This is a genomic window from Kluyvera sp. EC_51, assembly GCF_019584505.1.
GTDB classification, from domain to species: domain Bacteria; phylum Pseudomonadota; class Gammaproteobacteria; order Enterobacterales; family Enterobacteriaceae; genus Kluyvera; species Kluyvera sichuanensis.
Genome location: NZ_VDAG01000010.1, coordinates 1 through 111,990, shown reverse-complemented (window position 1 = coordinate 111,990; position 111,990 = coordinate 1). Strand labels below are relative to the sequence as shown.

118 protein-coding genes and 3 pseudogenes (1 of these 121 only partly in view) are annotated in these 111,990 nt (G+C 54.1%); 36 read left to right on the top strand and 85 right to left on the bottom strand.

Annotated elements, in window-relative coordinates; genetic code table 11:
• The 3 genes in view from minC to minE are tightly spaced (at most 23 nt apart) and all read left to right on the top strand, a layout consistent with a single transcriptional unit that may run on beyond the window.
• Window positions 1-587 carry the 3' portion of a septum site-determining protein MinC gene (minC, locus tag FHC49_RS04080; RefSeq protein ID WP_185667678.1) on the top strand. 121 nt of this gene lie to the left of the window's left edge, so the window shows 587 of its 708 coding nt (coding positions 122-708); the start codon falls outside the window, past its left edge; the stop codon is at window positions 585-587.
• A 23-nt stretch (window positions 588-610) separates the two neighbouring features.
• Window positions 611-1,423 carry a septum site-determining protein MinD gene (gene minD / locus FHC49_RS04075; RefSeq protein ID WP_185667677.1) on the top strand — a complete coding sequence of 271 codons (813 nt, stop codon included), beginning with the start codon at window positions 611-613 and terminating at the stop codon, window positions 1,421-1,423.
• A gap of 3 nt (window positions 1,424-1,426) precedes the next feature.
• On the top strand, window positions 1,427-1,696 hold the full coding sequence (gene minE, locus FHC49_RS04070) for a cell division topological specificity factor MinE (RefSeq protein WP_035894584.1): 270 nt from the start codon (window positions 1,427-1,429) through the stop codon (window positions 1,694-1,696).
• A gap of 104 nt (window positions 1,697-1,800) precedes the next feature.
• On the opposite strand, the gene rnd is transcribed toward minE, so the two are convergent.
• The 5 genes from rnd to FHC49_RS04045 form a co-directional block, all read right to left on the bottom strand.
• The gene (rnd, locus tag FHC49_RS04065) at window positions 1,801-2,916 is read right to left on the bottom strand and encodes a ribonuclease D (RefSeq protein ID WP_220438846.1); all 1,116 of its coding nucleotides are present in this window, start codon (window positions 2,914-2,916) and stop codon (window positions 1,801-1,803) included.
• Window positions 2,917-2,997: 81 nt separating this feature from the next.
• Window positions 2,998-4,683 (bottom strand): long-chain-fatty-acid--CoA ligase FadD, encoded by a 1,686-nt coding sequence (gene fadD, locus FHC49_RS04060; protein ID WP_220438844.1) that lies wholly within the window; start codon window positions 4,681-4,683, stop codon window positions 2,998-3,000.
• Between the two features lie 207 nt (window positions 4,684-4,890).
• A complete protein-coding gene (locus FHC49_RS04055) occupies window positions 4,891-5,472 on the bottom strand; it encodes a Slp family lipoprotein (RefSeq protein ID WP_185667675.1) in 582 nt (193 codons plus the stop codon).
• A 40-nt stretch (window positions 5,473-5,512) separates the two neighbouring features.
• A complete protein-coding gene (gene tsaB / locus FHC49_RS04050; RefSeq protein WP_220438842.1) occupies window positions 5,513-6,208 on the bottom strand; it encodes a tRNA (adenosine(37)-N6)-threonylcarbamoyltransferase complex dimerization subunit type 1 TsaB in 696 nt (231 codons plus the stop codon).
• Window positions 6,209-6,266: 58 nt separating this feature from the next.
• Complete coding sequence (locus tag FHC49_RS04045) at window positions 6,267-8,177, bottom strand: ATP-dependent DNA helicase (RefSeq protein ID WP_220438840.1); 1,911 nt, start codon at window positions 8,175-8,177, stop codon at window positions 6,267-6,269.
• Window positions 8,178-8,429: 252 nt separating this feature from the next.
• Here FHC49_RS04045 and FHC49_RS04040 point away from each other — a divergent pair, with 252 nt between their 5' ends.
• Complete coding sequence (locus FHC49_RS04040; RefSeq protein WP_185667672.1) at window positions 8,430-8,774, top strand: RidA family protein; 345 nt, start codon at window positions 8,430-8,432, stop codon at window positions 8,772-8,774.
• 98 nt (window positions 8,775-8,872) lie between these two features.
• Here the strand turns inward: FHC49_RS04040 and FHC49_RS04035 are convergent, their stop codons facing one another.
• From FHC49_RS04035 to FHC49_RS04015, 5 genes are read right to left on the bottom strand one after another with little or no spacing between them, the layout of a single operon-like run.
• Window positions 8,873-10,015 carry an alginate lyase family protein gene (locus FHC49_RS04035; RefSeq protein WP_220438838.1) on the bottom strand — a complete coding sequence of 381 codons (1,143 nt, stop codon included), beginning with the start codon at window positions 10,013-10,015 and terminating at the stop codon, window positions 8,873-8,875.
• A 7-nt stretch (window positions 10,016-10,022) separates the two neighbouring features.
• Complete coding sequence (locus tag FHC49_RS04030; protein ID WP_220438837.1) at window positions 10,023-11,117, bottom strand: ABC transporter ATP-binding protein; 1,095 nt, start codon at window positions 11,115-11,117, stop codon at window positions 10,023-10,025.
• A 10-nt stretch (window positions 11,118-11,127) separates the two neighbouring features.
• The gene (locus FHC49_RS04025) at window positions 11,128-11,967 is read right to left on the bottom strand and encodes a carbohydrate ABC transporter permease (RefSeq protein ID WP_185667670.1); all 840 of its coding nucleotides are present in this window, start codon (window positions 11,965-11,967) and stop codon (window positions 11,128-11,130) included.
• Window positions 11,968-11,976: 9 nt separating this feature from the next.
• On the bottom strand, window positions 11,977-12,918 hold the full coding sequence (locus FHC49_RS04020) for a carbohydrate ABC transporter permease (RefSeq protein WP_081918560.1): 942 nt from the start codon (window positions 12,916-12,918) through the stop codon (window positions 11,977-11,979).
• A gap of 13 nt (window positions 12,919-12,931) precedes the next feature.
• On the bottom strand, window positions 12,932-14,221 hold the full coding sequence (locus FHC49_RS04015) for a sugar ABC transporter substrate-binding protein (RefSeq protein ID WP_220438835.1): 1,290 nt from the start codon (window positions 14,219-14,221) through the stop codon (window positions 12,932-12,934).
• A 528-nt stretch (window positions 14,222-14,749) separates the two neighbouring features.
• Here FHC49_RS04015 and FHC49_RS04010 point away from each other — a divergent pair.
• Together FHC49_RS04010 and FHC49_RS04005 are read left to right on the top strand one after the other, a co-directional pair.
• Window positions 14,750-15,991, top strand: coding sequence for an alginate lyase family protein (locus FHC49_RS04010; protein ID WP_220438833.1), 1,242 nt, complete (start codon window positions 14,750-14,752; stop codon window positions 15,989-15,991).
• Window positions 15,988-17,991 (top strand): heparinase II/III family protein, encoded by a 2,004-nt coding sequence (locus FHC49_RS04005; protein WP_220438831.1) that lies wholly within the window; start codon window positions 15,988-15,990, stop codon window positions 17,989-17,991. Before FHC49_RS04010 ends, FHC49_RS04005 begins: the two co-directional genes overlap by 4 nt.
• A 53-nt stretch (window positions 17,992-18,044) precedes the next feature.
• On the opposite strand, the gene FHC49_RS04000 is transcribed toward FHC49_RS04005, so the two are convergent.
• Together FHC49_RS04000 and FHC49_RS03995 are read right to left on the bottom strand one after the other, a co-directional pair.
• Window positions 18,045-18,773 (bottom strand): phosphodiester glycosidase family protein, encoded by a 729-nt coding sequence (locus tag FHC49_RS04000; RefSeq protein ID WP_185667666.1) that lies wholly within the window; start codon window positions 18,771-18,773, stop codon window positions 18,045-18,047.
• A 4-nt stretch (window positions 18,774-18,777) separates the two neighbouring features.
• Window positions 18,778-18,963: a YoaH family protein gene (locus FHC49_RS03995; protein WP_035891624.1), complete on the bottom strand. Its 186-nt coding sequence runs from the start codon at window positions 18,961-18,963 to the stop codon at window positions 18,778-18,780.
• A 90-nt stretch (window positions 18,964-19,053) separates the two neighbouring features.
• Here FHC49_RS03995 and pabB point away from each other — a divergent pair, with 90 nt between their 5' ends.
• From pabB to FHC49_RS03975, 4 genes are all read left to right on the top strand, one after another.
• Complete coding sequence (pabB, locus tag FHC49_RS03990) at window positions 19,054-20,409, top strand: aminodeoxychorismate synthase component 1 (protein ID WP_220438830.1); 1,356 nt, start codon at window positions 19,054-19,056, stop codon at window positions 20,407-20,409.
• 2 nt (window positions 20,410-20,411) lie between these two features.
• Entirely contained in the window at window positions 20,412-20,990 is a 579-nt protein-coding gene (locus FHC49_RS03985; protein WP_185667664.1) for a CoA pyrophosphatase, read from the top strand.
• Between the two features lie 165 nt (window positions 20,991-21,155).
• The gene (gene sdaA / locus FHC49_RS03980; protein WP_185667663.1) at window positions 21,156-22,520 is read left to right on the top strand and encodes an L-serine ammonia-lyase; all 1,365 of its coding nucleotides are present in this window, start codon (window positions 21,156-21,158) and stop codon (window positions 22,518-22,520) included.
• Between the two features lie 124 nt (window positions 22,521-22,644).
• The gene (locus FHC49_RS03975) at window positions 22,645-24,201 is read left to right on the top strand and encodes an EAL domain-containing protein (protein WP_220438828.1); all 1,557 of its coding nucleotides are present in this window, start codon (window positions 22,645-22,647) and stop codon (window positions 24,199-24,201) included.
• 90 nt (window positions 24,202-24,291) lie between these two features.
• On the opposite strand, the gene yoaE is transcribed toward FHC49_RS03975, so the two are convergent.
• Window positions 24,292-25,845, bottom strand: coding sequence for a CNNM family cation transport protein YoaE (gene yoaE / locus FHC49_RS03970; RefSeq protein WP_185667661.1), 1,554 nt, complete (start codon window positions 25,843-25,845; stop codon window positions 24,292-24,294).
• Window positions 25,846-26,304: 459 nt separating this feature from the next.
• On the opposite strand from yoaE, the gene manX reads away from it, so the two are divergent.
• The 5 genes from manX (at window position 26,305) to mntP (ending at window position 30,463) form a co-directional block, all read left to right on the top strand.
• On the top strand, window positions 26,305-27,273 hold the full coding sequence (gene manX, locus FHC49_RS03965; protein ID WP_185667660.1) for a PTS mannose transporter subunit IIAB: 969 nt from the start codon (window positions 26,305-26,307) through the stop codon (window positions 27,271-27,273).
• Window positions 27,274-27,334: 61 nt separating this feature from the next.
• On the top strand, window positions 27,335-28,135 hold the full coding sequence (manY, locus tag FHC49_RS03960) for a PTS mannose transporter subunit IIC (RefSeq protein ID WP_185667659.1): 801 nt from the start codon (window positions 27,335-27,337) through the stop codon (window positions 28,133-28,135).
• A 12-nt stretch (window positions 28,136-28,147) separates the two neighbouring features.
• Window positions 28,148-29,002, top strand: a complete 855-nt coding sequence (locus FHC49_RS03955) for a PTS mannose transporter subunit IID (protein WP_185667658.1) — start codon at window positions 28,148-28,150, stop codon at window positions 29,000-29,002.
• A gap of 55 nt (window positions 29,003-29,057) precedes the next feature.
• The gene (locus FHC49_RS03950; RefSeq protein ID WP_185667657.1) at window positions 29,058-29,516 is read left to right on the top strand and encodes a DUF986 family protein; all 459 of its coding nucleotides are present in this window, start codon (window positions 29,058-29,060) and stop codon (window positions 29,514-29,516) included.
• A 377-nt stretch (window positions 29,517-29,893) separates the two neighbouring features.
• On the top strand, window positions 29,894-30,463 hold the full coding sequence (gene mntP, locus FHC49_RS03945) for a manganese efflux pump MntP (protein ID WP_185667656.1): 570 nt from the start codon (window positions 29,894-29,896) through the stop codon (window positions 30,461-30,463).
• On the opposite strand, the gene rlmA is transcribed toward mntP, so the two are convergent.
• From rlmA to mgrB, 5 genes and pseudogenes are all read right to left on the bottom strand, one after another.
• Window positions 30,460-31,257, bottom strand: a complete 798-nt coding sequence (gene rlmA / locus FHC49_RS03940) for a 23S rRNA (guanine(745)-N(1))-methyltransferase (RefSeq protein WP_220438826.1) — start codon at window positions 31,255-31,257, stop codon at window positions 30,460-30,462. The two genes, mntP and rlmA, sit on opposite strands and share 4 nt — an antisense overlap.
• 171 nt (window positions 31,258-31,428) lie before the next feature.
• Entirely contained in the window at window positions 31,429-31,638 is a 210-nt protein-coding gene (cspE, locus tag FHC49_RS03935) for a transcription antiterminator/RNA stability regulator CspE (RefSeq protein ID WP_001062678.1), read from the bottom strand.
• A 12-nt stretch (window positions 31,639-31,650) separates the two neighbouring features.
• A pseudogene (locus tag FHC49_RS03930) lies at window positions 31,651-31,795 on the bottom strand (DUF2627 domain-containing protein).
• 763 nt (window positions 31,796-32,558) lie between these two features.
• Complete coding sequence (locus tag FHC49_RS03925; protein ID WP_185667654.1) at window positions 32,559-32,858, bottom strand: YebO family protein; 300 nt, start codon at window positions 32,856-32,858, stop codon at window positions 32,559-32,561.
• 73 nt (window positions 32,859-32,931) lie between these two features.
• The gene (mgrB, locus tag FHC49_RS03920; RefSeq protein WP_185667653.1) at window positions 32,932-33,075 is read right to left on the bottom strand and encodes a PhoP/PhoQ regulator MgrB; all 144 of its coding nucleotides are present in this window, start codon (window positions 33,073-33,075) and stop codon (window positions 32,932-32,934) included.
• 168 nt (window positions 33,076-33,243) lie between these two features.
• Between mgrB and FHC49_RS03915 the strand changes: the two genes are divergently transcribed.
• Window positions 33,244-33,483, top strand: coding sequence for a YobH family protein (locus FHC49_RS03915; RefSeq protein WP_185667652.1), 240 nt, complete (start codon window positions 33,244-33,246; stop codon window positions 33,481-33,483).
• Between the two features lie 55 nt (window positions 33,484-33,538).
• Here the strand turns inward: FHC49_RS03915 and kdgR are convergent, their stop codons facing one another.
• Window positions 33,539-34,330 (bottom strand): DNA-binding transcriptional regulator KdgR, encoded by a 792-nt coding sequence (gene kdgR / locus FHC49_RS03910; RefSeq protein ID WP_185667651.1) that lies wholly within the window; start codon window positions 34,328-34,330, stop codon window positions 33,539-33,541.
• A gap of 177 nt (window positions 34,331-34,507) precedes the next feature.
• Here kdgR and FHC49_RS03905 point away from each other — a divergent pair, with 177 nt between their 5' ends.
• Window positions 34,508-35,881 carry an MFS transporter gene (locus tag FHC49_RS03905; RefSeq protein WP_220438824.1) on the top strand — a complete coding sequence of 458 codons (1,374 nt, stop codon included), beginning with the start codon at window positions 34,508-34,510 and terminating at the stop codon, window positions 35,879-35,881.
• A gap of 94 nt (window positions 35,882-35,975) precedes the next feature.
• Here FHC49_RS03905 and FHC49_RS03900 read toward each other — a convergent pair whose 3' ends face one another.
• Window positions 35,976-37,445 carry a PLP-dependent aminotransferase family protein gene (locus FHC49_RS03900; protein WP_220438823.1) on the bottom strand — a complete coding sequence of 490 codons (1,470 nt, stop codon included), beginning with the start codon at window positions 37,443-37,445 and terminating at the stop codon, window positions 35,976-35,978.
• A 128-nt stretch (window positions 37,446-37,573) separates the two neighbouring features.
• Here FHC49_RS03900 and FHC49_RS03895 point away from each other — a divergent pair, with 128 nt between their 5' ends.
• Window positions 37,574-38,050 carry a GNAT family N-acetyltransferase gene (locus tag FHC49_RS03895; RefSeq protein WP_185667648.1) on the top strand — a complete coding sequence of 159 codons (477 nt, stop codon included), beginning with the start codon at window positions 37,574-37,576 and terminating at the stop codon, window positions 38,048-38,050.
• 99 nt (window positions 38,051-38,149) lie between these two features.
• On the opposite strand, the gene htpX is transcribed toward FHC49_RS03895, so the two are convergent.
• The 4 genes from htpX to FHC49_RS03875 all read right to left on the bottom strand — a co-directional run bounded on the left by htpX (window position 38,150) and on the right by FHC49_RS03875 (window position 42,585).
• The gene (gene htpX / locus FHC49_RS03890) at window positions 38,150-39,034 is read right to left on the bottom strand and encodes a protease HtpX (RefSeq protein WP_035891656.1); all 885 of its coding nucleotides are present in this window, start codon (window positions 39,032-39,034) and stop codon (window positions 38,150-38,152) included.
• A gap of 195 nt (window positions 39,035-39,229) precedes the next feature.
• On the bottom strand, window positions 39,230-41,278 hold the full coding sequence (gene prc / locus FHC49_RS03885) for a carboxy terminal-processing peptidase (RefSeq protein WP_185667647.1): 2,049 nt from the start codon (window positions 41,276-41,278) through the stop codon (window positions 39,230-39,232).
• 19 nt (window positions 41,279-41,297) lie between these two features.
• A complete protein-coding gene (gene proQ / locus FHC49_RS03880; RefSeq protein ID WP_185667646.1) occupies window positions 41,298-41,990 on the bottom strand; it encodes an RNA chaperone ProQ in 693 nt (230 codons plus the stop codon).
• A gap of 97 nt (window positions 41,991-42,087) precedes the next feature.
• A complete protein-coding gene (locus FHC49_RS03875; RefSeq protein WP_185667645.1) occupies window positions 42,088-42,585 on the bottom strand; it encodes a GAF domain-containing protein in 498 nt (165 codons plus the stop codon).
• Window positions 42,586-42,728: 143 nt separating this feature from the next.
• Between FHC49_RS03875 and yebS the strand changes: the two genes are divergently transcribed.
• From yebS to FHC49_RS03855, 4 genes are all read left to right on the top strand, one after another.
• Complete coding sequence (gene yebS, locus FHC49_RS03870; protein WP_220438822.1) at window positions 42,729-44,012, top strand: membrane integrity lipid transport subunit YebS; 1,284 nt, start codon at window positions 42,729-42,731, stop codon at window positions 44,010-44,012.
• The gene (locus FHC49_RS03865; RefSeq protein ID WP_185667643.1) at window positions 43,981-46,614 is read left to right on the top strand and encodes a PqiB family protein; all 2,634 of its coding nucleotides are present in this window, start codon (window positions 43,981-43,983) and stop codon (window positions 46,612-46,614) included. The genes yebS and FHC49_RS03865 overlap by 32 nt, the downstream gene beginning before the upstream one ends.
• A gap of 79 nt (window positions 46,615-46,693) precedes the next feature.
• On the top strand, window positions 46,694-48,133 hold the full coding sequence (rsmF, locus tag FHC49_RS03860) for a 16S rRNA (cytosine(1407)-C(5))-methyltransferase RsmF (RefSeq protein ID WP_220438802.1): 1,440 nt from the start codon (window positions 46,694-46,696) through the stop codon (window positions 48,131-48,133).
• Between the two features lie 110 nt (window positions 48,134-48,243).
• On the top strand, window positions 48,244-48,483 hold the full coding sequence (locus FHC49_RS03855; RefSeq protein WP_035891671.1) for a YebV family protein: 240 nt from the start codon (window positions 48,244-48,246) through the stop codon (window positions 48,481-48,483).
• Window positions 48,484-48,519: 36 nt separating this feature from the next.
• On the opposite strand, the gene lpxP is transcribed toward FHC49_RS03855, so the two are convergent.
• The 4 genes from lpxP to yobA form a co-directional block, all read right to left on the bottom strand.
• Window positions 48,520-49,455, bottom strand: coding sequence for a kdo(2)-lipid IV(A) palmitoleoyltransferase (lpxP, locus tag FHC49_RS03850; protein WP_185667771.1), 936 nt, complete (start codon window positions 49,453-49,455; stop codon window positions 48,520-48,522).
• Between the two features lie 742 nt (window positions 49,456-50,197).
• A complete protein-coding gene (locus tag FHC49_RS03845; protein ID WP_220438927.1) occupies window positions 50,198-50,536 on the bottom strand; it encodes a YebY family protein in 339 nt (112 codons plus the stop codon).
• A gap of 12 nt (window positions 50,537-50,548) precedes the next feature.
• Window positions 50,549-51,418, bottom strand: coding sequence for a copper homeostasis membrane protein CopD (copD, locus tag FHC49_RS03840; protein WP_220438801.1), 870 nt, complete (start codon window positions 51,416-51,418; stop codon window positions 50,549-50,551).
• Between the two features lie 2 nt (window positions 51,419-51,420).
• A complete protein-coding gene (gene yobA / locus FHC49_RS03835; RefSeq protein ID WP_185667590.1) occupies window positions 51,421-51,795 on the bottom strand; it encodes a CopC domain-containing protein YobA in 375 nt (124 codons plus the stop codon).
• 137 nt (window positions 51,796-51,932) lie between these two features.
• Here yobA and FHC49_RS03830 point away from each other — a divergent pair, with 137 nt between their 5' ends.
• From FHC49_RS03830 to exoX, 3 genes are all read left to right on the top strand, one after another.
• A complete protein-coding gene (locus FHC49_RS03830; RefSeq protein ID WP_185667589.1) occupies window positions 51,933-52,163 on the top strand; it encodes a DNA polymerase III subunit theta in 231 nt (76 codons plus the stop codon).
• 89 nt (window positions 52,164-52,252) lie between these two features.
• On the top strand, window positions 52,253-52,921 hold the full coding sequence (locus FHC49_RS03825; RefSeq protein ID WP_185667588.1) for a carbon-nitrogen hydrolase family protein: 669 nt from the start codon (window positions 52,253-52,255) through the stop codon (window positions 52,919-52,921).
• Between the two features lie 22 nt (window positions 52,922-52,943).
• A complete protein-coding gene (gene exoX, locus FHC49_RS03820; protein WP_185667587.1) occupies window positions 52,944-53,603 on the top strand; it encodes an exodeoxyribonuclease X in 660 nt (219 codons plus the stop codon).
• Here exoX and ptrB read toward each other — a convergent pair whose 3' ends face one another.
• Window positions 53,604-55,655, bottom strand: a complete 2,052-nt coding sequence (gene ptrB, locus FHC49_RS03815; RefSeq protein WP_185667586.1) for an oligopeptidase B — start codon at window positions 55,653-55,655, stop codon at window positions 53,604-53,606.
• 177 nt (window positions 55,656-55,832) lie between these two features.
• On the opposite strand from ptrB, the gene purT reads away from it, so the two are divergent.
• Window positions 55,833-57,011 (top strand): formate-dependent phosphoribosylglycinamide formyltransferase, encoded by a 1,179-nt coding sequence (gene purT / locus FHC49_RS03810; RefSeq protein ID WP_220438800.1) that lies wholly within the window; start codon window positions 55,833-55,835, stop codon window positions 57,009-57,011.
• 76 nt (window positions 57,012-57,087) lie between these two features.
• On the opposite strand, the gene FHC49_RS03805 is transcribed toward purT, so the two are convergent.
• From FHC49_RS03805 to zwf, 3 genes are all read right to left on the bottom strand, one after another.
• Window positions 57,088-57,729 carry a bifunctional 4-hydroxy-2-oxoglutarate aldolase/2-dehydro-3-deoxy-phosphogluconate aldolase gene (locus FHC49_RS03805; RefSeq protein ID WP_185667584.1) on the bottom strand — a complete coding sequence of 214 codons (642 nt, stop codon included), beginning with the start codon at window positions 57,727-57,729 and terminating at the stop codon, window positions 57,088-57,090.
• Window positions 57,730-57,768: 39 nt separating this feature from the next.
• Entirely contained in the window at window positions 57,769-59,580 is a 1,812-nt protein-coding gene (gene edd, locus FHC49_RS03800; protein WP_220438799.1) for a phosphogluconate dehydratase, read from the bottom strand.
• Between the two features lie 233 nt (window positions 59,581-59,813).
• Window positions 59,814-61,289 carry a glucose-6-phosphate dehydrogenase gene (gene zwf / locus FHC49_RS03795; RefSeq protein ID WP_220438798.1) on the bottom strand — a complete coding sequence of 492 codons (1,476 nt, stop codon included), beginning with the start codon at window positions 61,287-61,289 and terminating at the stop codon, window positions 59,814-59,816.
• Between the two features lie 410 nt (window positions 61,290-61,699).
• Here zwf and FHC49_RS03790 point away from each other — a divergent pair, with 410 nt between their 5' ends.
• A complete protein-coding gene (locus FHC49_RS03790) occupies window positions 61,700-62,569 on the top strand; it encodes a MurR/RpiR family transcriptional regulator (RefSeq protein WP_220438926.1) in 870 nt (289 codons plus the stop codon).
• A 100-nt stretch (window positions 62,570-62,669) separates the two neighbouring features.
• Complete coding sequence (gene pyk / locus FHC49_RS03785) at window positions 62,670-64,112, top strand: pyruvate kinase (RefSeq protein ID WP_035891694.1); 1,443 nt, start codon at window positions 62,670-62,672, stop codon at window positions 64,110-64,112.
• Between the two features lie 88 nt (window positions 64,113-64,200).
• Here pyk and lpxM read toward each other — a convergent pair whose 3' ends face one another.
• From lpxM to znuA, 3 genes are all read right to left on the bottom strand, one after another.
• A complete protein-coding gene (gene lpxM, locus FHC49_RS03780; RefSeq protein WP_220438797.1) occupies window positions 64,201-65,178 on the bottom strand; it encodes a lauroyl-Kdo(2)-lipid IV(A) myristoyltransferase in 978 nt (325 codons plus the stop codon).
• A gap of 131 nt (window positions 65,179-65,309) precedes the next feature.
• Window positions 65,310-66,632, bottom strand: coding sequence for a murein DD-endopeptidase MepM (mepM, locus tag FHC49_RS03775; RefSeq protein ID WP_035891697.1), 1,323 nt, complete (start codon window positions 66,630-66,632; stop codon window positions 65,310-65,312).
• A 12-nt stretch (window positions 66,633-66,644) separates the two neighbouring features.
• Window positions 66,645-67,604, bottom strand: a complete 960-nt coding sequence (gene znuA, locus FHC49_RS03770) for a zinc ABC transporter substrate-binding protein ZnuA (protein WP_220438795.1) — start codon at window positions 67,602-67,604, stop codon at window positions 66,645-66,647.
• Between the two features lie 77 nt (window positions 67,605-67,681).
• Here znuA and znuC point away from each other — a divergent pair, with 77 nt between their 5' ends.
• Together znuC and znuB are read left to right on the top strand one after the other, a co-directional pair.
• Window positions 67,682-68,437: a zinc ABC transporter ATP-binding protein ZnuC gene (gene znuC, locus FHC49_RS03765; protein WP_185667579.1), complete on the top strand. Its 756-nt coding sequence runs from the start codon at window positions 67,682-67,684 to the stop codon at window positions 68,435-68,437.
• Window positions 68,434-69,219, top strand: coding sequence for a zinc ABC transporter permease subunit ZnuB (gene znuB / locus FHC49_RS03760; RefSeq protein WP_185667578.1), 786 nt, complete (start codon window positions 68,434-68,436; stop codon window positions 69,217-69,219). Before znuC ends, znuB begins: the two co-directional genes overlap by 4 nt.
• An 82-nt stretch (window positions 69,220-69,301) precedes the next feature.
• Here znuB and ruvB read toward each other — a convergent pair whose 3' ends face one another.
• Together ruvB and ruvA are read right to left on the bottom strand one after the other, a co-directional pair.
• Entirely contained in the window at window positions 69,302-70,312 is a 1,011-nt protein-coding gene (gene ruvB, locus FHC49_RS03755) for a Holliday junction branch migration DNA helicase RuvB (protein ID WP_185667577.1), read from the bottom strand.
• A gap of 8 nt (window positions 70,313-70,320) precedes the next feature.
• Window positions 70,321-70,932 (bottom strand): Holliday junction branch migration protein RuvA, encoded by a 612-nt coding sequence (gene ruvA, locus FHC49_RS03750; RefSeq protein ID WP_220438793.1) that lies wholly within the window; start codon window positions 70,930-70,932, stop codon window positions 70,321-70,323.
• Window positions 70,933-71,252: 320 nt separating this feature from the next.
• Here ruvA and FHC49_RS03745 point away from each other — a divergent pair, with 320 nt between their 5' ends.
• Window positions 71,253-71,831: a YebB family permuted papain-like enzyme gene (locus FHC49_RS03745; protein WP_220438792.1), complete on the top strand. Its 579-nt coding sequence runs from the start codon at window positions 71,253-71,255 to the stop codon at window positions 71,829-71,831.
• A gap of 25 nt (window positions 71,832-71,856) precedes the next feature.
• Here FHC49_RS03745 and ruvC read toward each other — a convergent pair whose 3' ends face one another.
• Genes ruvC through aspS form a run of 4 tightly spaced genes read right to left on the bottom strand, consistent with a single transcriptional unit; the run spans window position 71,857 to window position 75,417 of the window.
• On the bottom strand, window positions 71,857-72,378 hold the full coding sequence (gene ruvC, locus FHC49_RS03740; RefSeq protein ID WP_185667575.1) for a crossover junction endodeoxyribonuclease RuvC: 522 nt from the start codon (window positions 72,376-72,378) through the stop codon (window positions 71,857-71,859).
• Between the two features lie 34 nt (window positions 72,379-72,412).
• Window positions 72,413-73,156 carry a YebC/PmpR family DNA-binding transcriptional regulator gene (locus FHC49_RS03735; protein WP_185667574.1) on the bottom strand — a complete coding sequence of 248 codons (744 nt, stop codon included), beginning with the start codon at window positions 73,154-73,156 and terminating at the stop codon, window positions 72,413-72,415.
• Window positions 73,157-73,184: 28 nt separating this feature from the next.
• Window positions 73,185-73,628 (bottom strand): dihydroneopterin triphosphate diphosphatase, encoded by a 444-nt coding sequence (gene nudB / locus FHC49_RS03730; protein ID WP_185667573.1) that lies wholly within the window; start codon window positions 73,626-73,628, stop codon window positions 73,185-73,187.
• 1 nt (window position 73,629) lies between these two features.
• Complete coding sequence (gene aspS / locus FHC49_RS03725; RefSeq protein WP_220438790.1) at window positions 73,630-75,417, bottom strand: aspartate--tRNA ligase; 1,788 nt, start codon at window positions 75,415-75,417, stop codon at window positions 73,630-73,632.
• A gap of 267 nt (window positions 75,418-75,684) precedes the next feature.
• Between aspS and FHC49_RS03720 the strand changes: the two genes are divergently transcribed.
• The 3 genes and pseudogenes from FHC49_RS03720 (at window position 75,685) to FHC49_RS03715 (ending at window position 76,844) form a co-directional block, all read left to right on the top strand.
• Window positions 75,685-76,251 carry a hydrolase gene (locus FHC49_RS03720; protein ID WP_220438788.1) on the top strand — a complete coding sequence of 189 codons (567 nt, stop codon included), beginning with the start codon at window positions 75,685-75,687 and terminating at the stop codon, window positions 76,249-76,251.
• Window positions 76,248-76,343, top strand: a pseudogene (locus FHC49_RS24305) (hypothetical protein); the annotation flags it as partial. The gene FHC49_RS03720 and the pseudogene FHC49_RS24305, both read left to right, overlap by 4 nt.
• Before the next feature lie 261 nt (window positions 76,344-76,604).
• Window positions 76,605-76,844 (top strand): DinI family protein, encoded by a 240-nt coding sequence (locus tag FHC49_RS03715; protein ID WP_000497460.1) that lies wholly within the window; start codon window positions 76,605-76,607, stop codon window positions 76,842-76,844.
• Window positions 76,845-76,929: 85 nt separating this feature from the next.
• On the opposite strand, the gene FHC49_RS03710 is transcribed toward FHC49_RS03715, so the two are convergent.
• Together FHC49_RS03710 and FHC49_RS03705 are read right to left on the bottom strand one after the other, a co-directional pair.
• Window positions 76,930-77,340 carry a hemerythrin domain-containing protein gene (locus tag FHC49_RS03710; protein ID WP_220438787.1) on the bottom strand — a complete coding sequence of 137 codons (411 nt, stop codon included), beginning with the start codon at window positions 77,338-77,340 and terminating at the stop codon, window positions 76,930-76,932.
• A 191-nt stretch (window positions 77,341-77,531) separates the two neighbouring features.
• The gene (locus tag FHC49_RS03705) at window positions 77,532-77,864 is read right to left on the bottom strand and encodes a hypothetical protein (protein ID WP_003841689.1); all 333 of its coding nucleotides are present in this window, start codon (window positions 77,862-77,864) and stop codon (window positions 77,532-77,534) included.
• A 78-nt stretch (window positions 77,865-77,942) separates the two neighbouring features.
• Between FHC49_RS03705 and FHC49_RS03700 the strand changes: the two genes are divergently transcribed.
• Window positions 77,943-78,185, top strand: coding sequence for a DinI-like family protein (locus FHC49_RS03700; RefSeq protein ID WP_185669399.1), 243 nt, complete (start codon window positions 77,943-77,945; stop codon window positions 78,183-78,185).
• A gap of 90 nt (window positions 78,186-78,275) precedes the next feature.
• Here the strand turns inward: FHC49_RS03700 and FHC49_RS03695 are convergent, their stop codons facing one another.
• The 40 genes from FHC49_RS03695 to FHC49_RS03500 form a co-directional block, all read right to left on the bottom strand.
• On the bottom strand, window positions 78,276-78,674 hold the full coding sequence (locus FHC49_RS03695) for a hypothetical protein (RefSeq protein WP_220438783.1): 399 nt from the start codon (window positions 78,672-78,674) through the stop codon (window positions 78,276-78,278).
• Between the two features lie 266 nt (window positions 78,675-78,940).
• Window positions 78,941-79,330: a tail fiber assembly protein gene (locus FHC49_RS03690; protein ID WP_220438782.1), complete on the bottom strand. Its 390-nt coding sequence runs from the start codon at window positions 79,328-79,330 to the stop codon at window positions 78,941-78,943.
• Window positions 79,327-81,159, bottom strand: coding sequence for a hypothetical protein (locus FHC49_RS24580; protein WP_370631748.1), 1,833 nt, complete (start codon window positions 81,157-81,159; stop codon window positions 79,327-79,329). Before FHC49_RS24580 ends, FHC49_RS03690 begins: the two co-directional genes overlap by 4 nt.
• Before the next feature lie 69 nt (window positions 81,160-81,228).
• A complete protein-coding gene (locus FHC49_RS03680; protein WP_255581087.1) occupies window positions 81,229-81,801 on the bottom strand; it encodes a hypothetical protein in 573 nt (190 codons plus the stop codon).
• 308 nt (window positions 81,802-82,109) lie between these two features.
• Window positions 82,110-82,430, bottom strand: a complete 321-nt coding sequence (locus FHC49_RS03675; RefSeq protein ID WP_220438780.1) for a hypothetical protein — start codon at window positions 82,428-82,430, stop codon at window positions 82,110-82,112.
• The gene (locus tag FHC49_RS03670) at window positions 82,387-85,557 is read right to left on the bottom strand and encodes a host specificity protein J (RefSeq protein WP_220438779.1); all 3,171 of its coding nucleotides are present in this window, start codon (window positions 85,555-85,557) and stop codon (window positions 82,387-82,389) included. The genes FHC49_RS03675 and FHC49_RS03670 overlap by 44 nt, the downstream gene beginning before the upstream one ends.
• A gap of 51 nt (window positions 85,558-85,608) precedes the next feature.
• Window positions 85,609-86,190, bottom strand: coding sequence for a tail assembly protein (locus tag FHC49_RS03665; protein WP_112205496.1), 582 nt, complete (start codon window positions 86,188-86,190; stop codon window positions 85,609-85,611).
• Window positions 86,191-86,251: 61 nt separating this feature from the next.
• On the bottom strand, window positions 86,252-86,692 hold the full coding sequence (locus tag FHC49_RS03660; protein ID WP_181575544.1) for a hypothetical protein: 441 nt from the start codon (window positions 86,690-86,692) through the stop codon (window positions 86,252-86,254).
• A gap of 73 nt (window positions 86,693-86,765) precedes the next feature.
• A complete protein-coding gene (locus FHC49_RS03655; RefSeq protein ID WP_220438778.1) occupies window positions 86,766-87,482 on the bottom strand; it encodes a C40 family peptidase in 717 nt (238 codons plus the stop codon).
• A 1-nt stretch (window position 87,483) separates the two neighbouring features.
• Window positions 87,484-88,242, bottom strand: a complete 759-nt coding sequence (locus FHC49_RS03650; RefSeq protein ID WP_220438777.1) for a phage minor tail protein L — start codon at window positions 88,240-88,242, stop codon at window positions 87,484-87,486.
• Window positions 88,239-88,586, bottom strand: a complete 348-nt coding sequence (locus FHC49_RS03645; protein ID WP_220438776.1) for a phage tail protein — start codon at window positions 88,584-88,586, stop codon at window positions 88,239-88,241. Before FHC49_RS03645 ends, FHC49_RS03650 begins: the two co-directional genes overlap by 4 nt.
• Before the next feature lie 3 nt (window positions 88,587-88,589).
• On the bottom strand, window positions 88,590-91,106 hold the full coding sequence (locus FHC49_RS03640; protein ID WP_220438775.1) for a phage tail tape measure protein: 2,517 nt from the start codon (window positions 91,104-91,106) through the stop codon (window positions 88,590-88,592).
• A complete protein-coding gene (locus FHC49_RS03635; RefSeq protein WP_061279028.1) occupies window positions 91,084-91,362 on the bottom strand; it encodes a phage tail assembly protein T in 279 nt (92 codons plus the stop codon). Before FHC49_RS03635 ends, FHC49_RS03640 begins: the two co-directional genes overlap by 23 nt.
• Window positions 91,363-91,412: 50 nt before the next feature.
• Window positions 91,413-91,820: a phage tail assembly chaperone G gene (gpG, locus tag FHC49_RS03630; RefSeq protein WP_220438774.1), complete on the bottom strand. Its 408-nt coding sequence runs from the start codon at window positions 91,818-91,820 to the stop codon at window positions 91,413-91,415.
• A gap of 36 nt (window positions 91,821-91,856) precedes the next feature.
• On the bottom strand, window positions 91,857-92,594 hold the full coding sequence (locus FHC49_RS03625) for a phage tail tube protein (protein ID WP_220438773.1): 738 nt from the start codon (window positions 92,592-92,594) through the stop codon (window positions 91,857-91,859).
• A gap of 7 nt (window positions 92,595-92,601) precedes the next feature.
• Complete coding sequence (locus FHC49_RS03620; RefSeq protein WP_220438772.1) at window positions 92,602-93,000, bottom strand: phage minor tail U family protein; 399 nt, start codon at window positions 92,998-93,000, stop codon at window positions 92,602-92,604.
• Window positions 92,997-93,551: a phage tail protein gene (locus FHC49_RS03615; protein WP_220438771.1), complete on the bottom strand. Its 555-nt coding sequence runs from the start codon at window positions 93,549-93,551 to the stop codon at window positions 92,997-92,999. The genes FHC49_RS03620 and FHC49_RS03615 overlap by 4 nt, the downstream gene beginning before the upstream one ends.
• Window positions 93,552-93,563: 12 nt before the next feature.
• Entirely contained in the window at window positions 93,564-93,839 is a 276-nt protein-coding gene (locus tag FHC49_RS03610) for an ATP-binding protein (RefSeq protein ID WP_220438769.1), read from the bottom strand.
• Window positions 93,832-94,158 (bottom strand): DUF2190 family protein, encoded by a 327-nt coding sequence (locus tag FHC49_RS03605; protein ID WP_220438767.1) that lies wholly within the window; start codon window positions 94,156-94,158, stop codon window positions 93,832-93,834. Before FHC49_RS03605 ends, FHC49_RS03610 begins: the two co-directional genes overlap by 8 nt.
• A gap of 92 nt (window positions 94,159-94,250) precedes the next feature.
• A complete protein-coding gene (locus FHC49_RS03600) occupies window positions 94,251-96,266 on the bottom strand; it encodes a ClpP-like prohead protease/major capsid protein fusion protein (protein ID WP_220438765.1) in 2,016 nt (671 codons plus the stop codon).
• The gene (locus FHC49_RS03595) at window positions 96,211-97,788 is read right to left on the bottom strand and encodes a phage portal protein (RefSeq protein ID WP_220438764.1); all 1,578 of its coding nucleotides are present in this window, start codon (window positions 97,786-97,788) and stop codon (window positions 96,211-96,213) included. Before FHC49_RS03595 ends, FHC49_RS03600 begins: the two co-directional genes overlap by 56 nt.
• Window positions 97,713-97,928, bottom strand: a complete 216-nt coding sequence (locus tag FHC49_RS03590) for a hypothetical protein (protein ID WP_220438755.1) — start codon at window positions 97,926-97,928, stop codon at window positions 97,713-97,715. Before FHC49_RS03590 ends, FHC49_RS03595 begins: the two co-directional genes overlap by 76 nt.
• The gene (locus tag FHC49_RS03585; protein ID WP_220438753.1) at window positions 97,925-100,027 is read right to left on the bottom strand and encodes a phage terminase large subunit family protein; all 2,103 of its coding nucleotides are present in this window, start codon (window positions 100,025-100,027) and stop codon (window positions 97,925-97,927) included. Before FHC49_RS03585 ends, FHC49_RS03590 begins: the two co-directional genes overlap by 4 nt.
• A complete protein-coding gene (locus tag FHC49_RS03580; protein WP_220438751.1) occupies window positions 100,027-100,515 on the bottom strand; it encodes a DUF1441 family protein in 489 nt (162 codons plus the stop codon). Before FHC49_RS03580 ends, FHC49_RS03585 begins: the two co-directional genes overlap by 1 nt.
• A 523-nt stretch (window positions 100,516-101,038) precedes the next feature.
• Window positions 101,039-101,317 (bottom strand): hypothetical protein, encoded by a 279-nt coding sequence (locus FHC49_RS03575; RefSeq protein ID WP_220438749.1) that lies wholly within the window; start codon window positions 101,315-101,317, stop codon window positions 101,039-101,041.
• A gap of 300 nt (window positions 101,318-101,617) precedes the next feature.
• Window positions 101,618-102,121 carry a DUF2514 domain-containing protein gene (locus FHC49_RS03570; RefSeq protein WP_220438747.1) on the bottom strand — a complete coding sequence of 168 codons (504 nt, stop codon included), beginning with the start codon at window positions 102,119-102,121 and terminating at the stop codon, window positions 101,618-101,620.
• Complete coding sequence (locus tag FHC49_RS03565) at window positions 102,121-102,645, bottom strand: lysozyme (RefSeq protein ID WP_305067769.1); 525 nt, start codon at window positions 102,643-102,645, stop codon at window positions 102,121-102,123. Before FHC49_RS03565 ends, FHC49_RS03570 begins: the two co-directional genes overlap by 1 nt.
• Window positions 102,617-102,886, bottom strand: coding sequence for an HP1 family phage holin (locus tag FHC49_RS03560; protein ID WP_220438746.1), 270 nt, complete (start codon window positions 102,884-102,886; stop codon window positions 102,617-102,619). Before FHC49_RS03560 ends, FHC49_RS03565 begins: the two co-directional genes overlap by 29 nt.
• Window positions 102,887-103,814: 928 nt before the next feature.
• Complete coding sequence (locus FHC49_RS03555) at window positions 103,815-104,180, bottom strand: hypothetical protein (RefSeq protein ID WP_220438744.1); 366 nt, start codon at window positions 104,178-104,180, stop codon at window positions 103,815-103,817.
• Between the two features lie 146 nt (window positions 104,181-104,326).
• On the bottom strand, window positions 104,327-104,905 hold the full coding sequence (locus tag FHC49_RS03550; protein ID WP_220438742.1) for a DUF1133 family protein: 579 nt from the start codon (window positions 104,903-104,905) through the stop codon (window positions 104,327-104,329).
• 12 nt (window positions 104,906-104,917) lie between these two features.
• Window positions 104,918-105,907, bottom strand: coding sequence for a DUF968 domain-containing protein (locus tag FHC49_RS03545; RefSeq protein WP_220438741.1), 990 nt, complete (start codon window positions 105,905-105,907; stop codon window positions 104,918-104,920).
• Window positions 105,904-106,560 carry a phage antirepressor KilAC domain-containing protein gene (locus FHC49_RS03540; protein ID WP_370631747.1) on the bottom strand — a complete coding sequence of 219 codons (657 nt, stop codon included), beginning with the start codon at window positions 106,558-106,560 and terminating at the stop codon, window positions 105,904-105,906. Before FHC49_RS03540 ends, FHC49_RS03545 begins: the two co-directional genes overlap by 4 nt.
• A gap of 81 nt (window positions 106,561-106,641) precedes the next feature.
• Complete coding sequence (locus FHC49_RS03535; RefSeq protein WP_220438737.1) at window positions 106,642-107,028, bottom strand: RusA family crossover junction endodeoxyribonuclease; 387 nt, start codon at window positions 107,026-107,028, stop codon at window positions 106,642-106,644.
• Window positions 107,025-107,345 carry a LexA family transcriptional regulator gene (locus FHC49_RS03530; protein ID WP_220438735.1) on the bottom strand — a complete coding sequence of 107 codons (321 nt, stop codon included), beginning with the start codon at window positions 107,343-107,345 and terminating at the stop codon, window positions 107,025-107,027. Before FHC49_RS03530 ends, FHC49_RS03535 begins: the two co-directional genes overlap by 4 nt.
• The gene (locus FHC49_RS03525) at window positions 107,342-107,560 is read right to left on the bottom strand and encodes a hypothetical protein (RefSeq protein WP_044702978.1); all 219 of its coding nucleotides are present in this window, start codon (window positions 107,558-107,560) and stop codon (window positions 107,342-107,344) included. Before FHC49_RS03525 ends, FHC49_RS03530 begins: the two co-directional genes overlap by 4 nt.
• Window positions 107,557-108,378: a Dam family site-specific DNA-(adenine-N6)-methyltransferase gene (locus FHC49_RS03520; protein WP_220438733.1), complete on the bottom strand. Its 822-nt coding sequence runs from the start codon at window positions 108,376-108,378 to the stop codon at window positions 107,557-107,559. Before FHC49_RS03520 ends, FHC49_RS03525 begins: the two co-directional genes overlap by 4 nt.
• Window positions 108,379-108,380: 2 nt before the next feature.
• Window positions 108,381-109,292 carry a conserved phage C-terminal domain-containing protein gene (locus FHC49_RS03515; RefSeq protein ID WP_220438732.1) on the bottom strand — a complete coding sequence of 304 codons (912 nt, stop codon included), beginning with the start codon at window positions 109,290-109,292 and terminating at the stop codon, window positions 108,381-108,383.
• Complete coding sequence (locus tag FHC49_RS03510; RefSeq protein WP_220438731.1) at window positions 109,249-109,461, bottom strand: DUF4222 domain-containing protein; 213 nt, start codon at window positions 109,459-109,461, stop codon at window positions 109,249-109,251. Before FHC49_RS03510 ends, FHC49_RS03515 begins: the two co-directional genes overlap by 44 nt.
• A 163-nt stretch (window positions 109,462-109,624) precedes the next feature.
• Complete coding sequence (locus FHC49_RS03505) at window positions 109,625-110,179, bottom strand: YmfL family putative regulatory protein (protein WP_220438730.1); 555 nt, start codon at window positions 110,177-110,179, stop codon at window positions 109,625-109,627.
• A 28-nt stretch (window positions 110,180-110,207) separates the two neighbouring features.
• A complete protein-coding gene (locus tag FHC49_RS03500; protein WP_220438728.1) occupies window positions 110,208-110,450 on the bottom strand; it encodes a YdaS family helix-turn-helix protein in 243 nt (80 codons plus the stop codon).
• A gap of 136 nt (window positions 110,451-110,586) precedes the next feature.
• Here FHC49_RS03500 and FHC49_RS03495 point away from each other — a divergent pair, with 136 nt between their 5' ends.
• Complete coding sequence (locus tag FHC49_RS03495; RefSeq protein WP_220438726.1) at window positions 110,587-111,273, top strand: helix-turn-helix transcriptional regulator; 687 nt, start codon at window positions 110,587-110,589, stop codon at window positions 111,271-111,273.
• Here FHC49_RS03495 and FHC49_RS03490 read toward each other — a convergent pair.
• Both FHC49_RS03490 and FHC49_RS03485 read right to left on the bottom strand, forming a co-directional pair.
• Window positions 111,259-111,882, bottom strand: a pseudogene (locus tag FHC49_RS03490) (BRCT domain-containing protein); the annotation flags it as partial. The gene FHC49_RS03495 and the pseudogene FHC49_RS03490 sit on opposite strands and share 15 nt — an antisense overlap.
• Window positions 111,883-111,891: 9 nt before the next feature.
• The coding region (locus tag FHC49_RS03485) for an IS1 family transposase (RefSeq protein ID WP_000641146.1) at window positions 111,892-111,990 on the bottom strand (99 nt) is incomplete at its 5' end.

Genomic DNA, 111,990 nt, shown 5'->3' with positions numbered 1-111,990 from the left:
CCTTTTTCCGTCATGCCCCGGTGGTTGTCAACGTCGGTAACCTTGAAGAATTCACCCAGTGGCGTGCGATTCAGCAGGCCATTATGTCAGTGGGTTTACGCATTGTCGGCGTCAGCGGTTGTAAAAACCCGCAGTTTAAGGCGGCCATCGACCAATCCGGCCTTCCTTTACTGACTGAAGGTAAAGAAAAAGTTACCCGCCCGGCCCCCGTAGAACAGCCAAAACCCGTAGAACCCGAACCAATTGTTAGTCCGATCACAAAAACGCGAATGATTGATACGCCAGTACGTTCCGGTCAGCGCATTTATGCACCAAACTGTGATCTGATTGTGACAAGCCACGTTAGCGCGGGCGCGGAGCTGATTGCCGATGGGAATATTCACGTTTACGGCATGATGCGTGGACGCGTTCTCGCCGGTGCCGGCGGAGACCGGGAAGCACAAGTATTTTGTACCCACCTGGCGGCGGAGCTGGTCTCCATTGCCGGGGAATATTGGCTGAGCGATCAGATCCCAGCCGAATTTTATGGCAAAGCGGCGCGTCTGCGTTTGGACAACAGCGCTTTGACTATTCAACCGTTAAATTAATCCCTTTTTAACAAGGAATTTCTATGGCACGCATTATTGTTGTGACTTCAGGTAAAGGGGGCGTGGGCAAGACCACCTCCAGCGCGGCCATCGCAACTGGTTTGGCGCAGAAGGGAAAGAAAACGGTCGTTATCGATTTTGATATCGGTCTGCGTAACCTTGACCTGATCATGGGCTGCGAACGTCGTGTAGTCTATGATTTTGTTAACGTTATTCAGGGCGACGCCACGCTGAACCAGGCGTTAATCAAAGATAAGCGTACCGAGAATCTCTTTATCCTGCCTGCGTCTCAGACCCGTGATAAAGATGCGTTGACCCGCGAAGGCGTCGAGAAAGTGCTCGACGAACTGAAGAAGATGGAATTCGACTTCGTGGTCTGCGACTCCCCTGCCGGTATTGAAACCGGCGCGCTGATGGCGCTCTATTTCGCTGATGAAGCGATCATCACCACTAACCCGGAAGTGTCGTCCGTTCGTGACTCCGACCGTATTCTGGGCATTCTGGCGTCGAAATCTCGCCGCGCCGAAAATGGTGAAGAACCGATTAAAGAACACCTGCTGCTGACGCGCTATAACCCAGGCCGCGTGAGCAAAGGCGATATGCTGAGCATGGAAGATGTGCTGGAGATCCTGCGCATCAAACTGGTCGGTGTAATTCCAGAAGATCAGTCAGTGCTGCGCGCCTCTAACCAGGGCGAGCCGGTGATTCTGGATACCGTGTCTGACGCAGGCAAAGCCTACGCCGACACCGTCGATCGTCTGTTGGGAGAAGAACGTCCTTTCCGCTTCATTGAAGAAGAGAAGAAAGGTTTCCTCAAACGCCTGTTCGGAGGATAAATCATGGCATTACTCGACTTTTTTCTCTCACGGAAAAAGAATACCGCCAACATTGCTAAAGAACGCCTGCAGATCATTGTCGCGGAACGCCGCCGCAGTGACGCAGAACCGCACTATCTGCCGCAGTTAAGGAAGGATATTCTGGAAGTGATTTGCAGGTATGTGCAGATTGACCCAGAAATGGTCACGGTGCAGTTAGAGCAAAAAGACGGGGATATTTCGATTCTGGAACTCAACGTCACGCTGCCGGAAGCAGAAGAGTCAAAATCCTGACTGTCGGTGGTGTAAAAAAAGGCGCTAGTGATAGCGCTTTTTTTGTGTCTGGCGTTTAGAGCTTTCCCGAGGTCGCATTCGCTCGCCCGGGATTAGCGCAAGACTTAACGCGGGTACGCTGTTAATAATTTGTCTAGCGCAGCGGAAAGCAGCTCACCGCGCCAGCCGGAGATCATCTCAGGTGCCGTGGTGCGCGGTTTCAGCTGCCAGTGCCAGTTCAGCAGCTGGTTAATCTGACGACGGGATGCCAGCATTTCAGGACTGACGTCATTCGCCTGCCCCACTTCCTGCACCAGCGCCTTAATCTCTTTAAATGCTTTGCGGTAGCCCGGCATATCCATCAGGTTCAACAGCGGTTCCGGCAACGCGTCATCCGGCAGCGCCTGCGCTTTTTCCACCAGGCTAATCAGCGTTTTGCCGTGGAAACGAATTTCGCTGCCGGAAAGCCCCAGGCTGTCCAGCTCGCCGAGGCTGCCCGGCATATAGCGTGCCACGCTCCACAGATGCTCTTCACGCACCACAAAGTTCACCGCCAGGTCACGCTCGCGCGCTTTGCGCAGCCGCCAGTCGGCGAGCAGCTGCAGGCATGCCAGCTGGCGCGTACGCAGCTGCCAGGCGTTGGTGATATCGCGCCAGGCGTCCGCCGGGTCGGTGACTTCCTGACGGCGCTGCTGCATCAGTTGACACTCATTGAGCGCCCACTCCAGTCGCCCGGCCTGTTCGGTTTCCGCCATCAGCTTGTGGGCGATAGGCAGCAAGTACCAGACATCCGCTGCCGCATAATCGCACTGGCGTGCCGTCAATGGGCGAGCCAGCCAATCGGTACGGGATTCGCTCTTATCCAGCTCAACGCCAGAATACTCAGCGACCATTGGCGCGAAGCCCCAGGACATCGGGCGACCGCAGAACGCCGCCAGCACCTGGGTATCAATAAGCGGCTGCGGCATTGAACCGAAGGTGTTCATGAACACTTCCAGATCTTCGCTACCTGCGTGCAGGAACTTGGTAATGTTGCGTTCTTGCAGAATCGCCTGCAGCGGCGACCAGTCGGAAATATTCAGAGGATCAATCAGCGCCGTACGCTCGCCGTCGAAAAGCTGAATCAGCCCCAGCTGCGGGTAATAGGTGCGGGTGCGAACAAACTCGGTGTCCAGCGCCACGGCGGTGGTCTGACGAACCGCATCGCACAGGGTGCTGAGTTCATCGTTGGTAGTGATCATCTGATAGTTCAAATCGTACTCTCTTAGATAGCGCCAAAAAAAACGCCAGCAGAGCTGGCGTTTGGCATCATGACTCGTGACTTATCCCTTATTGTCCACTTTGGCACGGGCTTCGTCACGTAATTCTCGTCTTAAAATTTTACCGACGTTCGACTTCGGTAATTCCTGACGAAATTCAACTAGTTTCGGCACTTTATAGCCGGTAAGCTGGCGGCGGCAGAAGGTAATCAACGCCTCTTCAGTGAGGCTTTCATCCTTCTTGACCACAAAAATTTTCACCGCTTCACCGCTGTTGCCGGACGGCACGCCCACGGCGGCCACTTCCAGCACGCCGGTGTGCTGCATCACCACGTCTTCAATTTCGTTCGGATACACGTTGAAGCCGGAGACCAGAATCATATCTTTTTTACGGTCGACGATGCGCAGGAAGCCCTCTTCATCCATTACCGCGATATCGCCGGTGTGCAGCCAGCCGTCTTTGATGATTTCGTCGGTGGCATCAGGACGCTGCCAGTAGCCTTCCATCACCTGCGGGCCTTTCACACACAGTTCACCCGGCTGGCCGGCTGGCACTTCGTTATCGTCGTCATCCACCAGCTTCACGTCGGTCAACGGCACCGGCAGGCCAATGCTGCCGCTGTGGTAGTCGATATCGTGCGGGTTCACGCTCACCAGCGGCGCGCATTCGGTCAGGCCATAGCCTTCCAGCAGATACTGCCCGGTCAGCTTCACCCAGCGTTCCGCCACCGCGTGGTTCACCGGCATCCCACCGCCTGCGGAGAGATGCAGGGTTGAGAAATCCAGCTGCTGGAACTCTTTATTGTTCAGCAGCGCGTTAAACAGGGTATTCACCCCGGTCATGGCGGTGAACGGGTATTTCGCCAGTTCTTTTACCAGCCCCGGAATATCACGCGGGTTGGTGATCAGGATATTTTTACCGCCTAGTTCGATAAACAGCAGGCAGTTCATGGTCAGCGCAAAAATGTGGTACAGCGGCAACGCGGTAATAACCACTTCTTTGCCTTCGTGCAGCAGCGGCCCGTAGGTCGCTTTCACCTGCTCGAGGTTCGCCAGCATATTACGGTGAGTCAGCATCGCCCCTTTCGCCACGCCGGTAGTCCCCCCGGTGTACTGCAGGAAGGCGATATCGTCTGCCTTCACTTCCGGCTTCACGTACTGCAGGCGATAGCCGTTATGCAGCGCGCTGCGGAACGAAATGGCGTCCGGCAGATGATATTTCGGCACCAGTCGTTTGATGTATTTGACCACGAAGTTAACCAGCGTGCCTTTCGCCGTGGAGAGCTGGTCGCCCATGCGGGTCAGGATCACGTGTTTAACCGAGGTTTTGTCGACCACTTTTTCCAGGGTATGGGCAAAGTTGGAGACGATAACAATCGCCTGCGCGCCGCTGTCGTTCAGCTGATGTTCCAGCTCGCGCGGGGTGTACAACGGGTTAACGTTCACCACGATCATCCCGGCACGCAGAATGCCAAACAGGGCGACCGGGTATTGCAGCAGGTTAGGCATCATCAGCGCGACGCGGTCGCCCTGCTTGAGCCCCAGCCCGTGCTGGAGATAAGCGGCAAAGGCGCGGCTGCGCTCTTCGAGCTTACGGAAGGTCATGACTTCGCCCATGTTGACGAAGCCAGGCTGGTCGGCAAAGCGCGTTGCCGAGTGTTCGAACAGTTCCACCAGGGATTGATAACGGTCAGGATTGATCTCTGCCGGGACGTCAGCAGGATAACGGTTGAGCCAAACCTTTTTCAAAGCATCACCTCTAAAATACGTATTCGTCGTCATCGCAACCCCAAATGGTAAACTTTCATTAACATTATATTAACTCAGCGTACCAGTTTAAGAATTAATCAGAATTAAGGTTGCGAAGCGCGTCACTCTTTATTTTTTTTATATCCATTACAACGAAGAAACAGCGGGCTAGCCGCTGTTTCTTTTTTGTCTGCTTTACATCAGATCTTATTCAGTTACGACGTTCCGGACTTCAGCGGGGCCGCTGTTATACCATCCCCAGCCGCCGTAACCGTAATTCCAGGGGCGCGGACCAAACATCCACGGGTCGATAGGCTGCGGCGGCATAACCACCTGCTGAGCCACATGCCAGCGTTTGTAACCCGTCACTTTCATCTGCAGGAAGTTATATTTGGTAGTGCCGACTTTGCCTTCCACTGCGCCAACAATTGGCCCCACCACGGTGACGAGTTGACCACGGAAGTCAACCGGGTCAAGGAAACCGTTCACCTCGGCATAGATACGTCCGCGCGAGGCTTCACCCAGAATCGGGCGCGCGCCGCTATCAAGCGGGACGGTGGCGATTTCCAGACGGGTGTTCCCCTGCTGATTTTCAATGCCGACGACGGTGCCGCCAAAGCGAGCCTCCTGCCCTACGTACAACTGCGGTGCCGCCATGACCCGCACCAGATCCTGCTGCGGCGTTGGGCTACTACCCTGAATGGCATCCGGCACGCTGACGCAGCCGCTTAACGCGAAGGCGATAAGCCCAACGGCGGCTCCACGAATGAGAAAACTTTTACCTGCCATGATGCTGCTCCTGATTTTTACGCTCTCTACCTACTGAGATTCATTCGCGGCCAGGAAGTTTCTTCCACGCAACATTGTTACGCAAATAAACCGGTTCCGCTTTATCCACGGCGACGGTTTTGCCCTGCTCCAGCATGGCGCAAGCGATCGGCAGCATGTCTTCGGCTTCTGGTAACGTTACGTTGCCATCGACCAGCGTGGCGTTCGCGCCCTGTGCCATATCAGGCCATGCGGCCCAACCGGTGCCCACGGTCGCCCATTCACCGCTGAGTTCAGCCAGACGCTGTTGCACCGCTTCCGGTTTCAGCACCGCTTCGCTCTCTTCGCCGTGCCAGATACCGTTTTCATCACGCTGATATTCAGCCCAGTAAACTTCACCCATACGGGCGTCGATAGCCGCCAGCACGCGGGTAGCGCCCTGCTTACGCCAGGCGCCCTGCGCCATGGTGGCGAGGGTCGATACGCCGATCATCGGCAGTTCTGCGCCCAGCGCCAACCCTTGTGCGATCCCAATACCGATACGCACGCCGGTGAAGCTGCCCGGCCCACGGCCGAACGCCAGCGCGTCGAGGTCGGTCAGGCTTACGCCGCCTTGAGTGAGGATATCCTGCACGATAGGCAGGATACGTTGGGTGTGTTCCCGAGGACAAAGCTCGAAGTGGGCACTGGTGTTGCCATCATTCCACAGAGCAGCCGAGCAGGCTTCCGTGGCAGTATCGATAGCCAGAATTCGCATGGTTAGTCGCGCTCTCGATCAACAAAATGGCGCGCATCTTATCACACTTTGCTCTGTATTACCGCGTTGATGACAGCGCCAGGAAACGCGTCGCCCGTCGAATATCACGGGTGCGCGGTGCCGGCGGCAGGCTGGCGAGGAAGGTCGCGCCGTAGGGGCGCATCACCAGGCGGTTGTCGCAAATCACCAGCACCCCGCGATCGTCAACGTCACGAATCAGTCGGCCAACGCCCTGCTTGAGGGTAATCACCGCATCCGGCAGTTGTACCTCTTCAAACGGATCGCCGCCGCGCAGTCGGCAGTCTTCCATGCGCGCTTTCAGCAGCGGGTCATCCGGTGAGGTGAACGGCAGTTTGTCGATGATCACCAATGACAGCGCATCGCCGCGCACGTCGACCCCTTCCCAGAAGCTGCTGGTCGCCACCAACAGAGCGTTACCAGCGCTAACAAATTGCTGAAGCAGCTGGCCTTTGCTGGTCTCCCCCTGTAGCAGTACCGGCAGCGTCATGGTGGCGCGGAACTGTTCGGCGAGGTCGCGCATCATGGCGTGTGAGGTGCAGAGCATAAAGCAGCGCCCGTCGTTAGCCTCAATCAGCGGTTTCAGCATCGCCGCCAGGTGGCGTGCGGCCCCCGGCTGATTCGGCAACGGCAGGTTGCGCGGCACGCACAACAGCGCCTGGGTGGCGTAGTCAAACGGGCTTGGCAGCAGCAGCGATTCCGCCGCTTCAATGCCGAGGCGTTCGGTAAAGTGGTGCAGGTCGTCGTTGACCGACAGCGTCGCGGAGGTAAAGATCCAGCTGCCCGGTTTGGCCGCCATCACCTCTTTGAATTTGTCCGCCACGGTGAGCGGCGTCAGTGCCAGGGTAAAGTGGCGCGAGTTGCATTCATACCAGTAGCTGTAACCAGGCTTGTTGATCTCTTTAAGGCGCTTTAAGCGCGCGCGATACAGGGTTGCGCGTTCGAAAGCGGCATCCAGCAAAGCAGAGCGGCCAAGCGACAGCTTCGCCACGTCGTAGCAGAGTTCCAGAGCATCATCGAGCAGCAGCAGCGAGCGCTGCACGGCAGTTTCCGCCAGCAGTTCACGCAGGTTGCCACGGTAGCCGGGGTCGCCCACCTGCAGGCGGAAATCCTGGGTGGCCTGCGCCAGACGGTCGGCGCACTTTTGCAGTTGCTGGGTATCTTTCAGTTCGGTGCGATAGGCAATGACCACGTCTTTGGCAAGGTCCAGCAACTGGCGGCTGGAGAGCGACTGACCAAAGTACTGGCTGGCGATATCCGGCAGCTGATGGGCTTCATCGAAGATCATCACGTCGGCCTCGGGAATAAGCTCGCCAAAGCCGCTCTCTTTCACCACCATGTCGGCAAGGAACAGGTGATGGTTGACGACCACCACGTCGGCATCCATCGCCTTCTTACGCGCCTTCACCACGAAGCAGTCCTGATACTGCGGGCAGTCGCTGCCCAGACAGTTATCGTTGGTGCTGGTGACCAGCGGCCAGGCCTGGGAATCTTCCGCCACGCTAACGCAGGTGCTGATGTCACCGTCTACGGTCTGGTTAGCCCAGCTGCGCAGCAAAATGACGTCGCTGATGGTTTGCACCGGCAGGTCGCCGCCCGCCATCGCCTGCTGCTCTAAACGTTCGAGGCAAAGGTAGTTTGAGCGCCCTTTCAGCAGTGCCAGCTTGCCGGTAAAGGTCAGCGCGGTGGCGACGGTCGGCAGGTCGCGGCTGTAGAGCTGATCCTGCAATGCCTTAGAGCCGGTAGAGATAATGGTTTTTTTCCCGGAGCGCAGCGCGGGCGCCAGGTAGGCGTAGGTTTTCCCGGTCCCAGTCCCCGCTTCCACCACCAGCGGCTGGCCGTTATCAATCGCCTTCGCGACGGCGTGCGCCATCTGACGCTGCGGTTCACGCGGTTTAAAGCCGGTTATCGCCTGCGCAAGCTGGCCATCTTCTGCAAAATCGTCCGTCACGTTACCCCCTGGAAAAATTCCCAGTGATTATACACTAAATAATTCGAGTTGCAGGAAGGCGGCAAGAGAGTGAATCCCCAGGAGCGTACATAAGTACGTGACTGGGGTGAATGAACGCAGCCAACGCACATGCAGCTTGAAGTATGACGTGTATATGTCAGGCGAACCCCGCTTATGCCAGCCGAAGTCGTGACGCGGCGTCGACAATGTGGCAGTCTTAGCGCGTTTACGTGATGTTAAAAGGAAAATGAAATGACAATTGTACGTATTGATGCCGAAGCCCGTTGGTCTGATGTCGTTATTCATAACAATACGCTGTACTACACTGGCGTACCGGCAAACCTGGACGCCGATGCGTTTGAGCAAACGGCAAATACGCTGGCGCAGATTGATGCGGTGCTGGAAAAACAGGGCAGCAATAAGTCGCGCATTCTCGACGCCACCATTTTCCTGCCGGACGGCGACGATTTCGCCGCCATGAACAAAGCGTGGGATGCGTGGGTAGTCGCCGGTCACGCGCCGGTGCGTTGCACCGTGCAGGCGAAGCTGATGAACCCGAAATATAAGGTTGAGATTAAGATTATCGCCGCGGTGTAAATCGGTAAATTGTGCCTTCCCGGAGTCGGCGCAGGCGCCTCGTCCGGGCTACATGTTGGGTAGCCCGGCCAAGCGCAGCGCCGCCGGGGGACGCTCTTCTACAATCCCGGACACCACATCAGCTGCTCTTTTAACTGCAGCGTCTCCTGCGGCAAGCACTTCAGCACGTCCCGATAGCTCAGCGACTGCTTCGCATAACCACGCTGCGTCTGCAGCAGCACCCGCAGCGCGCTATCCCAGACAATGCCCTGCAAATCGCTATACGGCCACAGATCCGGTTCGCGGATAAACGGCACCAGGTAATCAATCCCCTGCTTCACTCCGCGTCCGTCGCGAATGTGGTTCCAGCGATCGAACTCGACGTGCTCGGCGTAACGGTTGAGCAGCAAATGCGCCTCAAGGTTGAACAGCGAGTAGTGGAACGGAATGGTACGCTCCAGCTCCATCGTCTGTTTGCCGTCCTGATCAATCTGCGCCGCCATACGCTGGGTGATCCCCTGCTCAATAATCCGCGCCACCAGCCCCTTATCGCCGTAGAACAGCGCATTGACTGCGCGCTGGGCGTCGTACCAGGTGCCGTGGTTATTGTGCCAGACGTATTCGGAGTGGCCGATATCGCTGTAGTACATCCAGTGGTTAAAATCGCGGAACCACTGGTGCAGGCCGATGATATCGTCGGTATCCAGCACGCTGGCGGTGTTAATCAACCCGATAGTATCGACCACCATCCACAGCAGGCGGGTGTCGATAAGCCCGGTTCCGCGCCCGGAGACCACGCCGGGGATCGCCTGGCCGTAGTTCAGATGCGGGTTCATGCGCGTGTCGCCATCGAGGAACCAACAGCGGATCTGCACCGCTGCCGCCTGCGCGTACTGGCGCTGACCGGTGAAGTACCATGCCAGCCCCAGCGTCAGGCAGCGCTCGCACATGCGGATAATGCGCGAAGTGTCGGTATCGTTATTTTCGCACTGCGGGTTGATATGCCCGTCGCGGCGAATGTAGGGCAGCCCGTTGGGCCGCCGCGGGTTGGGCCACCAGTAGGTGCCCAGGCTGTAGTAATCGTGCGCGTCGCCGCTCGCCGGGCGTAGTTTCTTGTGCACTACGCTTTCCGGCGGCTCGCGCTTAAGCATATCCGCCTCAGCCACCAGCTTGCTCAGGGCCAGCTGCAGCGGTGAGAACGGCTGCTTCAGGCCCGCGCGGGCGTTTTCCAGACAGGTTTCATCAAGGGTGTACAGCTTCATCGCCACCTTATTGACCCTCCAGGCACGCTATGCGCAGACCGCTTTGCGCATCGAACAGATGCACGCCGGAGAGCTTCGGCTGCAGCCAGATAGTGTCACCCTCTTTCACCGCCAGACGCTGCTTAAACACCGAGGTAAATGCCCCACCGCCGGTATCGCAGAACAGCTGCATATCCGAACCGGTGTTCTCCACCGCCGTGACCTTCGCCGCCAGCGCATCGTCGCGGGCTTCGTGTACCACGTTGACCTGTTCCGGGCGAATGGCGTAGACCACCTGCTGGCCGTCGGTCACCTGTAGCCCTACCGGCAGCGCCAGCAGCGATCCATCTTTCAGGCGCAGGCTGGTGCTATTTCCGCTGAGCACCACCTCCCCCTTCAACTGGTTAATTTCCGGCGAGCCGATAAACCCGGCAACGAACAGGTTGGCCGGCTGGTCGTACAGCTCCAGCGGCGTGCCCGCCTGCTCAATGCGCCCGTCTCGCAGGACCACGATCATCTGCCCCATGGTCATCGCTTCAATCTGGTCGTGGGTGACGTACACCGAGGTGGTTTTCAGACGACGGTGCAGCTCGCGAATTTCACCGCGCACCTGGGTACGCAGCTTGGCGTCGAGGTTCGACAGCGGTTCATCGAACAGGAATACCTGCGGCTTACGTACAATGGCGCGCCCCATCGCCACGCGCTGACGCTGACCACCGGAGAGATCTTTTGGCAGACGCTCCAGCAGCGGCTCTAGCCCGAGCAGCGCCGCCGCTTCATCAACTTTCTGTTTGATTTCCGTTTTCGGCAACCGCGCCATCTTCAGCGCAAAGCCCATGTTTTCGCGCACCGTCATCTGCGGATAGAGCGCATAGCTCTGGAACACCATGGCGATATCGCGCAGCTTCGGTTCAACCTCGGTGACATCACGTTCGTTGATGTGCACTTCCCCGGCGGAAATCTCTTCCAGACCGGCAATCATCCGCAGCAGCGTCGATTTCCCGCAGCCGCTCGGCCCCACCAGCACGCAGAACTCGCCGTCAGGGATAGTCAGCGACACATCTTTAATGACGTGAGCATCACCGTATGATTTGCGCACGCTATTTAATACAACAGATCCCATCGGTAACCCCTTATCCTTTGACCGCGCCGGACATGATCCCGCGGTTGAAATGTTTTTGCAGACCCAGATAGACGATGATGCTTGGCAGCATCGCCAGTAGCGTAATGGCGATAAAGATGTTCGGCGTGATGCTCTCATCGGTACGCAGCGTGCCGAGGATCACCGGAATAGTGTTCAGGCTGTCCTGGTTCACCACAATCAGCGGCAGCAGGTACTGGTCCCAAATCATAATGAAGCCGAAGGTCACTACCGTACCCAGCGCTGGTTTCACCAGCGGCAGAATGACGTGGAAGAAGATCTGCCACTCATTCGCTCCGTCGATACGCGCCGCTTCTTCCAGCTCTTTCGGAATGGCCGACATAAACTCGGTCAGCACGAAGATGGAGAAGGCCCAGCCCACCACCGGTAAAATCATCCCGAGGTAGCTGTTGTACAGCGACGCATCGATAAACGGCAGTCGCCAGTTGATTATCATGTACAGCGGAATGGCGATAACCTCTTCCGGCAGCATCATGGTGGATAAAATCACCAGGCTGACCAGCGCCACGCCGCGAAACTTCTTACGGGCCAGAGCATAGGCCGCCAGCGCGCTGACCGACACCTGCAGGATGGTGCCGAAGAACACCACCAGAATGGAGTTCAGCAGATACTGCCAGACGCCGATATCCATCCACGCGAAGATGAAGTTTTCAAACGAGAACTGATTCGGCCAGGCCAGCAGTTCGCCCGGCTTGACCGGCGCGCCGCTAAAGGCGGTAGCCACAATGCCCCAGAACGGTCCGACGAAGACAATCAGCAGCAGCGCGTAGATGCACCAGCGCCCAACGGTATCCCAACGTTTACTCAACATCACGGCTCCTTAGTAACGTGCGATACGTTTTTTCAGCGTCAAATGACAAATGGTTAAGATAACGGTGAAGGTGAACAGCAGGAACGACACCGCCGAGGCGTAGCCGTAGTCAAACTGTTCAAAGCCCAGCTTATAGATATGGGTCATGACCATTTCCGTGGCGTTAGATGGCCCTCCGCCGGTGGTGGCATACACCTCGGCAAACACGCGGAAGCCACGAATAAAGGAGAGCATCAACACCACCGACAGCGCCGGGATCATCCCAGGCAGCGTCACGTAGCGCAGACGGTTCCACCAGTTGGCGCCATCAACGTTCGAGGCGTCGTACAGGTCACGGCTGATACCCGCCAGACCGGCGATAAAAATCACCATGTTGTAGGGCACCGCTTTCCAGATATGCAGCAGCATGATGACCCCCAGCGCCTGATCGGAGCTGGCAAGGAACCCCTGATCCGCCACGCCAAACCAGCTGAGAATGTGGTTCACCACGCCGTTCGGAGTTGGGTTGAACAGAATGCGCCACATCTCGGCGACGATCGCCGCACTGGTTACCGCCGGTAAGAAAATCGCGGTACGAATAAAGCGCAGATGGCGCGCCGGGCCTTCCAGCAGCATGGCGAGGAAGAACGCGAGTATTGCGGCGGCAAACATCGTCACCACCACGTACAGCAGCGTATTCACCACCGCCGCGTGCAGTTCCACGTCAGCAAAGGCGCGGGTAAAGTTGTCGAACCCGACCCACTCGTCCGGCTGATTAAAGTTGACCTTGTAAAAGCTCATCACCAAACCCTGAATCATCGGGATGAACTTAAACCAGCTAAAAATAATCAGCGCGGGTGCCAGGAACAGCCACGGAATCAGCGCCCGCTTGCGTTTAGCCGTCAGCCAGCCGGTCGCGTCAGGCGAAGCGGCTTGCTTTAGCGGCGCGGACTTCGTCTCATGCAGCGTCATTACTTACTCCCTCTCACTTAGCCAGCACGTTTTGTTTTTCCAGCTCGGCGTTGACCTTCACGTCGATGGACTTCAGCTCAGCGCTGATATTGCTATTACAGTCGGCGAAAATACGGTTGAAGCCGTCGGCTGCCACCTGACGCACCGGCGTCCAGTTTGGAATTTGCGGCACATAGCGGCCCTGCTCGTTATACAGCCTGGCGAAGGTTTCCCAGCGCGCGTCCTGGTAAACGGCTTTGACATCGACGTTTTTGTTCACCGGCAGACGCACCACGGGAATATGCTGACTGCCTTTACCCATGCCGATCTCCTGGCCTTCCTGTGAAATCATAAATTCGATAAATTTCTGCGCCGCCTCTTTCTGCTTGCTGCTCTTCATCATAAAGACGGTGGTCCCTTCAGCGAGGGTGGCTTCCCCTTTCGGCCCAACAACCGGCACGATGTCGAAGTTGTTTTTGCCTGGGTCTTTATCAAACAGCGCGATGTGGTAAGGGCCGCTGAAGAACATGCCGCTCTGACCGGAACGGAACGATGGGATAACGTCGGCGGTGGTGGCGTTAATCGCCCCCGGCTGGGTCACTTTTTCGCACATCATGGTGCGCATAAAGGTCATCGCCTGAGCCACTTCTGGAGTATCGAGCGAAGCGCTGAATTTGCCGCCGTTCTCTTTGACGAAATCACCGCCCGCCTGCCAGATAAAGCTGCTCATAAACCAGCTGGCGTAGCCGCGGGTGGTAGAGGCAGGCACGATAAAGCCGTAGGTGTCGTTTTTACCGTTGCCGTCCGGGTCCTGGGTGGTGAAGGCTTTGGCCAGCGTCTGGATATCATCCCAGCTTTTTGGCAGCGGCAGACCCAGCTTCTCGCGCCAGTCTTTGCGCACAAACAGCGCGAAGGTTTGCGCAGAGGTTGGCACGCCGTAGTATTTGCCGTCGATATAGCGGGTGCTGTTCCACGCGGTCTGGTACAGCTGGTCGCCGCCGCTGATGGCTTTCGGGTCAATTTCGTCGGCAATGCCAAGCTGAATAAACTGGCCGAGTGAAGCGGCATCGTTGAAGATCAGATCCGGTAAGGCATTACCCGCCGTGGCTCGCGCCAGCCGCTGTTCGAAGTCGGTGGTGGCATTGAAGTACTCAATCTTAATGCCGGTCTTCTCTTCGAACTTCTCGGCTTCTTGCTTGTAGATATTTTTGGAGTCGTTGCTCGCACGGATCCAGACGTTCAGGGTGGTGGCGGCGTAGCTTTGCCCGATACCCAGTCCTAGAGCAGAAAGCAGTAATAATGAGCGTAATTTATTCGCAGACATGATTGCATATCCTTTATTGTGTAGGGCACAAAGATAATTAAATTCTCACAAAATGCATTTCCGTGATCTGGATTAACATTTTGCGGTAAATACAACATGCGTAAAAAATTATTTCCGAACATTAAATAGAAATATATTTTCCAATACAACCACACAAAAAAGAAATCGTATTTCAGAAACAGAAAAGTTGAACGAGATCACGCATGAAAGTGACGATAAAAGTGACATAAAAATTTTATCATTAAAATTCAATGAATTAACATTTTGTTTATTTTTTTGATAAACTCAACAAAATAAGAAAAACGGCTAAAAACGTGAACTACGCCACAATAAATGCGTCATTTTTTATTCAACTTGATAACCATGATGAGCATCACAAAAAAAATCACTTTGTCTTTTACACTGCACGCCAACCTATTTATGAATGCGTTATCTTTTAATTAAATCGCCTGCTTTTAGTGTTGTTAAAATACGCTAAAGGCAAAATTCTCTTGTTATCTTTTCTCTATTTGCAGAAGGGTTATCACTATGAGTTCAATACATCGCCGTGGAATATTAGGCATTGCGCTACTCTGCTCTGGGTTCAGCGCTTCGCTGTATGCTGCAGAGCCTTATACGCTTGATGGCAACGATCTGGCGTTCAGCCGCGAACAGATTGCGGCCAAAGACCCGCTGTTCTTACAGGCGGAAAGCGCGCTGTTGAAAAAAGCGGATGCTGCGCTGAAACACCCGCTCTATTCGGTGATGGATAAAACGCTAGTAGCCGCCAGCGGTAATAAGCATGACTACTACAGCTTCCCGCCTTACTGGTGGCCAAACCCGGAGACCAAAGATGGCCTGCCGTACATCCGCAAAGATGGTCAAACCAACCCGGACGCCAACAGCGATGCCACCGATAAAAATCGGCTGGTGAAGATGAGCAACGACGTCTCTACGCTGGCGCTGGCATGGTACTTCTCGCATGACGACCGTTACGCCCAGAAAGCGGCCAAACAACTCAAAAGCTGGTTCCTGGCCCCGGAAACCCGCATGACGCCAAATCTGCAGCACGCTCAGGCTATCCCGGGGATCAACACCGGCCGCGGCATCGGCATTATCGACAGCCGCGCGCTGGTTGACGTGGTGGATGCCATTGCCCTGCTGCAAGCATCCGGTAAGTTAAGTGATGCGGACGTGACCGAGCTGAAAAAGTGGTTTGGCGATTTCTATCACTGGATGACCACCAGCCAGAATGGCTTTGAAGAAGAGAACTGGCACAACAACCACGGTACCTACTTCGATATGCAGGCGGCGACCTTTGCGCTGTTCAGCGGCAAGCCGGAAGAGGCCAAAAAGCGCCTGTATGTCACCCAACTGCGCCGTATTGCCGGGCAGTTTGACGTTGAAGGCCGCCAGATGGCCGAACTGGAGCGCACTCGCCCGTGGCACTACAGCAACTTTAACCTCGACGCTTACAGCCGCCTGGGTCGTCTGGGTGAAAAAGCCGGGGTCGATATCTGGAACTTTACCCTCGACGATCACAGCCTGCGCAAGAGCTACCAGTACATCGCCGGTTTTATCAACAGTGACACGCCGTGGCCGTGGAAAGACCTCGACAAAATGGATGACAAGAAAGCGTTGCGCAACATCGCCACCGCCGCCCACGCATGGCCGGACGACGCGCTGTTCCGCGAAAAAGCGCGCTGGCTGCGGGCGAAATATCCCGACGATATCACCACGCTCACTGCACCGCTTACCGCGTCTTCAGAGGTCAGGGAAAACCAAAAATGAGACAATTTTCTGGGCTATGGCCGGAGATCGCCGCGCGTGCTGTCGGCGAACAGGGCCTGATTCAACAGCTCGTGAAGGATGCACAACCGATGCTTGACGCCGCTGTGTGCATCCCGCAAACCGGGATCGCTAGCTGGAATCTCTACTATTTTTGCCCGCACCATGGGGTGCGGCTGACCTGGCAGCCAGACTCACCTCACCACCACGCTTGCCCGGTGGAGGGTGAGGTGTTCAGCGGTGAACCGTGGGACGGCGCCTGGTGGCGGGAAATGAACGGTCGTAACGCCAGTGCCTGCCAGCAGTTGGGCCTGCTCTGGCAGCTGACCGGCAACGCCGCGTACCGCGATAAAGTGCGTACGCTGCTGATGGGTTATGCGGATGTTTACCCTGACTACGCGGTGCACGGCGATATTCCGCATAATGGTCCTGGTAAAATGAACGCCCAGACGTTGTGCGAAGCCAACTGCATTCTGGATATGGCGCTGGGCTATGACTTTATTGCCGAGAGCCTGACGGCGGGCGAGCGTCAGCATATCAGCGACAATCTGTTGCGCTGTGCGGCAACCTTTTTATGCGAACACCGCAGCCCGCAGATCCATAACCACGAGGTCAAAATCGGTGCCGCGCTGGGGGTGCTCGGTTTTGTGCTGGAGGACAACAGCCTGCTGGAGTTTGCCGTCAACGCGCCTTACGGCCTGCGCTGGCAGCTTGAACATGGTCTGCTGGCGGAGGGGATGTGGTTTGAGGGTTCCATCCATTATCACTATTACGCGCTACAGGGATTCTTTGCCTTTGAGAAGCTGGCGCACGGCACCCGCTGGAGCTTGATTGATGGCCCGTGGTACCCGCAGATGCTGCGCTTCCCGCTTGAGCTGCTGCTGCCGGACGGCACCTTCCCTCGCCTTAACGATTGCCTCGCCGGTCAGGAGAAGCTGCATCATCGGGATCTGTACGAATTTGCCTGGTTTATCTGGCGCGACCCGCGCTACGCAGCGGTGCTGCAGTTTACTGCCGGTGAGCCTGACGAGCGCGAAACGCTGCTCTGGCGTCATCAGCCTCTGCCTGAAACGCACCTGGATTTGATCCCGCAGCAATCGCTGTACGCACCCGGTGCCGGGATCACGCTGTGGCGACGCCCGCAACAGCAGCAGGCGGTATTGATTAAACACAGTCCGTGGGGCGGTGAGCACGACCATTATGACCGCCAGAGCCTGATGCTATGGCAGGGCGACGGCTGGCTGCTGCCGGACCTCGGTACTACCGGTTACGGTGCCAGGATGCACTACGACTATTACAAAAACAGCGCCACTCACAATACGCTGACGGTTAACCAGACCAACCAGCCCCCCGCCAACTCTGAGGTGCTCGGTTGGCACATGGGCGAGGAGTACCTGTGGCTGGATACCGAAACCGATTGGGGAAAACCACCGCCGCAGCTAAACAGCCACACCCGCGTGGAGTGGGACGTTGAGGCCTGGCGCGACGTGCGTTTTCGCCGCCGTCTGCTGTGGCTGGATGACGTGTTGATCGATCTATCGACGGTAGAAAACCCGCACCGCCAGCAGCTTGACTGGACGCTACATCTGGCGGCCGATGCGCTGGACCAGAGCGGCAAGCCGCAGCCCTTCTCGCTCAGCGGCCCGCTGCGCGAAATGCGCAACGCGACCGTCACGCCGCTGCACGGCTGTCAGCCGCGCCATTTCTCCCATCAGGGCGACACCTTTGCCCTATGGCTGTCGGGTGACGGTGAACTCTGGCAAGGGCTGGCGGCCGATAACCCGGCCATCAGTGATTTGAGCTATCTGGTGTTGCGCAACCATCTGCCGCAGGCGCGTTTTGTCTGTCTGTGGGATTTGGCGAAGCAGTCGCCGCTGACGGAAGTGAGCGTGCATCACACCGCTATAGGCACGCAGCTGACCTTCTGGCGTGGGGAGCGAGTGGCGCATGTCACGTTGTATGACGATCCTGCGCTGCGGCCTGAGTTCGTGGGGCGAGCCTGATATTTGTCATGTAGGCCGGATGTGGGAAGCGCCATTCGGCCTCTCCCCAGAACTCAGCGTTTTTCCACGGTAATCATGGTAACGAAAGGATGGTACTGCCAGGGGACACTACTCCCCTGCTGGTACATCTTCGAAATGGTGCCGTCGAGATAAAGCATCTGCCGCACATCAAGGCGCGATTTCGCATAGCAGGTGAAATCATAAAAGTTGGTTTCCCGCTCGCTCAGCATAAACACCACCTTGCCTTGCGCGGTGATCCCTACGCCGTTGCGCAGCTTGCGCGAACTTGCTGACGGCTTCAGCCGCCAGTTAATGACCCCGTTTTCAATCAGCATCGGGCCGGACTGCACCGCGTAATCCATGCCTTTGGTGGATTTCAGCTTATCGAGGCTAACTATCCCCGCGCGATCGCCGCGAAGGTAAAAAACGCCGCCGGGTTTGATAAAGAAGTTCCCACCGCCGGAAGCGCGGTTTACTGCCACCCTTTGCTCTCCGTTTTCAATATACAGCCCAAGGGGAGCGTAGGCTTTGTCGTAGATGCCACCGTTCATCGCCATGCGCACACGCCCGTCGCCGTTGATCTCGGACAGCAGCGCGCGCAGCGAACCGTACGCTTTACCGTTGGCTTTTTGCCAGTACATGGCGATGCGTTGATGTTGGGGATCGGCGGTATAGCTTTGCAGCGTCAGGCTGGGATCGGTGAGCCGACATGTATTTTCCGCTGCTGCCGTTAAGGGCGCTGCCATCAGCGTCAGCAGCAGCGGTATTGAACGGATGAACATGACGTTACTCGTCTTCGTCTTCATCCTCAAAGCGAGCGACAATACGTTCGCCGGTGTGGGTAGCACGCAGCTCTTCAGCCACCAGCGCGATCGCCTGACCGCTTGCCATCCCCTGCGACATCAGTTCCTGAATACGCTCGACGGCTTTCTGCTGCTGTTCATGGCTTAGTGAAGGTAATCCTGCAAACATCATTGACTCCTGCTACATTGTGGGCGCTTATTATTTCATGCTGCCCGAACATTCACCAGAGGCAGTGCAACAAGGCTGGACAGAGAAACAATGTTACCCCCTTCAATGATGACGCTTCCCTGGCGACAGGATGCCGCAGAACACTACTTTGCCCCGTTAAACGCCTCGCCCTGGGCGATGATGCTGCACTCCGGCTACGCGGACCATCCGCACAGCCGCTACGATATCGTGGTTGCCGACCCTCGCCAGACGCTGGTGACGCACGGCGACGTCACTACCGTGAGTCATAACGGTAGCGCCGTAGTCTCCCATGACGATCCCTTAACGCTGTTACAGCAGGCGATGGTTCGGCTGAACATCAGCAACAAACCGCTGGCCGATTTGCCCTTTACCGGCGGTGCCGTTGGGCTCTTTGGCTATGATTTAGGCCGCCGCTTTGAGACGCTGCCCGAGCAGGCGCTACAAGATATCGGCGTCCCGGACATGGCGGTGGGCATTTATGACTGGGCGTTGATCGTTGACCATCAGCGTCAGGTTGTTACCCTGCTGTGTCACGGTGATATTCACGCTCGCCTGCGCTGGCTGCAGGAACAAACCAGCCCGACAACGGCGCCGTTTGCCCTGACCTCTGGCTGGCAGTCCAATATGAACCGCGCGCAGTACGGTGAGAAATTCCGCCAGGTGCAGGCTTACCTGCAAAGCGGCGACTGCTACCAGGTCAACCTCGCCCAGCGCTTTCAGGCGCGCTACGAGGGTGATGAATGGGCGGCATTTGTGCGGCTGAACCGCGCCAATCGCGCGCCGTTCAGCGCGTTTCTACGATTTGAAGAGAGCGCCATTCTGAGCCTCTCGCCGGAGCGTTTTATCCAGCTTGAGCAGGGGCAGATTCAGACCCGGCCGATAAAAGGCACCCTGCCGCGCCTCGATTCCCCGCAGGCGGATGCCGAACAGGCTCAGCGGCTGGCGAACTCACCGAAGGATCGTGCAGAAAATCTTATGATTGTCGACCTGATGCGCAACGACATTGGTCGCGTAGCGGTGCCGGGCAGCGTACGGGTGCCGGAGCTGTTTATCGTTGAGCCGTTTCCGGCGGTGCACCATCTGGTCAGCACCATCACTGCACAGTTGCCGCCAACACTGCACGCGACCGATTTGCTGCGCGCAGCGTTTCCCGGCGGCTCCATTACCGGCGCACCGAAGGTGCGGGCGATGGAGATTATCGATGAGCTGGAGCCCCATCGCCGCAACGCGTGGTGCGGCAGCATTGGCTATCTCAGCGCCTGCGGCAATATGGACACCAGCATTACCATTCGTACGGTCACGGCGACAGACGGCACGCTTTACTGCTCGGCGGGCGGTGGACTGGTGGCCGACAGCGACGAAGATGCGGAATATCAGGAAACATTTGATAAAGTGAATAGAATCCTACAACAACTGGAGTCCTGACCATGCAAGAGCGCGCGCTGAACCTGGATGACTTTCTCTCCCGCTTTCAGCTGCTTCGTCCGCAGACGACGCGTACGGCGTTAAACGCCCGACAGGCCGCGGTATTGATTCCCATCGTGCGCCGTCCTGAGCCAGGGCTGCTGCTGACGCAGCGTTCCGCGCGCTTGCGCAAACATCCCGGTCAGGTCGCCTTTCCCGGCGGCGCGGTAGACAGCAGCGACGCATCGCTGATTGCCGCGGCGCTGCGTGAGGCACAGGAAGAGGTCGCCATTCCTCCGGAGTGCGTGGATATTATCGGTGTTCTGCCGCCGGTCGACAGCGTGACCGGCTTTCAGGTCACGCCGGTGCTCGGCGTTATCCCACCGGATCTGCACTATCACGCCAGTGAAGATGAGGTGGCATCGGTGTTTGAAATGCCGCTTGCCGAAGCTCTGCGTCTGGGGCGCTATCATCCGCTTGATATTCATCGCCGCGGCAACGCACATCGCGTCTGGCTCTCCTGGTATCAGCACTATTTTGTCTGGGGCATGACCGCCGGTATTATTCGTGAGCTAGCGCTACAGGTGGGCCTTAAACCCTGACTATACTTACCTTGATGACCAGGGGTTCAGCATTAGTAAAATCAACGCTACGCATTAATTAAATTCATGTGAATAGTTAAGCTGGATTTCAGGTTCCCTCATACACTATGCGCAGTTATTACATCGTTGCCGCAACAACGTGGCAACCCTGTCAGGAGTGTTAAAGTGATTAGTATATTCGACATGTTTAAGGTGGGGATTGGTCCCTCATCTTCCCATACTGTAGGGCCGATGAAGGCTGGCAAACAGTTCGTCGATGACCTGGTCGAAAAGGGACTGATTGATGACGTGACGCGCGTTGCCGTGGACGTCTACGGTTCACTGTCCCTCACCGGTAAGGGCCACCATACCGATATCGCGATTATTATGGGTCTGGCGGGCAACCAGCCGGATACCGTCGATATTGATGCCATCCCGGCATTTATTCGTGACGTAGAAGCGCGTGGCCGTCTGCTGCTGGCGCTTGGCCGCGTCGAAGTCGATTTCCCAGCCGAAAGCGGCATGCGTTTCCACAACGGTAATCTGCCGCTGCACGAAAACGGCATGCAGATAACCGCCTGGGCAGGCGAAACGCAACTCTACAGTAAAACCTACTACTCTATCGGCGGCGGCTTTATCGTCGATGAAGAGCATTTTGGCAAAGCGGACAGCAGCGAAGTCCAGGTTCCTTACCCGTTCGCTTCAGCCACCGAAATGCTCAACTACTGCAAAGAGACCGGCCTGTCGCTTTCAGGCATGGTGATGCAGAACGAACTGGCGCTACACAGCAAGAAAGAGATTGAAGAGTACTTCGAGAACGTCTGGCAAACCATGCGCGCCTGTATTGACCGCGGCATGAATACCGAAGGCGTGCTGCCGGGGCCGCTGCGCGTACCGCGTCGTGCTTCCGCGCTGCGTCGTATGCTGGTTTCCAGCGACAAGCTCTCCAGCGATCCGATGAACGTCATTGACTGGGTGAACATGTTTGCGCTGGCGGTGAACGAAGAGAACGCTGCCGGTGGCCGCGTGGTTACCGCACCAACGAACGGCGCCTGCGGTATCGTTCCAGCGGTACTCGCCTATTACGACCACTTTATCGAGTCCGTCAGCCCGGATATCTACATTCGCTACTTCCTGGCCTCCGGCGCCATTGGCGCGCTGTACAAGATGAACGCCTCTATCTCCGGTGCCGAAGTGGGTTGTCAGGGTGAAGTGGGCGTGGCCTGCTCAATGGCGGCGGCTGGTCTGGCTGAACTGCTGGGTGCCAGCCCGGAACAGGTATGCGTCGCGGCGGAAATCGGTATGGAACATAACCTCGGTCTGACCTGCGACCCGGTTGCCGGTCAGGTTCAGGTGCCGTGCATTGAGCGTAACGCCATTGCGTCGGTTAAGGCGATTAACGCCGCGCGTATGGCGATGCGTCGTACCAGCGAGCCACGCGTTTCCCTCGATAAGGTCATTGAGACCATGTACGAAACCGGTAAAGACATGAACGCCAAATATCGCGAAACTTCGCGCGGCGGTCTGGCCATTAAGGTTCAGTGCGACTAATACGCCTAATCACCCACCCCTAATTCAGGTGGGTGATTTATTCCCACTATTTTCGCGACCTGCTTCACTTGCTCTGTCGTCACTGCTATTTTCATTACCACTCAATGCGCGCCGAGCAGCGGAAATGCAATCAGCACAATGGATTATCAGAAAGTATCTACGCAAGCGAATCGCCGTCTGTGCGATCGTCGCGGTGTGTGCTTTTGCGCTGACCTTAGGGATACGATTTATTTCGCAGCGCAGCATAAATCAGAAACAGATAAATACCCTCACCGCCCACTCGGTCGATCGCCTCGATAGAATCCTGCAACCGCTGAAAACCCAACGTAACGCCATGCTTGCTCTGGTCGGCCAGCCCTGTGAAGCCATTCATCTACCGTTGCGCAAGCTGGCGGTGATGCTGCAAACCGTGCGCTCTATTGCGTTGGTGAAAGGCGGGCAACTCTACTGCTCTAGTGCACTCGGTTCGCGCAACATCGCGGTCAACGCGCTGCAGCCGCAACTGCCCAATAGTGCGCCGCTGTTGCTGCTGGGCACCGATCATTCGCTGCTGGTCGGCACACCGATTCTGGTTCAGTGGTTTCCCGCATCGGCTGACGGTAAAGACGGCGTGATGGTCTCCATCAACATCGATTTACTCAGCAATATTATTCTTGAACCCACCCCACCGCTCATCACCCATATCAGTCTTAACGTCGGTGAACGCCACTATCAGCACAATATTGGCATTACCGGAGAGATGGATGATGACGGTAACCGCGTTTTCATCCGCTCATCGACGGACTTTCCGTTTAGCGTTGCAGCGCTCAGCCCCGGCCCTGCTCGCCTCGCGCTGAATAATCTGGTCACCGATTTACCGCTTGCCGCCATCATGAGCATTCTGTTTACGTGGATTGCCTGGCTTGCCACCGCCGGGCGGCTCAGCTTCTCGCGCGAAATTAATATGGGCATCGCCGGTAAGGAGTTTACCCTATACTGCCAACCTCAGATGGACGCGCGGACACAGCGCTGCGTCGGCGCAGAGATCCTGCTGCGCTGGAACAACCCGCGCGTGGGCTGGGTGGCGCCAGATGTGTTTATTCCCATTGCTGAAACGCAGAACCTGATTATTCCGCTGACCCGCTACGTCATCGGTGAAACGGCACAGCGGCTGCATCTGTTCCCTCAGGAACGTGATTTCCAGATTGGCATCAACGTCGCCGCCCCGCACTTTAAGAACGGCCAGTTGCTGAAAGATTTAAAGCAGCTCTGGTTCAGCCGCAAACCGCTACAGCAGCTTACGGTAGAGCTGACCGAACGCGACGCGCTGAACGATGTGAACTATCAGCTACGCAGCGAGCTGGGCAACCATCAAATTAAGCTGGCGATAGATGATTTTGGCACTGGCAACAGCTCGCTCTCCTGGCTTGAGATGCTGCACCCGGACGTGCTGAAAATCGACAAGGCTTTTACCGGTGCAATTGGTACCGACGCCGTGAACTCCACGGTGACGGATATTATTATTGCGCTGGGGCAGCGACTGAACGTTGAGCTGGTCGCGGAGGGCGTTGAGACGCAGGAAGAGGCGCGCTATTTGCAGCAGCACGGGGTGCATTTTTTGCAGGGATATCTCTATGCGCAGCCGATGCCGCTGGAGGAGTTTCCGCTGTGGCTTAAGAAGAACGAGCCGTTGAATCCGTAGTTTTCGTCATTTCAGTAGCGGGGCCAACGGAGTGGCCCCGGGAATATCCCGGAGTCGGCGCTCGCGCGCCTCGTCCGGGCTACCGCGTGATTATTCGTCTTCGTCGTGAGCTGAAGCCAGCTTCACCACGCGAATCTGATCGACGCGATAGTTATTAGCCGCGGTAATCGTGATGTGCAGCGACGGCAGTTCAATCACGTCACCGACGTGCGGGATCTGCCCATTAACGGCAATCACCAGACCGGCCACGGTGGCGATGTCATCATCCACCAGGTTATCCAGCCCCAGCGTATGCTGGAACGCATGCAGGTCCGTCGTCCCCTTCACTAACCAACCATCGCCATCGGCAACGATTTCCGGGGTTTCATCGGCATCCGGGAACTCACCGGCAATCGCTTCCAGCACGTCCAGCGGCGTCACCAGCCCCTGCACCACACCAAACTCGTTGGTGACGATAACGAAGCTACCGCGCGCCCTACGCAGCACGCCCAACAGATTGATCGGGTCGAGCGTATCCGGCACGATAATCGCTGGGTTGGCGGAGGCTATCGCCAGCACGTCTTCACCAGCTTCCAGCGCCACCAGCAGCTCTTTGGCACGCACAATACCAACGATTTCATCCAGCTCGCCCCGACACACCGGGAACAGGCTGTGCGGTGACGACAGCAGCTGCTGGCGGATCTCTTCCGTACTCAGGTCCGCATCCACCCAGCTAATTTCCCCGCGCGGGGTCATAATGCTGCGCAGCGAGCGTGAAGCCAGCGTCAGAACACCGTTGATCATATAGCGCTCTTCTTCCACGAACGCCCCTTCCGGCACCGGCATCGTCGACTGATGACCTTCGTCATGCGTGGCGTTCGCCTGCTTGCGGTTGCCCATCAGACGCAGAATGGCATCTGCCGTACGCGCACGCAGCGGCAGCGTCGACTGGTGGCGAATAAAGTTACGACGGGCAATCTGGTTGAACAGTTCGATAATTATCGAGAAGCCAATCGCCGCGTACAGATAGCCTTTCGGAATGTGGAAACCGAAACCTTCTGCGACCAGGCTCAGACCGATCATCAGCAGGAAGCTCAGACACAGCACCACCACCGTTGGGTGCTGGTTGACGAAGTTAGTCAACGGTTTTGAAGCCAGCAGCATCACGCCCATGGCAATCACTACCGCCGCCATCATGACCGGCAGGTGATTCACCATCCCGACCGCCGTGATCACCGCATCCAGCGAGAAGACGGCATCCAGCACGACGATCTGTGCCACCACCACCCAGAAGCTGGAATAACCTTTACCGTGTCCGGAATCGTGCTGGCGGTTTTCCAGCCGTTCGTGCAGCTCGGTCGTCGCTTTAAACAACAGGAATAGACCACCGACCAGCATAATCAGGTCACGCCCGGAGAAGGTTTGCCCCCACACGCTGAACAGCGGCGCGGTCAGCGTTACCATCCACGAGATCACGGAAAGCAGTCCCAGACGCATCACCAGCGCCAGCGACAGGCCGATCAGGCGTGCTTTATCTCGTTGTTTTGGTGGAAGTTTATCGGCAAGAATGGCGATAAATACCAGGTTATCAATACCGAGAACGATTTCCAGAACGACAAGCGTCAATAATCCGGCCCAGATTGACGGGTCCATTAGCAATTCCATAAACCACTCCAACGAGAGACGTGACGAGTCATCGCTATGTCATGTTTAAGCGAGACGATACCAGACGATAGAAAAGCGTGGCGCAAAAGGCCGGGAGATGCGTCGCAAAAGCGAACGAGTGCGAAAAGGCGTCGGTGACGATCCATACTACGGGCTGATGCCCTATACTCCTGTGTGATTAAACGAAGCATTAACATAGCAAAAACAAATGACATTTTGGCAGAGATTTACGAGTCTTTGCAAAATGTAAGGTAATTTTTTGCACCACAAAATAATTGCGACTCTTTAACTAAATTACGGATCTTCATCACATTAATTATTCTTTCACTGTCTAAAATAATTCTCGGTAGTTATTAAATTTTTGGTCTCTAACCCTTGTCTGAATCGATTCGGTTACCGTTTCGGCTCAAGAGAATGTATCAGCCCTACTGATACACACGATAATAAAGGAGGTAGCAAGTGACGATTGCTATTGTAATAGGCACACATGGTTGGGCAGCAGAACAACTGCTGAAAACGGCAGAAATGCTGTTGGGCGAGCAGGACAATGTTGGCTGGATCGACTTCGTGCCTGGCGAGAATGCAGACACGTTAATCGAAAAATACAACGCGCAGCTGGCGAAGCTTGATACCAGCAAAGGCGTGTTGTTCCTTGTTGACACCTGGGGCGGCAGCCCATTCAACGCGGCAAGCCGCATTGTTGTCGATAAAGAAAACTATGAAGTGATCGCGGGCGTCAACGTACCGATGCTGGTCGAAACCTTCATGGCGCGTGACGATAACCCAAGCTTTGACGAGCTGGTGGCGCTGGCGGTGGAAACCGGTAGCGAAGGCGTAAAAGCGCTGAAAGCCAAACCCGTCGAAAAAGCGGCGCCGAAAGCTGCACCTGCAGCACCGAAAGCTGCCGCTCCGGCGAAACCAATGGGCCCGAACGACTACATGACTATCGGTCTGGTGCGTATCGATGACCGTCTGATTCACGGTCAGGTTGCGACCCGTTGGACCAAAGAGACAAACGTCACCCGCATCATTGTGGTCAGCGATGAAGTTGCCGCCGATACCGTGCGCAAAACCCTGCTGACTCAGGTTGCTCCTCCTGGCGTAACGGCACACGTTGTCGATGTTGCCAAAATGATCCGCGTCTACAACAACCCGAAATATGCGGGCGATCGTGTGATGCTGCTGTTCACCAACCCAACCGACGTTGAACGTATCGTGGAAGGTGGTGTGAAAGTGACCTCTGTTAACGTTGGCGGTATGGCGTTCCGTCAGGGTAAAACACAGGTTAACAACGCAGTTTCCGTCGATGAAAAAGATATCGAGGCCTTCAAAAAACTGGATGCCCGCGGTATCGAACTGGAAGTCCGTAAGGTTTCCACCGACCAGAAACTGAAAATGATGGATCTGATTGCCAAAGTGGGTAAATAACCGCTTAGGCAACGTTTTTAGCCTTCACACTTAAGTCTGTATAAGCAATAGGAGAAGTACAATGGAGATTACCACTCTTCAGATTGTGCTGGTGTTCATCGTCGCATGTATTGCGGGTATGGAATCAATACTCGATGAATTTCAGTTCCACCGTCCGCTGGTCGCTTGTACCCTGGTCGGTATCGTTCTCGGGGACATGAAAACCGGTATCATCATCGGTGGTACCCTGGAAATGATCGCGCTGGGTTGGATGAACATCGGTGCTGCGGTTGCACCTGATGCCGCACTGGCTTCCATTATTTCCACCATTCTGGTTATTGCCGGCCATCAGGGCATCGGCGCAGGTATCGCCCTGGCTATCCCGCTGGCAGCAGCAGGCCAGGTTCTGACTATTATCGTTCGTACCATTACCGTTGCCTTCCAGCACGCAGCAGATAAAGCAGCGGAAAGCGGTAACCTGACGGCGCTGTCCTGGATTCACGTCTCCTCCCTGTTCCTGCAGGCGATGCGTATTGCTATCCCAGCGGTCATCGTTGCGGTATCCGTCGGTACCAGCGAAGTTCAGGGCATGCTGAACGCGATTCCTGAAGTGGTCACCAGCGGTCTGAACATTGCCGGTGGTATGATCGTGGTAGTAGGTTATGCAATGGTCATCAACATGATGCGTGCAGGCTACCTGATGCCGTTCTTCTACCTCGGCTTCGTGACTGCAGCATTTACAAACTTCAACCTGGTTGCTCTGGGTGTGATTGGCGCAGTTATGGCCATCCTCTACATTCAGCTGAGCCCGAAATATAATCGCGTGGCAGGTGCCCCTGCTCAAGCGGCTGGCTCTAACGATCTTGATAACGAACTGGACTAACAGGTGAGCGAAATGGTTGATATGACTAAAACTACCACCACCGAGAAAAAACTCACTCCGGGTGATATTCGTGGCGTGTTCCTTCGTTCTAACCTGTTCCAGGGTTCATGGAACTTCGAACGTATGCAGGCGCTGGGCTTCTGCTTCTCTATGGTTCCAGCGATTCGTCGCCTGTACCCAGAGAACAACGATGAGCGTAAGCAAGCCATCAAGCGTCACCTGGAATTCTTTAACACCCATCCATACGTAGCGGCACCGGTACTGGGCGTAACGCTGGCAATGGAAGAACAGCGTGCTAATGGCGCAGAGATCGACGATGGTGCTATCAACGGTATCAAAGTAGGTCTGATGGGGCCGCTGGCAGGCGTGGGTGACCCAATCTTCTGGGGTACCGTACGTCCGGTATTCGCCGCACTGGGTGCCGGTATCGCGATGAGCGGCAGCCTGCTTGGGCCACTGCTGTTCTTTATCCTGTTCAACCTGGTCCGTCTGGCAACCCGTTACTACGGCGTTGCTTACGGTTACCGTAAAGGTATCGATATCGTTTCCGATATGGGCGGCGGCTTCCTGCAGAAACTGACTGAGGGGGCGTCAATCCTCGGCCTGTTTGTCATGGGGGCCCTGGTTAACAAGTGGACGCACGTGAACATCCCGTTGGTGGTTTCAACCATCACTGGTCAGGATGGTCAGACTCGTGTCACCACCGTGCAGACCATCCTGGACCAGCTGATGCCGGGCCTGGTACCGCTGCTGCTGACCTTCGCCTGTATGTGGCTGCTGCGTAAGAAAGTTAACGCCCTGTGGATCATCGTTGGCTTCTTCGTCATCGGTATCGTAGGCTACGCAATCGGCCTGCTGGGTCTGTAATATCTGTAGTATGCCGGGGGCTCTTGCCCCCGGTTTTTTTTTATCTGGAGGCTGAATGACATTAACGGATCTGGTACTGGTTCTCTTTATTGTGGCAATGCTGGCATTTGCCATCTACGACCAGTTCATCATGCCCCGCCGTCATGGCACCACCCTGCTATCCGTCCCGCTCTTGCGCCCCGGCCGCGTCGATAGCGTTATCTTCGTCGCGTTGATCGTTATCCTGGTGTACAACAATGTGACCAGCCACGGCGCATTAATTACCACATGGTTATTATGTGCACTGGCGCTGACCGGTTTTTATCTATTCTGGATCCGCAGTCCGAAAATTATCTTTAAATCGGAAGGTTTCTTCTTCGCAAATGCCTGGATTAAATACAGCCGAATTCAAAAAATGAATTTATCGGAAGATGGTGTACTGGTGATGCAATTAGAACAGCGTCGTCTTCTTGTCCGTGTTAAGAATATTGATGACCTGGAGAAGATCTACAAACTTCTCGTTAATTCTCAATGAGTTAAAATATAGCCATCGCTATATCTGTGCTATTTTCAGGCAGTTAAGTTATAGCGTTGGCTATGTTTATTCCGCACATTCCCTTCATATTTGTTAACCTTCTGATTACGCAATAAATCTAAATGAAAATCGTTATCATTAAAAGATTAAATAAGCAAGCCTTAGAGTTGTTTTATATTCTAAAAATATGTTAAGGTTGCGCCCGTCGTTGGGGAGTAGCTAATTTCCATCAAATGGAAATGTACGTGTCAACATACTCGTTGAAAAACGTGGTGCGTACGGATTACATCGTAATCAAGCGAGACCATAGACGCATTACTGCTGATTACTGGGGGCAGGAATGTGTCGTATGGAAACTGCCCGGTCTGGACCTTCGCATGAACTTAACCGCCACTATTCTTCTTGCCCTTGGTATGTCAATGGATGCCTTCGCTGCATCAATTGGTAAGGGTGCTACGCTGCACAAACCGAAATTCTCTGAAGCCCTGCGTACTGGCCTGATTTTTGGCGTCATTGAGATGCTTACCCCACTTATCGGCTGGGGCCTCGGTATGCTGGCAAGCCAGTTCGTCATGGAGTGGAGCCACTGGGTAGCCTTCGTCCTGCTGGTGTTCCTCGGCGGACGTATGGTACTGGAAGGGATCCGCGGTACGGATGATGATGAAGAAGCAGAAACACCTCGTCGTCACGGCTTCTGGCTGCTGGTCACCACCGCAATTGCCACCAGCCTGGACGCGATGGCCGTGGGCGTTGGCCTGGCCTTCCTGCAAGTCAATATTCTCGCCACCGCATTTGCCATCGGCTGCGCCACCTTTGTGATGTCAACTCTTGGTATGATGGTCGGTCGCTTTATCGGCCCGCTGCTCGGCAAACGGGCTGAAATTCTGGGTGGGATCGTGCTGATCGCTATCGGCGCGCAAATCCTCTACGCCCACTATATGGGTTAATCCGCATCTCTTTGCCAGGCGTGAATCGCGAAATCCGTCTGGCAAGCAAACTGCACCTGCTGCGCTAACGTCTCCCACACTTCCGGCTTCGCCCGCCACGCAAACGGCGTCATCTGTAATAACGTCACCGCTTCCTGACCGGTCAACTGCATCGGATAGGCTAACGCGTCGTGACTTTGCAGGCTAAACCCGTCCAGCACTTCAGAATGTGGCGCATGCAGCTGCACTTCGTTATAGATAAGCCCTTTCAGCTCAACCAGATGACGCGGCCCCGGCGTAACGGTTATTACCCAACCGCCCGGTTTCACCACGCGTTTCAACTCTTGCGGATTACACGGCGCGTAGATCCGCACGACGGCGTCCATGCTGGCATCAGCAAACGGCAAACGCTGGCTGGAGGCAACGCAGAAATCCACCTGCGGATAGCGCTTTGCACCGTAGCGAATGGCGGTTTTCGACACGTCCAGTCCCCATGTTGCCTGCGCCTCGGCGGCAAAAGCGTGGGTGTAGTACCCTTCCCCACAGCCGATATCTAACAGATGTTCAGGCGTAATGGCATGTAGCTTCACACTCACGGCGTCGCGCAGCGGCTGATAGTGTCCGGCATCGAGAAACGCGCGCCGCGCCTGCATCATCTCTGCGCTATCGCCCGGATCACGAGATCGTTTGTGCTGTACCGGCAGGAGATTGACGTAGCCCTCTTTCGCCCGATCAAACTGGTGACGCTGCGGGCAAAGATAACTATTGCCGCTGCGCGTTAACGGCGCGTGGCAAAGCGGACAACTGTAGGACATAGTAACTCCGGCTCTATTTCAAAGGGCGAAAGTGTACCGCTATTCGAGCGAGGGAGAAAGGCGAAGCGGCGGTTAAAAGCGGCAGGCATAGAAATGATAAAGCCCCGCATTAGCGAGGCTTTATGTCTGATAATGTTACGCTGACGCGCTGCAAGATCAGTGATTGTCGAATCAGATAGCGGTTACGTTAACAGCCGCTGGGCCTTTCTGGCCGTCCTGAATTTCGAACTCAACGTTCTGGCCTTCAGCCAGAGTTTTGAAGCCGTTACCCTGGATTGCAGAGAAATGTACGAATACATCTTTGCTGCCGTCAGCAGGAGTAATGAAGCCAAAACCTTTAGACTCGTTGAACCACTTAACTTGACCTTTAATCTTTGCCATTTGCAAAATTCCTTAGAGTGTTTTCTGCGCCCGCAGGCGTTTTCATAGATAAAACTGAGACATGACTGCATGAGGCACTAATATAAGGTTCGGCAGAGAAGCGGTATTCAACGTCAACGTGTTTACTCAGAACTTCTTTACTGATAATGCCATACATAAACAGAACTGTACCTCGTTTAACCCAAAACGTGTTATCACATACAACGATAATAATGGCAAGCCATTTTTAAAGGTGTCTCGATCGGCCGCACAAATCCCAACAAATCCTTCCACACGGGGTGAATTTTTCCCCAACAAAACGTTTCGTTGAATGAATGTTAGCAGATCTAAAATGTGACCTAGCTTACGGTAACGTAAGACATTTTTAACATAGACCAACATTTTTTCAGCGTCCAGAATATCCTTATCGCCTCAAAAAATTTTTATATCGTTAGATTATTTTCGCTATAACATTTTCGCATGCCGTTCGGCTAACCGGTTATAAGTACTTCACATGAGTGCGGTTATCCAGCACGGTCCTGGCGATTAACATCGTGGACTATATTGCACCAAAATAATGAAACTTTCGTGACATTGCTTCATCATAATGCAATAAAAACGTTTCGCTATTGCTCTCTGGATTATGCTTCGCCAAATGGGCGATTAATTGTCCAGTTCGTACAATGTTAATACGAACAATAATATTAAGGTGTGATAAATAGAACCTAGGAATGATTTATCAATAACAATAACATAACGTTATAGATTATACCGATACGTGAGCGCGAATATCGCCACGCAACGCGCCAGTTGCGCAAAGTGAATATCTCGTCGCGTAACGCATATCAATTAGGCTTTCAGGGAATATGAGCACCAGAAAAGTGCATCGTGCGGTGTCCGGCAGCCCAGAACAGGCTGCCCGGCGTTAGCATACAAAGAGGTTATCGTTCCGCCACCAGACGGATAAAATCTTCTTTGTCTTCTTCTTTAACGTCTTCTGCTTTTGCTTTTGGTGCCTCTTCTTCCTTCGCGTCCGGCTCATTGGCTTCGCATAAACGACGCAGCAGCGCATTCTGGCGCTTTTGCAGGTCGAGCAGCGATTCAAGGAGTTCGATTTGCTCGTTAGCACGGGAACTGGCGCGATTCACAAAGAACCACAACACCAGACCGACTAACAGCAGCAAGAAGGAAAATGCCAGAGATACCAGATTTAATGCCCCAGAACTTACAAGATCACTCATTTTACCACCTCAAAAAGAACGATCCATTCTACCACTCACATTACGGAAGGAAATCGCTGCCGGCAAAAATGTTTTACCAGGGTATATACCTGTTAATGCTGCATATGCCGCTGAAAAACTGAACATCCTGATCGCACATTACGTTGATCATCTGGGTCCAGAGCAGCAGGCAGGCGGCAATCACGAGTATCAGTAATACCCACCGAAACTTTTTCACTCAACTCTCCGCATGAATTCTTATTCAGATGTAGCGAGGTTAGCATGCTAACCTTAAACCGCGGCTAACTGTAACGGCATCTCACGCTTTTAGGAATCATAGACTTGTGTCAATCCGTTATTGCAGTAACGTAGTATTCATGAAAGATATAATAGAAGAGGAATTTTTATGCGCCTGTTTATCAGAACTATCGTTTTTCTGGTTATCGTCGCCATCGGGGTGCTTCTGAGCGGGTACGGCGTATTGGCAGGGAGTCAGAAGACGGCTGGGGGTCTGGGCTTGCAATGTAAGTATCTGACCGCACAGGGCTATAGCACCGCATTTTATCTTCACAGCGACAACGGCGTGGTGGGGCGTTCCAGCTGCCCACTGCTGCGTAAGAGCACGAGCGTGGTGGATAACGGTTAAAAATGGATAAAAAAAAGCCCGGTGCAGTCCAGCACCGGGCTTTTTTATCGCTGACTCAGAACGGGTAGTCGTTATAACCCATCTGTTCTGAAATCTTACGCGCTGCGGTATGCAGCATCTCAACATACTCATGCAGGCGTTCTTCAGAGAAGCGCAGCGTTGGGAAGGAGATACTCAAACCGGCGATAACCACGCCAAAGCGGTCAAATACCGGTACACCGATACAGCGCAAACCTTCTTCCTGTTCTTCGTTATCTTCGCCCCAGCCCTGTTTACGGACCTGCTCGAGAACGGTAATCAGCTCATCAGTGTTGGCAATCGTACGCTCGGTGCTGCACTTATACTCAACGCCTTCGAGGATCTGACGAACCTCTGCCGGGTCGCGCCAGGCCAGCAGTACTTTACCGATCGCGGTGCTGTACAGCGGGTTACGACGACCCACACGGGAGTACATACGCAGGTTATACATCGAGTCGATTTTGTGGATGTAAACAATGCTGTCTTCATCCAGCGCACCCAGGTGAATGGTCTCTTTCGTCAGGCGAGAGAGCTCACGCATCTGGATATCCGCACTGCGGATCAAATCAACGTTTTGCAGGGCACGAGCACCCAGCTCAAACAGCTTCAGCGTGAGTGAATACTTTTCGGATTCCCCTTCCTGGGCAACGTATCCCAATGACTTCATGGTTTGCAAAAAGCGATAAACGGTGCTTTTCGACATCATGACGCGTTGCGACAGTTCAGTAATACCAATTTCGCGTTCTTCGCCAAGTGCCTGCAGGATACCAAATACCTTGAGTACCGAAGAGACAGAATCTGGTTGTTTGTCCAAATCCGTTGCTGACATTTATCACCTCATCGCAACTGTTTTATAAAAATTAGAACCGGTTTTTATTATAATTTCGCAAAGCGTCTGTAGCAATGAAACTTCTGTGACCTGGTTACAAATCTGCGACATTAGGTCGAATAATCAATGCTAGAATCATTCTCTGGTTAATAATTCACACAAAAACAAGTTTCTAACATGACTCGAAACCTGATCGATGGTCTGCCGACCCCCCAACGCTATGGCGCCATTCTGACTATTGTTATCGGCATTACGATGGCCGTTCTCGACGGTGCCATTGCCAACGTTGCGCTGCCCACCATCGCTACCGACCTGAACGCCTCCCCGGCGGCTTCCATCTGGATAGTCAATGCCTACCAGATTGCCATTGTTATCTCCCTGCTCTCCCTCTCCTTCCTTGGCGACATGATTGGCTACCACCGCATTTATAAAGCGGGCCTGGTGGTCTTCACCCTCGCCTCATTGTTCTGCGCCTTCTCTAACTCGCTCGAGATGCTGACGCTGGCGCGTATTCTGCAAGGGTTTGGGGGCGCAGCGCTGATGAGCGTCAACACGGCGCTGATCCGTCTGATTTACCCACAGCGTCAACTGGGACGCGGGATGGGTATCAACTCCTTTGTGGTGGCAGTGTCGTCAGCTGCCGGGCCAACGATCGCCGCGGCCATTTTGTCGCTGGCTTCCTGGCAGTGGCTGTTCTTTATTAACGTGCCGCTGGGGATTATTGCCTGGCTGCTGGCCGTGCGCTTCCTGCCGTCGAACGGCACCCGCAGCCAGTCACAGCGTTTCGATCTGCCAAGCGCGGTGATGAACGCCCTGACCTTCGGTCTGCTTATCACCGCACTGAGCAGTTTCGCTCAGGGGCAGTCTACCGAAGTGGTGCTGCTGGAAATCGTTGGGCTGCTGGTGATTGGTTTCTTCTTCGTGCGTCGCCAACTGCAGTTACCGGTGCCGCTGCTACCGGTCGATCTGCTGCGTATTCCGCTGTTCTCACTCTCTATCTGCACATCTATTTGCTCTTTCTGCGCGCAGATGCTGGCAATGGTATCGCTGCCGTTCTTCCTGCAGTCAGTGGTCGGCCGTACCGAAGTAGAGACCGGCTTACTGCTGACGCCGTGGCCGCTGGCGACCATGGTGATGGCTCCATTGGCAGGGTATCTTATCGAACGCGTTCACGCGGGCCTGCTGGGAGCGCTGGGCATGGCGATTATGGCCTGCGGCCTGTTTGGGCTAGCGCTGCTGCCATCGTCACCGAGCGATATCGATATTATCTGGCGTATGCTGCTGTGCGGCGCAGGCTTCGGGCTGTTCCAGTCACCAAACAACCACACCATTATTGCCTCTGCGCCGCGTAATCGCAGCGGCGGTGCCAGCGGGATGCTCGGTACGGCACGCCTGCTGGGGCAAAGTACCGGTGCTGCTCTGGTCGCGCTGATGTTTAATGCCTTCGGCAATGGCGGTACCCATGTGTCGCTGCTGCTAGCCGGTACGCTGGCGGTTGTCGCTATGCTGTTCAGCGGGCTGCGCGTCACCCAGCCACGCGCGCAAAGCTAAAAGCCGGTATTGTCATATCGCCATCGCCCGGTGTTAAGAATCGAATCTTGTCCGGGCGATTTTGACGTAAGAGTCCCCTAACTTTTAAGCGCGTTCAAATCACGCTGGCCAATCGACGAATGCCCTCTTGCAAGACCTCCGGGGAATGATTGGCAAAGCCAAGCAAAATACCTTCTCGGGCCATTGGACGCTGGCAATAGCGTTCAAAGGATTGAATCCCCATACCCAGCTGGCTGGCTTTCATTTCCACCTCCTTCCCCGTGAGTCCGTCGGCCAACCAACACACCATATGGATCCCTGAGTCGGACGGATGTACCACCATTTTGCCCGGCAAATAAGCGGCTATCGCCGCTGCTAATGCGCTCTTACGCTCATAGCACGCTTTACGCACCCGGCGAACATGGCTGGCGTAATGGCCTTCGGCAATAAAACGCGCCAGCACGGCCTGCTCCAGATAGCCGGTACAGAGATCGGAGAAATACTTGGTCATCATAAACTGCTCACGTAGATCCGGCGGTACGACCAAAAAGCCCAGCCGAAATTCCGGATACATCATTTTGGAAAACGTTCCGGAATAAATAACCCGATGATATTTATCCAGCCCCTGCAACGCCTGCAATGAGCGAGCGGCATAGCGAAACTCACTGTTATAGTCATCTTCAAAGATCCACGCCTGCCGGGATTCCGCCCACTCCAGCAGCGCTAACCGTCGGGAAAGGCTGAGCGTCCCGCTCAATGGAAACTGGTGTGACGGCGCGGTGTAGACCAGTTTTGCATTGGGGAAGTGCTGTATCCCATCATGAATATTCATCCCCTGCTCGTCGACCCTGACCGGCCTGACAATCGCTCCTGTAGAGGTGAAGGCGCCTCGGGCGCCATCATAACCGGGATTGTCTACCCACACTTCGCTACCTTTAGGCAGCAACGCCCGGGCGGTGACATTCAGCGCCTGCTGGATGCCATTGACGATGATTATCTGGCTCTCATCGCAGTTAACGCCGCGAGTGGTCTGGATATAATGATTAATCGCGCGGCGCAGAGGCTGATAACCACAGGCGTTCGTATGCAAACCAAGCTCGTGCCGGGATTGTCGCCAGACCCGTCCCAACAGCCTCCCCCATAAATCATGAGGGAAAAGGTCGGTACAGCCGACGCCCACGGCAAATAAGCGATTCATCCCATCACTTTTCTGCCCTTCAGACCAGAGGGGGCGCAGCGCCGCAATATCAGGATTGAGCGATCCGACTGCCGATACGGGTGGTGTTGATTCCTGCACCGGATAATGTCCATCAATGGTTTTGTCCGGAATGCTTTCAGTCACAAACGTTCCCGCGCCTTTACGCGCAATCAGATAGCCCTCATCCAGCAAACGTTCAAAGCCGGCAATAACTGAGTTGCGCGAAATCGCCATCATTTCAGCTAGCGCTCGGCTTGACGGTATTTTCGAGCCCGCCGCCAAACGCCCTTCCAGAATGGCATGGCGGAGCACCTCGTAGACCTGATCTTTAATAATGCCGCCAGGTAACAGTAGGTCCTGGAACAAAGGGGCGACGGGCTTTGTCATCTCAATACACCGCAAAAAAGTGGAACCTATAAAGATACATAAAGTGGAACTTCATAGGAACCATAACCTCTTCTAACATAGCGTTACCGCATCAAGGTGCGGCTTTTATTTGAAAATAAGGAAGATTAATGAACGATAAAAAGGCAGGTAGTCATTTGGCAAAGGTTATCATCAGGCCAGCAACGGAGCGCGACTATGCGCAGTGGCTGCCGTTGTGGAAACAGTATCAAACGTTTTATCGCGTCGATATCCCTGACGCGGTGACTCAACAGACATGGCGTCGTTTTTTAGATTCTGGCGAACCGATGCTTTGTGCCATCGCCGAATGTGACGGCAAAGCTGTGGGCCTTGTACATTACTTGTTCCACCGCTCAACCTGGGCCACAGAAGATTACTGCTATCTTGAGGATTTGTTCGTGAACCCGGATGTCCGTGGTCAGCAGATTGGCAGACAGCTGATTGAATACGTGCAGCAACAGGCACGCGAGCAACGAGCCTCCCGTCTGTACTGGCACACACATGAGACTAACCTACGCGGGCAACGTCTTTATGACTGGGTAGCGAAAAAAAGCGGCATGATTGAATATCAAATGTCGGTGAATTAACACGGCTTGCGGTGCATCAACACGATGAGAAGAAGGGACTAAATCACGGCATCCCTGATGCATTCAAGGATGCCGTTTAGCGTTATTGACGTAAACCTGTTACTTCATATATTCGCCGCTGCGCAGCGCTTCAATGCGCTTATCCAGCGGTGGGTGCGTCATGAACATTTCGCTCAGCGATTTGGATTTACCGTTGATGCAGAATGCCATCATGCTGCTGGCTTCCTGTGGCTCATAGCTGGTTTTCAGACGCTGCAGCGCGGCAATCATCTTCTCACGACCAACCAGCTTTGCGGAGCCCGCATCAGCGTGGAATTCACGGTAGCGCGAGAACCACATGGTGATAATGCTCGCCAGAATACCAAACACCAACTCCAGCACCGTGGCTACCGCGAAGTAAATCAGCGGGTTGCCGTTGCTGCTCTCTTCGCCATCATCACGGTTGCCGCCGAGGAAACCGGCCGCAATCTGCGCGATAACGCGAGAGATAAAGATAACGAAGGTGTTCACGATGCCCTGGATCAGAGTCATGGTGACCATATCGCCGTTTGCGATGTGGCTGATTTCATGGGCGATAACGGCTTCCGCTTCGTCACGGCTCATGTTCTGCAGCAGACCGGTGCTCACGGCTACCAGCGACGCATCACGACGCGCACCGGTAGCAAAGGCGTTCATATCCGGCGCGTGGTACAGCGCAACCTGCGGCATAGCAATACCCACCTGCTGCGCCTGACGCGCAACGGTGTCTACCAGCCAGCGTTCCTGTTCGGTACGCGGCTGCTCAATCACTTCACCACCAACTGATTTCAGTGCCATCCATTTCGACATCATCAATGACACAATGGAACCGCCGAAACCAAATAGCAGCGCCATAATCAGCAGACCGGTCATGCTGCTCGACTGAATTCCTGTCAGGCTTAGCACCAGCCCAAACACAACCATTACCGCCAGGTTGGTCATCAGGAAGAGCGCGATTCGCATCATAATTTACTTTTAACCTCTTTTTAACAAAACGCACTATGCGATTACCCATATCGTAGGGGCAATACGCGAATTTTCAACGATTACGTTAGGCTAAGTCACGAGAAAGACACAACTTTACATTTTGTAGCATCGTGATTTACGAGAAGATACGAGAGATAAAAAAAACAGGCACAATTGCTTGTGCCTGTTGGGGGATTACTTGGTTGCTGCCGGCTGTTCTGCCGGCGCGGCCTTCTCAAGCCTTGCCAGATCGATGGCGATGTCCACCGTCTCGTCAAGGTATGGATCCGGCTCTTTGTAGTCCTTCGGCAGATCTTCCAGTTTCTTCAGCGGCGGCTTGCCTTCACGCTTGTAGCGATCGTTAATCCGCGCCAGACGCGTTGCATCGTCCTCTTCGTTCTCTTTCTCACGCTGAGCGTAGTTCAGAGAGACAATACTGCGCTTCTCCTTCAATTCATTGAAGTGGGCAATATCTTTGGCGATGTACTGGAACTCAGGATCTTTCGCAATGCGATCGCTGTGCAGCTTCAGCAGCTCCGGCTCGAACGTTTTCATGTCGCCAGACTTCACATAGGTGGCAGCATTAATGCTGTCCCACGGCAGTGCGTTGTCTTCAAACTTCTCACCGGTTTCGGTCTCTTCCGTGCCGGTTGGCATCATGATGTCCGGGGTTACCCCTTTACGCTGGGTACTGCCGCCGTTGATACGATAGAACTTCTGAATGGTGTACTGGACAGAGCCCAGCGCAGGCCATTCAGGGCGCAGCATCTGATCGTAGATGCGGTTCAGCGAACGGTACTGCTGGACGGTGCCTTTACCGAAGGTCGGTTCACCGACGATCAGCGCACGGCCGTAGTCCTGCATCGCGGCGGCAAAGATTTCCGACGCCGAGGCGCTGAAACGGTCTACCAGCACCACCAGCGGGCCTTTGTAATAGACAACGCCATCGGTATCACTATCTTCGCGCACCTTGCCGTTGTTATCACGCACCTGCACGACCGGGCCGGACGGAATGAACAGACCGGAGAGCGAAACCGCCTCGGTCAGCGCGCCGCCGCCGTTGCTACGCAGATCGATAATCACGCTGCTGACGTTCTGTTTTTCCAGCTTTTGCAGCTGGACCTTCACATCTTCGGTGAGACCAACGTAGAAACCCGGGATATCCAGCACACCGACTTTATCTTTACCGGTGCCTTTAATCGACATTTTCACGGCGCGGTCTTCAAGACGAATACGCTCGCGAGTCAGGGTGACGATACGGGTTTTAGAGCCTTTGCCTGCCGGAAGCACTTCCAGACGAACTTTGCTGCCCTTCGGCCCTTTGATCAGCGCCACAACGTCATCAAGACGCCAGCCAATCACATCCACCATGCCTTTACCGGCCTGGCCCACGCCGACGATACGATCGCCCACGCTAATCGCCTTGCTTTTCGCTGCTGGGCCACCTGCCACCATGGAGTTAATCACGGTGTAGTCGTCGTCCATCTGCAGCACCGCGCCAATACCTTCCAGAGACAGACTCATTTCGGTATTAAACTGCTCGGTGTTACGCGGAGAGAGGTAGTTAGTGTGCGGGTCGATTTCACGGGCGAATGAGGTCATTGCCAGCGAGAACACATCTTCGCTGTTGGTCTGCGCCAGGCGACGAATCGCAAATTTGTAGCGACGCGACAGCGTATCGTGAATCTCTTTGTCGTCTTTGCCCGCCAGCTTCAGGCTCAGTTGGTCAAATTTGACCTTACCGTCCCAAAGCGCATTGAGCTCGGCTTCATCCTTCGGCCACGGTGCTTTGCTGCGATCGAGGTTAAAGGTGTCGGTACCGGTGAAGTTCATCGGACGCTCAAGCACCTTCAGCGCATACTGATAGCGCTCAAAGCGACGCTTTTGCGCCAGATTGTAGAGGTCATAGAAGACATCAAGCTTGCCAGAACGCAGCTCATCGCCAATCTGCCCTTTCTTCGCGGAGAATTGCTCAACGTCGCTGGCCAGCAGTACGTTGTGACTATAGTCCAGCAGGTTCAGATAGCGGGTAAAGATTTTAGCCGAAAAGGCCTCGTCAAGATCGAACTGGCGGTAGTGAGAACGGGTAAAGCGCGATGTCACGCGCTCGCTCACCGTTGCGTGCTGCGTCTCTTCCTTCAGAACCGGAAGCTGATCAACACGGGTAATATCTTCCACCGCTAAGACCTGGCCTGTTATCACTAACAGACCAGCAAGCGCGGAGAGCCTAAAGAATTTGTTCATGCCTGGCCAGGCCTCCGTTTCAGAACACCAGGTGTTCTGCGCGTACAATCATTGACATACCAGAAGTAAGCTGCACACGAACGCCATCTTTGGTGATTTCCAGGATTGTGGCATCCATGGCGTTATTGCCCGCTTTAACTTTCAGGGATTGACCGACCGTCAGCGCAGACAGATCGGATACGGGGGTAAACTTCTCTTCTCGCACTTCGCGAACAGGTTTAGCCGCCGGTTTTGCTGCCGCAGGACGTGGTTTACGCTCTGCGCCTTCTTTACGACGTACTGGAGGACGCGGTTTACGCTCACGACGTGGCGCATCACCTTGTTCGCCCGCAGCAGCAGCCGCTTCGCGTTTCTTCGCCTGCTGTTCAGCGCGCTGAGCCTGAACGCGAGCTTTCGCTTCTTCAAGCTGCTGACGCGCATGTGCCACGTGCTGCTCATCCAGTTCGCCGCAAGGGTTGCCGTCGAGATCGACGCGCACTGCACCCGCTTTGATACCGTAGAGGTAGCGCCAGCTGGAAGTATAAAGACGTAATGCGGAGCGCAGTTGCGTTTTGCTGAGGTTCATTTCCCCTTCAACGCGCGCTACGAGATCCTGAAAAATACCGACTTTCAGGGGGCGGGCCTCGCCTTCCGCGCTAAAGCACTGCGGGAAACGTTCGGCCAAAAATGCGATAACTTCTTTACTGCTGTTCAACTTAGGTTGATTTTCCATGAAATTTCCTGATTACAACGGACGTAGCCAACAAGCCGCAGGCATGAACAGGCGACATTATAATGACGCATTTCGTAAATGCTACGTTATCCGTTGATTATCCTTCGACGGGGGCAAAGAATTTTTGATAATCGGTCGCTTCGAGCACTTTTTGCAGGTGGACGACCAGTTCACGTAAGCCCGCCTCATCTTCTTCGCTAAAACGAGAGAAGACGGTGCTATCGATATCCAGCACGCCAATAACCTGACCGTTCACCTCAAGAGGCAGTACGATTTCGGCGTTGCTGGCAGCATCACAGGCGATATGACCATCAAAGGCATGGACATCTTCAATGCGCTGAACGCGATTTTCCGCCACGGCAGTACCGCAAACACCGCGACCTACCGGAATACGTACGCAGGCAATTTTGCCCTGGAACGGCCCGAGAACCAGCGTATTGCCTTCCAGCAGATAAAATCCTGCCCAGTTCACATCAGAAAGACGCTCGTACAGCAGCGCGCTGGTATTGGAGATTACGGCTAAAAAACTCGTTTCACCTGCCATCAATGCCTGAAAATCGCGGTTAAGATCCGCGTAAAATTCTGTTTTGCTCATTATCTAATCACTATTGTTTACGGTGTTACTGATGCGTTATCCAGCTTACAGCCTTATAAAATACGCATTAAGTGCGTTCGGGCTCAAGATGAATCGATACTTAGGTTAAGATAGAGTTATACATTCATTTCTCAATGTAATAAATGGCACTGACAACATCACGTATAACGCCGTCGAAAAAAATACATATTCACAAGATTAATGCATCGTTGCCGTGGGCACATTACCAACGTTGCCCCCAGTGCGATATGCTTTTTCGGTTACCGGTCGTAAAATCATCACAAAGTGCCTACTGTCCACGCTGTAACGCCAAAGTGCGCGACGGGCGCGACTGGTCGTTGACCCGCCTCGGCGCGATGGCCATCACCATGCTGCTACTCATGCCCTTCGCATGGAGCGAACCGCTGCTACGCCTGCATCTGTTGGGTGTCCGTATCGATGCCAACCTGCTGTCCGGGATCTGGCAGATGACCGATCAGGGCCACCCCATCACGGCGGCGATGGTCTTTTTCTGCACCGTCGGCGCGCCTTCGGTGCTGGTCGTCTCCATTGCCTATCTGTGGCTCGGTAATATTCTGGGTATGAATCTGCGCCCTGTCCTGCTGATGCTCGATAAGCTTAAAGAGTGGGTGATGCTGGATATCTACCTGGTTGGGATCGCCGTTGCCTCGATCAAGGTGCAGGACTACGCCTTCCTGCAACCGGGAATCGGCCTGCTGGCATTTATCTCTCTGGTGGTACTCAGCATCCTGACCCTGATTCATCTGAACGTCGAGCAACTGTGGGAGCGCTTTTACCCCCAGCGCCCCGCCACGCGCCCTGACGCCAGTCTGCGCGTCTGCCTTGAGTGCCACTACACCGGTTTTGCCGATACGCGCGGGCGCTGCCGCCGCTGCCATACGCCGCTGCGCTACCGTCGGCGGCAGAGCCTGCAAAAAAGCTGGGCGGCGCTGGTCAGTTCGATCGTCTTTCTCATTCCCGCTAACCTGCTGCCAATCTCCGTTATCTATGTTAACGGCGGGCGACAGACGGACACCATTCTTTCTGGGATCATCTCGCTTGCCAACAGCAACGTGGCGGTGGCGGCGGTGGTGTTTATCGCCAGTATTCTGGTGCCGTTTACCAAAATTATCGTGATGCTGACGCTACTGACCAGCATTCACTTTAAATGCGAACAGGGGCTGCGTACGCGCATACTGCTGCTGCGCTTTGTCACCTGGATTGGCCGCTGGTCAATGCTCGATCTGTTTGTGATTTCATTAACCATGTCGCTCATCAATCGTGATCAGCTTCTCGCCTTCACGATGGGCCCCGCTGCGTTTTATTTCGGCGCTGCGGTAATATTAACTATTCTTGCTGTTGAATGGCTGGACAGCCGCATACTTTGGGACGCACATGAGTCAGGAAACGCCCGCTTCACAGACTGAGGCGCGAATTAAAACCAAACGCCGTATCTCCCCGTTCTGGCTGCTGCCGGTCATCGCGCTGATGATTGCCGGCTGGCTTATCTGGAACAGCTATGAGGATCGCGGTACCACCATCACCATCGACTTCATGTCGGCGGACGGTATTGTGCCGGGCCGAACCCCAGTGCGCTTCCAGGGCGTCGAGGTCGGCACGGTTCAGGATATCCGCCTTGCCCAGGACCGCAGTAAGATCGAAGTACGCGCCAGCATTAAAGCCGATATGGAAGATGCGCTGCGCGACGAAACCCAGTTCTGGCTGGTGACCCCGAAGGCGTCCCTTGCCGGGGTCTCCGGTCTTGATGCGCTGGTTGGCGGTAACTATATCGGCATGATGCCGGGTAAAGGCGAAGCGCGCGATCACTTCACCGCGCTGGATACGCAGCCCAAATATCGGCTGAACAACGGTGAGCTGATGATCCATCTGCACGCCCCGGATTTAGGCTCGCTCAACAGCGGTTCGCTGGTCTACTTTCGCAAAATTCCGGTCGGCCGCGTCTATGACTACGCCATTAACCCAAACAATCAGGGCGTCACCATTGATGTGCTGATCGAGCGTCGATTTACCAATCTGGTGAAAAAAGGCAGCCGGTTCTGGAACGTCTCGGGCATTAAGGCGGATGTAGGACTCAGCGGCGCGAAGGTACAACTCGAGAGCCTCGCTGCGCTGGTCAACGGCGCGATCGCCTTTGACTCCCCGCCCGATTCGCAGGCCGCTGCGCAGAACGATGAATATGGCCTCTATGAGGATCTTGCTCACAGCCAGCGTGGCGTGTTGGTGCAGCTTCAACTGCCAAGCGGCGATGGTCTGAAGGCCGGTTCGACGCCGATGCTTTATCAGGGACTGGAAGTGGGCCAGTTGACCAAACTGACGCTCAACCCGGACAACTCCGTTACCGGTGAAATGACCGTTGACCCAAGCGTGGTCTCACTGCTGCGGGAAAAAACGCGCATTGAACTGCATCAGCCGAAGCTGTCGCTGGATAACACCAACCTGAGCTCGCTGCTCACCGGCAGCACCTTTGAGCTGGTACCGGGCGACGGCGAGCCGAAAGATCGCTTTACCGTGCTGGCAGCAGACAAAACGCTGCTGCAACAGCCGGGCGTGATGACGCTAACGTTGACCGCACCGGAAAGCTACGGCATTGATGCCGGGCAGCCCATCATGCTGCATGGGGTGAAAATTGGCCAGGTCATGGAACGCGCGTTGACGGCAAAAGGCATTAGCTTTGCTATCGCCATTGACCCGCAGTATCGCGACCTGATCCACGGCGACAGCAAGTTTGTGGTCAACAGCAAAATGGATGTCAAGGTGGGCATCGATGGCGTTGAGTTCTTAGGCGCTAGCGCCAACGAATGGCTCAGCGGCGGGATTCGTATCCTGCCGGGTGAAAAAGGGCCGATGAAGTCGAGCTATCCGCTGTTCTCTAACCTCGAGAAAGCGCAGGAGAACAACCTCAGCGACTACCCAACCACCACCCTGATGCTGACAGCGGAGACGCTGCCGGATATTCAGACCGGCTCTATCGTACTGTATCGTAAATTTGAAGTCGGTGAGGTCACCTCGGTGCAGCCTCGCGCCAACGCGTTCGATATTGCGGTACACATCAAACCGGAATACCGTTCGCTGCTGACCCCAAACAGTGTCTTCTGGGCTGAAGGCGGCGCGAAGGTGCAGCTCAACGGCAGCGGCCTGACGGTGCAGGCCTCCCCGCTCTCCCGCGCACTGAAAGGGGCAATCAGCTTTGACAATCTCGATGCCGCCGGCGCAGGCAGCCGTAAAGGCGATAAACGCCTGCTTTACGCGTCGGAGACCGCCGCACGCGCCATTGGCGGGCAAATCACGCTGCACGCCTTTGATGCCGACAAGCTCTCGACCGGTATGCCAATTCGCTACCTCGGCATTGATATCGGTCAGGTGCAGAACCTGGAGCTGAACGCTTCACGTAACGAAGTCCAGGCCAGCGCCGTGCTTTACCCTGAATATGTTTCAACCTTTGCGCGACGCGGCACCCGTTTCTCGGTGATCACCCCGCAAATCTCGGCGGCGGGCGTGGAACATCTGGATACCCTGCTGCAGCCGTACGTTAACGTCGAGCCAGGCCACGGCGAAATGCGCCGTGATTTTGAGCTACAGGAAGCGACGATTTCCGACTCCCGCTACCTCAACGGTCTGAACATCGTGGTGGAAGCACCGGAAGCCGGTTCGTTAAGCATCGGGACACCAATATTGTTCCGTGGGCTTGAGGTGGGCACCGTCACCGGGCTACGTCTGGGCAGCCTTTCCGACCGCGTGATGATTGAGATGCGTATCGGCCAGCGCTACCAGCACCTGGTGCGTAACAACTCGGTGTTCTGGCTGGCCTCCGGCTATAGCCTCGATTTTGGCCTGGTGGGCGGCGTGGTGAAAACCGGCACTTTCAACCAGTTCATTCGTGGCGGTATCGCCTTTGCGACCCCGCCGGGCATCCCGCTGGCACCGAAAGCACAGGAAGGGAAACACTTCCTGCTGCTGGAGTCTGAACCGAAAGAGTGGCGCGAATGGGGTACCGCCCTGCCGCGTTAAAACCCTCTGCGCCGGTGCCCGTCACCGGCGCATTTTTATGATAAACTGCGCGCTCTTTATCTCCTTGTGGTATTCGCCAGTGGCTCAAAACTCAGTCTATTTCCCCGATGAATTCCTTGCGCAGATGCGCGAGGCCATGCCAAAAAATCTCTCTTTTGATGCATTTATTGATGCCTGCCAGCGCCCGCTGCGTCGCAGCATTCGCGTCAACACGCTCAAAATTACCGTGGATGATTTTCTGGCGCTAGTTGCGCCGTACGGCTGGCAGCTAACCCCGGTTCCCTGGTGCGCCGAAGGTTTCTGGATTGAACGCGAAAATGCCGACGAGCTCCCACTGGGCAGCGCCGCCGAGCATTTAAGCGGCCTGTTTTATATTCAGGAAGCCAGCTCCATGCTGCCCGTCGCCGCGCTGTTTGCCGATGGCGCAGTACCCACGCGCGTAATGGATGTTGCCGCCGCGCCTGGCTCGAAAACCACGCAGATCGCCGCCCGAATGGAAAACCATGGCATGTTGCTGGCTAACGAATTTTCCGCCAGCCGCGTGAAGGTGCTGCACGCTAACATCAGCCGCTGCGGAATCGCGAATACCGCCCTGACCCACTTTGATGGCCGCGTATTTGGCGCGGCACTGCCGGAATGCTTCGACGCCATCCTGCTCGATGCCCCGTGCTCCGGCGAAGGCGTGGTGCGTAAGGACCCAGACGCGCTAAAAAACTGGTCGCTTGCCAGCAACCAGGAGATCGCCAGCACCCAGCGCGAGCTTATCGACAGCGCGTTTCATGCCCTGCGCCCTGGCGGTACGCTGGTCTACTCCACCTGCACGCTTAACCGCGACGAAAATGAGTTGGTAGTCAACTGGCTGCTCGAGCGCTATCCGGAGGCGGTGGAAGTGCTGCCGCTGGGCGACCTTTTCCCAACCGCCGAGCAGGCGCTGACCCCGGAAGGCTATCTGCACGTCTTCCCACAAATTTACGACTGCGAAGGTTTCTTCGTCGCTCGACTGCATAAAACGGCAGCGATCGACCCGCGACCCGCGCCGGGCTACAAGGTCGGCAAATTCCCGTTTGCACCTATGAAAAACCGCGAATCAGCGGCGGTAGCCGAGGCGGCTAAGCGCGTAGGAATCGAGTGGGATGCGTCGCTAACGCTTTGGCAGCGCGACAAAGAGATCTGGCTGTTCCCGGCGGAAATCGAACCGTTGCTGGGTAAAGTGCGTTTCTCTCGCATCGGCATTAAGCTTGCTGAAACCCACAATAAAGGCTTCCGTTGGCAGCATGAAGCGGTTATCGCCCTGGCAAACACGGAGAAACTGGGACATGAATTAACGGCAGAGGAAGCGCAGGAGTGGTATCGCGGGCGCGACGTCTACCCGGAAAATGCCCCAGCGCAGGATGACGTGATTGTCACGTTCCAGGGCTTTCCACTCGGGCTGGCAAAGCGTATTGGCTCTCGTCTGAAAAACAGCTATCCGCGAGAACTGGTGCGCGATGGGAAACTTTTTATCAACAGGTCGGAGTAGCGCACAAAAAAAGCGCATTTTTTAATTGGCGAAATGCTCGACGTTGGCTAGGATGAAAAGGTACGGCCACTGGTCGTACCACACCGGTCAGCAGATTAACGGAGAGCATTATGAGCAAAACCAGCGTACGCATCGGCGCATTCGAGATTGATGATGCCGTGCTGCACGCCGAACAACACGGCGAGCGAACGTTAAGCATCCCTTGTAAGTCCGATCCCGATTTGTGCATGCAGTTAGATGCCTGGGATGCCGATATCAGCATCCCAGCCCTTCTTGATGGCGAACATTCGGTTCTCTATCGCAAACATTACGATCAACCGTCCGATGCCTGGGTTATGCGGCTTGTCTAACCCAAAAAGAACCCGCCATCAGGCGGGTTATTTATTTTATTTGGTGTGTGGCACCGCTTTGTAGAGCGACGCCTCTCCCCGCGGTCGGGTTTTGAACCGGCGATGCACCCACAGATACTGCTCCGGCGCACGTAAAATCTCGCGTTCGATAATTTTGTTCATATAGCTCGCCGCCGACACTTCATCCCCACAAGGATAATCGGTCATCGCTTCACTAATGTGCAGCGTGTAGCCCTTCATATTCGGTTTACGCACCATGGTCACGGTCAGCATCGCGGCCCCAGAGAGTCGCGACAGCACGTTGGTACCGTTGGTGGTGGCCGCTTCGCTTACCGAGAAGAACGGGGCAAATACGCTCCCTTTCGGGCCATAATCCTGGTCCGGCGCAAACCATACCGCTTCACCCGCTTTCAGCGCCTGAACCAGGCCACGCAGGTTACGACGATCGATCATCGCTTTGTTCGAGCGCAGACGACCGGTGGTTTGTACCCACTCCATCAGCGGGTCGTTGTGCGGACGATAGGTTGCCATCATTGGACGGCACAGACCCATCGCACGGCCGCCTAATTCCAGCGACATAAAGTGCACACCAACCACCATCACCCCACGCTGCTCTTTCAGCGCGTGCATCAGGTTGGCATAACCTTCAACGTCAAACCATTTGCGCACGCGCGCATCGCTCCAGAACCAGGCCATACCGGTTTCGATAAGCCCCATACCCAGAGACATAAAGTTTTGTTCAATCAGCTTTTCGCGCTCGGCGGCATCCATATGTGGAAAGCAAAGCTCAATATTGCGCGTAGCAATTTGCTCACGGCGTTTTAAAAAACGACGCGACGCTTTACCAACGGAGGTGCCGAGCAGATGCAGAAGCGGATAAGGGAGCTGGACGACCAGCCATAACAGAGCAAGCGCAAACCACTTCAGCCCATTGCGGGGATGAAGTAAACGAACATCAAAATTCTGGAACATCATTTCTTCCGGGTAACATGGAGCACTGCACAAGGTAACGCATAAGGAAAAAACGAGTCCGTTCATCTGTCTTTAAGCGGTACGTATGAGTGTTTGACAGTACTGCGTTCGACAAATTCACTGCCCGGACGTTTATTTACAAAACGGCAGAAAACAGAGGTGTGATGCGGCGTGGCAGGCTGTGGCTTAACTCGCCGCAAGCATGCGCTTTTTCTTCAAAAAAAAATAGCGATTTTTATTCACGAGTTGAAATAAATATTCAAATAATGAGTGAAAATATAATTAGCGGGATAGTTATTGTGACAAACGAAATGATTATCCAGCGATTTTCCGATGTTCTAATAGCTGCTTCACATTTTCACGGAAATTTTTTTTCGCGAAATGACACAAAAATGCTTGGATGCCGTCGAGAATCTGTTTACATTGGGTTAACAAGCACGCAAGCAGCAAAGTGTGTTTATCCTGTGGAAGGGAAACTGCAGATAAAAAGAGACCGAAAACGATTCCTGTTTTCGGTCCAGGGAAATGGCTCTTGGGAGAGAGCCGTGCGCTAAAAGTTGGCATTAATGCAGGCTAAGTCGCCTTGCTTTATAAGAATAGATGACCGTGACAGGTTTTCCAGTCCACAACTGCTGTGAGCTGAAAAATTTCGTTCAATAAACGGCATAACATAAAAAAACCGCAGCCCTTTCTGCAAAAGGCTTGCGGTTTTTTATTGATTTCTAAACAGATATTCTGCGAATTAGCAGAGTTTCTGTGCCCGTTCGATAAACGGCGCCAGGCTCATTTTCACGCCGGGCTGTTTCGGATCGTCAACCTGGATGATACTCAGCGGCTGCACCTGCGTTTTGCCCGCCTTCACCTGCTGCTCTGCAACATCATTCAGCGGATACTGCACCAGCGTACTAGGGTTAATCACGTACAGCGCGTTATCAGGACGGCAGGTCAGCATCACCTCTTCGCGGTTAAACGCCCACTTGTCTTTGCCCACCTCAAAGCGGCTCACGGTAATGATCTGCGCCGACAGCGCGGATCCCGACGCCGTTAATAACAACAAAGAGAGAATAATCTTTTTCATAATTCGCCAGTTCAATTAAAAAGGTTCCCAGGTCGCAAACAGGCTTACGCAGACCAGCACCAGCGCTCCCAGGATAATTTCTACCTGCGTGGTCCGCAGGAAAATACGCGACACCCGCTCAGGAGCCGTCGACATGCGCGGCACCAGCAGGTAACGATTCGCGAGCGCCACCAGCACCATCAGCGCGACAACACTACACTTCACCCACAGCGCTATTCCATAAGACGTAGCGGTGGTGAATCCGCCCTGAATCAGCCATGCGTTGACTACCCCGCTGGCGATGGCCCCCGCGACCGCCAGATGCCCATAGCGAGAAAAACGCATCATGGTGGCAATTGCTGGTTGACGCCAGCGCCCTTTTGCCAGCCGCAGGCAGTAGAGGAACGGAATTAATCCGCCCACCCATGCACCCGCACACAGCAGATGTATCGCATGGTTGGCGCGCTGTAATACGCCCAGCGCTCCGTCGTTCATGGCAGCGTGACCGACGCCCGCCAGCAGGATAAACTGAGCCACGCAGAGAAGCAAAAGTCGCCGCATCATCTGTCGCGGCTGAATCCAGGCCACGCCCAGTGCCACCCACGCCAACACAATCTGCCATAGCCAGACGCTGCCAAAATGCGTCTGCACCACCGCTTGCCAGACCTCTGGCCGCCAGGTATCTGACCAGCCATCGCCCATCAACCCGCCCTGCGCCACCAGCATCAGCATTGCCGAGAGCACACTCAGCGTCAGCGAACCGCGCAGCAGTCTGGAGAAACGTTGCACCAGCAGACGTCGAAGTTCTGTTGGTGCCCACCATCCGGCATAAAGCGTGCAGCCGAAAGCGACCATCAGCGCGGCAAAGTGGACAAAGCGCAGCCCAACGTAGAGAGCCGTTAGCATGGTTACTTGACGCTAAACTGGTACTGACCTTTGGTCTTGTGGCCGTCAACGGAAACCACGTGCCATTCGACGGTATAGAGCCCGTCACCCAGCGTTTCGTTCAGTGGAATAACCAGCTGCGTGTTGTCCTTCTCGTTGCGCACCGCTTTACCGACCGGGATAATCCGCTTTTCGGGACCGGTTAGCGTCACGCCGCTGAATCCCGGCTCAATGCCTTCGGAGAAGTTAAGCGTTAAGGTTTGCGGCGCTGGGCTGACTTCCGAATTTGCCGCGGGGGTTTGCTGTTGCAGATGAGCGTGCGCAAAGACCGGTGAAGCAGTCAGCGATCCGAGTAAAAACAGCGTGGCACCCAGCGCGCGAGGAGCGGTGAATTTCATTTCCATCATTCCCTTTTGTTATCGATATATGACAAAGAATAACGCTGTATAATGTTCACGTCGAGATGAGCACCCTCTGGACTTGCCATTTTGCGATACTCTTAGTAACTTTTGCGCGTTATCCCAAGGAGAAAATCATGCATACCAATCTGGCAACCCTCCCCCAGGACGAGATGGACAAAGTGAACGTCGATCTGGCCGCCGCAGGCGTGGCGTTTAAAGAACGCTACAATATGCCGGTCGTCGCCGAAGTGGTGGAACGCGAACAGCCAGCGCACCTGCGTGACTGGTTCCGCGAACGGTTAATTACGCACCGTTTAGCCTCGGTTAATCTTTCTCGCCTGCCGTACGAGCCAAAAGCCAAATAAAGCTTACGCTAAGTGACAGTTCCTTACGTCCATCCTGATACTATCGTCTGGAATAAAAGCCCAATGACAACGTGTTGAAGGATGCAACTATGCTGACATGGACTATTGCTGCAGCGCAATATGCTCCCCGCAGAGGGGATGTCGCTGAGAACATTACCCACCATCTGCGGTTTATCGATGCCGCCGCCGAGCAGGCCTGTAAGGTATTAATCTTCCCGGAGCTTTCTCTGACCGGTCCCGATGACGAGCAAACTTTGCCCGCACCGCCGAACGATACCCAGCTACAGCCCTTAAGCGAGGCTGCCCAGCGGCATCAGATGACTATTATCGCCGGGCTGCCGATGGAAAATGACGGTAAGCGCATCAAAGGCATCGTTATCTTCGCCCCGCACGCCACCGGCCCTATCAAGCAGCATCAGGGCCAGGGAACCTGCCTGGCCCCTGAGTCCGATCAAATCAGCGTCTTTGAACTGCACCATGAAGGCTGCGAACTCTCGCCGCAGGCCTCGCTGCTGGCCACGGTCAGTTCAATGGCGGAACCGCAGCAGCAGCGAACCAGCCAGCGGCTACAGCGCTTCGCTCACAAGTACGCTATTGCCGTGCTGAAATCCAACTACGCCAGTGGCACCTTTTCCGGCGGTAGCGCGTTATGGGATGAAAACGGCCAGCTTATTGTGCGTGCCGATAGCGGCGAACTGCTGCTAACGGGCAGAAAGAGCGACCAGGGTTGGCAAGGCGAGATCATTCCATTACGCTAAGCGTTTTAGGCCGGAGTTTGCCATGCTGCGCGTAATCGATACAGAAACCTGTGACCTGCAAGGGGGCATCGTGGAGATCGCCTCCGTTGATGTTATTGACGGTAAAATCGTCAACCCCATGAGTCACCTGGTGCGTCCGGACCGCCCTATCAGCCCGCAAGCGATGGCCATTCACCGGATCACCGAAGAGATGGTGGCAGACAAACCGTGGATTGAGGAAGTGGTGCCGTTTTATCAGGGTAGCCCGTGGTATGTCGCCCACAATGCCAGCTTCGACCGCCGCGTGCTGCCAGAAATGGACGGCGAGTGGATCTGCACCATGAAGATGGCCCGCCGCCTGTGGCCGGGCATCAAGTACAGCAATATGGCGCTGTACAAGTCACGCAAGCTAAGCGTGGCAACGCCACCGGGTCTGCATCATCACCGCGCGCTTTACGACTGTTATATCACCGCTTCGCTGCTGATTGACATTATGCAGGTATCAGGCTGGACGCCGGATCAGATGGTAGACGTCACCGGCCGACCGGCGCTGCTGCGTACCTTTACCTTCGGCAAATACCGCGGGCAGGAAGTGGCTGAAGTGGCGAAAAACGATCCGGGCTACCTGCGCTGGCTGTTTAACAACCTCGACCGCATGAGCCCGGAACTGCGCGTAACCCTCAAACACTACCTCGAGCAGTAGCTAACGCTCGGACTGCCCCGGCAAGGTCCCCTGCGCCAGGGCAATCAGGAAGGCAAACTCCAGCGCCACCCCTTCATAGCTTTTATAGCGACCGGACTTCCCACCGTGGCCGGAGTCCATCTCGGTGCACAGTAGCAGCAGGTTATCGTCTACCTTCAGCTCACGGAGCTTCGCCACCCATTTTGCTGGCTCCCAGTATTGCACCTGTGAATCATGCAGCCCGGAGGTCACCAGCAGGTGCGGATAAACCTGTGCTTTGACGTTGTCATAAGGGCTATAGGACTTCATATAGCGATAGTAGGTTTCATCCTGCGGATTACCCCACTCCTCAAATTCGCCGGTGGTCAGCGGAATCGACTCATCGAGCATCGTGGTCACCACATCGACGAACGGCACCTGCGCAACAACACCGTGGAACAGTTCAGGACGCTCGTTAATCACGGTTCCCATCAACAAGCCTCCCGCGCTACCGCCCATGCCATAACAGAGCGCCGGGTCGCCATAGCCTTTCGCCAGCAGCGCATCGCAGGCATCGAGGTAGTCATTGAAAGTGTTTTTCTTTTTAAGGAATTTCCCCTCTTCATACCAGAGCTGCCCCAACTCCCCGCCGCCGCGAATATGGGCGATGGCAAAGACAAAGCCCCGGTCGAGCAGGCTTAAGCGGCTGCTGCTAAAATCGGCGTCCATACTGGCCCCGTAGGAGCCGTAGCCGTAGACCAGCAGCGGATTTTTACCGCGACGAAAATGCTCATGACGATAGACCAACGACACGGGCACCTCGACGCCATCGCGTGCAGTAATCCAGATACGTTCACTGCGGTAACGACTGGCGTCGAACCCTTTCACCTCCTGCTGCTTCAGCACACGGCGCTCGCCGCTGTCCATATCCAGCTCAAACAGCGTATCCGGGGTGGTCATCGACGAATAGCCGTAGCGCAGGCAGGCGGTTTCCGGTTCCGGGTTATAGGCAATCCACGTCACATAGGCCGGATCGTCAAAGGCAATGGCCGTTTCCTGTTGGCGATGGCGATGGATTTGACGCAGGCGGGTTAAGCCATGCTGGCGCTCTTCCACCACCAGCCAGTCGCGAAACAGCGTGAAATCTTCCAGCATCACTGCATCACGCGGTGCAATCAGGGTTTGCCACTCGGCCTCTTCCCAGGATTCACTGCGGTACAGGCCGAAGTTTTTACCCTCGCGGTTAGAACGCAGGTAGAACTGGTTTTGGTAGTGATCGAGGCTGTACTCATGATCTTTACGGCGCGGGACATAGACGCGCGGCTCGGCGTTAGGCTGGTCGGCATCCAGCAACAGCATTTCACTGGTGGTCGTGCTGGACAACGCAATCACCACGTACTGGCGTGAAGAGGTCTTGTGCAGGCTGACGTAAAACGTCTCGTCGCGCTCTTCGTAAATTAGCTCATCCTGCTCAGCAGGCGCACCAACCTGATGTCGCCACACCTGCCACGGCAGCAGCGTCGTTGGGTGCTGACGCACGTAGTAAAGCACCCGCGAATCGTTGGCCCACACCACACCCGGTGATACATCATCAATCACCTCTGGCAGCCAGGTTTCATTCTCCAGATGGCGAATGCGCAGGCTGTACTGGCGACGGGAGAGGAAATCCTCGGTGACCGCCAGCAGGTTATTATCTGGTGCGACGTTCAGCCCACCCAGGGTATAGAATTCGCTGTGCGCCGCCCTTTTATTTTCATCAATCAGCAAGGACCACTCATCGCTGTTTAATGCCTGGCGCTGGTAAATCGCATATTCACGGCCCGGCTCAAACACCTGGCGATAGCGATAGCCGTTTTTGATATAGGGCGCTGAAACCTCACGTGGAGGGATCCTGTCGACAATCTCTTTTAGCACGCGATCCTGCAGGCTGCGCTGGGAGGACATCACTTGACGCCCGTAGGCGTTCTCCTGCTGCAGGTAATCAAGCACCGCTGGTTTAGAGCGCGTGTCATCGCGAAGCCAGTAGTAGTTATCGACGCGCGTATCACCATGCAAAGTCATGGTGTGGGGTATCCGTTTCGCTTTAGGTGGCATCTCGTTATTCTTCTTGTCGTGTTAATTCATTATTAAGCCTGGCAAAAGTCGCGCTCATTGCCAACTTAACCTATCCCCTCATCCTACGTTTCATCCGTCTTTTGTGCCACTTGCAAGACAGACGCAAACGTTTTCGTTTATAATGCGCCAAACTTTGGATAGACGGTGGAATGGGTAATGACGTTATTAGGAACAGCTCTGCGTCCCGCTGCGACGCGCGTAATGCTTCTGGGTTCAGGTGAGTTAGGTAAGGAAGTGGCGATCGAATGCCAGCGCTTAGGTATTGAAGTGATCGCCGTGGATCGTTACGCCGATGCGCCAGCCATGCACGTTGCGCACCGCGCTTACGTTATCAACATGCTCGATGGCAACGTCCTGAAAGCGCTGGTTGCGCAGGAAAAACCTGACTTTATCGTGCCAGAAATTGAAGCTATTGCCACGGACACGCTGATTGAGCTTGAGCAGGTAGGCCAAAAAGTGGTGCCATGCGCACGGGCAACCAAACTGACGATGAACCGCGAAGGCATTCGCCGTCTGGCGGCGGAAACCCTCAAACTTCCCACCTCGGCCTACCATTTTGCCGACAGTGAAGCACAGTTCCGTGAGGCGGTCACCGATATCGGCCTGCCGTGCATCGTGAAGCCGGTGATGAGTTCATCCGGCAAGGGCCAAACCTTTATTCGCCGTGAAGATCAGCTGACGCAGGCCTGGCAATATGCGCAGGAAGGCGGTCGCGCCGGGGCGGGCCGGGTGATTGTTGAAGGGGTGGTTAACTTCGATTTCGAAATCACCCTGCTGACCGTCAATGCCGTCGACGGCGTGCACTTCTGCGCCCCGGTGGGCCATCGTCAGGAAGATGGCGACTACCGCGAATCCTGGCAGCCGCAGCAGATGAGCGAACTGGCGCTGGCGCGTGCACAGGAGATCGCCCGCGAGGTGGTGCTGGCGCTGGGCGGCTATGGTCTTTTCGGCGTAGAGCTGTTTGTGTGTGGTGATGACGTGGTGTTCAGCGAAGTCTCCCCTCGCCCGCACGATACCGGGATGGTGACGCTGATTTCGCAGGACGTCTCCGAGTTTGCTCTGCACGTTCGCGCTTTCCTCGGGCTGCCGATTGGCGCTATCCGTCAGTACGGCCCATCCGCTTCTGCGGTACTGCTGCCCACGCTGACCAGCCGCAACGTCACCTTTGATAACGTGCAGAATGCGCTAAGCGCCGGGGTACAGCTGCGTCTGTTCGGTAAACCGGATATTGCGGGTTCTCGCCGTATGGGCGTGGCGCTGGCAACGGCGGACAGCGTTGAAGAGGCCGTCGAGCGTGCCAAAATCGCCGCTGCGGCCGTGGTAGTTCAGGGATAAGAAAAAAGGCGGGCTGCTTGCGCATACCCGCCCTTCTTTTGCTTACCCGGCCATCAGGCTGGGTGCAGCAAACACCTTACAGCTTCGCGCCTTCAACCGCTTCGCGAGCCAGCTTGGTGATGCGATCGTAGTCGCCTGATTCCAGCGCGTCAGCTGGCACCAGCCAGGAACCGCCGATGCACAGTACGCTTTTCAGCGCCAGGTAGTCACGGTAGTTAGCTGGGGAGATACCGCCGGTTGGGCAGAAACGAATCTGAGAGAATGGACCCGCGATCGCCTGCAGCGCTTTCACGCCGCCGTTCGCTTCAGCTGGGAAGAATTTGAACTCTTTCAGGCCGTGTTCCATACCCAGCATCAGTTCAGACACGGAGCAGATACCTGGGATCAGCGGAATAGTACCCGCGGTCGCCGCTTTCAGCAGGCTGTCGGTCAGGCCTGGGCTGATAGCAAACTGCGCGCCAGCTTCGGTCACTTCTTTCAGCTGCTGAGCGTTGGTCACGGTACCTGCGCCCACGATAGCGTCCGGCACTTCTTTAGCAATGGCGCGGATAGCGTCCATCGCACAAGCGGTACGCAGCGTCACTTCCAGCACGCGTACGCCACCAGCAACCAGCGCCTTCGCCATCGGTACTGCGTGCTCAAGCTTGTTAACCACGATTACCGGTACTACCGGGCCAGTGGTCAGGATTGCTTCAGCCGTTGTTTTCCAGTTTTTCATCAGAAATTTTCTCTCGCCAGATCTACAAAACGTGTCATCTTAAAAGGTAATACAGGTTGCACCCTGCTCTGCGCCGGACAGTTTTTCCCGTAGTGCGCTAAACAGTTCACGGCCTGTCCCCACGCGCGAAGCGCTCAGATCGGGAATATGCGGTTGGCGTGCGGCCAGCTCAGCGTCATCAACCAGCAGCGTCAGCTCGCCGGTCTGGCCATTGACGCGAATCATGTCGCCATCGCGCACTTTCGCCAGCAGGCCACCGTCATAAGCTTCAGGGGTTACGTGGATCGCTGACGGCACTTTACCGGATGCACCGGACAGTCGTCCATCAGTAACTAACGCAATTTTGAAACAGCGGTCCAATAATACACCAAGTGGCGGCATAAGTTTATGTAATTCTGGCATGCCGTTCGCTTTTGGCCCTTGATGGCGCACAACAACCACGCAATCTTTATCCAATAAGCCCGCTTCGAACGCTGGCAGCACATCGTGCTGGCTCTCGAAGACCACCGCTGGCGCTTCAATAATCTGGTTTTCAACCGGTACTGCCGACGTTTTCATCACCGCACGACCCAGGTTACCGCTCAGCACTTTGGTGCCGCCGTGTTTTGAGAACGGTTTGTCGAAGGTGGCGATGATGTTGTCATCCAGCGACACGGTTGCGCCTTCACGCCAGTCAAGCTTGCCGTCGTTCAGCCACGGTTCCATGGTGTAGTGCGAGAGACCAAAACCGGCCACCGTGTTGACGTCTTCGTGCAGCAGGCCGCCTTTCAGCAGTTCGCGGACCAGTACCGGCACACCGCCCGCCGCCTGGAAGTGGTTGATATCGGCCGGGCCGTTCGGATAGAGACGCGCCATCAGCGGCACAACTTCAGACAGGTCAGAGAAATCATCCCAGTTGATGATGATGCCCGCCGCGCGCGCCATCGCCACCAGGTGCATGGTGTGGTTGGTTGAACCGCCGGTTGCCAGCAGCGCCACGATGCCGTTGACCACCACTTTTTCATCGATCATTTTACCGAGCGGCATCCACTCGTTACCGTTACCGGTCATGCGCGTTACCTGACGCGCGGCGGCAGCGGTCAGTTCAGCACGCAGCGGTGCATCCGGGTGTACGAATGAGGAACCCGGCAACTGCATGCCCATAAATTCGATCACCATTTGGTTGGTGTTGGCGGTGCCATAGAAGGTGCAGGTGCCCGGTGCATGATACGACGCGGCTTCAGATTCCAGCAGCGCGTTACGATCCACCTTACCTTCAGCATACAGCTGACGGATACGTACTTTTTCTTTGTTCGGCAGGCCGCTCGCCATCGGGCCTGATGGAATAAACACGGACGGCAGATGACCAAAGGAGAGCGCCGCCATGGCAAGCCCTGGGACGATTTTGTCGCACACACCGAGGTACAGCGCACCGTCAAACATATTATGTGACAGGCCCACGGCGGCAGACATCGCGATTACTTCGCGGCTCAGCAGGGAAAGCTCCATACCGTCTTGCCCCTGTGTCACTCCGTCACACATGGCCGGGACACCACCCGCGACCTGACCAACCGCGTTCACGCTGTGCAGCGCTTTACGGATCAACTCCGGGTAGTGTTCATAAGGCTGATGGGCAGAAAGCATGTCGTTATAGGAGGTAATGATCGCGATATTGTTACGCAGCATACTCTTCAGCGATGCTTTATCGTCCGGTTGGCAGGCAGCGAAACCGTGTGCCAGGTTACCGCAGGCCAGTTCAGAACGGTGAACCGTTTCAGTTTTGGCCTGATTGATACGCGCCAGGTAGGCTTCGCGGGTTTCACGCGAGCGTTCAATAATACGATTTGTTACGCGTAACATTACAGAGTTCATAAAGGCTCCTTAAAATTTTTCTGTCCAGGCCGCTATCTTACACGGTTAAATCATAGGTCTGATTTATCAGAAAAGCCCGTATAGCGCAGCTCAGAGGCAAAGGTCTGCCCGTAGTGTAATAAAAAAAGCCCCGGTGGTGAATCCACCCGGGGCTTAAATGCGTAAAAATAGCACTACATGCTGTGTTAGATCATGTTACCGGTAAAATAACCCTTCCGGATTATCGCAGCCGGTTATTCGAACTCGTTCCAGGAGCGACCATCACGGGTGATCATCGCAACCGAAGCTACCGGCCCCCAGGTGCCAGCCTGGTACGGTTTCGGCGCGTCTTTATCACTTGCCCATGCTTCCGTGATGGAGTCGACCCACTTCCACGCTTCTTCCACTTCGTCACGACGTACGAACAGCGCCTGAATACCACGCATGGTCTCCAGCAGCAGACGTTCGTAGGCGTCCGCCAGGTGAGTCTGATTGAAGGTTTCGGAGTAGCTCAGATCCAACTTGGTCACCTGCAGGTTATGCTTGTGCTCCAGGCCTGGAACTTTGTTAAGGATCTGAATATCCACGCCTTCATCTGGCTGCAGACGGATAGTCAGTTTGTTCTGCGGCAGCTCAGGCCAGGTTTCCTTGAACAGGTTCAGCTCAGGGTTTTTGAAGTAGACCACAACTTCAGAGCATTTGGTCGGCAGACGTTTACCGGTACGCAGATAGAACGGAACCCCCGCCCAGCGCCAGTTATCAATATCCACGCGAATAGAAACGAAGGTTTCGGTGCTGCTGGATTTGTTCGCACCCTCTTCTTCCAGATAGCCCGGGACTTTCTGCCCCTGCGCAAACCCAGCGGTATACTGGCCGCGCACGGTTTTATCGCGAACGTTGCTGCGGTCAATGCGGCGCAGCGACTTCAGCACTTTCACTTTCTCATCACGAATGCTGTCAGCGGTCAGATCGGACGGCGGCGCCATCGCAATCATGCACAGAATCTGCAGCAGGTGGTTTTGGATCATGTCGCGCATTTGACCAGCCTGATCGAAATAGCCCCAACGGCCTTCAATCCCGACTTCCTCAGCCACGGTAATTTCCACATGGTCGATAGTGCGGTTGTCCCAGTTGTTCACGAACAGGGAGTTGGCAAAGCGCAGCGCCAGTAAGTTCAGTACCGTTTCTTTACCCAGATAGTGGTCGATACGGTAAAGCTGGCACTCTTCAAAGTATTCGCCCACCTGGTCGTTAATCTCACGTGAGGTTTCCAGTGAGGTACCCAGTGGTTTTTCCATCACGACGCGCGCAGGCTTGGCATTCAGCTTCGCTTCACCCAGGCCGCGGCAAATGGCGCCAAAGGTGCTAGGCGGCATGGCGAAGTAGTTAATGGTGATGCGATTTTTTTGATCGAGCATCTCACCCAGACGCGAAAATGCTGGCGCATCGTTAACGTCAAGGTTGCAAAAATCAAGACGCGCGCTGAGGGTATCCCACAAACTTTCGTCAATCTTCTCTTTCATGAAGGTTTCGAGCGCTTCGCGGACAACTTTGGTGTATGCCGCTTTATCCCAGTCGGCACGGCCTACGCCGATAATCCGGGTGTCCGGGTTAATCTGGCCGGCTTTTTCCAGCTGATACAGGGAAGGCAGCAATTTTCGGCGGGCCAAGTCGCCCTTCGCGCCGAAAATGACCAGATCGCATGCCTGGGCCGTTTGCGTTACCGCCATGTCATTCTCCTCAGTTAAAGATCCCGGTTGACCACCCAAAGGCGCTGCCAGGTTATATACCCGCTAGCTATCAGGTTTTCCTGAAAAATAGCGAATATCGTTGTAATTTTCTTACGGTGCACTGTACTGTGTTTACGAAATTGCCGAAACCCTTTAACGCGCGTCAACGCGTCCGATCGCACAAATCGGAACCATCAAGGCCTGAGTTTTAGGCAATCCGCCAGTATTGTTCGTTCTTTCGCCCGAGCGGCGTCTGTTAAAATACGACGCTGATCATGTAATGAAAAAAAACAACATTTTTTGCCGTTTCTCTCCACTTTTCGCCAGGCTTCAGGCGTATATTCTTGCTAAAACGCCTGCAGATTTCACCCATTAATGGAATCGTTTCAATCTATGAGCAACTTGTCACGATGAACATGCTGGAAAGAATCCAGACCCAACTGGAAAACCTTAGCAAATCCGAGCGAAAAGTGGCGGAAGTTATTCTTGCCGCTCCTGAACAGGCAATCCACTCAAGCATTGCCGCGCTCGCCCTTGAGGCCGAGGTCAGCGAACCTACCGTTAACCGCTTCTGTCGCAGTATGGAGACCCGCGGGTTCCCCGACTTCAAGCTCCATCTTGCCCAAAGTCTGGCCAACGGTACACCGTATGTTAATCGTAATGTTGATGAAGATGACAGCGTTGAGGCATATACAGCTAAAATTTTCGAATCCGCCATGGCTAGCCTGGCGCACGTCCGCCAGTCACTGGATATGTCGGCGGTTAACCGTGCGGTGGATCTGCTGACCCAGGCCAAGAAAATTGCCTTCTTCGGTTTAGGTTCTTCCGCCGCCGTGGCGCACGACGCGATGAACAAGTTTTTTCGCTTTAACGTCCCGGTCATCTATTCTGATGACATCGTACTGCAACGTATGAGCTGTATGAATTGCAGCGACGATGACGTTGTGGTGCTGATTTCCCATACCGGTAGAACTAAAAGCCTGGTTGAGGTCGCCCAGGTGGCGAGGGAAAATGATGCTATGGTTATCGCCATCACCTCCGCTGGCACGCCGCTGGCCCGAGAAGCGACCCTTGCCATCACGCTGGACGTTCCCGAAGATACCGACATTTATATGCCAATGGTCTCCCGACTCGCGCAGCTTACCGTGATCGATGTCCTGGCAACCGGTTTTACCCTGCGTCGAGGGGCGAAATTCCGGGATAACTTGAAGCGAGTCAAAGAAGCGTTAAAGGAATCGCGGTTTGATAAAGCGCTATCCGCACACAGCGATAATCATTAAAAGCGATAATAACGGTGTAACCTATTAAAACATTCGGTAACGCTTGCTACCGAATCCTGTTCACGCAACACCTGAGTTGTATTAGTCAACGGAGTATTACATGTCCAGAAGGCTTCGCAGAACCAAGATCGTCACCACGTTAGGCCCAGCAACCGACCGCGATAACAACCTTGAGAAGGTGATTTCCGCCGGTGCTAACGTCGTACGCATGAACTTCTCTCACGGAACACCAGAAGATCATCAGCTACGCGCTGACAAAGTACGCGAAATCGCAGCAAAACTGGGCCGCCATGTAGCTATTCTTGGCGATCTGCAAGGACCAAAAATTCGCGTTTCTACCTTCAAAGAAGGTAAAGTTTTCCTCAATATCGGCGACAAATTCCTGCTCGATGCCAACCTCGGTAAAGGCGAAGGCGACAAAGAGAAAGTGGGCATCGACTATAAAGGTCTGCCTGCCGACGTCGTGCCGGGCGACATCCTGCTGCTGGATGATGGCCGCGTACAGCTGAAAGTACTGGAAATCCAGGGCATGAAGGTGTTCACCGAAGTGACCGTCGGTGGCCCGCTGTCCAACAATAAAGGCATCAACAAGTTAGGTGGTGGCCTCTCGGCTGAAGCCCTGACCGATAAAGACAAAGCGGATATTCATACCGCGGCTAAAATTGGCGTTGATTACCTGGCCGTCTCCTTCCCGCGCTGCGGTGAAGACCTGAACTACGCTCGTCGCCTGGCGCGTGAAGCGGGCTGCGATGCGAAAATCGTCGCCAAAGTAGAACGTGCGGAAGCGGTGTGCAGCCAGGACGCGATGGACGACATTATTCTGGCCTCCGACGTGGTGATGGTTGCCCGTGGCGACCTGGGCGTTGAAATCGGTGACCCTGAGCTGGTCGGTATCCAGAAAGCGCTGATTCGTCGCGCGCGTCAGCTGAACCGTTCCGTGATTACCGCGACCCAGATGATGGAGTCGATGATCACCAACCCAATGCCTACCCGTGCGGAAGTCATGGACGTGGCGAACGCCGTGCTGGACGGTACCGATGCGGTAATGCTGTCTGCGGAAACTGCGGCGGGCCAGTACCCTTCTGAAACCGTGGCGGCCATGGCGCGCGTTTGCCTGGGCGCTGAGAAGATCCCAAGCATCAACGTCTCTAAACACCGTCTGGACGTGCAGTTCGACAACGTGGAAGAAGCGATTGCCATGTCGGCAATGTATGCAGCAAACCACCTGAAAGGCGTGACCGCCATCATCACCATGACCGAGTCTGGCCGTACCGCGCTGATGACCTCTCGTATCACATCCGGGCTGCCTATCTTCGCCATGTCTCGTCACGAGCGTACGCTGAACCTGACGGCGCTGTACCGTGGCGTCACCCCGGTATTCTTCGATAGCGAATGCGACGGCGTCGCCGCCGCACACGATGCGGTGAACCTGCTGCGCGACAAAGGCTATCTGATGTCCGGCGACCTGGTTATCGTGACTCAGGGCGACGTGATGAGCACCGTGGGCTCAACCAACACCACGCGTATCCTGACCGTCGAGTAAGTTATTCTCGATATAAAAAAACCGGACAATGTCCGGTTTTTTTTTGCCTGTGTAGCCCGGCCGAGCGAAACGACGCCGGGCTACGAGACTATTTCTTTTTCTTTGGGTAGAGCTCTTTGCGCTGATACGGCTCGGTTTCGCCCGGCTTACGCGTTTTCAGCAGCTTGAGGATCCACGTGTACTGTTCGGTATGCGGCCCAACGAAAATCTCCACCTCTTCGTTCATGCGACGCGCGATGGTGTTGTCGTCCGCTTCCAGCAGATCGTCCATCGGCGGGCGAACCAGAATCGTCAGGCGGTGCGTTTTGCCATCGTAGACCGGGAACAGCGGTACCACGCGTGCACGACACACTTTCATCAGGCGGCCAATCGCTGGCAGCGTTGCTTTATAGGTAGCGAAGAAGTCCACGAATTCGCTGTGCTCCGGGCCATGATCCTGATCCGGCAGATAGTAGCCCCAGTAACCCTGACGGACAGACTGAATAAACGGCTTAATGCCGTCGTTACGGGCGTGCAGACGACCGCCAAAACGACGACGAACGGTGTTCCAGACGTAGTCAAAGACCTTATTGCCCTGGTTATGGAACATCGCCGCCATCTTCTGGCCCTGTGACGCCATCACCATCGCCGGGATATCAACGCCCCAACCGTGCGGCACCAGGAAGATGACGTTTTCGCCGTTGGCACGCATCTCATCGATAATCTCCTGCCCCTGCCAGTCAAGACGCGGCAGAATTTTTTCCGGCCCTTTCAGCGCCAGTTCAGCCATCATAACCATCGCCTGCGGCGCGGTGGCAAACATATCATCGATGATGGCTTCACGCTCGGCTTCGCTTTTTTCCGGGAAGCAGTACAGCAGATTGATCTGCGCGCGACGGCGCGCACTGCGGCCAAATTTCCCCGCCAGGCGACCGAGCTTACCCAGAATAGGGTCGCGGATTTTTGCCGGTACGTAAGCGACTCCCGCAAACGCCAGCACGCCTAACCAGGCACCCCAGTACTGGGGGTGGCGGAAAGATTTCTCAAACTCGGGAATGTATTCACTGTTATTTTTTTTCGTTTCCATGCCTATTCCAGGGTTGATTCATCGGGTCAGTGTGGATAATCAGATAGTGTAGCGAGGCCGGATGCTTCGCACAAAAGAAAAAGCCGGTGCTGTATAGGCACCGGCTCTGAACGGATACTTCTTAGGCGAAATTAATCGAAACGCAGCTGCGGCAGAACCTCTTTCACCTGCGCCAGGTAATCAGTACGATCCGAGCCGGTCAGCCCTTCGGTGCGCGGCAGCTTCGCCGTCAGCGGGTTCACCGCCTGCTGGTTGATCCACACTTCATAGTGCAGGTGCGGGCCAGTAGAACGACCGGTATTACCGGAGAGCGCGATACGGTCACCGCGTTTCACCTTCTGACCTGGTTTCACCAGCAGCTTACGCAGGTGCATATAGCGGGTGGTGTAGGTGCGACCATGACGTACGGCGACATAATAACCCGCCGCGCCGCTGCGCTTCGCCACCACCACTTCACCGTCACCGACGGCCAGCACTGGTGTACCCTGCGGCATCGCGAAATCCACACCACGGTGCGGCGCGACGCGACCGGTTACCGGGTTCAGACGACGCGGGTTAAAGTTCGACGACACGCGGAACTGACGCGCGGTTGGGAAGCGCAGGAAGCCCTTCGCCAGCCCGGTACCGTTGCGGTCGTAGAACTTACCGTCTTCCGCGCGGATCGCGTAGTAGTCTTTGCCATCAGAGCGCAAACGCACGCCCAGCAGTTGGCTCTGTTCGCGCTTGCCGTTGAGCATTTCGCGCGACATCAGCACCGAGAATTCGTCGCCTTTTTTCAGCTTACGGAAGTCCATCTGCCACTGCATCGATTTAATCACCGCGCTCACTTCCGCGCTGGTTAAACCGGCGTTGACGGCGCTGGTCACGAAGCTTCCGCCGACGGTGCCTTTGACAAGGCTATTAACCCAATCGCCCTTCTGCAGCTCGCTGCTCATTTTGAAACCGTTAGCAACGCGATCGTAGGTACGGGTTTCGCGGCGCGACATCTCCCAGGTTAAACGCTGTAAATCACCGTCGTCATTCAGCGTCCAGGAGAGCTGCTGCCCCACTTTCATGTTTTTCAGGTCTTTATCAACCGAGGCAAGCTGGCTGATGTTACCCATATCGATGCCGTACTGATTGAGGATGCTGCTCAGGGTATCGCCCGTGGATACCACATATTCATGCACGCCCGTTTCGTTGTCGGCTTTATCGTCCAGCTCATCCTGAGGGATGGCTTCGTCTTCCTGTGCGGATTGGTCAATCGGTTCGCTGGCCTCTGGCAGAAGCGAACGAATCTCTTTTTTCTCCAGCTCAATCGTACGGACGACGGGGGATGAAGAGGTTGGATGGTAAACGTAAGGCCGCCAGACAGCGACGGCCAACGTGAGAACGGTGAGTGACCCCAGCATAACGCGGTGGGGCCGCGGCAAATTGTTAAATGCCAGAGCGACAGAGCGGGCTATCTGCTGCACGTATTCACTTCCTTACTTATCTCCTTTCAGGCAGCTCGCATACTGGGTCGCCAGTTGAGTAAGAAACGCTGGATAGCTCTCTTTACTCAGCTTAATGTTCGTGCCAAGAGGATCGAGCGTTCCCATGCGAACGCTGGTTCCCCGCGCAACAGATTCAACGACAGCGGGCCTGAATTGTGGCTCAGCAAAAACGCAGGTCGCTTTTTGCTCAACCAACTGTGTTCTTATTTGATGTAAACGCTGCGCACCGGGTTGAATTTCGGGGTTGACGGTGAAGTGCCCAAGCGGCGTCAAACCGTAGTGTTTTTCATAGTAGCCATAGGCATCATGAAAAACGAAATACCCCTTTCCTTTCACCGGCGCCAGCTCGCTCGCCACCTGCTTATCGGTTGCGGCCAGATTGGCCTCAAAATCCTTCAGGTTGGCATCGAGCCGGGCTCGACTCTGGGGCATAAGTTCCACTAATTTGTCATGGATTGCAACCGCCGACAGCCGCGCTATCTCTGGGGAGAGCCACAGGTGCATGTTGTACTCGCCATGATGGTGATGCGCGTCACCTTTTTCACCGTGAGCGTGGTCATGATCGTCTCCATCAGCACCATCATGGTCGTCGTCATCGGCACCTTTCATGAGTAACGGTTTCACCCCGTCAAGCTGGGCGATAGTGACTTTTTTGTTGTCAGGAATGCTTTGCGATGACTTGTCCATAAATGCTTCCATCTCAGGACCAGTCCATACGACTAAGTCCGCGTTCTGTAAGCGTTTTGCATCAGATGGGCGCAGTGAGTAATCATGTTCAGACGCACCGTCAGGCAGTAAAACCTGCGTCTCTGTTACACCGTCTGCAATGGCTGAAGCAATAAAGCCTAACGGCTTGAGTGATGCCACAACGGCCGCATCAGCATGCTGTGCTGTCGTTCCCCAAAGTGCAGCGGATAAAGCTGCGAAAAGAAGCGTATTTTTCTGTAACATAATGCGTCTATTAATCGAAATGGATAAGTAATGTGTGATATTATAACATTCACTATCTTGTGCAACCCCTAATTGCTATGACGAATCTTGTATCACTGGAAAATGTCTCCGTCACTTTCGGCCAACGCCGGGTGCTTTCTGACATCTCATTGAATCTCAAGCCAGGCCGCATTCTGACGCTGCTTGGTCCGAACGGCGCGGGCAAATCAACGCTGGTACGCGTGGTGCTCGGCCTCGTAGCACCTAGCGATGGCGTTGTCATTCGCGATAAACATTTGCGCATCGGCTATGTGCCGCAAAAGTTACACCTCGACGCCACCTTGCCGCTGACCGTCAAGCGTTTTTTACGCCTGCATCCGGCAACGCGAAAAGAAGATATTCTCCCAGCGCTCAAACGCGTGCAGGCAGGACATCTACAGGATGCCCCCATGCAGAAGCTTTCGGGTGGCGAAACCCAGCGCGTGCTGCTGGCACGTGCGCTGCTGAATAAGCCGCAGTTGCTGGTGCTGGATGAACCCACTCAGGGCGTGGACGTTAACGGTCAGGTTGCCCTTTACGATCTGATTAACCAACTGCGCCAGGAGCTCGACTGCGCGGTGCTGATGGTGTCGCACGACCTGCATCTGGTAATGGCAAAAACTGACGACGTGCTGTGTCTGAATCATCATATTTGCTGCTCGGGCACGCCGGACGTGGTGTCGATGCACCCTGAGTTTATCTCGATGTTCGGCCCGCGCGGCGCTGAACAGCTGGGGATTTACCGCCATCAGCATAATCATCGCCATGATTTACAGGGCCGTATTGTTTTACGTCGGGGAAATGGGCAGTCATGATTGAAATTTTACTTCCCGGCTGGCTTGCCGGAATGATGCTGGCGTGCGCTGCCGGCCCGCTGGGCTCGTTTGTGGTCTGGCGACGGATGTCCTACTTTGGCGACACGCTGGCTCACGCCTCATTGCTTGGGGTTGCCTTTGGCCTGTTACTGAACGTGAACCCGTTCTATGCGGTTATTGCCGTGACGCTGGTGCTGGCGGGCGGTCTGGTGTGGCTGGAGAAACGCCCTCACCTCGCCGTTGATACCCTGCTTGGCATCATGGCACACAGCGCGCTGTCGCTGGGTCTGGTGGTGGTCAGCCTGATGTCGAATATTCGCGTCGATCTGATGGCCTATCTGTTCGGTGACCTGCTGGCCGTTACGCCACAGGATCTTATCTCTATCGCGCTGGGCGTGGTGGTGGTGCTGGCGATTCTGTTCTGGCAGTGGCGTAATTTACTGTCGATGACGATTAGCCCGGATCTGGCGTTTGTCGATGGAGTGAAACTGCAGCGGGTGAAGCTGCTGCTGATGCTGGTTACCGCGCTAACCATTGGTGTGGCAATGAAGTTTGTTGGTGCGCTGATTATCACGTCACTGCTGATTATCCCAGCAGCCACAGCGCGTCGTTTTGCCCGTACTCCGGAGCAGATGGCGGGCGTCGCGGTTGGCGTTGGAATGATTGCCGTCACCGGCGGGTTAACCTTCTCGGCGTTCTATGACACCCCGGCGGGGCCATCCGTGGTGCTGTGTGCGGCGCTGCTGTTTATTCTGAGTATGTCGAAGAAAGCGGCGGTCTGATTCCTCCAGCGTCGCTTTGCTCGGCCGGGCTACAATGTACCGTAGCCCGGCCGAGCAAAGCGACGCCGGGAAGGCTCAAAGGTTAAGGCATTTCCGGTGGCGTAATCCCAAAGTGGTTCCACGCACGGCTCGTCGCCATACGGCCACGTGGCGTACGCTGCAAGAACCCCTGCTGAATCAGGTACGGCTCCAGCACGTCTTCAATGGTTTCCCGCTCTTCCCCGATTGCCGCCGCCAGGTTATCCAACCCAACCGGCCCACCGAAGAATTTATCAATGACCGCTAGCAGTAACTTGCGGTCCATATAGTCAAAGCCTTCCGCATCGACGTTAAGCATATCCAGCGCCTGCGCGGCGATATCCGCAGAGATGGTACCGTCGTGTTTCACTTCCGCAAAGTCACGTACCCGACGCAGCAGTCGGTTAGCAATACGCGGCGTGCCGCGCGCGCGACGAGCCACTTCCAGCGCCCCATCATCGCTCATCTCCAGCCCCATAAAGCGCGCACTGCGCCCCACGATATGCTGCAAATCAGGCACCTGATAAAACTCGAGGCGCTGCACGATGCCGAAACGGTCACGCAATGGCGAGGTCAGTGAGCCTGCGCGCGTAGTGGCGCCAATCAAGGTAAACGGCGGCAGGTCAATTTTGATCGAACGCGCGGCCGGGCCTTCGCCAATCATAATATCGAGCTGGTAATCTTCCATTGCCGGATAAAGCACCTCTTCCACCACCGGTGAAAGACGATGAATTTCATCGATAAACAGCACGTCATGGGGTTCGAGGTTGGTCAGCATCGCCGCGAGATCGCCCGCTTTTTCCAGCACCGGGCCCGATGTGGTACGCAGATTTACGCCCATTTCGTTGGCAACAATATTCGCCAGCGTGGTTTTCCCGAGCCCCGGTGGGCCGAAGATTAGCAGGTGGTCAAGCGCGTCGCCGCGCAGCTTCGCCGCCTGGATAAAGATCTCCATCTGCGAGCGAACATGCGGCTGACCGATATACTCGGCCAGTAACTTAGGGCGGATGGCGCGATCTGCCACCTCTTCCGCCATGCTACTGCCTGACGAAATCAGGCGGTCTGCTTCAATCATCCTCTACCTCACAGCGCCGCGCGGAGCGCTTCGCGGATCAATGTTTCACTGCTGGCATCCGAACGGGCAACTTTGCTCACCATTCGGCTGGCTTCCTGAGGTTTATAGCCCAGCGCCACCAGCGCAGCAACTGCTTCCTGCTCGGCGTCGTCGGCGCTTAGGCCAGTTGGAGACGTGAGCACCAGATCGGCGGCTGGCGTGAAGAGATCGCCATGCAGGCCTTTAAAGCGGTCCTTCATTTCGACAATCAGACGTTCCGCCGTTTTCTTGCCGATGCCCGGTAGCTTAACCAGCGCGCCAAGCTCTTCGCGCTCGACCGCGTTGACAAACTGCTGCGCCGACATACCCGAGAGGATCGCCAACGCCAGCTTCGGCCCAACGCCGTTGGTCTTAATCAGCTCTTTAAACAGCGTACGTTCCTGCTTGTTATTGAAGCCGTAAAGCAGCTGTGCGTCTTCACGTACCACGAAGTGGGTGAAGACAATCGCTTCCTGCCCGGCTTCCGGCAGCTCGTAAAAACAGGTCATCGGCATATGCACTTCATAGCCTACGCCGCCCGTCTCCAGAAGGACCAGCGGGGGTTGTTTTTCGAGAATGATGCCTCTGAGTCTGCCTATCACGTGACGCTCCTGCGTTAAGGGCTAAAAGAGTAATGCGTTATCATAAAAAAAAGCTGGATAAATATCCAGATGAAACGGATCAATTCCCGTTGCCGATCCCAGTATGTTCTTGCTTATACGACGCGTTTCCGCACCGTTCCTCGGAGAGGATGTTAGCGGGCCTACGTCATGATAGTGGTTTACGCAATAATAAAAATGCCCATTTATTTAATTTTAATCGGCATTTCCCCATATACATAAGAATGACGAGAATCAGCGAGTGTGATATTAATTTATTCACTACACCACATGGATGATTCATATTAAAAAGGATTTATCACTTGATAATTAATTACCCTGAAAAATACGAAACCGGTGACATTGTTTTCACTTGTATCGGAACGCACCTGTTTGGCCAGATATCCACGGCCTCTCAATGCTGGAGTAATCATGTCGGTATCATCATCGGCCACACCGGCGAGGACTATCTGGTGGCAGAAAGCCGGGTGCCGCTTTCTACCGTCACCACGTTGTCACGCTTTATTCAGCGTTCTGCGGGAAACCGCTATGCGGTTCGCCGACTCCGCGGCGGTTTAAGCGTTGAACAAAAATTGGCTATCGTTGAGCAGGTGCCTCAGCGATTAAATAAATTTTATCATACCGGATTTAAATATGATTCAACGCGCCAATTCTGCTCTAAATTTGTTTTTGATATTTATAATAAGGCGCTAAATATTTCCGTAGGTGATATTGAAACATTTCAGCAACTGCTGTGCGCGAACCCAGGTGCGAAACTGACCTTCTGGGAGCTTTGGTTTTTAGGCGCGATTCCATGGGAAAGAAAAACGGTAACGCCAGCGAGTCTGTGGGTGAGTCCCCATTTAGCACTTATTACTGAACAAGGAAGCGACACACCTTAACCCGAAGCGATCAAGGCGCGTGAGATTAGCGTAATCGCCCACGCGCTAAGTTTAGCCGCGAGTCGCTCATTTGCATGGCGTTCTGGCTGACGTGGCAGTGGGTAATGGCGATGGCTAGCGCATCCGCCGCATCGGCCTGCGGGTTAGCGGGAAGCTTTAACAGCGTGCGCACCATATGCTGAACCTGGCTTTTTTCCGCACTACCAATGCCCACAACGGTCTGTTTGACCTGACGGGCGGCGTACTCAAAGACCGGAAGTTCCTGATTGGTGGCAGCAACGATGGCCACTCCGCGCGCCTGTCCGAGCTTAAGCGCCGAGTCGGCGTTCTTCGCCATAAAGACCTGCTCAATCGCGAAATAGTCCGGCTGGAACTGGGTGATAATCTCCGTCACGCCGGCATAAATCAGCTTCAGGCGCGACGGAAGATCGTCAACCTTGGTGCGGATGCATCCGCTGCCAAGGTAGGTCAGTTGTCGGCCAACCTGGCGAATGACACCATAACCGGTGATGCGCGACCCCGGGTCAATGCCGAGAATAATAGACATCACGCACCTCCTGTTAGGTTACGGCACAGCCACCTCATTCTAAGGTCGCTGCCACCTCGTCAGAGATTTCGCCGTTGTGGTAGACTTCCTGAACATCGTCACAGTCTTCCAGCATGTCGATGAGACGCATCAGTTTCGGTGCGGTTTCTGCATCCATGTCCGCTTTGGTGGACGGGATCATAGACACTTCTGCTGCGTCAGCTTTCAGGCCAGCCGCTTCCAGCGCATCACGCACTTTACCCATCTCTTCCCACGCGGTGTACACGTCAATCGCGCCGTCGTCGAAGGTCACAACGTCTTCCGCACCGGCTTCCAGCGCCGCTTCCATAATGGTGTCTTCGTCGCCCTGCTCAAAGGAAATAATCCCCTTTTTGCTGAACAGATAGGAAACGGAACCGTCGGTACCCAAGTTACCCCCGGTTTTGCTGAATGCGTGACGCACTTCAGCAACGGTACGGTTACGGTTGTCAGACAGGCATTCAATCATCACCGCGGTGCCGCCAGGACCGTAGCCTTCATAGATGATGGTTTCCATGTTGGAATCTTCATCACCGCCCACGCCACGCGCGATAGCACGGTTCAGGGTGTCACGCGTCATGTTGTTGGCCAGGGCTTTATCTACCGCAGCACGCAGACGCGGGTTCGCATCCGGATCGCCGCCGCCCAGTTTGGCCGCCGTCACCAGTTCACGAATGATCTTGGTGAAGATTTTGCCGCGCTTAGCATCCTGCGCCGCTTTACGATGTCTGGTGTTGGCCCATTTACTATGACCTGCCATAAAAATATCTCCAAAAAACTATGCCCTTTCAGGCAGCGTTAATGACAAATTCTTCAATCGCCTGCCGGTTACTCCACGACTTAGTGAGCGCCGCCGCGGCGGGTGCATCGAGCCACTGGTAGGTCAGGTGCTCGGTGAACACAACGTCCCGCTCGTGGGGCAGCGCAAGACAGAACCAGGATTCTGTATTGCGCACAACGCCCGGCGCATAGCGATGGCGTAAATGTTGAAAAATTTCAAACTCCACCGTGCGTTGACAGTCTTTCAAGGTCAGTTGCTCAGACACAACATCAATAGTGACCTCTTCCTTTACTTCACGCATGGCGGCCTGCGACGCGGTTTCCCCTTCTTCCACGCTGCCGGTTACCGACTGCCAGAAATCAGGGTCATCGCGTCGCTGCAGCATCAGCACCCGTTTACTGTCCTGGGCATAAATCACCACCAGAATAGAGACGGGCCGCTTGAATGGCATGTTACTTGTTCTCCGCAGACTCTTTTGGCTCTTTCGCCACAACCTGAATACCCAGTTCGCCCAGAGAAGCCGGATTCGCGAAGCTTGGTGCTTCAGTCATCAGACACGCTGCTGCGGTGGTTTTCGGGAAGGCGATAACGTCACGGATGTTATCGGTGCCGGTCAGCAGCATGGTCAGACGGTCAAGACCGAATGCCAGGCCCGCGTGTGGCGGCGTACCGTATTTCAGCGCGTCCAGCAGGAAGCCAAACTTCTCGCGCTGCTCTTGTTCATTGATGCCGAGAATACCGAATACGGTCTGCTGCATGTCACCACGGTGAATACGCACAGAACCGCCACCCACTTCGTAGCCGTTGATAACCATGTCGTAGGCGTTCGCCACTGCATCTTCCGGAGCGGCTTTCAGCTCTTCGGCGGTCATGTCTTTCGGCGAAGTGAACGGGTGGTGCATTGCGGTCAGGCCGCCTTCACCATCTTCTTCAAACATTGGGAAGTCGATAACCCACAGCGGCGCCCACATGTTTTCGTCGGTCAGGCTCAGGTCTTTACCCAGCTTCAGACGCAGTGCGCCCATCGCGTCGGCAACCACTTTCTTGTTGTCGGCGCCGAAGAAGATCATGTCGCCGTCCTGCGCGCCGGTGCGCTCAAGGATCGCTTCAATGATTTCTGGGGTCAGGAACTTGGCTACCGGGCTGGTGATGCCTTCCACGCCTTTTGCTCGTTCGGTCACTTTGATGTAAGCCAGGCCTTTCGCGCCATAAATCTTCACAAAGTTGCCGTATTCATCAATCAGCTTACGGGTCAGTGCAGCACCGCCCGGTACGCGCAGCGCAGCCACGCGGCCTTTCGGATCGTTAGCCGGGCCGGAGAATACCGCGAACTCAACGGATTTCAGCAGGTCAGCAACGTCAACCAGCTCCATTGGGTTACGCAGGTCCGGTTTGTCGGAACCGTAACGGCGCTCTGCTTCGGCGAAGGTCATGATCGGGAAGTCGCCCAGATCCACACCTTTGATTTCCAGCCACAGCTGACGCACCAGCGCTTCCATCACTTCACGCACCTGCGGTGCGGTCATGAAGGAGGTTTCGACGTCGATCTGGGTGAATTCTGGCTGACGATCAGCGCGCAGGTCTTCGTCGCGGAAGCATTTAACAATCTGATAGTAGCGGTCGAAGCCGGACATCATCAGCAGCTGTTTGAACAGCTGAGGAGACTGTGGCAGCGCATAGAACTTACCTTTATGTACGCGAGACGGTACCAGGTAGTCGCGCGCGCCTTCCGGAGTCGCTTTGGTCAGCATCGGGGTTTCGATATCGAGGAAACCGTGATCGTCCATAAAGCGACGCACGAAGCTGGTGATTTTAGCGCGAGTTTTCAGGCGCTGAGCCATTTCCGGACGACGCAGGTCGAGGTAGCGGTACTTCAGACGCGCTTCTTCGGTGTTGACGTGGTTGGAGTCCAGCGGCAGTGATTCTGAACGGTTGATGATGGTCAGATCGGAGGCCAGAACTTCGATAGCGCCGGTTGCCATATCCGCGTTGATGTTCTTTTCGTCACGCGCACGAACGGTGCCGGTTACCTGAATGCAGAACTCATTACGCAGTTCAGAGGCTAACTTCAAGGCATCCGCACGGTCCGGATCGAAGAACACCTGTACGATGCCTTCACGGTCGCGCATGTCGATAAAAATGAGGCTACCGAGATCACGACGGCGGTTGACCCAACCACACAGAGTCACCTGCTGCCCAACGTGGGACTGTCGAAGCTGTCCGCAATATTCTGTACGCATGAGATATCCCTTAACTTAGCCGTCGGCGGATTGTCGCCTGTCATGCAGGCGTTACTGTCGCAGCTTTAGCTGAATGTCACTACTGGATGAAAAAAGGGGGCTATTATACTGGAAATTCTCGCTCGCGATAAGCCCGGAGCAGCTTATACGACTGTTTGCTGAACGCTTATTGCTTACACTCACAAAAATTAACAATAATTATCCGTTCATTCACCAGGCGTCGAATGTAAGGTATGCCCCCGACAGCCCGTTTACAGAGGAACCACCATGCTGAATTTAGACGCCAAAAAAACCGCCCTTGTGGTGATTGACCTGCAGGAAGGCATTCTGCCGTTTGCCGGCGGCCCGCATACCGCCACCGACGTGGTCGCCCGTGCCGCCCGCCTCGCCGACAAGTGCCGTGCAGCATCCGCACCCGTCGTGTTGGTTCGCGTAGGTTGGTCAGCAGATTTTGCCGACGCACTGAAGCAGCCGGTTGATGCACCTGCACCGGCCAAAGCGCTGCCGGAAAACTGGTGGACCTACCCGGCTGAGCTCGGCAAACAGGACAGCGATATTGAAGTGACCAAGCGTCAGTGGGGCGCATTTTACGGCACCGACCTCGAAGTGCAGTTGCGTCGTCGCGGTATCGACACCATTATCCTGTGCGGTATTTCCACCAACATCGGCGTGGAATCGACCGCGCGGAACGCGTGGGAACTGGGCTTTAACCTGGTTATCGCCGAAGATGCCTGCAGCGCGTTCAACAACGATCAGCATCAGAGCAGCCTTTCCTATATCTTCCCGCGCATTGCACGCGTGCGCAGCACCGACGAGATCCTCGCAGCGCTATGATTTATCTTGGGCTTCCCCAATGGTCGCACCCGAAATGGGTGCGCCTTGGTATTACCAGCCTTGAAGAGTATGCCCGCCACTTTAACTGCGTGACGCGGTAATTTTTAAAATCACTAAAGAACGCCCAAGAGCATGTGTTTTCTTTAGGTTAATCAGTGCATTATAAGACGCCTCCATATGAAATTCGGTTAATTTCATATGAGTTAAAATGTCCCAACCATGCCCCAAAACTGGCATTTATGCCCCATACATGCCCCAAAAACCTTCCTTAAAAAGCTACGTGCCCAACCGTTGACGCTGTATAAATAAACAGTATAAATTGCGTGCAAAATCATTGTTGCTTTGGAGGCGGTATGTTCGTTGAGTTGGTGTACGACAAACGGAATGTTGAAGGATTAACAGGTGCCAGAGAAATAATTCTGAATGAGTTAACAAAGCGAGTGCACCGGATCTTTCCGGATGCAGAAGTGAAGGTTAAGCCGATGCAGGCGAACGGCTTAAACAGCGATGCCAGCAAAAGCGATCGGGAGAAGCTGAACCGCATGCTAGAGGAAATGTTTGAAGAATCCGATATGTGGTTAGTTTCGGAGTAGTGCCAGCTTTTACCAAGTCCTTTTCATACCTTTCTGGATACGGGAAACCAAATTCCCGTATTGGATGAACCATTGCCGCCCTTTTTTAAAGCTGCTCTACCAGCGGATAAAAATTATGATCCTCGCGCTGCATTCGTTCATGCAACTTGCGCAACACTACATTCGCGTCGCGGCGAAATGCCTCGTCACAATTGATAAGCTTATTTGCCGTATTCCAGCGACGGGAAAACTTTTCATACTCGGCAACAATATCAGCCATCTCGCGCTGAAAATTTACGCTCATTGTTTTTAGCTTTTGATCGTTCACCTTTTCCAGATAAGGATATAAAAACTGATCTTCGGCAGAAAGGTGTACTTTAATCACAGAACTCATACTGATAATGGTTTGAGCGATTTCTTGCGCATGAGCCGTCACACCCGCCCGGCTAAGCTCCCTGAGGCGGCTAATTTTATGGATAATCTCGGCATGCTGGATCTTCATTTTATCAATATTCACTGGGGAATCCCTTAATGAGCTTTGCAATTTATAACATATATATTAAATGCATCTTTAAAAATAAGCAATCTGAGTTGTTTTTATTAAATTTTATAAATTTACGTTATGTAAATACATAATAAACAAAATTTGAATGCAAATATAAAGAGATCTATTGCCAATCTTCGGAATTTTTCTATCGTACATATGTCTCAAAACTGCGCCAATGCCGCCTCAAGAGATATCGCAGCATCAGTGCTGTTGATAAAGTGCGTCACCCGCCTCATAACCTCAGCCTCTTCAGCTGCATCACCTTCGATCGCTTCGCCGTCATCCGTGATTAACGCTTTCCCCCTAAGCTTCGCAAACTGCGTCCGACCTCCGGACAGAATCAACAGCGCATCACCCTGCTGTGGGCGCGTGACCGGGACGATGATCGCATAACCCGCCGACGTCTCGAGGATGCGACTGTCGGGAGTCATGCAGACACTGGCTGGCGTAACCCGCTGCTCTATATAGTCGGTAGCTGGTGAAGGAAAGCCCATGTTTACGCCCTCTCTTGAATACTGGATAAAAACACAGTATAAATACTGTATACATAACCAGTAAAGAGGGAGTTAATCATGTTTGTGGAACTCGTTTATGACAAAAGGAATTTTGATGGTTTGCCTGGTGCGAAGGACATCATTCTGGGTGAATTGAGCAAGAGGGTGCACCGTATTTTCCCTGACGCTGATGTAAGAGTTAAGCCGATGATGACGCTACCGGCGATCAATACTGATGCCAGTAAGCATGAGAAGGAGCGGATCAGCGCCGCTGTGCAGGAAATGTTTGAAGAGGCTGAATTATGGCTTGTGGATGAATGAGTGATTTCACCTATACTTGCGCCAGCGCCATGGCATGAACACCTGGCCTACTGCTGCGGTCTGTGCTTGCATACCACGGACCGCAGCAAACTAACATCGGGCGCTTTTGCTGCTCACTATCTTTTCCGTAACGCCTTTTGCTGCTACTTTCAACGCCCGGTTAAACGCAATAACGGTTACAGGCTTACCCTGATACTTGACCCTGTTAGAGTGGCTCTGAAAAATATAAATATCATCGGGATATTTTTCTCTGCGTCTCTGTATGAGCTCGCAAATCAGAGGGGGAGCCTCTACCTGAACACTCTTAAATCTCGCCCCCTTTTCGAGATTCAGATATTTTCCGTCAAAGTTCCTATGCTTAAGATTGATAACCTGGCCAACACTAAGTGGCACCAGGCAAAGAAAAATCCATAAATCTGACCATGTATCACTGATATCTTTTAGCTTATGGGATATTAGCGCTATTTCTTTGATGGTGAATTGGCTCATTTTCCAGGCTGCTACTTTTTTGTTCTAAATCCGCAATGACTTATAACATATATTACATCGATTAGTTACATTTCACCCCTATGTCAAATGGTGGGTCGCTTTCAGATATACGTTCCACCATTGCCTCAAAAATTACTTTTCGACTATGACCGATTCAGCATATTGGCGTTTATCAACTCGCGGTGGATATCACCTGGTTTCCCTCAGTGCGAAAGCATGGGGAAAGCCATTATGATGGCGGTTCGGCAGAGCAAAGCGCTGTGGCGTTAATTTTCCGGACGCGGCGGCCACTCAATTTCCGGTGCCGCGTCCAGTTCGAGAGCATCCAGCTCCTTCACATACAGCCGCCAGGCAATCAGCTTTTGTTTGTCCTCTTCACTGATTAACCCCAACGCCAAATCAAGCTTCCACTCAGACATAATCTGCTCGGCGTCCTGCTTCAGCTCTGCACGCTTACGCTCAGCATCGGCTATTTCATCATCTTGGGTTCGGGGTAAAATCACAAGCTCAGACCACTTAGCTGTTTCACGATCATAAGTAATCCCGCCGCCGATGAAGTCATCGTCCACTATTACAGGGTAAGTCATACCGCCGAACGCCGCAGGCGTCGTTGCCCAACTGCTATTATTCAGTTCACTTACATAGATAGTTTTCATGCAGTAATTTTCCTTATGTGTATCCGGCATTGAATAGGTGTTGCAGGAACAGCACTGGCAGGAAATCCACTACCTCCATCACTAGCGGAAGGATACACACCACCTCGGCCACCGCGGAGTACAATGCCAACCCCTTGCGCATAACTTGCCCTTGTGCCGAATGAACCACTTGTGTAGTGCAGAACCCAACCAGTGTCGTACCAGTTACCATCATTGAATAGTAACTCTGCCTGCACATCGACAGGTGTATTGTTCCCAAATGGGTTTGCAATAACTTGCCGCCCATCATTTGCAAGCGTAAGCCCAGATATCAGCGCATAATCAATGCGCGCATTCGTCGCGACGTTCTTCGCCAGCATGTCGGTATTTATCGACTCCATACGAGCGGAAAGCGTCATCGCATCGAGCGAGCCAGCATTCTGTGCGCGACCTGCATACCGGATGACGAAGCAGCCAACGAGGGCATTCATGCGGGCTTCGTTGACGCCATCCGCATAGACGTCACTGCCACGTCTAAGGTTTAATTCTAGGTTTGAGCCTGCATCTGATCCTGCAGCATTGGACGGAGAGTTGTTCTGACCGCCTGGCTGCGTATTTCTCTTTACGTTTAAGGCATTCGTCGTACTTGTGTTATTCCCACCGGTGTTTCCGCCCAGATCAGGGATAATGGTTCCCAAGATGCTAAAACCATAAATTTCCGACTTAACGTTCGGCAATGCACTTTTCTGCATGCTGCCAGGAGCCAGCGAGCCGCCATCACCGCGCATTACCGGTGCTTTGATACTTCCCGGCTGTACGCCATTTCGGTCAGGCAGGCGCATCTTGCCAGTCGAGGAATTCAGGACATAGCAGTTGCGCTTTGTTGGGTCGGCCTGCCATGTGGCTTCATCAGTTGTCGGTCGGTTACCTGCTGCAACGTCGGCGTACAGGTCCGCGAATGGCCCCACCTGGTCAACCTGCTGGCCGTCAGCGGCAACGCAACCATCCGGCATTTTTGACCGCTTGTCGTGCCACCACGACTGGCCGATATAGCCGCCACCCTTCCCATCAGTCTCCGCTTTTGAATACACGTCAAGGTGACTGCGCGCGGCAGACTTATCAGGTAAATCATCAAGATTCTGGTCTTTATGAAGCAGGTTTTCAGGGTGGACTGATGACGCAGCCGCCTCAGCGGCGGTTTTAGCTGCCTCCGCATCTGTTTTTGCCGATACAGCGGCAGTCTTTGCGGTCTCACTATCAGTCTTCGCAGTTTCCGCCGCTGTTTTAGCTGCTACCGCTGCTGTCTTCGCACTCGACGCTGTGGAAGCGTCTGTGCTCGCCGCCTGGGCTGCAGATTGCGCAGTCCCCTTATCGGTCGCTACCTGCTGCGCATCCGTACGAACCTGATTCGCCAGTGCTGTTACTGCATCAATATCGATAAGCGCCAGCGTATCCTTGATGCTCTGCCAGGAAGGGCCGGTAAAGGTTGAGCCATCTGGCAGCACGACCGTGATGTTGCCGCTGGCGCTGAAAACGGCCTGCCAGTTCTGCTTGTCATAGTTGAGGCCACGCAGCGCTGCAGTTGTTTGAGCGACAAGCTCCGCCGTTATCTGGTTTTGCGCTGCACGGGGAACAGCCTGCCACGCCGCGCCCGCCTGCGTCGGCCCGGAATATTTGCTGACTAAAACGATCTGCGTGCCACTGCCAATCGATTTCACCGGCAGCGTGTAAGTGATACCGCCTACCGTCGTAACGATGAAATCACCGGCTGCCAGCTCGGTCGTGAACGTGGTACCGACCCCGGTAACAGCATTAGAATTATTCGCCAGGGTTATAGTGCCTGCTGACATAACGACTCCTGAGTTTTGACAATAAAAACCCCGCCGGAGCGAGGTTTATAATTTGAAGTGGAACAAGACTTATGGATAAAGCCGTGTGTCGATATAGATATAATTTGCTCTGAATCTTGGCGATGGCGGGCGCGCATTTATCTGCTGACCTGTCCATGTGCTGGCGCCTACGGTTGTCCCATAAGCCCGTGCAATCATTGATCCATAAATATAAAGCGGTGTCTGGGGTTCAAGAATTATCAGGTAATTTGAGCAAATCCCTGGCATCACAGCGGCCGGGACTCCGACGTTGACATCATATACCACCGTAGACGAATTAATCGGCGTACCATCCCAGGGGTTTGGGACGCTCATGATGTCCAGCGGCAGGCAATCGGTATTCCACGTCATTTTCCCGTTTGAGTCATACACAGCCAGTCCAAAGCCATGCTCTACGGTAACAATAGTTGCGAAAACATAAATCCACCCAGCACCAACAGTGTTTACACTTATGTGCCACTTTCCACCAGATACTGCCCACGTTAAATGAGTAGCGCCATTCACATTGTCATTCCGCAGGAATGGCATGATGGTTGCCGTGCCTGGAATATCCAACTGGATGGTGCCATTACCAGTATATCTATATTTTCCTACGTAATTCATCGGGGTCACATCAGGACTGATAAACAAACTCCCATCTTCACGATAGATCTTTAATCCGTATCCGCTCATTTTATTTATACAAGATGATTATAGGTTGATCGGCAGATGCTCCTGACCAGGTAACCATATTGCCGCTCACCGTTGCAGATGCACCTGGTACGTTGGGATTTGATGGCGCGGTCAGTCGCTGCGCTTCCGCTATTAACGTCTTCCCTTCAATGGAAGGAAAAACTCGTGAGCCTGACGCAGGAGAGCTGATAAATGCTGCAACGAAGGTCGGAATAAATCGCCCAACCATTTCATTCCCGTTAGCGTCGAATAGCTGCACTCCGAAGGCCATAATCATCCCCTTTGCATTGGTAGTCCGTTAAATTTTCGGTTGATTTCCAGCCAGGAAAGAATCGTACATGCAGATTATTAACTGGCCGGATCCAGTAAGTTCCATTTTTATCAATACGGATCTGTTTGATAGCAACGGTTGCTGTACGCAATTCAGCGCCAGCACCTAAATGAGATGAATAAACAGCCGTACAATCGACAGTTTTAACGCCGCTATTAAACGCATCGGAAATAGCTGAACAACCACTAATACTTGCCAACAACAACCCGCAGAACATTATTTTCGTCATATACTTTCTGTCCCTCATTATCTATTAAGTTACGCCCCTCACCCTCTGTGCCGCCATTTAATTCAAATGTTCCATCGGCTTTCATGATGGTGCCCGTTTTACCCTCAACATAATTTGAAGAACGCAGCTCACCGATTTTTGCTAGTGTAATTTCGCCATACTGGATAAATGCTTCACTGACAAACATCTGCCCATTAATGAAAGCAAATGGGGAATACTGTTCATCCCCCTCACCACTCATTAAAACGAGCTGATTGGCATTAAACGCAATACGTGTAATGACAGGCTGCCCAGCCTCTGCCACTACAGCAACTGACATACCTGCGCCGTAATACACATCATCAATTCGCACGCCAACCTTCATCGTGTGGATTGCCGATGCACCATCCACATCGACCACGGCAGTCAGCTTATCTTCCAGCGTTGCCGTCATATTGCCGAACTCGGCCTGCACGGTGGTCGATAGCTCTGCCATCGCTTTATCAACGTCAGCAATTGTCGTTTTAACCACGAGAATTTCGGCGCGGACTTCACCGTACTGCGCCCATTGCCGTTCGACTGTCGCGTTATTCGCCAGGGCATTCTGCAACTGCCCTTCCAGATTCTGATCAATCTGGCTGGTCAGCGCATCACCGTCTTTTGAGGTCAGGAAATCCCCGGTAATATCGCCCAGGTAATCATCGGCGTTATTGTTAGCCATGCCCCGGATCCAGCCTGTCCACCCGGACTCATTCCCGCTTTTATCGACCAGCTGCGCGCGGAACCAGAACTCCTGGCCAGCTTTAAGCCCAAGCTGGATATATTCGGATGATGGGTACGGCACGTCACTCAACAGCAGCGGATCCGACTGGTCCCCGTTCGGGGTGTACTGGATTTCCGTTTTCAGAGTGTCCGACGTGTTGGCCGGGAATCCCCAGTTCAGACGAATACCCCAGTTTATTGGCGTGGCCGCAAAACCTACCGGCTGCGGTGGATTGCCAACTTTCCCCGTTAGCGTGACCTCTTCCGAGTATCCCCAGCCGGACGAAATCTCCGCCGCGTTAATAGCACGAACGCGGACCAGATAGCGCCCGGCATAGATAGATTCAACCTCAAAGCTGGTTGTCGAACTTCGCGGCACGTTAACCCAGTTACCGTCGTTGCGGCGCCACTGCGCCTCATACGCAATAGCGTTATCCACAACCGACCAGGTCGCGCGCAGCGTTTCGACACTGATGCCCTGCTGCACAACGGAATAACTCCCGATGGCAATATCATCAGGCGCTGACTGGTTGCTAGGTGGAATGACGCTGACAGGCCGCTGGTCAATAATGGCGCCAGTATCGATCCGGGCATACTTATCCGGGTCATGGGCCGCGCCGGAGATCGTAAATGTGCCGTCGTTATTATCGGCGACACTGACAACCCGGTATTGCTGGGCATAGAGTTCGTCCGATTCGACAACCCACACGCATTCCGCCTCCGGCGTTTCACTGAATGCCGTTGTAACGGTAATCTTGTTGCCGTTTATCGCCTGAATCGTTCGGCTCTGCGCCGCACCAGATGGAAGGTTGAGAATAAGACGGTCGCCAGCAGCGGCATCAGCAACCCGGTCCAGTTCGATAACCCGGCCATTAACCGAACGAATACGGCCGCCGGTGACCTTGCCGGAAAGCAGCTCATCAGCCACCGCGATAATGTAGCCAGGCTGAGGAATATTACCGTCCAGCCCGACGGAGAAGGTTACTACCCTGTCTTTGTTGTTGGTGAGGATGCCCCAGCGCCCTTTGCGGTTCGCTTCTGACTGCCTGGTGCAGCCAATCGCCGTCATTTCCAGCTGATTAAAACCGTAGCGCGCAACAAGCTGCTGCTCGAATACCGGCTCCATGGCGTCGGCGTAGGCGTTGTCAGGATCGGACCAGGAAACCAGCGCGGTGGTGTAACGGGTTTTGGTGGTGCTGCTGGCGTAGGTAAACAGGCCGTCGATCACATTTGCGCGCGTGTAGGAAAAATCGATATCCCGCGGCATATCGGCCAGCGCCACAATCTGATCACCGCCCCAGTAAGTCATGCCCCGGAAAATAGCCGCAAAATCACGCATCACGGTGTAAGCGTCGTTCCGGTCCTGCACGTAGACATTGCAGGTATAACGCGGTTCTGTACCGTCGCCGCCCTTCCCATCCGGCACCATCTGATCGCAATACTGCGCGACTTCATAGAGTGACCATTTGTCTATATTGGCAGCCGTCAGGCGGTTGCCGAGCCCAAAGCGATCGCTCAGAACCAGATCGTAGAATACCCACGCAGGGTTATCTGTCCAGGCCCATTTAAACGCCCCGGTCCAGGTGCCGAGATAACTTCTTGTTTCAGGGTCGTAGTTATCCGGCACGCGGATCACCCGCATTTTCGGCTCACAGGAAATCTGCGGAATGGAGCCATTAAACTGGCTCGAATCAAATTCGATGTAGAGCAGCGCGGTGTTCGGATAACGCAGCTTGGCGTCGATCACTTCCGTGTAGCTCTGAAGCGTCATTGTGTCGCCCACTTTGGCGCTGTTCGCATCGCCTGTGGTTTTACGCAAACGTAGAGTCCACGTACTGCCAGACTGCGGTAAATCGATGCGGTGGCTACGCTCATAGCCCGTGGTGGTTTTACCCGAGACACGGGTACTCAGAACCGTTTTCCAGGTGCCGCCGTCAGTTTGCAGGTCAATGGCATAATTGATGGTGTATCCCACCAGGTCGCCGTTGTCCTGCTGTTTGTAAATCGAGGGCCATTTAATGCGCAGGCGTACAGCAGAGAGCAGCGTATTTGTGAAAGTACGGGTCCAGGCGGTGGAGCTGGATATCTCAACCCCCATGCTGATTTCGTTTTCAGAGCCCGGAATCCCTTGAATATACTGCTGCGCCTGAGTGCCTGGACGAAAATCCCAGACTACCCCGCCAAAGTTTTTCGAGCCGTCGGCGTTCTCCAACGGTGTTCCGTCAAGGTAGATATCTTTTCCGGTCAAACCACCAGCAAATTCACCTTCACCCAACGCCACCAGCAATTTTGCCTTTGCGACAGACTGGAGATCATCCGGTTGCTCCGTCGGCGTCCGGCTTTTAGAACCGCCACCTTTCCGCCCTGTGATTTTTTTCGGCGCCATATTTCACCCATAAAAAAACCACCCGAAGGTGGTTGTTAGAAATGATGTTTGCTACTGCTTGTCTTCGACGTAGATGCCCGCCGATACAATCGCGCCACCGATCCGGCGTCGTCCGTAGCCAAGAGGAACAGGGTTACCCTGGGCAGCGGTGTTCGTCACGCCACCAAAGGCGTAGGAAGCCTGGTTATCAGCATCCTGCTTACTGGCAAGTCCGGCTGGTTGTGGGGAAAGCATCTGCACAATACCGCCCAGCATCATTGCTGCACCAACCTTAAATCCAAATGCAGAAATTGGGTTGCCAGGAGCAAAATAGCTACCAACGGCTGATGCAATGACAATGACTGCACCCAAGATAGTCTGTAACAATCCAGAACGTTTGCTGCCTATAATGACAGGAATAATGCGAATAACTTCATCAGAAACAGGAAAACCAAGGTCGTCAACTCCGATATTCTTCTTACCCTTAAAAATAGCGTATGTAAGACCTCGACGTTTACTCGATATCATATACTTTTCGAATCCGGGTATTGTTTTTGATAACGCTACGCCTATCTCTCCGATCCTATCAATTAACCGAACATGTTCCTTTCCAAACGTCTTACCAAGAACACCGCCAAGTATAATCAAGGCCATATCCTCACCCCTCCACAAATAAAAAACCCACCATTCGGTGGGCTTTTTATTAATATTTTTATTACGGTTTAAGATTATCAAGCATATTTTGAACTGAATTGATATCAGTATTGTTTTTGGATGGCATCTGATTTAACTGCCCACCCGGCATTTGGCTTTCAATCCACATATCACTCCATACTTTAGGAGTATTGTTTACCGAAGCTATAGTGAATCGAATCTTTGCCATTGATGGGGTTGAATATGCATTACCCACGAGCATTTGCGCTAATACGCTATCAGCCTGCTTGCCACAGACAACTAGTGAGTCTGTAGATTCAAATACTGACAATCCTTTTTGGTTGCAATAAGAAACTAATGCATCCTTTACCTGTTCTTTAGTTTTACCTGGATATTCTGCTTCAGGTTTACCAGATGCAGTGTGTTTTTTAATAGCCTCTTGATTGGCGCAACCACTCAAAGTAAAAACTGCTAACAGAGATACTGCGATACCTTTAAACATTTATATTCCCTATGTTTATCATTAATTTTAAAAGTAATAAGCAGACAAGACTCACAAAAAAAATATCACCGAATCATAAGCTTATAAGATTCTTATAACGTAGGATTTTCATTGTGCGCTCCTGCCAATACCCTCCGTAGGGTACACGTTGACTAAGGTGGCCGTAAAGGTGGTGCAGTAGCATATTGCCTTCAAGCAGGATCCCTGCATGGTTCCATTTATTGGCCTGCACCTGCATGATAACCATGTCGCCGGCGCGCGGCGGTCCATTAAACTCCCGGAAACCACACTCATACCAGCAATCACGGTAAAAGTTCTCCGGATACTGGTCCTCCCACCAGGGATAATCCACACGGTAATCCGTCAGCTCAATGTCATGCGTTTGCCGGAAATAGCTCATCACCAGCCCCCAGCAATCGAAATGCCCGAGCACGAACGGGCGCTCCAGCAACGGTAACTCGCCGCGCGGCTGAATGGTGCGAATATCCCCTTCCGGCCAGCTGGCGATATGCCAGGGCAGCAGCGTTGCGTCACACTGCGCCTTATCCAGTTCGCTCGGCTGCGTTGTGGCGTCCGGGTGACTGTGTACGATGGCGACAACCGTCCCCAAATCTTCGGCAGCGGCATAGTCCTCCGGTGACAGGTGGAAATGTTCAGTCGGGTCCGTTGCCAGATTACGGCAGGGAATGTAACGCTGAACCCTGCTTTTCTGTACCACCACGCCACAACACTCGCGCGGATATTCTTCGGCGGCATGCGCCATGATGGCATCAATGATTTTCTGACGCATATCAGCTCCTGATAAGGGACGTTCCCGGAAAGCCGCCAAATGGCAGCTCTTCATCATCACCAAAACGCGGCTTGCATCCTGTACTAAGCATCCCACTGCATTCATCTAGTGAAGGGTCATCTACTTCATTACCGAATTTGTCAAAATATCGAGTCCCGGCGTAATCGCAGCCGTCCCCTGATCGATACTTCCCACGAATACACCAGGTGCAAACCGAATGGAGCTGCCGGGTTGGGATCATTAACCCCTGCAGATCCATCGGGCTGGAGAGTTTAAACGCCACCACTTCATGCGTTTCGCTGTCCTTTGCGTCGATATAAAACACCTTCAACTTTTCCTGCTGCGGATCCGCCGCCGGGTTTCCCTCCGGATAATTGACCGCATCCAGATACTGCGCCAACGTGTCGTGGATAGTGACTTTCGCCTGCAGTAAGTCATCGTAAGCAAGACACAGCGCGGTAATGGAACTATCAAGGTTAGCGACCGACAGCGTCGGCTGTGCGCTGGTTCCGTCGGTAGCCGTCTCTATCCCTTCTATCTCACACGGCCAGGCTTTATATTCCAGCCCCTGCCACCAGATAGATTTTGCGGGGAGCTTGTCCTCATCCCCACCGGCGGCGGCGATTTCCTCCGGCGTATGCGCAATATTATGCGCATGAAAACGGAGGACATCATTGACGCCAAACCCGGTGCCATCGACATCAAAAAGCCGGACGACATTGCCCGGCTCGAGTTTCTGATAATCACTATTTAAGCTCATGGTGCAAACGCCTGTTCAAACGTGGCCGAAACGGTTTCCACCGTTTTACTTTTGGTGACACGCTGCAGGCTGTCTGGTTCGACACGCCACAACGTGAGCTCACCGCCGGGAGGGGTAAACGAAAACGATTTTGTTTTGTGGCGCCGCAGGAAAGCATAAATTTCCCGGACCGTTTCCGGTTTCCCGGTGAATGAATACTCATAGCTGAGGGTTTCATCATTGAGCCCGGCGCCTGTCACCTGTTTATAACCATCGCCAAACTGCGCCGTGCGGACGCTATCCTTGCTCTTCAGCGTTGGCTGGCTGGATGCTTTGATCCGCCAGCCAAAATGTTCAATCGCCATCGCTTACCTCTGCTTATTGGCATTCCAGATCATGCCGCCCGGCTGTATAGCTTTCGCAATCCCCGCGCGGACGGAGCTATCAATGACCTGCTGATAGGCTTTTCCGACTGCATCGTCGCTCCCTTTCTGCTGGCCGGATTCCCCTTGCCCTGTGGTGATGGACACCGGCGCATAGACGCTGACACCGAGCGGAGACGCAACACCGCCCCCGCTCCCGCCAACCAGGCCGCCAGTCGCGTAACCGCGCATCATGCGGTAAAGATTTCCGACACCGATCCGGTTTGTGGCCTCCTGGGTAAAGACAAACTCGCCACGGTGAACAACCCCCGCGGGCTCATACTTACCGCCGGTACCGGTATAACCTCCACCAGCGAACCCAAGAGATGATGTTGCTGAACTAACTAGGCCGACCATAGCCTGCTTAATCAGAATCTGTGTCAACATCGATAAGGTCGAGCGCGTAAAATCTGCTAAATTCGCTTTCCCAGTTGTCAGCATGTCGGCAAGACTTTGGCTAATTCCATCCAATGTGGTTGTTGCGATCGACTTAATGGAGTCATAAGCGTTTCCAGCCGAATCCACGTAGTCAGCCCAGGCTGATTTAGCTCCTGCAGCCCAGTCACTTCTTAATTTGTCTTGGGCTGCATAATACCGTCTCAGAGCTGCCAACTCATTCTGATAGCCCTGATCCGCATCCGTGCCACCAGCATTCATCCAGCCCTGCCGCAGTTGTGCCTCTTCATTCTGCCGCTGCGCACCGCGGCTGCTCATGCTGCCACCCGCCACCAGCGCTTTGGTTTTCTCACCAATCTGGGTAACGTATTTCTGCGAGCTATCCTGCAGGCGGTTTAACCGCTCCTGGGCAACAATCTGATCGCCAAGCCGGGCATTCACCTCCGCCCGCGCCAGCACCTCATCTTTGTTCGCCAGCACCGATTTTTCATCAGCGGTCAGCGCGCGCTTTTTAGCGGCCTCTTCCAGTACAGAAAAGCGGGATTGCTGTTTCCACAGTTCCTGCCGCTGCTGGCTGATGGTATCCGTGATGCTCTTATGCTCTTCCAGCGTGCGTAGCTGCGCTTCCAGCTCCAGCGTCTGCGCGCTGGCTGTATCGATACTTTTCACGCCTGCTGGCGTTTTCACCGCTGACGGCTTTTTAGGTTTCTTCAGCGAGTCGTCGTATTCTTTTTTGGCGGCTTCAAGGTTGATGTTGTAGTCCGCCTGGAGGATCCGCCCATCCTTCAGCGCCTTATTCAGTTCGTTCTGGCGAGCGGTGTATTTCTCCAGCGCACTTTGCGTCTTCGCATAGTTTGACTGGGCCTGCGCGGCATACTTCTGGCGATCGGATTCCACCACCGCCTCTCTCGCGGCGTTGTCCTCGGTCGCTTTCGCCACATTGGCCTGCTGCTGTGCCATTTCCAGCGCCAGCCGCGCCGACTCGCGATCGTTCCAGTAACTGGCTCGCGCATCATCATTCACATAGCGGTCGCCTTTGCGGAGATTCCAGACTTCATCCGCGCGCTTAAACGCCGCCTCGGCTTTAGAGACGATTTCCTGCGCCGTGTCCGGCCGCCCGATATCCAGCGCCGCATCCCACATGGATTTAAACGCACGCTTCAGGCTATCCGCTGCCGACTCAATCGAGCCCATGTTGTCGCGCAGGCTCTTTGTTTGATCGCGAAAACCATTCGTCGCCGCATCGTTAGCCGCCTGCAGCGCCGCCGCCTCATCCCCGGATCGTTGCAGTTGCGCCACATAGGCAATCTGTTCAGCAGTGACGTTGTGGAATTGCTGTGCCATGGCAATCAGGCCAGAGGTCGGATCGTTCGTCAGTTTCCCGAACGCGGCCGCCACCTTATCGACAGGCACACCAGACGCCTCGGTAAACTTCGCCACCGCCTGACTCATATCATCGAACCGGGCACCGGCGCGCACGCCAGCGTTAACCAGCTCGGTGAGTGCGCTGCTGGTCTGGTTAAATGTCAGCCCCGCCTGCTCGCCTGACTTCGCCAGCACCAGCATACGGTTCGAGGTCAGCCCGGCACTGTTACCGGAAAGGACCAGTGTTTTATTGAAGTCGGACAACGTGGCCGAGCCCTGATACCAGGCATAAACCATTGCACCGGTAGCGGTTGCCAGCGCACCAACACCCACCATGACCGGCGATATGGAGCCCAGCAGCGCGCGGAAGGTTGGAATAATGCCCCCGAACGAGTCTTTCACCTGACCGCCCTGCTGCAGCAGAATCAGCCAGGGGCTCTGGCCACCGGCCAGTTGCGTGGCAATATCCGTAAACTGCGCGGGCAGCATACGCATCGCAGCGTTGTACTGCCCCACAGAAATACCGGCCTTTTTCGCCGCGCTCTCCTGCCGGGTAAAAGACTGCTGCACCTTCAGCGCGGAATCATTCGCCGCATCGCCGGTCTGCTTAAACTGCCGTTTAACGTATTCCATCTGTTCGTTGAACTTCGACGAGTTAACATCAAGGTTAACGACCAGGTCACCCACTGCCGTCTGGGCCATAGCGAACGCCTCCTGAAATGCCCTCGGCCTTTGCCATCAGCACATCATCACCGGGTTCATCGTCGGTAATATCCTCCGCTGAAGGTGACAGCAGGCTGAAGCTGGCAGGGGTTGATGTGGTTTTGGGGTCAAGTGCGGTGATGACGATATGCATCAGCGAGGAAAAATGCGCATCCATCTGCACATCATTAAAAAAGTTGTCCTGGTAAAACGTTCGCCAGTCGGCGTATTCCGTTGACGACATACCAGCAAGCATGGCGCGCCAGTCCGGCCGGCGAAATTCACGCGCCAGTTTCAGGACGAATGTCAGCTCACTGGCGAGGACTTTTCCAGACTGACCGGCTCGGTCACTGCATCATCCTGTGACGGTGTTGCTTCTGGCGGCGGCACCATGCCGGACAGCAGTTTCACGCGGTACTCCGCTTCGGCAATGATCTCCAGCGGCCAGGTCGTCATCACCTCCTTCTGGATCTGCTCAACATCTTCTTTTGGTGTGTTGCGCGTTCCTTTCAGGGGATGCGCATGCCATAACGACATGGCCACCAGCAGCGCGCCGGAGGTAATCGTCATATTCAGCGCCGCCTGCATGTCTGCATCGGTGACTGTTTCCAGCGTTTTCAGGTGTTCAAGATGCTCAATACGCTGCAACGCCGACAGTTCATAGAGCGTGACGGTCACGCCGTTGCGCTCGAACGGTTCTGTTTTTAAAAACATGGGGTACTCCAGGAGGCGGGGCCGAGGCCCCGATTATCAGGAAACGGTGACGCTGCAGGTCGCAACAAACAGCCCGTCGTTGGTCATCACAATAATGTCAGCCGAACCGGCTGCAATGCCGGTGACCGTCAGCACCGTATCGGCCACAGACACCGTCACGATCCCGGCATCCGTGGTGGTGGCCCGGAACGATTTATCGCTGGCGCTGGCTGGTGCCACGGTGGCATTCAGCGTAGTGGTGGCAGCAACGGCAACGGTGGCAGTCGATTTATCCAGCGTTACGCCAGTGACATTAATCACCGCCGCGGCGCTTTCTTCAGCGAGTCCCGGCTTACCGTTGTTGCTGATTTTGACCGAGCGGGTGATGGTGTCTTTTGCCGTGACCGTTTTACCGAGGCTGCTTACCCAGCCACGGAACACATCGACAGCGCCATTCGGGTATTTGATTTTGTATGCCAGCACGGTACCGTCGTCGAACCAGCGAACCAGATCCTGCTGACCGCTTTCCGCCGGTTTCCAGGCCAGCGTAAAACTGGCCTCACCCGCCGATTTCTGGCCCTGTGCGGTCGCAGTCCAGTCTGCATCTTCATCGTCCAGGTAGGTATCGTCGTTTGATTCGGCGGTCAGTTCTCCAGGCTGCAGGTCTTTAATCTTCGCCAGGCGCGTCCAGTCGGTATCCGATACCGGGTTGGCAAACGGGTTACCCGTTCCGGAATAAATCCAGAGCGTGGTGGTGGCGCCCTTTACCGGCGCCAGTGGGTTTGGTGTAGTCATTACGTCCTCACATAATGTAGCTGATGGAATAACTGAGATCGGCAGATCCCCATGTCATGGCCTCTTCATCGCGTTGATAGTCATAACCCTGAGCCGCTATCAATTCGAGAAGGTCTGCCAGTTCGGGAACATCGGCCATCGCCGGATAGATGCGGTCCTCCATCCAGGAATCCAGAGCACTGTCTGTAGCCGTGGCTTTCAGAAACACCTCAACATGCAGCACGGCTGTCCACATATCTTCATCAACACTTTCATCCGATGCGCGTGCGTCAGAAAGGTAAACTGCGACCGCTGGTAGATCCTGCTCATCCAGAAATCCCGGGCGCCCGTCGAACCATGTCACCGAATCCGAAATATTCCGCTGCAGCGCCGTGAGTACAGCTTTACGGATATCACTGTTTTTCATCGTTTAAGGATCAGCCTCAGTTGGTTAGCCAGATTCTGCCGCATTATTTGGGGCATTCTTTCGTCCATGAGTTTTGGCACTTCTGCCCGGAATGTTTCGGTCAGGGGGATGGCCAGTGGAATGCTTACCACTTCAATCGGGTATCGGCTCTTCGTGGTACGGCGTAATACATGCCAGCGCCCGTTCGCCAGTTGCTGAATAAAAGCCCCAGGGAAACGAAAGGTGCCAACACGCAGCTCACTGTTCGCCCCCGACTTATCCCGCTTTCGTCGTGATAGCCGCATGCTGGATGGCCCCAGTTTGATAGCGGGAAGATTACCGCGGTTAATACGGATCAGCGCACGCGGCTTGCCCACTGTCGCCCTTCGTACCCGCGCACGCTGTTTCACCAGTTTGCGAGGCACGCGAGTGGACTTTGAGACAGCTGATACGCTGCGATTAACTGCCTGTGTGGCGATGCGGTTTACCGTTTGAGCAGAAGCCCGCGGAACGGCTTTTTGACTGATACTGTTAAGGTTCGCAATGGCCTGTTCCAGCCCCTTAATCGACATATTCCCTCCCGCTTACTCAATAAAGATGCGCGGCTTGCCGTTAAAGCGTTCGTGGCGGGTCAGAATGAATTCCTCCCCCTCAAAAATCACCACATCAGAACGTTTTGGCCGATAGCCAGCAGTGAACACCACCAGAGAACGCCCTGTTCCGGTCATCGGCCCCATCTCTTCCAGAAACTCAGCCGGTATAACAATCATGGGCTCACCATTGATGATCGCTGGTTTGCCCATCTTGTTGACCGTGGCCGCATCCATGCGGCTGGCAAGTTTGTCAAAAGGATTAGGCATTGATTTTCACGGCTACGGTAGATGAACCAGCAGCAGCGTCCTCCCACGCAACCCCAGCCGGATCGGCGTCAGTCGCATCGAGCTGCACTACACCATCTTTGATATGAACCTGCTCACCAATGGTAATGGCGTCGGCAGACAGCTTAGGCAGAAGGAAAACCCCTTCGGCAAAACCATCGCCCACCAGGCCTGCCTCAATATCCGTGATGGCCACAGCCACCACTTTCCCCACCAGCACCGGCGAGCCGCTCAGGATCGCAGTGTTACCCGCATTGGCAATCACAATGGTTTTGCCCGGTTGTACAAAATTCTTCGCCATAAAATCAGTCTCCATCCGGCCCCTGATGGGGCCGAATTCAGATATAAAAAAAGCCCTGATGGGCTGTAGAGGTGATGCTTAGTTGAAGGGAATTATTTCCCGGTTGATTTCGCCAGACCGCGGTAATCCAGAGGGGAAACGCCAGCATCGATGCGCACTTTGGTCGCGATGCCATCGGTTGAGAAACCTTCCTGCTGGTCGATATACGGAGTATCCACGCCATTCAGGTAAGCCACTTCGATAGTGTCAGAGCCTTTCGCAGCAGCCAGATACCAGGCATTGCTGTCTTTAGCATCCAGACGCGGCTCTGCGATGACCTCAGCAAAGTTCTGAATCGGGTTATTAATGCCGGAGTTGATATCTGCACCTTTCACACTGGCGGACTTGATTGTCTGGTTCGCCAGGGTTTCGAGTGCCACCGGCACCAGCATATAAGCCGGGCGAATGTTCAGGAAACGTTCACCCTCTTTCTGCAGGCGCATCATCTTGCGCGCGTCATCCAGGCTACCCACAGAAATGGCACCGGCAGACAGGTTGGCGTGATCAGCATGGAACAGCGCCTTACCATCGGACAATTTAACGTTATCGGTCAGGACGGCATAGACCAGATCGCCGATCGTTCCTTTTGCCGCACGGCCCATTTTCATTGGCACGTCCGTAAGCTGGTTCATATCATCGTTGATAATCGCCTGGCGGGTAATGGAGAAGATTTCCCCATAGGTGGCCAGCGCGATGCTCTCACCTTTATCTTTGGTGGTCACATGCTTATATTCGGCACCTTCGCGAACCTGACGCAGAGATGGGAAGCCCCCCAGACCGACACGGTGTGCCGTTTTAAAGTCAGACAACTGGCCTTTTTTGGTCCATTGCTCAAAGGTTTCTGCCGCCTCTTCCCAGCCCTGCAGCAGCGCTTTATTAGCAACATCCAGCAGGATGTTACCGAAGTCCGACGTACTGTGGGTCAGCGCCATGCCGACCATCTGCATCGGGTTATAGCTGGAAACGCCAATGCCGCGCTCAGTCAGTGCCATACGGGCATATTCGCGCAGCGTCATACCGTTGTAGACGTTGTCACGCTCCATGCTTTCGAAGCCTGCGCGGGCCATCAGTGCCTGGCGAACACCATCGCCAACAAAGTTACCGTTACCGGCGTAAATATGCGCATCGGTGGTTTTATTCGACGGCGTGGCGGTTTTACCCAGCGCTGCCAGCAAATCATCCTTTGCCTGCGCAACCGTGCACTCCGGATCCGCGATGCATTTATTCTGCAGCTCCTGATGCTTGCCACCGAACATTGCAAAGAGATCGTTAATCGCGTTAACGCGATTCTTTTGCTCAGTAAGCACCTGGGCGCGGATAGTCGCTTCATCTGCACCGGTCGCGGGTACTGAAACCGTTGCCTGCGGTTGTGGCTGCTGCGGTTCGCGCTGAGTCGTATTGCGCGGAGGGGTGATCATATTACGAATGCTGTTTGGCATCTTTTCAAAGTCCTCGATACGTTTTGATTGAATACAGGCCATCGCCTGCAGAGAGGTTGTGACCTGATCGGCAAAGCCATGCGCTAAACATTCTTTACCATCCATCCAGGTTTCATCTTCCAGCATGGCGGCAACTTCCTCGGTCGTTTTCCCGGTTTTCTCCGCGTATGCCGGGATCAGGACTGACTCGACCTTATCCAGCAGATCGGCATAATCCCTCATGTCGTTGGCATCACCACCCGCAAAACCCCATGGCTTGTGGATCATCATCATCGTGTTTTCAGGCATGATGACCGGGTTACCAACCATCGCAATCACCGAAGCCATAGACGCTGCCAGGCCATCAATGTGAACGGTGATCGCCGCGCCGTGATGCTTAAGGGCATTAAAAATGGCGATGCCGTCAAAGACATCGCCACCGGGCGAATTGATATGAAGATTGATATGGGTTACATCGCCCAGCGCCTTCAGGTCATTCACAAACTGGCGCGCCGTCACCCCCCAGTAACCGATCTCGTCGTAGATATAAATATCCGCTTCGTTATCGGCGCTGGCCTGCATGCGGAACCAGGAATTACTTTTTGCGCTGGCTCTCGGACGACGTTGCGCCCGGTTCTTTGGCTTCGGCACTGGTGCCTCCTTTGTCGTTAGCAGGGTCGGTGTCAAACACCAGCCCCATCTCTTTGTTTTCGTCGATCTCAGCCTTACGGCGCGCTTTCACATCATTCGGATTGCGTCCGCTGGCGCGTACCCAGTCTGATTCAGTCGCTGCACCACCACGGATTTGTGCTTTCCAGGCATTAGCCTCTTTAACCGGGTCAATCCACGGCATAACGGGGCCGGAGTACACCGCCGAGTAAAGCGATTCCATATCCAGACCGCGTGGTAATTTAATCTCACCAGCGGCCACCGCCATTTTCAGCCAGGCGCGGTACATTGGCCGGGTCACCGCGCCGATGAACCAGTCCTGCAAAATGAGATAACCGTCAGTGGATTCCACCAGCTCCTGTCGCTGTGCGCTGTAGGTACCGTTGTAGTTTCGGGACGTACTTGAAAAGCTGAGGCGGCTGCCAGCGGCGACGGCGCGCAACTGCCCGTTGCGGAAGGTTTCAAGGTTCGGATTCGGCCGGTCAGACTTCACCATGCCAATTTCCTCACCCGCTTTAAGATCGTCATAGATGATGCCAGGCTGAATCATTATTTCCCGGTCTTCATCTTTGTCTTTGTCATCCCCCTCATAACTTTGCCCATCACCCTTTTTGATATACATACCGAGCGCCGCGGCAATACGTGCAGCGGTGAGTTCTGCATCTTCATATTCTTTCAGCGCGCTGAGGCGCATCAGAACACCGGATAGCATTGATACACCTCGGGTCTGGTGCAGACGGCGAACAAATTTAAGATGCAGCATGTTTTCCGCATCGACGTCTTTCGTATCAAACTGACGGCCTGAAACGGGCAGACTTTTATAAACCTGAAATTTCTTTGGTCTGCCCCAGTTATCGACATAAACCCCCTGATTAAGCTGGCGCGCCGCATCGCTGGTCATCGGGATAAAGTCAGGCTCGAGTGCTTCTAGCCAGAAAGGAACGCCGGCAGCGGGCGTAAGTCCATTTCCCGTACCGCTGACTATCTGCGCGAATACTTCTCCATCACGCAGCCAGGTACGTAGCATCAGCCGTTCAAGCATTGGTCGGGTAAACTGGTTGGTGACCTCAGGCCGGACAGACCATTCAGCCCATTTACTGCGGATCTGATCAGCCAACTGTTTAGCGATCTTCCCGTTCGTGAGTTTCGGGTGTGGTTCGACGATAATTCCGGCCTTCCCCACCACCCGCTCTTCCAGCTTGTCAAACACCCCAATCACCAGATCGTGGTTGTTATCAAGCCACCGGGCCTGCTCTCGTAATGAAACCGCCCCCACATTGCTGAGCTGATCAGCGGAACGATTCTCACGACGCCCTTTATGCGTCCGAGTTGGGGTAACGGCTTCATATGCCCTGATTTTCGCGCGGGCTTGCAATCGGGCGGCTTTCCACCCAGGGGAAAAGACGCCAATGGCATCATCTAACAGGCTCATGGAAACCTCGCCAGTCGGTAGCCGGGACGCCCCCGGCGCTGCGCAATCAGGGAAGAAAGACGCCGCTCCCATTCCTGCCGCCCTTTACGGATCTCGGAAAGGTTCTCCATCGTCATTTCCTGCCCATTGAAACGGATGGTTTTGCCGTCCAGCACCGCCATCTCGGCTTCGGTATATCGCTGGATCATGGCTTCAATATCGACACGGTTCACAACCATCCTCCTGAAGTGGTCCAAGGGTTAGCATCATCGGTTACGGTTTTCTTCCGCTTCCTGTTTTTTGTGGGGGCTGGTTCTGGCGCCGTGGATGGCGCTTCGCCAGCTTCCGCCGGCGCGTTCTCCAGCCACGTTTCCCGCCGCGCCCAGCCAGGAGCATCGGGCCATTTAATTTTCTCGTAGCCGTGGAGGATGGCGAGCGCATCTGCATAGACCAGAAGGTCAAACGCCTCGTTTGCACCACGTCCCGGCTTACTCCATTTGCCATCGGTCGATCGCTCCTCATAGGTCAATTCATCGTAAAACCAGCTGCCAAGCCATTCCGGAAAATGCACATAACCGGGTCCGGGTGAATCACGCCACAGCGCATTGTTCACTCGGTCTTTGAGGGAATCCGTCTGGAGCAGATAAAGCGGTACATCACCGGAGGCCTGCGCCCGTCGGCTTGAGCGCCCGGTGTTATCCGGAAAGGTTCTGGAGATAAGTTTTGACCGGCGGACACTGTCACCTTTGAAGAGATAAATCTGCTTACCTAACCCCTCGCGGCGGCACCTGCGCCAGAATTTATAGGCGTTATCGGTTACGCCATCTTCCCCGCCGGAGTCCACGGCCATCGCCATCAGACGCATACACCGGTTCGGATCAGAGGCTAGTGGCCAGCCCTTGTTAAACACATCGGTCAGTAACAAATCCCAGTCCTCGGGATAACTGGCCGGGTCGATCTGCTGGCTCTCGCCATTGCCGTCGTAGCGCATCGACTGACGGATGTTGTAGCGGTCCACCAGCCAGCGCTCTCCCATACTCCCGTAACCTGTGACCTGGACAACAAAGCGCCGATTGCGCCCCGCCTGCACATCGACTGTCGCCATAAGAAAACAAACACCGTCCGGCACAGAACGCTTTGGCACATCCTCGGCACGTTGCTCGAGCAACTCACTTTTACGCTGCTCCATGCTGGAGCGGGGAAGATACGGACGCCCAAAGTCGGTATTGATTACCGTCTTTAGCGCTTCCTCACTGCCGGTGGCCTGATAGTCCTGCTCAGCGGTAAGGAATTTGTAGATGAGCTGCGCCCAGGTCTGGTACGCGGCGGCTGGCCCCTCCATCCAGAAGGAGGCAATGCGCGAGCGCCGCCCTTCTCCTGTAATGACACCATCGCTATCAATGGCTTGCCCGTCACGTAACCACACCCCTTTCATATTCAGCGATCGCTTCATATCGGGGAGAATGTGTTCCTGACAGGCAGGGCATTGCAGATAGGCTTTCTCGCTGGCCTCAACGGGATCTGGGATATCGCGATAACCGGCCATATTGTCCATTTCAGGCTGGAAGAATTTGCCACAATGAGGGCACGGCCAGTAAAGACGGCGACGATCGCCACGGTTGTACAACGCCAAAATCCCGGTTGAGGGCGGCGCTTCATGCGGAGAACTACGGCGCCATTTCGTATCGCGTACATCGCGGCCCGGAGAACTCTCGACCAGCGTCATCCCGGACGACATGAAGGTTGTCGTTCGCTTTGATGCCAGTGAAAAGGCGTCACCTTCCCCGTCGATATCTTCCGGGAAGCGGTCATAATCGGTCAGCGCCACGCACTTATAGTCTGATGAGGACATGATATTGACCGATGGCCAGCCAATTTTCAGATAGTTACCGGCGCGAAATGTGCGGTCGTAGACGTTGTTATCATTGCGCCGTGGGCTCAGTCGGTTTTTCACTTCCGGGCTGCAGCGAAATGTACGATCAAGACGCTTTTTAGAGTGTTCGCGCGCCTTTTCCTCTGTCATCTGGATCAGCAGCATATCCGCCGGGTCACAGACAACGTTATAGACAATCCACCCATCAATCAGGCCGATGGTTTTACCGGTTCGCGCCGGGCCAACAAACACCACCGCATCATATTCACGCGATGCCAGGCAGTTCATTGGCTCAATGACGTAAGGTGCCAGGTCTGGATCCCACGGAACGGAGTTACCCGCCCCCATTGGCACGCGCATATAAGTGCTGACCGCATCGGCCACCTGCATACGACGCGGGGCACGTAAAATACCGGAAACATCGCGGCGGATGCCCCTGGCGGATGCCCGCTTTGCCATCAGTCCTCCTCTGGCTCTTCCTCCTCTGTTTCAGCGTCCTGCACTCTCTCCGCCATCTGGTCGCGTAGATCATCGATAACGCTTTGCACGCGAGAAACCGCTGCAGGCGTTAATGCACAGTCTCGCTCAAGTACATCGGGGAGAGTTTCAAGCACCATGACGACGGCTTTCGCCATCAATGAGAATTCACGCGCCACCTCATCTGCCGGAATTAGCTGGCCGGTGTCCTGTTCGAACTTCAGCCGCTCATTTTCCGCTTTCCAGTGAGAAAGCCTGTCAGATGGTGGCATGTCGTCAATGTTGGCTGACACGGTGGGGATCATCAGCTCGGCCAGAATATCGGTGACCAGATAAAGCTTTAATTTGCTGTTGCTGCCTGGCGCTGGTTCGATGTTTTTTAGCCTTGCGGCGACCGTCTGACGGTGTACACCGGAAATCCCCGCCAGCTGGTTAATATTCAGTTTTAAAGCAGCAATTTCCTGGTCCATGATGGTGAACACTTTTTAAACGATTCGACATCTGCACGAAATCGCCTCTAATGAGATCAATAACCTGCGCGAATGATGATGATGACCTTAGATCCGAAAAACTAGCCGTTTTCCGCGCGCCAGCCGCCCCGTGGCAGGCCACCCCGCCGGGAGGACCCATCAAATGCGAATGGTTATCACCCGCGCTTGGTGGTTTGCCAGATGACTCCCCCGGGCCTGCAGCTGAGCCTGATACTCTCTTCAATGCTTTTATCCATAATCTTTCGCAGGTCCGACATCGATATCTCTTTCGAATCTGCGGAGACCGCACCCGCCTTTCGTTCGCGGAGTCTTACCCAAAGCATGCAGCCGTTGAGCGTTATCGAGATGACCAGTAGCATAAGAAAGGCTGTCGGGTATGCGTAAAACATAATCGAGAGATTGCACATACGATTGTCCTCTAGTAATTAATTATCGCAGGCACTCAGTGAATGCCTGCTGTAATGCAATGTGGTAATGGCAATAAAAAACCGCCCGGAGGCGGTTACAGTGTTTTGTATGGTCTCGGCTTGGGATCGCCATGCCTGATGTGGGACTTAATCACATCGTCGCTTGGCCTATCGCCATTTACTCCAATCAGATAAACCTTTCCATCCACCAGGAACTCAAAAACCTGATACTCAACATCGGGCATGACCGCCCTGCCGCCAAGTATTTCGCGAGCCTTAACCTGGCAGTCTGGAACCTTTATCACTTTGTTAATTTCTTCGGTAGGCCAAATCACGCCAGACCGCCCAGCCCCAAACAAAATTATTGTCAGCATATTAACCCCCTTTCATCGGAACGGACTAATTATACCAACAAAAAAATAACCATTACAAATCAGTGCATTATGTCAACCACAATTAAAATTGTGATATCCATCACCATTATCGAAGCCCCTCAATGAAGAGCTTCTGTAATGATTAGGTTCTTATCTCAACGCAGCCCTTTACCGCGCGCCGGATGCTCAGAACAGAGCATCAGCGATGAGATATTAAGGTAGACCGAAGGCCAGCGGCATTCCTCATGTTGCCGACAGAGCCATATCGACAAGAGGATGAAAACTAGCAGCATGGGTCACCTATTGGTTGTTCGTTGCTCTCACAGATTCGTAAATCCGCTCACACGTCATTCCTGCTCGGTAGCTTTCGTCAGATCGTCCAGCATAATATCGAGCTTCTTCTGCAAGACTTCCGAGCATGTCGGCGAGCATTGCGGCATCAGCTCCGGCTGTTTTGCTTCTGACGGCAGCGGTAAGATCTGCGGTGTGCTTTGCGGCGTCCAGGCGGGTAGCGAGCTTTCTGGCTTGCTGTTGCAGCTGGCTAACAGTGGTAGCCAGGCCAGCAGAAGTAACGGCAGCGCTCGCTGCTTTAGCTTGAGCATCTTTAACAGCCTCATCACGGGCTACAGTTCGCCCTTGTTCAATCCATCGCGCGGCGGTCTGCGCATTCGCTTCCTGTGAAGATTCCGCGCTATCCCGGTTAGCCCACTTTGTTTTCCAGCTGCGGTTCGTCCACTCACTGCCAGCGAGAAATGCGCAAGCCACCAGCAACATAGAGACAATAAGCTGAGTTCGCAGGCTCATCAGAACACCCCTAGACTTTGTGGCTTCTGACCCCACAGGCAAACTTCGCGCTCAATCTCTCTACGGGTAATTAGCCCTTTCCATTGCTTGCCGCCTGCATAAGTCCAGCGCCGCAACTGCTCGCATGCGCCTTTAATGTCACCCTGATTGATTGTTCTCAGCAGCGTGGAGGTTTTGAAGTTACCGGCCCCGACGTTGTAAACGAACGAATAAAGCGCACCGCGTGTGGTTTCTGGGATTGGAACCTTAATGTAGGGGTTAATCTGACGCGCTACGGCGGCAAGGTCTTTGTTGAGCAATGCCCTACACTCCCCTTCCGTGTAGGTTTTCCCGAGCATAATGTCGCTGCCGGTGTGGCCGTAACACACCGTCCATTTGTCGATCACATCCTGATACGGCTCATATCGAACACCTTCAAGACCATCGTTTCCGGTAGGTCCGGTGATTAACGCGGAAGCGATAGCGATAGCGCCAAGCGGCACCGCCGCAATAACGCTATTCCTCAACTTTGGAGACATAGCCATTACGTCGGTCCTCCCGTTCTTTCCAGCGGAAATACCAGTTCACGCCGCAGGTGATAACGGTGCATGCGATACCGACAATAATTGCCCAGTCACTTAAACCGAGTCCTGCCACTTTGTCGGCCAGCATCCACGATACCTCTTTAGTTATTTCGGCATGGGCCTTTGCAGAGACACCGCAGCCAGTCAACGCGGTTCCCGTCCCATATGAAAGTCTGCTGTAAATTGTGCTCATTCGGGTCATAGCCTCACCTCCGGATAATTCGGATGGCGCTGTGTGCTTGTAAAGGATTCAGGCTCTCGGGCTGATATAACAACAACACACGCCGAGGATTTGTTCCCGAAGCCTGAAAAAGAAAAAGGCCACGCAGAAGCGCAGCCCTTATGGATGTGGATTATTTACAAATATCTAATAAATTAATATCATTTGATAGACCGGAAGTCGTAAGACTGGCTCGGTGTCCATTTATCAAATAATTCTGATAACCCGCACTCTGATGCGGTTTTTTTTTCACTAAAAAACCGAAACGAGGCTTTGTGAATAAGATGCAGTGCCGGGTGCCTCCCGGTGAGTCAGCCAGTCGAACTGCCTCGCGCGAGCATTTGAACATTATCAGTTTTGACTGAGCGCCCCGCCGCACAGGGGGATTCACTGCATCAATAACGTAAAACATTTTCATAAATCGCGTCAATGTATTGTGGTGGCGAGCGCCCATCTCTCGCTTAACTCCAATCGGGACTTACGTGCCGCTGAGTTGTTGGCCGGGTGTTAGCCGATATTTTCTTTCACCGCAATGGACAGGGCGCTGCCTGCCGGGGTGGTGTGTACCCGGTCTTATGGGCGGCTTTCGCCTCAACACCCTGTCCGTTGCAATGAATTTTCCACTACCCGGAGTGGCCACGCTCATGCCCTTGAGGTGCTGTCGCGCTATCGCCGCTGATAACCGGTGCGCGTCTGGCGTTCGCGCTGCTCTACCGGAACTTGTTTTGATATATGAACCTTAACCCATCGCTACACAGGCTCGCTCAATGGCGACTCAGGGCAGCATCATGACTGCTGCTTTGCCTTTCGTCTGCGGTCTATCCGTTTACTGATGCATTTTCTTACCCTCCAGAAACAGAAAAGGCCACCGCTGGGTGACCTTTTCGAAATTTTTTAGGCTAATTAAAAATCACCATTCAAGGCTTTCTTTTGACGCTTTCAGGTTTTCTTTATACATCATGTTAATTGTTACGTAGTTACACATGTCCAATCCCGAGCGACAATAATCTTTGATTACCTTATTCATAATTTTTTTGTCTTTCGCTTGAGTTGCCTCTTTGAATGAGTCCAGATTTTCTCTCTCCATCATGCGGAGGGTCGTATCCTGACACATGTCCAATTGACTTTCGCAGTAATCTTTGTGAACCCTCTCTTTGATGTATTCAATTACTTCGCTTTTTTGAGCCTCAGAACCATCAAATTCCATAGGGTTTATAAATTTTGCAAAAGTTACAACGGGGAAGCAACACAACGCTGCCAAAAGAATCTTACGCACATTAATCCCTTACACGTGATTTTTATCATGCTTTAATTTATCACTTACAGCAAAGAAGGGAATTGGTTTCAATAAAAAACCCGCTCGATGGCGGGTTCTTAATGTTTGTTGCTCAGTTCGGTTTAACGTCCCGAGCTTAACACAATTTAAGCACTTTCTGCGCAATCATTCAAGTAAAACCTGTCGCCATTTGTGTCGAATGCATCACACATTGGTCTGTATAGCGTCGATTCCGCAATACTTAGCCAAACATCAATACGGCTCTCGCACGTTCTCAAACACCATTCTGGGTGCTTTTCATTAAGCGCTCTTGCCATGGCTTTCTTACTCATGCGATAGACATACCGATCTTTAATCAGATCATACAGCCGCTTGTTATCAGTGCGCAAAAACTCAGCGCTAAGCACAGAGTCAATTTTAAGCGCCTCTTCATCGGTGCAGAACGCCAGGCCGCTTTTGTTTTTACCGTCGAGGATCTCTTTGAAGAACGCTTCCAGTTCAGGCTTGCTGATACCCGCTTTCTTCATACGTCGCAGCGCTTCGTTGATTGCTGTCTTGGTGATTTTCCCGGATGCCAGCAGCTGGTTAAACATGTTCCCGCCAGAACCACCGCCGATATACGACCAGCGGCCCCACATGCGGAGCTTTCCCTGAATCCAGATGCTTTCGAGAGTTCTGAGGCGAACCATTTCGCCTGCTTTGCCAACTTCAGAAGGATTAATCATTATGCGTCTCCACTACGCCAGTACACCGATTGCCAGCGCAAGATCTAAAAACCGAAACAACAGCACCAGTTGGTCACCGTATTTCGCTTCAAATGCCACAGGGCTGGCATGCAACTCGTCGTGATGCTCTCTGCACAGAGGAATCACAAACAGGTCGTGTGCCTTGGTACCCATTCCACCTTGCCCGTGGCCTATCAGATGGTGGGGGTCGTCTGCCGGGTTGTTACAGCATATGCATTGCTGCGACTTCACCCAGCGGGTGTATTTCTCGTTTTCCCAGCGTCGGCGCTTTGGCTTCAACATCAGGGATTCTGGTGTTTCCGGGTCAATCTTTAACGCGACAACCTTTTTGGCTTTCTCCTGTACCAGCTGCGTGGCCGCTATTGCCGGAACAATCTCACTCTCGCGCATGACTGACTGGTGTTTCTCCTGGGGCAAGCGCAAAACCTTTCTCGCGATACCTTCAGGAATAACGTCTGCAACGTCTTTAGTGACAAGCCACCAGCAGAACTCTGGCAGGGTCAGTTCGTGTTCTGGTGGAAATGCCAGTTCACGACAGGCGATCGATAAAATCCAGGATACCAGGTTTGCACGTGCGATGCCTGCCTGACGTTCTGTTGTTTGCTCTCGCTGGTGGTTATCGCAATGCCAGCACAAACGGATTGAGCCAGGGTCACGACGAAGGGTTGTGAAGTTGTTGCTGTGGTAGTCGCTCAGTTCCCACTGACAAACAAGCTGTTGCTCCAGCCAGTAATCAAGTCCGGAGAGTCCGCCAGCAGCGCTGATGACCTTCTCATTCTCGAATACGCTGCTCATTAGCGGGTCTGCGGCTAATGGCTGTGATGCCGGTGGTATTGCTCCGGTGGCGTAGTTGTCGTATCCCTGTGGTTCGGACTCAATCAGTACACGACCTCTGGCAAAGAGCCCCATCAGCTCCGCGCCAGGACGAAAAAGAATAATCCCCATGCGTGGGGCTATCTCGGGTGTTAACAGTGCTCTCACGCCGTGTGCCCCTTAGCGATATGTTCAGCCCATAGGCCGCCGATCCACTTAATTCCCTTAGCCGTAAAGCGTGCCTGGCTGAAAGCATAGTTTGAGGCGCTCGTTGTACCGGTCTTCACTTCGAACCGCCCTGCTTCGATGTGCTGATGGTACGGCGTGAGTACATTGCTCAGGCGGTACATGATGTGGTGATCCAGCAGAAACAGCCGGAACTCTGGCTCTTTAGCATTCAGGAGCTTTGCAACCTGTCGGAACGTCATTGAGCCGGTGGCAGTAACGTAGCGATCAACGAATTCAGCTTTCGGCGCTGCAACTGCCAGTTCATCCTTCAGCTGTTGCTTCTGCTCTTCCAGTTCAGCAGCCAGGCGTAACGCCTCAGAAAAAGACTGAGGTACCTTTGGTTGAGTTACCTGCTCCAGCTCCTGCCAGCGGTCGACAAGACGCGCGGTGAACTCAGGGCACAACTGAGCGACTATCACATAGCTGTCACGCTTATTCACTTCATAGTGATGGTAGTTCTGCCCGTTCTGGGGATGGGTGTACTGCATTGCAGCATACCCCCCAATGACGCCGCTACTCATCAGTCGTTCGATGGTCACACACACATTGCTATGCCGGGAATCCACCAGCGCGGCAATCTCACGACTGGACATTGTTATATGCTCCCCTGGCATCGCAATATGATGCGTCGGGCAATTCACTGTAATGTTCATCTGGTTCATGCTCTTCTCCACTTAGGCGGCTGCACCCGCCGGTTGATATCTGTTGATCGTTATCTCAACCTTCCCCTTCGGTACCACTGGCCCCCACTCCACCAGCATCCGTTTAACCTGACTGTCGTCCTCCCAAACGCCTGCATGCGTCAGCACGTCGAACAGCGCTTTGTTGTAGTTGTCGATATCCCGGCGGCGTTGGTCTGGTGGGTACAGAGTTATTTCCACCGCAGCTTGCTCTGACGATGGCTTGGGTAACTTGCGTAGCTGTTCGATAATGGCTGCACAAGCAGCGCTCTGGAATTCACGGCCTTTCTGGCTGATCAGATGGCGTCCCTTCAACGGGCCGCTGTTTGGGGCGCGCCAGTATGTGTTAACGCTTGGCGGGAACGGCAGAACGAGTTTCATAATGCGGACTCCTTTGCTTCCAGCCATTCAATAGCCTTATCACGAGCACCATCATTTCCATCCAACAGCGCGCGAACGATAGAGACAGCATCAGGGCCCTCATTCTCCCCCAGTATCGTTATCCCGCGGGCTACTCCGGGTGCTACCGTGATATAGCCTTTTCGCTTTAGCGCGTTCACGTGGTCTGCCGCGGCATTTGGTGAGGAACAACCAATAAGCCCAGCCAGTTCAAACATTGTCGGAGGGAAGCCAACGCGGGCCTTGTAATCCCGGATTGCATTGAAAACATCCCTCTGACGCGGCGTTAACTCGTTCATAGTTCCTCTCCGAAACGGCCATTCATGCGACCGATAACACTGTTGAATTCAATGAGGCTTACCCCAAGCGGCGCGACCTGCTGATGATGTTTGCGCAGAATCGGCGGGCAGACTTTGTTCCATGCTGGTTTGGGTTTAACCCGCATCGCTGCTCGTAACTCTTCAGCACAACGGCGTGCTGCTGCGCGAACTGCGTTCTCATGCTCTGGTTTCACTCGACCACCTCCAGAACGGCAACCAAATCCTTAGCAACTTCGCGAGTGCTGCCTTTGCAGGAAATCGACCTCCGAGCAGGGATGGTGTGAAGTTTGAAACCATGTTGTTCGTATAGCTCTACGATGCGAGGGGCTATAGAGTTTGAGATAACGATGCTTGCGCCACGTTTATGGGCCGCGACACAGCACTCCACCAGCTCAATCTGGTTATCCCAGGTGAAGCCACCAGCGGAGTACGCAGTAAAGCCGCTGGTACCAGGCAGGGGTTCGTAAGGCGGATCGCAGTACACCACATCACCCTTCCCGGCCAAGCCAATCGTCCGGCGGAAACCGGCGGTCATGAACACGCAGTTGTGCGCCATACCTACAAAGTCTTTGAGTTCCTTCTCCGGGAAGTACGGCGCTTTGTACTTGCCCCAGCCCACATTGAACTGGTGAGACAGGTTGTAGCGCATCAGGCCGTTGAAGCAGTGGCGGTTCAGGTACAGGAACGCGGCAGCACGTTCGGCGGCATCCATGGTCTGGCCGTTAAACTCCTGGCGGATTAGCTCGTAGTTTTCCGGCGTTCCCATCCGCTCAAACATCCAGCGTGCGCTGCTCTCGACCGTGTCCGGAACGACGACCAGCATCTGGTACAGGTTAATCAGGTCAGGATTCACATCAGCCAGCAGGAAATTGGCGTGTTTATCGCTGTTGAGAAACACTGACCCACCGCCGACGAACGGCTCTATCAGGCGCAGGCCACTCGGGATGTGCTGGAACAGGTCACTCAGCTGGGTAAACTTACCACCCGCCCACTTCAGGAATGGTTTGCTCATGATTACCCCCTGAATCCATCAGGAATGCGGGTATCACATTCGTATTTGGATTTGAAGCCTGCGGCTTCGCGTTCCCACTTCCCGTTCATCCAGGATGGGCGTCCAGCTGAATCCCATTTCTTGGCCTTCTCGAAATACTCAACGCAGTTCTCAGGGGCAAAGAGCGTCTTCGGACGCAGGTAATCCGACATCTTGGGGTCGTTTGCCCATTTCTCGTTCAGGTAATCAACCACCAGCATCAGGTCTTCAGGGCTGTAGTCTTCTGCCAGGCGTCCACGGATATAACCAAGAGTGGATTTTGTTCTGCCACCCTTCCCGTAGCTTGAGTTCGTTACCCGATTGAAATGATCCAGAACCAGAGATTCAGCGTCAGCATGGTCTGGTTGCGGCGCAACCGGACAAGAGTCTTTACCTGTAATCTCTGTAGTACTCTCTGTTGTATTCTCTGTAGGATCATCAGTGCAATTTGACCTGATGACAGCGGTTCGTTTTGACCTGATGGAGTGTTTCACTTTGACCCCTTCCATCGTGTCATTTTGACCTGATGGAGAAGTGCATTTTGACCTCTTCGATTCGCTCACTTTGACATCATCTAAAAGTGGGCTCTCATAGTTGATCGTGTAGTAGTTCGTCATGTCGCGCTGAGACTTGTTCAGTTGCTCAATTTTGAGCACGCCAAGCGCCTTCAGGCGGGTGAAGGTGCGCTTCAGGGTTGATTCAGACCAGAACGGGAACTGCTCAAGCCACTGTTCGGTGGTGTTGTAGATCCAACGTTCGCCGCCGCGCTCAAGCCCCGAGGTGGTTTCTTTCAGCCAGTAGTTCACCTGCTGCAACGCAATGGCCTCATTCAGGCCAATGCTGTATGCAAGGTCAGGGTTTATCACTATTGGCCGGGATGGCATTAACAGGCTCATGGCAGTCCTTTAGCTCTGTAAATTTACGCTGGAATTGTTCAAGAGGGCTGAAGCACTCATGATCGTACCCTTCGCGAAGGTATATAACGCGCTGTGTATCTGGCTCCCAACGGACGACTCTGACGGGAACTCCATAGTGATCTCTGAACCACCGGTTAAGCTCTCGCATAGCGCTCTCCCTTTACGACTCCAGATACCCACAATCGCCATGGCCCTGCTGTGGTTACATGGAACCCAGCGACCTGATACCATGCGCTCATACCGAAACAACGAGGTTCCATGCACGGGAATTCCCCGTAGTTGCGGAAGACGTTTGTTTACCGTTACACTGTTCATGCGTTAGTTTCTCCACTGATACGACACGCCAAGGGGCCCGGAGCTGCACACTCGCGGGCCTCACTCTTTTCAGCGACACAAAAAACTCGGTAAAGCAGCGTGACGTGCTCCTGAAATTTAGCGATCACCTGATAGCTGTTCTCCTCAATCTGGGCGCGCTCTTCTGCGTCAATCACCCCATCAGCAGTGGCTTTACGCACAAAGTTTGAATGGCGGCCGATCCACTCGATAGACTCCATCAGCCGCTGGTTAATGTCGGCGTTATCCACTTCATCAACGTCAGCCAGCGGCACGAATACGCCCTGAGAATGACGCGCAACTGCATCAGCGATATGGTTTGAGCCACCAGCACGCTGTAGCACCATCGCCCAACCCAATGGGAAGATCTGATCCCCTTCGGTGCGCAGGCGGTTAAACAATGAGTTTTCAGTCGTTCCCAGCCATTCCGCTGCCTCGTCATATCCGCCCGGCAGGTCGGTAATCGTTTTTTTAATCGCGGCCACCAGCCAGGCTGGCTGACGTTCAACTTTCCACATTGGTTCATTACCCACGGTTAACCCCTTGTGTCTGTGGTAATAATTAAGCTGCTGAATCTTTAGACTTATGAAAAATGTCAGGACGTAATCTTTCTTTTGAAACGCCGGTGGTCTTTTCTATCAGCGCAGAAAGTTTTGCTGGGGGTCTTTTTTCTCTGTTAAGCCAGTTCCAGACTTGTTGTTGCTTTACCAACCGCCCAGAATCAACGGTAAGCTTGCGCGCCAGCTCTGATTGTCCGCCGGCCAGAGCGATTGCCTCTGAGAGAGCTAACTGCTCGGGAGTCATATTTGTTCTCCTGTGTCAAAAGTAAAAGTTGTCGTCGGTATGAATTATACAACTTTAACAACTTTTATCACAACTTTTAGATGTTGGAAAGCTAAAACATAAAGTTGTAATCTCGCCATAAACAAGGGGGGAAGTTGTGAACACACTGGCGGAAAGATTGAAAATTGCGAGAGAAAAGGCAGGATTAAGCCAGGCACAACTGGCTGAGGCTATAGGGTTGTCGCAACAATCTGTCGCAAAGATCGAGAATGGAGAGACGCTGCAACCTCGGAAGATAAAAGAAATCGCTAAGGCACTAGATGTAAGTCAAAAGTGGTTGCAGCTCGGTATTGAGGAAAACGCTTCGTTTTCTGATTATGTCGTTGAGGAAGCAGAAGGCTCCCGTTTAGACCCTGAGATTTTTGCTGATATACCAATACTGGATATTGAACTATCCGCAGGAAACGGCTGTGAAGCCGAAGTAATAGAGTCTGTAATTGATTGGTTCCCACTTCGAAGAATCGATTTAAGAAAGGCTGGTGTCAGCGCAACAAATGCTAGAATTGTAAAAATTTGGGGTAACAGTCTATTGCCGGTTCTCAACAACGGCGATCATGTTGCTGTTGATACTTCTCAAACAAACCCTATTCGAGATGGCGACTTATATGCTGTTAGGGATGGTGTTTTACTTAGGGTTAAAGTGCTAATCAGTCAGCCAGACGGAGGGCTAATTATAAGAAGCTTCAATAAAGATGAGTACCCTGATGAAATACTCACCTTCAATGAACGCCGTGCACGAATACACGTTATTGGTCGAGTGTTCTGGTCGTCACGTACGTGGTAGCACATCAAAGAGCATCTCTTCCGAGATAATCTTTAGTTTTGCACCATTATCATCACGATAGCTAACAGCTTTCTCTATCTTTTTCCCATGACTGGAAAATTTCCAGTCTCGGGATGATAGTGTGCCAATAACAAGGAAGTCCAGTTTTTGGGTGATTCCATTACTGATTTGCCCGCCTGCAGTTTTTATCAACCCTTCCACCATTGCACGCTTGCCAGCTACAAAGGTACCAGTTAAACAGTAATTTTTTCCTTCAATGTCAATGCTAGCACCATGATCAATAGGCAATCTAGTTGCTAATCCATCAACAACGCCGCTATCCAAATCACACCCGGTGAAGTCAACAAGTGCCTTATGGAGAATGTCACTTTCTTCTTTAGTAATTATCCCGTCGTCAAGAATATCTTTTACAAGAATGTATAGTTCTTTTCCTGGATAGTTATTTTTGAGGGCTCCATTTTGAGTTAGCCACCAATCAAGATATCTGATTTCATCTTCTGTTAATGACCTATCAGAGATTAACCCCTTGCATAATCCACTGAGAAGATGAAGGTCCATTTCAGACGAATAAAAATCAATGTCAGGAATGTCTAATATTTCTCTGGTAATGACTCCAACTTATTGATAGTGTTTTATGTTCAGATAATGCCCGATGACTTTGTCATGCAGCTCCACCGATTTTGAGAACGACAGCGACTTCCGTCCCAGCCGTGCCAG

What these genes read in the sequence shown, in the direction of transcription:
- znuB (WP_185667578.1), top strand. Translation starts at nt 68,434, where the DNA reads ATGATTGAAATTTTACTTCCCGGCTGGCTTGCCGGAATGATGCTGGCG.
- FHC49_RS03995 (WP_035891624.1), bottom strand. Translation starts at nt 18,963, where the DNA reads ATGTTTGCAGGATTACCTTCACTAAGCCATGAACAGCAGCAGAAAGCC.
- FHC49_RS04040 (WP_185667672.1), top strand. Translation starts at nt 8,430, where the DNA reads ATGACAATTGTACGTATTGATGCCGAAGCCCGTTGGTCTGATGTCGTT.
- FHC49_RS03680 (WP_255581087.1), bottom strand. Translation starts at nt 81,801, where the DNA reads ATGAATTACGTAGGAAAATATAGATATACTGGTAATGGCACCATCCAG.
- FHC49_RS03635 (WP_061279028.1), bottom strand. Translation starts at nt 91,362, where the DNA reads ATGCTTGCTGGTATGTCGTCAACGGAATACGCCGACTGGCGAACGTTT.
- FHC49_RS03805 (WP_185667584.1), bottom strand. Translation starts at nt 57,729, where the DNA reads ATGAAAAACTGGAAAACAACGGCTGAAGCAATCCTGACCACTGGCCCG.
- FHC49_RS03500 (WP_220438728.1), bottom strand. Translation starts at nt 110,450, where the DNA reads ATGACTCCCGAGCAGTTAGCTCTCTCAGAGGCAATCGCTCTGGCCGGC.
- proQ (WP_185667646.1), bottom strand. Translation starts at nt 41,990, where the DNA reads ATGGAAAATCAACCTAAGTTGAACAGCAGTAAAGAAGTTATCGCATTT.
- FHC49_RS03865 (WP_185667643.1), top strand. Translation starts at nt 43,981, where the DNA reads ATGAGTCAGGAAACGCCCGCTTCACAGACTGAGGCGCGAATTAAAACC.
- exoX (WP_185667587.1), top strand. Translation starts at nt 52,944, where the DNA reads ATGCTGCGCGTAATCGATACAGAAACCTGTGACCTGCAAGGGGGCATC.
- FHC49_RS03705 (WP_003841689.1), bottom strand. Translation starts at nt 77,864, where the DNA reads ATGGGCTTTCCTTCACCAGCTACCGACTATATAGAGCAGCGGGTTACG.
- FHC49_RS03720 (WP_220438788.1), top strand. Translation starts at nt 75,685, where the DNA reads ATGCTGAATTTAGACGCCAAAAAAACCGCCCTTGTGGTGATTGACCTG.
- FHC49_RS03895 (WP_185667648.1), top strand. Translation starts at nt 37,574, where the DNA reads ATGAACGATAAAAAGGCAGGTAGTCATTTGGCAAAGGTTATCATCAGG.
- prc (WP_185667647.1), bottom strand. Translation starts at nt 41,278, where the DNA reads ATGAACAAATTCTTTAGGCTCTCCGCGCTTGCTGGTCTGTTAGTGATA.
- FHC49_RS04035 (WP_220438838.1), bottom strand. Translation starts at nt 10,015, where the DNA reads ATGAAGCTGTACACCCTTGATGAAACCTGTCTGGAAAACGCCCGCGCG.
- FHC49_RS03700 (WP_185669399.1), top strand. Translation starts at nt 77,943, where the DNA reads ATGTTTGTGGAACTCGTTTATGACAAAAGGAATTTTGATGGTTTGCCT.
- aspS (WP_220438790.1), bottom strand. Translation starts at nt 75,417, where the DNA reads ATGCGTACAGAATATTGCGGACAGCTTCGACAGTCCCACGTTGGGCAG.
- pyk (WP_035891694.1), top strand. Translation starts at nt 62,670, where the DNA reads ATGTCCAGAAGGCTTCGCAGAACCAAGATCGTCACCACGTTAGGCCCA.
- FHC49_RS03735 (WP_185667574.1), bottom strand. Translation starts at nt 73,156, where the DNA reads ATGGCAGGTCATAGTAAATGGGCCAACACCAGACATCGTAAAGCGGCG.
- FHC49_RS03975 (WP_220438828.1), top strand. Translation starts at nt 22,645, where the DNA reads ATGCAATCAGCACAATGGATTATCAGAAAGTATCTACGCAAGCGAATC.
- FHC49_RS03650 (WP_220438777.1), bottom strand. Translation starts at nt 88,242, where the DNA reads ATGAGCTTAAATAGTGATTATCAGAAACTCGAGCCGGGCAATGTCGTC.
- FHC49_RS03625 (WP_220438773.1), bottom strand. Translation starts at nt 92,594, where the DNA reads ATGACTACACCAAACCCACTGGCGCCGGTAAAGGGCGCCACCACCACG.
- FHC49_RS03925 (WP_185667654.1), bottom strand. Translation starts at nt 32,858, where the DNA reads ATGAGTGATCTTGTAAGTTCTGGGGCATTAAATCTGGTATCTCTGGCA.
- FHC49_RS03875 (WP_185667645.1), bottom strand. Translation starts at nt 42,585, where the DNA reads ATGAGCAAAACAGAATTTTACGCGGATCTTAACCGCGATTTTCAGGCA.
- FHC49_RS03985 (WP_185667664.1), top strand. Translation starts at nt 20,412, where the DNA reads ATGCAAGAGCGCGCGCTGAACCTGGATGACTTTCTCTCCCGCTTTCAG.
- FHC49_RS04020 (WP_081918560.1), bottom strand. Translation starts at nt 12,918, where the DNA reads ATGACGCTGCATGAGACGAAGTCCGCGCCGCTAAAGCAAGCCGCTTCG.
- ptrB (WP_185667586.1), bottom strand. Translation starts at nt 55,655, where the DNA reads ATGCCACCTAAAGCGAAACGGATACCCCACACCATGACTTTGCATGGT.
- yebS (WP_220438822.1), top strand. Translation starts at nt 42,729, where the DNA reads ATGGCACTGACAACATCACGTATAACGCCGTCGAAAAAAATACATATT.
- FHC49_RS03510 (WP_220438731.1), bottom strand. Translation starts at nt 109,461, where the DNA reads ATGCGAGAGCTTAACCGGTGGTTCAGAGATCACTATGGAGTTCCCGTC.
- cspE (WP_001062678.1), bottom strand. Translation starts at nt 31,638, where the DNA reads ATGGCAAAGATTAAAGGTCAAGTTAAGTGGTTCAACGAGTCTAAAGGT.
- FHC49_RS03855 (WP_035891671.1), top strand. Translation starts at nt 48,244, where the DNA reads ATGAGCAAAACCAGCGTACGCATCGGCGCATTCGAGATTGATGATGCC.
- FHC49_RS04030 (WP_220438837.1), bottom strand. Translation starts at nt 11,117, where the DNA reads ATGGGATCTGTTGTATTAAATAGCGTGCGCAAATCATACGGTGATGCT.
- FHC49_RS04025 (WP_185667670.1), bottom strand. Translation starts at nt 11,967, where the DNA reads ATGTTGAGTAAACGTTGGGATACCGTTGGGCGCTGGTGCATCTACGCG.
- rlmA (WP_220438826.1), bottom strand. Translation starts at nt 31,257, where the DNA reads ATGTCCTACAGTTGTCCGCTTTGCCACGCGCCGTTAACGCGCAGCGGC.
- minD (WP_185667677.1), top strand. Translation starts at nt 611, where the DNA reads ATGGCACGCATTATTGTTGTGACTTCAGGTAAAGGGGGCGTGGGCAAG.
- FHC49_RS03690 (WP_220438782.1), bottom strand. Translation starts at nt 79,330, where the DNA reads ATGAAAACTATCTATGTAAGTGAACTGAATAATAGCAGTTGGGCAACG.
- FHC49_RS03540 (WP_370631747.1), bottom strand. Translation starts at nt 106,560, where the DNA reads ATGTCCAGTCGTGAGATTGCCGCGCTGGTGGATTCCCGGCATAGCAAT.
- FHC49_RS04055 (WP_185667675.1), bottom strand. Translation starts at nt 5,472, where the DNA reads ATGGCAGGTAAAAGTTTTCTCATTCGTGGAGCCGCCGTTGGGCTTATC.
- FHC49_RS03580 (WP_220438751.1), bottom strand. Translation starts at nt 100,515, where the DNA reads ATGGACCAGGAAATTGCTGCTTTAAAACTGAATATTAACCAGCTGGCG.
- FHC49_RS04010 (WP_220438833.1), top strand. Translation starts at nt 14,750, where the DNA reads ATGAGTTCAATACATCGCCGTGGAATATTAGGCATTGCGCTACTCTGC.
- FHC49_RS03605 (WP_220438767.1), bottom strand. Translation starts at nt 94,158, where the DNA reads ATGGCGAAGAATTTTGTACAACCGGGCAAAACCATTGTGATTGCCAAT.
- manY (WP_185667659.1), top strand. Translation starts at nt 27,335, where the DNA reads ATGGAGATTACCACTCTTCAGATTGTGCTGGTGTTCATCGTCGCATGT.
- FHC49_RS03560 (WP_220438746.1), bottom strand. Translation starts at nt 102,886, where the DNA reads ATGACCCGAATGAGCACAATTTACAGCAGACTTTCATATGGGACGGGA.
- copD (WP_220438801.1), bottom strand. Translation starts at nt 51,418, where the DNA reads ATGCTAACGGCTCTCTACGTTGGGCTGCGCTTTGTCCACTTTGCCGCG.
- FHC49_RS03530 (WP_220438735.1), bottom strand. Translation starts at nt 107,345, where the DNA reads ATGAACGAGTTAACGCCGCGTCAGAGGGATGTTTTCAATGCAATCCGG.
- nudB (WP_185667573.1), bottom strand. Translation starts at nt 73,628, where the DNA reads ATGCCATTCAAGCGGCCCGTCTCTATTCTGGTGGTGATTTATGCCCAG.
- FHC49_RS03825 (WP_185667588.1), top strand. Translation starts at nt 52,253, where the DNA reads ATGCTGACATGGACTATTGCTGCAGCGCAATATGCTCCCCGCAGAGGG.
- minE (WP_035894584.1), top strand. Translation starts at nt 1,427, where the DNA reads ATGGCATTACTCGACTTTTTTCTCTCACGGAAAAAGAATACCGCCAAC.
- FHC49_RS03955 (WP_185667658.1), top strand. Translation starts at nt 28,148, where the DNA reads ATGGTTGATATGACTAAAACTACCACCACCGAGAAAAAACTCACTCCG.
- FHC49_RS03655 (WP_220438778.1), bottom strand. Translation starts at nt 87,482, where the DNA reads ATGCGTCAGAAAATCATTGATGCCATCATGGCGCATGCCGCCGAAGAA.
- FHC49_RS24580 (WP_370631748.1), bottom strand. Translation starts at nt 81,159, where the DNA reads ATGTCAGCAGGCACTATAACCCTGGCGAATAATTCTAATGCTGTTACC.
- purT (WP_220438800.1), top strand. Translation starts at nt 55,833, where the DNA reads ATGACGTTATTAGGAACAGCTCTGCGTCCCGCTGCGACGCGCGTAATG.
- FHC49_RS03675 (WP_220438780.1), bottom strand. Translation starts at nt 82,430, where the DNA reads ATGACGAAAATAATGTTCTGCGGGTTGTTGTTGGCAAGTATTAGTGGT.
- FHC49_RS03515 (WP_220438732.1), bottom strand. Translation starts at nt 109,292, where the DNA reads ATGAGCCTGTTAATGCCATCCCGGCCAATAGTGATAAACCCTGACCTT.
- FHC49_RS03905 (WP_220438824.1), top strand. Translation starts at nt 34,508, where the DNA reads ATGACTCGAAACCTGATCGATGGTCTGCCGACCCCCCAACGCTATGGC.
- FHC49_RS03665 (WP_112205496.1), bottom strand. Translation starts at nt 86,190, where the DNA reads ATGGCCTTGATTATACTTGGCGGTGTTCTTGGTAAGACGTTTGGAAAG.
- zwf (WP_220438798.1), bottom strand. Translation starts at nt 61,289, where the DNA reads ATGGCGGTAACGCAAACGGCCCAGGCATGCGATCTGGTCATTTTCGGC.
- FHC49_RS03640 (WP_220438775.1), bottom strand. Translation starts at nt 91,106, where the DNA reads ATGGCCCAGACGGCAGTGGGTGACCTGGTCGTTAACCTTGATGTTAAC.
- FHC49_RS03830 (WP_185667589.1), top strand. Translation starts at nt 51,933, where the DNA reads ATGCATACCAATCTGGCAACCCTCCCCCAGGACGAGATGGACAAAGTG.
- FHC49_RS03790 (WP_220438926.1), top strand. Translation starts at nt 61,700, where the DNA reads ATGAACATGCTGGAAAGAATCCAGACCCAACTGGAAAACCTTAGCAAA.
- FHC49_RS03620 (WP_220438772.1), bottom strand. Translation starts at nt 93,000, where the DNA reads ATGAAAAACAGTGATATCCGTAAAGCTGTACTCACGGCGCTGCAGCGG.
- FHC49_RS03695 (WP_220438783.1), bottom strand. Translation starts at nt 78,674, where the DNA reads ATGAGCCAATTCACCATCAAAGAAATAGCGCTAATATCCCATAAGCTA.
- FHC49_RS03645 (WP_220438776.1), bottom strand. Translation starts at nt 88,586, where the DNA reads ATGGCGATTGAACATTTTGGCTGGCGGATCAAAGCATCCAGCCAGCCA.
- tsaB (WP_220438842.1), bottom strand. Translation starts at nt 6,208, where the DNA reads ATGCGAATTCTGGCTATCGATACTGCCACGGAAGCCTGCTCGGCTGCT.
- znuC (WP_185667579.1), top strand. Translation starts at nt 67,682, where the DNA reads ATGACGAATCTTGTATCACTGGAAAATGTCTCCGTCACTTTCGGCCAA.
- yoaE (WP_185667661.1), bottom strand. Translation starts at nt 25,845, where the DNA reads ATGGAATTGCTAATGGACCCGTCAATCTGGGCCGGATTATTGACGCTT.
- FHC49_RS03950 (WP_185667657.1), top strand. Translation starts at nt 29,058, where the DNA reads ATGACATTAACGGATCTGGTACTGGTTCTCTTTATTGTGGCAATGCTG.
- FHC49_RS03715 (WP_000497460.1), top strand. Translation starts at nt 76,605, where the DNA reads ATGTTCGTTGAGTTGGTGTACGACAAACGGAATGTTGAAGGATTAACA.
- znuA (WP_220438795.1), bottom strand. Translation starts at nt 67,604, where the DNA reads ATGTTACAGAAAAATACGCTTCTTTTCGCAGCTTTATCCGCTGCACTT.
- FHC49_RS03670 (WP_220438779.1), bottom strand. Translation starts at nt 85,557, where the DNA reads ATGGCGCCGAAAAAAATCACAGGGCGGAAAGGTGGCGGTTCTAAAAGC.
- FHC49_RS03550 (WP_220438742.1), bottom strand. Translation starts at nt 104,905, where the DNA reads ATGATTAATCCTTCTGAAGTTGGCAAAGCAGGCGAAATGGTTCGCCTC.
- FHC49_RS03585 (WP_220438753.1), bottom strand. Translation starts at nt 100,027, where the DNA reads ATGGCAAAGCGGGCATCCGCCAGGGGCATCCGCCGCGATGTTTCCGGT.
- FHC49_RS04015 (WP_220438835.1), bottom strand. Translation starts at nt 14,221, where the DNA reads ATGTCTGCGAATAAATTACGCTCATTATTACTGCTTTCTGCTCTAGGA.
- FHC49_RS03900 (WP_220438823.1), bottom strand. Translation starts at nt 37,445, where the DNA reads ATGACAAAGCCCGTCGCCCCTTTGTTCCAGGACCTACTGTTACCTGGC.
- ruvC (WP_185667575.1), bottom strand. Translation starts at nt 72,378, where the DNA reads ATGTCTATTATTCTCGGCATTGACCCGGGGTCGCGCATCACCGGTTAT.
- FHC49_RS03595 (WP_220438764.1), bottom strand. Translation starts at nt 97,788, where the DNA reads ATGGGAGCGGCGTCTTTCTTCCCTGATTGCGCAGCGCCGGGGGCGTCC.
- FHC49_RS03570 (WP_220438747.1), bottom strand. Translation starts at nt 102,121, where the DNA reads ATGAGCCTGCGAACTCAGCTTATTGTCTCTATGTTGCTGGTGGCTTGC.
- mntP (WP_185667656.1), top strand. Translation starts at nt 29,894, where the DNA reads ATGAACTTAACCGCCACTATTCTTCTTGCCCTTGGTATGTCAATGGAT.
- lpxM (WP_220438797.1), bottom strand. Translation starts at nt 65,178, where the DNA reads ATGGAAACGAAAAAAAATAACAGTGAATACATTCCCGAGTTTGAGAAA.
- FHC49_RS04005 (WP_220438831.1), top strand. Translation starts at nt 15,988, where the DNA reads ATGAGACAATTTTCTGGGCTATGGCCGGAGATCGCCGCGCGTGCTGTC.
- kdgR (WP_185667651.1), bottom strand. Translation starts at nt 34,330, where the DNA reads ATGTCAGCAACGGATTTGGACAAACAACCAGATTCTGTCTCTTCGGTA.
- FHC49_RS03520 (WP_220438733.1), bottom strand. Translation starts at nt 108,378, where the DNA reads ATGAGCAAACCATTCCTGAAGTGGGCGGGTGGTAAGTTTACCCAGCTG.
- pabB (WP_220438830.1), top strand. Translation starts at nt 19,054, where the DNA reads ATGTTACCCCCTTCAATGATGACGCTTCCCTGGCGACAGGATGCCGCA.
- FHC49_RS03565 (WP_305067769.1), bottom strand. Translation starts at nt 102,645, where the DNA reads ATGGCTATGTCTCCAAAGTTGAGGAATAGCGTTATTGCGGCGGTGCCG.
- ruvB (WP_185667577.1), bottom strand. Translation starts at nt 70,312, where the DNA reads ATGATTGAAGCAGACCGCCTGATTTCGTCAGGCAGTAGCATGGCGGAA.
- yobA (WP_185667590.1), bottom strand. Translation starts at nt 51,795, where the DNA reads ATGAAATTCACCGCTCCTCGCGCGCTGGGTGCCACGCTGTTTTTACTC.
- FHC49_RS03915 (WP_185667652.1), top strand. Translation starts at nt 33,244, where the DNA reads ATGCGCCTGTTTATCAGAACTATCGTTTTTCTGGTTATCGTCGCCATC.
- FHC49_RS03660 (WP_181575544.1), bottom strand. Translation starts at nt 86,692, where the DNA reads ATGTTTAAAGGTATCGCAGTATCTCTGTTAGCAGTTTTTACTTTGAGT.
- FHC49_RS04000 (WP_185667666.1), bottom strand. Translation starts at nt 18,773, where the DNA reads ATGTTCATCCGTTCAATACCGCTGCTGCTGACGCTGATGGCAGCGCCC.
- gpG (WP_220438774.1), bottom strand. Translation starts at nt 91,820, where the DNA reads ATGTTTTTAAAAACAGAACCGTTCGAGCGCAACGGCGTGACCGTCACG.
- FHC49_RS03575 (WP_220438749.1), bottom strand. Translation starts at nt 101,317, where the DNA reads ATGCTGACAATAATTTTGTTTGGGGCTGGGCGGTCTGGCGTGATTTGG.
- FHC49_RS03535 (WP_220438737.1), bottom strand. Translation starts at nt 107,028, where the DNA reads ATGAAACTCGTTCTGCCGTTCCCGCCAAGCGTTAACACATACTGGCGC.
- htpX (WP_035891656.1), bottom strand. Translation starts at nt 39,034, where the DNA reads ATGATGCGAATCGCGCTCTTCCTGATGACCAACCTGGCGGTAATGGTT.
- rnd (WP_220438846.1), bottom strand. Translation starts at nt 2,916, where the DNA reads ATGATCACTACCAACGATGAACTCAGCACCCTGTGCGATGCGGTTCGT.
- FHC49_RS03610 (WP_220438769.1), bottom strand. Translation starts at nt 93,839, where the DNA reads ATGCCTAATCCTTTTGACAAACTTGCCAGCCGCATGGATGCGGCCACG.
- lpxP (WP_185667771.1), bottom strand. Translation starts at nt 49,455, where the DNA reads ATGTTCCAGAATTTTGATGTTCGTTTACTTCATCCCCGCAATGGGCTG.
- FHC49_RS03615 (WP_220438771.1), bottom strand. Translation starts at nt 93,551, where the DNA reads ATGTCGATTAAGGGGCTGGAACAGGCCATTGCGAACCTTAACAGTATC.
- edd (WP_220438799.1), bottom strand. Translation starts at nt 59,580, where the DNA reads ATGAACTCTGTAATGTTACGCGTAACAAATCGTATTATTGAACGCTCG.